Source organism: Clostridium sp. CM74B_53 (assembly GCF_036318045.1).
Lineage (GTDB): Bacteria > Bacillota > Clostridia > Lachnospirales > Lachnospiraceae > Pilosibacter.
The window spans coordinates 57672-143437 of sequence record NZ_JAWQDE010000009.1 but is presented as its reverse complement, the minus strand read 5'-3'; the positions used below and the strand labels follow the sequence as shown (position 1 = coordinate 143437).

Sequence of the window (85766 nt, the reverse complement as noted above, 5' to 3'; positions counted from 1 at the left end):
AAAGGGATGCCTGGGAATGAACTGCGTTTATAAAGAATGGCATCGAAAACATAACCGATTTCGATGCCATTTGGGCATAAAGCAGGGCTGCCGCCCAGCAAAAAATATTTGCTAATGCGACAGCCCCATTCTCTTTTTTCAAAACAATGCTACTAAACAAGTGAAAACATGCTTCGCGAGTTTCCCCTTGTTATCACGACAGTCGCCAAGGTCTCGCGCAAGCGCGAACTTTGGCTCGTTGTTCGCGTAAATTATAAGTCTGACGATACGGAACTATCATTTCCAATTTCTTTCATCATTTGCAAAATGAATCGCCTCCCTGCAAATGGCAGTTAAAACTCCCGAAACAATCGCTGCAAATTCCGCCGGCAAAAGCAGCATAAACATACGATACACCGGTACATATTTTATGAGAAGATACCGGCATACCCAATACAGGCCAAAAGCAATTGGGAACAGAAGCAGGATTTTTCTTTTCTTTCTGTCACTCAAAAGATCCGAAGCACCCAGCAAATACAAAATTTCGAGAACAAACACAATACATGAGACACTCGAAATTTTCATAATGCAATTTGCCAATGTTTCATCAATTAACTCCGGATTTTTTACCAGTTCATTCCAATATTCATACGTAAGAATCCCTGCCGGAGGAATGTATTCTTTATCTCCGTTTGTCAAAACGAAATAGAAAAAGAAAACCTGAAACAAAGCAACAGTCACTGCTGATAAACAAAAAAATTTATTTTTTCTCTTCATAACTGTCACTCTCCTTTACAGTTGTTTAACAGGCCTGTACATTTATTTCACTTCTCGTGAGGAAACATAAACGGAAAAGTAAAAATTAGCTGCATAAGATTCGAAAGGCTGCGAGTTCAAAATTCCCCGCAGCCCTGCAGTTTTATAACCTCATAGACTATTTTTAAGGCTAAATACCTCTTTTCCCATCAATTTCTACCAGGAAATCTCCACATGATATCCGCCATTCTGATCTTTCGTGATCTTATACTTCACTCCATCCGCATCCGTTACAGTTCCGCTTGTCTTAACCTTACCGGACTCATTGACCACATAGGTCTTGCCGTCAACCGTAACTTTCGCGTACTTCATACCCTCCTCTGCGCTCACAAGCTGTCCGTTCTCGTAGAGACTTCCGTCCTTCACACCCGTGAATCCGTCGCCTCTCTTTCCGATACTGCCTGAAGTCGTAAAGTAGAATACTTCGTTGTCATGGTTATCGTCATTGACCACAATCCGTCCGGTCTTCATCTTTCCGTCGCTGTCAAAGTAGAACTTTCTGCCATCACTCAGCTCCACAAGACCTGTCTTCATGCGGCCCTTCTTATCGAAGCAGTAGGTCTCTCCCTTGATCTTCGCTATTCCGTATCCGCAGGCCTCCGTTGTTTTATAGGATGTGGAGTATGCGCGGCCATCTTTAAAGTAGTACCAGTTTTCCTCAGCGTCATCCGGGGATGCCATATATCTCCAGCCGTTCATCTGCTGTCCGCCGCTGCGGAAGTAGCGAAGGGCATTGACATCGCTGTTGGAGAGGTCGTCACGTCCTGTAGATGTGTAATCAGACTCATTTACCCAGCCAGTCAGCATTCTTCCGCTGTGGTCAAAGATATAGGTCTCACCGGAGATCTTCAGCTCACCATCATAGATCAGCTTTCCACTGGAATTAAAGTAATACCAGTACTCACCCCAGTCATCCTCTCTGTCCGCCAGTTTTCTCCAGCCCGTCGTCATAGCTCCGGAATCTTCTAAATGATAGATCTTACCATCGATCTCCACCCAGCCGATATCCAAAACGGAATCCGTAAAGTGGTACCACACGTCATTGATCTGTTTCCAGCCGTTTGTGTACGCCTTTCCGTTCGCTCCAAAATATCTCCATCCGCTCTCGTTCCAGCGGCTGTTGTTGATGTACTTCCATGTGTTTGTGATCATGACACCATTCTCGTTTACATAATAAGTATCATCGATCAGGCTGTTTGTCTGCATCACTCCATTGTAATCCATATAATACCATGCATCTTTGGAGCATACCCAGTCATTCCGAACGAGGCGTCCGTTGTTGTCATTGTAGTAATACCATTTTCCATTCTGCTGTGACCAGTCCGCAAAGGAGGTCATCGCCATTCCTGCGGTTAAAATCATCGCTGCAACTGCTGCACCTGCAAAATATCTCTTCTTCATAGAAACCCTCCTCTTCTAAATATTTCCGTTTCCGGAATATACTTTTTCACTTTCCCACCGGTTTCCTTTTCATCGTTCCCACGGTGGCTATTTGTTTTCGATATCTCCGTTAGATATCTTTCGTTTTTTGTTTGTACTTGTATTATACAGAAAACTTCCTAAAAACTCTTCTCTTTTTCCTTACATTTCATTAAAAATATGACGCAAAAATGCGGCAAAAACAGGATTGCATTCCCATTTCTGCCGCATTTAAAATTTTCTTATGATTTGCCGCCGGACACTGCAGTTTCTCCCTATGTCTTACCGCAGCACTGAACGTATATCCGACATTTTTATTTTACTCTGCATCTCCAAACAGACGGTTAACTGCACTGAAGATACCTCTTAAGGATGCTCTCGTGATGTTGGAGCTGATGCCGACACCGTATGTCACCTTGCCGGTCTTCTGATCCATCAGGTGGATATAGGAAGCCGCCTGTGCCCCGGAACCGGATGTCAGCGCATGCTCGCTGTAATCGAGAACCTTGATTGAGATACCAAGCTCCTCCTCCAGTCCGCGTTTCACAGCATCGATCGGGCCGTTTCCGACACCTTCAAACTGTTTTGTCTCGCCGTGGTTAGAGTAGGTAACAACAGCAACGGTTGTGAACTGGTCTCCGGACTCGAAATCTGTGATCTTGCACTTGCGGAAGTGGTACGGTTCCTTGCGGTCGAGATACTCGATGCGGAACTCTTCCATGATCTGCTCCGGCGCAACCTCACCCTGATTCTCTGCGATCTTCTGGATCACATCCGCGAACTCCTTGTGCATGCCGCGTGGAAGTTTGAATCCAAAGAAGCTGTCCATAACGAAAGCAACACCGCCCTTTCCGGACTGGCTGTTGATACGGACCACCGGCTCGTACTCTCTTCCGATATCGGACGGATCGATCGGCAGATACGGAACCTGCCAGATCTCGCTCTTTCTTTCCATAAGCGCATGCATTCCCTTGTTGATGGCATCCTGATGGGAGCCGGAGAACGCAGTAAATACCAGCTTTCCAGCGTACGGATGACGCGGATCGATATGCATCTTTGTGCAACGCTCGTAAACCTCCGCGATCTTCTTGATGTCGCCGATCTCAAGCTCCGGATCGATTCCCTGGGAGAACATATTGTAGGCGATGGTCAGGATATCCACGTTTCCGGTACGCTCACCATTTCCGAACAGGGTTCCCTCAACGCGGTCAGCGCCTGCAAGCATTGCAAGTTCTGCCGCAGCAACACCTGTTCCGCGGTCATTATGCGGATGAACGCTTAAAATGATGCTCTCGCGGTTCTCCAGATGTTTGCTCATCCACTCGATCTGATCTGCGAATACGTTCGGTGTCGTCATCTCAACAGTGGACGGAAGGTTGATGATCATCTTATTGTCCGGTGTCGGTCCCCATGCTCTCTGGACCGCGTTGCAGATATCAAGCGCATAGTCCATCTCTGTTCCGGTAAAGCTCTCCGGGGAATACTCCAGGATCACTTTTCCGTCATAATCTTTCATGTACTTCTTTACCATATCGACACCGTCGATTGCGATCTGCTTGATCTCCTCACGGTCCATATGGAATACAACATCACGCTGTAAGGTGGATGTAGAGTTGTAAATATGCACAACTGCCTTCGGGATTCCCTGAATGGACTCGAAAGTTCTCTTTAACAGGTGATCACGGCACTGGGTCAGAACCTGAACCGTCACATCGTCCGGGATCAGCCTGCGTTCAACGAGCTGTCTTAAAAAGTCAAATTCGATCTGGGAAGCGGCCGGGAAACCGATCTCGATCTCCTTGAAGCCCATCTGCACCAGCATATTGAACATTTCAATCTTCTCTTCAACGACCATCGGCTCTACAAGTGCCTGATTGCCGTCGCGCAGATCCACACTGCACCAGATCGGTGCTTTCTCGATCTCTTTATTCGGCCACTCCCGCTCCGGGTAATTCATGACCGGTACTCTCTGATATCTCTTATAGTTCATCATAGTTTCTTTCCTCCGCTTTTCTGATAAAAGTCATTTTCATTCCTGCATTTCATGAATTTTTGTAATCATGCAGTCTTTCCAGGCACTGCAGTTTCCCTCCAGCTTCATAGTCGCAGGCCACGGAGTCGGTAAACCACGCTGTACTTCTCAATTATAAACAATGTTACGCTTTTAGGTCTAACCCCATTTTCATCAGTCCTTTTTTGTGAAATTCAATCGACGGACGCATTTTCGACCATCCATTTCCGTTTTTTCATTATATCACTGTAAAAAAGGAATCGCAAGAATCTATGCCATAACATTTAGATATAGGAGATATGCAAATATTGCTGTTCACGCCTTGCACAAACAGTAACTGATTTTGCCGATGCTTCGCATTCCGAATCGGCAAAATCCACTACCACCATATGTAAAATGAGGCAGCGAATTTCCTCACTGCCTCATCGTTCATCTTTTATATTTCAAGCAATCAGCTTTCTGACACATGCCCTTTTTTCTTCAGCACGTCGATCACCTGATCCACATATTTCTCACAGATCTCCGGTGTCTCCGCCTCGACCATCACGCGGATCAGCGGTTCAGTCCCGCTCTGGCGCAGAAGAAGTCTTCCGTCATTTCCGAGCGCTTCGTCAACGGCTTTTCCGGCTGCCTGTACATCCGGGTCGTTTAACGCCGCCGCTTTGTCTGCTACACGGACATTCTTTAAAAGCTGCGGAAGGATCGTAACCTCAGAAGCAAGCTTTCCAAGTGTCTCCTTCTTCTCCAGCATGACTTCCATGATCTTTAAGGAAGTTAAGATACCGTCACCGGTCGTCGCATACTTGCTGAAAATGATGTGTCCGGACTGCTCACCGCCGAGACAGTTTCCGGTCTTTGACATGTTCTCATACACATACTTGTCACCGACCGCTGTCTTCTCATAGCCGATACCCTCGCGGTCCAGCGCTTTGTAGAGACCGAGGTTTGACATGACCGTCGTGACAATCTTGTTGTTGCGTAAAAGTCCCTGTTCCTTCATGTACTTTCCACAGATGTAGAGGATCAAGTCGCCGTCCACGACATTTCCGTTCTCATCCACCGCCAGGCAGCGGTCTGCGTCACCATCGTATGCAAATCCGACATCCAGGCCTTTTTCCTTCACGAATTTCTGAAGATTTCCGATATGCGTGGATCCACAGTCGCGGTTGATGTTGAGGCCGTCCGGCTGGTCGTTGATCACATAAGTGTCTGCACCGAGAGCGTCAAATACGCTCTTCGCAACGGAGGAAGCGCTTCCGTTGGAGCAGTCGAGACCGACCTTTTTGCCCTTAAAAGATCTTGTCGCGATGGAAATCAGGTAGCCGATATAACGATTTCTTCCTGCCGCGAAATCCTGGGTTCTTCCGATATTTTCTCTCTTAGCGAGCGGAATTTCTTCCATCTCACCGTCTAAGTACTTCTCGATCTCCTCGATGACGCTCTCCTCGAGCTTTTCACCGTTTCCGTTCATGACCTTGATGCCATTGTCATAGTACGGGTTATGGCTGGCAGAGATCATGATCCCGCAGTCGAAATCTTCCGTGCGGATCACATGGGACACGCTCGGAGTTGTCGTCACATGTAAGAGATAAGTGTCCGCTCCGGACGCTGTGAGTCCCGCTGCCAGGGAATACTCAAACATATAGCTGGAACGTCTTGTATCTTTTCCGATCACGACTCTGCAGCGGTCTCCCTTTGCCTGTTTTCCGTAATACCATCCAAGAAATCTTCCGACTTTATATGCATGCTCCACGGTCAGATTTACGTTCGCCTCTCCGCGGAAGCCGTCGGTGCCAAAATATTTTCCCATTCCTCAATCCTCCATGACCCGCGAACCTTATAGAGAACCGGATATTGCCGTTGTCTGATATCCCGGTTCTCTATAAGGTCCGCAGTTTTCTATCTATATACAGATTATTCTACTGAGAGCAAAAAGTCTTTTGCTTTTCTGATGTTTTATTTCTCAGATAAGCAGGCTGCCGAAAATATATCATCGCCGGCAGCCATATGCCTTTTATAGGCAACAACCTGTTACAGTGCGTGGGCATGGAGTGCCGTGTACTGTAACAAAACGGCAGTTCCTACCAGGTAATTTCCTTCAGATATCTTGCAACGGCATCCTTCCACTCCGGAAGACGCTCAAAGCCGTTCTCTGTGAGTTTTTCCTTGCTCATACGGCTGTTCATCGGGCGTTTTGCCTTTGCAGCCGGGTACTCATCGGAGTGGACCGGTGTCACCTTGACATCCATTCCTGCTGCACGGAAGATCTCGCAGGCGAACTCATACCAGGAGCAGAGTCCTTCGTTTGTCGCATGGTATCTGCCGTATTTGTCCGTCTGGATCATATCCACGAGAAGTCTTGCGAGGTCGTAAGTGTAGGTCGGGGAACCGATCTGATCGTCAACGACCGAAGCAGCTCCTCGCTCTTTTCCGATCCGGAGCATGGTCTTAATGAAGTTCTTTCCGTTTACGCCGAATACCCAGGCGATACGGACGGTAAAGAATTTCTCTACCAGCTCCTCGACTGCAAGCTCTCCCTCATATTTGGACTGTCCATAGACATTCAGTGGATGTCTCTCGTCATCCGGCTCCCACGGGCGAGTCCCCTGTCCGTCGAATACATAGTCCGTGCTGATGTACATCATCTTGATGCCGAGTTTTTTGCAGACTTCCGCGATGTTTCTCGTTCCGCCTGCGTTGACTTTCATGCACACGTCCACATTGTCCTCAGCCGCATCGACAGCAGTGTAAGCTGCGCAGTGGATCACTGCATCGACATTGGCCTCCGTGATCACGCGGTCACATGCCTCTTTATCGGTGATATCCATCTCAGCGAGATCCACTCCGATCGGAGTGATCCCGCGTTTTTCCATCTCGTTTACTACGTCATGACCAAGCTGGCCTTTTACGCCTGTCACTAAAACTCTCATATCTGTCTGTTCCTTTCGTAAAAAATCAGCCCTGCCCCAGAATCCTCGGTGCAGGGCTGATTTATGATCTTACTTACTTTAAATCTTTTCCAAGACGGTCGCCGTACATGTTGTCGAAGTAGTTGCTGTACTCTCCGCTTAAGATATGCTTCCACCAGTCCTCGTTGTCCAGATACCACTGGATCGTCTGCTGAATACCGGTATCAAAGTTGTATTTCGGCTTCCAGCCAAGCTCTGTCTCAAGCTTTGTCGGATCGATCGCATAACGTCTGTCATGACCCGGACGGTCTGTTACGAACTTGATCAGGCTCTCCGGCTTATTTAATGCCTTTAAGATCGTCTTGACAACCTCAAGGTTTGTGCGCTCGTTGTGTCCGCCGACGTTGTATACTTCACCGACACGGCCCTTGTGGATGATCAGGTCGATCGCCTCGCAGTGGTCGGAAACGTGGAGCCAGTCACGGACATTCTCGCCTGTTCCGTATACCGGAAGTGCCTCATCAGCAAGAGCGCGGCTGATCATCAGCGGGATCAGCTTCTCCGGGAAGTGGTACGGACCATAGTTGTTGGAGCAGCGGGAGATCGTCACCGGAAGTCCGTATGTTCTGTGGTAAGCGAGAACAAAGAGGTCTGCACTTGCCTTGGAGGAAGAATACGGGCTGGATGTGTGGAGCGGTGTCTCCTCTGTGAAGAAGAGATCCGGGCGGTCAAGCGGAAGGTCTCCGTAAACCTCATCGGTGGAAACCTGGTGGTAACGCTTGATTCCGTAGGTGCGGCATGCGTCAAGCAGCGTTGTGGTTCCCATAACGTTTGTGCGTACAAAGCTCTCCGGATCTACAACGGAACGGTCTACATGGCTCTCCGCTGCGAAGTTTACAACGATATCCGGTTTCTCTTTCTCGAAGAGATCGAATACGAATTTGCGGTCTGCGATATCGCCCTTTACAAATTTGTAGTTCGGCTTGTTCTCGACCGGTTTTAATGTCTCAAGGTTTCCGGCATATGTTAAGAGATCGAGGTTTACGATCTGGTACTCCGGGTATTTGTTTACCATATGGTGGATGAAGTTGCCGCCGATAAATCCGGCGCCGCCTGTTACGATGATTTTCATGTGTTTATTTCTCCTTCATGAACATGATTCTGACTGCAAAATTTCCATACAGGAATACACTCAGCTCATGTTCCATCCTTTCCTGTATCAGTTCAGAAGCTTCCACTCAAATGCTTTGTGTTTGGGCGTGAGTGCGCTGAAAGCCTGCTGTTTTTTCTCTTTACTTATCTGCGTGTCCCGGCAGTTTGTCGATATATTTTCCGTCGATGACATCCTTTAAGTACTGGCCGTACTGGTTCTTCTTATAAATCTCGTATGCGGCCATAACTTCTTCCTTGGAGATCCAGCCATTCGTGTAGGCGATCTCTTCCAGACACGCGATCTTTCTGTGCTGGTGGGTCTCGATGGTCTTAACGAAGTTTGTGGCCTCAACTAAGGACTCGTGGGTACCGGTATCGAGCCATGTAAAGCCCTGACCTAAAAGGGTTACGTCAAGTTCCCCGTTCTCAAGATAGATCCGGTTGAGATCTGTGATCTCAAGCTCGCCTCTTGCGGACGGTTTTAAGTTCTTCGCATACTCGACAACGCGGTTATCGTAGAAGTAAAGACCGGTCACGCAGTAATTGGACTTCGGTTTTTCCGGCTTCTCTTCGATGGAGATCGCTTTTCCAGTCTCATCGAACTCAACGATACCGAAACGCTCCGGATCATCGACATAGTAGCCGAATACGGTTGCGCCTTTCTCCTTCTCTGCTGCCGCACGGAGACGTTTCTTTAAGCCCTGTCCATGGAAGATGTTGTCGCCGAGGATCATGGCTACAGAGTCACCGTCGATGAACTTTTCACCGATGATGAACGCCTGGGCAAGTCCGTCCGGGCTCGGCTGTACTGCGTAGGATAAATTTACGCCGAACTGCTTTCCGTCTCCTAAGAGCGCCTCGAATCTCGGGGTGTCATCCGGTGTGGAGATGATGAGGATATCGCGGATCCCCGCATTCATCAGTACGGACAACGGATAGTAGATCATTGGTTTATCATAAATTGGTAAAAGCTGTTTGGAAGTTACCTTAGTGAGCGGATACAGTCTTGTGCCGCTTCCGCCGGCAAGTATGATTCCTTTCATATGCTCTCCTTTTCTCATCTGTTTTTGGGCACACTACGCCCTATACTAGGGACATTATAGCATAAGTGACTTATATTTTAAAGGGACTTCCTCTTATAAATCTCTTAAAAAACAGGAAGATTTTTGTTAGTTTTTACAAAATGATGTGCTTTGGAGCCCGCCGAGAGTCCTCCATGCTCCCGCTAACATATTGTCAGTCCGCCCTGTGTCCACATTTTTCACCAGAAAACCGCCCCACTTTTCCATGCTTTCGCTCTCCACCTTGTATTTTACACGCTGTACCCAAAATGCTGGACGCTTTTCCTGATCATGCGATGTATTTTCTTCTTACATACATTGCTCCGTCTGCTGAACAGTCACAATATTTTCCCCATCTTCCGCTTAAAAATCAGAACTTTTCCTAATTGCATAACTTAAAAAAATATGTTAAAACGTGTATTATATTTTTTCTTTACATAGAAAGATCTCCATGTTCTGCAATTTCATTTATTTTCAGGAGGATGTATCTACATATGAATAACCGTCTTTTCAGCCGGAAAGACCTGGTGCGCCTGATCATCCCGCTGATCGTAGATCAGTTTCTTCAGGTTGCCGTGGGACTTTCCGACTCGATCATGGTGGCGCGTGTCGGGGAAGCTGCCGTCTCCGGAGTTTCCTTAGTCGACACGGTCATGCTGCTCATCATCAATATCTTCACGGCTCTCGCCACCGGCGGCGCCGTCATCGCCGGCCAGTATCTCGGCAGAAAAGATCCGAAAACCGGATGTGAGGCAACTGCCCAGCTCTTCAACTTTACGTTCCTGTTCTCGATCTTCATCATGATCCTTGGATACCTCGGGCAGAACGTGATCCTGTACCATGTCTTCGGAAAGATCGAACCGGAAGTCATGAAGGACAGCCGCACGTATCTTCTGATCGTTCTCGCCTCGATCCCGATGATCGCCATGTACAATGCCGGAGCCGCAATCTTCCGTGCAATGGGAAACTCCAACATCGCGATGAAGACTTCGCTTCTCATGAACTCTATCAACGTGTTCGGAAACGCGCTCCTGATCTTCGGATTTCACCGCGGCGTTGAGGGCGTTGCGATCCCGACGGTCGTATCCCGCGGCGTGGCGTGCGTAGTAATTCTTGTCCTGTTAAATAACCAAGAACATGCGCTCCACATCCTGCACCCGTATCCGTTTAAGATCAAATGGGATGTGCTGAAAAAAATCCTCTATATCGGGATCCCGAACGGTCTGGAAAACAGTATGTTCCAGCTCGGAAAGATCGCCGTGCTGAGTCTTGTCTCCGGTCTCGGAACTGCATCACTCGCGGCAAACGCAGTCAGCAACAATATCGCAAACTTCGCGATCCTGCCGGGAATGTCCTTCGGCTTTGCCCTCCTCACAGTCTGCGCCCAGTGTGTCGGCGCCGGTGATTTCGAGCAGGTGAAGTACTATACCAGGCACATGATGCGCGTCGAGTATCTGTGCCTGATCGCGTCCAACCTGATCGTGATCCTTTCCCTGCCGTTCATCCTTTCGATCTACAACCTCTCCGATGAGGCTGCAATGTACACAAATGACATCATCCTGTACCATGCCGCCTGCGTTGTGACGATCTGGCCGCTGTCCTTCACACTGCCGAACACACTGCGCGCCGCGGCCGATGTGAAAGTGACCATGGTCCTCTCCATCATCTCCATGTGGGTGTTCCGGTTCGGTTTCAGCTATCTGCTGACTATGGAGTTTCATATGGGAATCTTCGGTGTCTGGGTTGCGATGACGATCGACTGGCTCGTGCGCGGGATCTTCTTTGTCTGCCGGTATAAGAGCGGGCGGTGGCAGAAAATCATTTTCTCGTAAAAAAATAACAAGTAAAAAGACCTTTCGAAACAGATATTTTTTATAAAATGATCTGCTCTCGAAAGGTCTTTTTTATCTCTTAGTTCTCGCTCATCTTCGCAAGCTTCGCCGCCTGGTCAGCCGCGATCAGGCTGTCAATCAGCTCCTGGAGATCGCCGTCCATGATTGCGTCGATCTTGTAGAGTGTCAGCTTGATCCGGTGGTCGGTCACACGTCCCTGCGGGAAGTTGTAGGTACGGATCTTCTCGGAACGGTCGCCGGTACCGATCTGGCTGCGGCGCTCCTCCGCCTCCTCATTCTGGCGTCTCTCAAGCTCCATATCGTATAACTTGGAACGCAGTAAGCGGAATGCTTTCTCCTTGTTCTGCAGCTGGGACTTCTCCGTCTGGCTGTAGATCACGATTCCGGTCGGGATATGGGTCAGACGAACCGCAGAGTCTGTGGTGTTGACACACTGTCCGCCGTTACCGGACGCACGCATGACATCGATACGGATATCTTTGTCATCGATCACAACATCGAACTCCTCTGCCTCCGGCATGATTGCAACCGTCGCAGTGGACGTATGGATTCTTCCTCCGGACTCGGTCTCCGGGACACGCTGTACACGGTGAACACCGCTCTCGTATTTTAACTTGGAGTACGCGCCATGACCGGTGATCATGAACTCGACTTCCTTCATGCCGCCGATCCCGCTCTCGCTGACGTTGATCATCTCTGTCTTCCAGTGCTGGCTCTCCGCGTAATGCACATACATGCGGTATAACTCGGAAGCGAATAACGCTGCCTCGTCTCCGCCTGCACCGGCACGGATCTCAACAATAACGTTTTTCTCATCGTTCGGGTCCTTCGGGAGAAGCAGGATCTTTAACTCTTGTTCCAGCTCCTCGATCCTCTTCTTCGCGTCGGCAAGCTCTTCCTTCGCAAGTTCCTTCATCTCCTCGTCGCTCTCCTCGTCGAGAAGTGCCAGGCTGTCCTCGACATCCTGTTTCGCCTGCTTGTACTGCTTGTACGCATCAACGATCGGTGCCAGATCAGCCTGTTCTTTCATCAGCTTGCGGAATCTTCTCTGGTCCTCCGCCACCGACGGGTTGTTTAACTCCAGCATCAGTTCCTCATAATGCCGCAGCATATCATCCAAACGGTCAAACATTGATATACCTCCTCATACACCTGCAGCCTGCCAGGTTCCGCACACGACGCGGTCCTTTCCCGGCAGATCCTTGATCACTTTTGTATCCTGAAAACCATGGGCATCCAACAGTTCCTTCACTGCGGCTCCCTGGTCATATCCGATCTCAAAATATACATGTCCGCCCAGCGTCAGATGCTTTCCGCACTCTTCTGCCAGGATCCTGTAAAAATAAAGTCCGTCCGCGGTTCCGTCCAATGCGCCCCGCGGCTCATGGTCCCGCACTTCCGGTTCCAGCTCCTCGATCACAGCGCTGGGAATGTAGGGCGGGTTGGAGACGATCACATCGAACTTCTCCGACGGCTGGAATGCGCGGAACATGTCCGTACGGCGGAAATTTACTGTCTCCGAAGAGTTGCTTATATCTAATGCTCCAGATAACTTGGAATTTGCAAAATTATCATATTTATTTTGACTGTCTGATAAATTTTGCCAATTTTGTTCTGGAGTGTCAGCACAGTTTTTGACGCTGACCAGCTCAGTATCTCTGTCCATCCCTAAGATATCTTCCGCATTTTTCTTTGCGACCTTCAGCGCTTTCTCCGAAATATCCGCACCTTCCACATGCCGGTATCCACCGAGTTTTTTCAAGCTGATCGCAATGCACCCGGAGCCGGTACACATGTCAAGAATGGAACAATTCCTGTCTTTCTGCTCGTTCAATACAAGCTCCACCAGTGTCTCCGTATCCTGTCTCGGGATCAGCACATGCTCATTCACGAAAAATGAGAGTCCCATGAACTCCTGCTGTCCGATGATCTGCTGGAGCGGGATGTGGGATGCGCGCTTCTTTAACGCCGCGTCGTAGGCGTCCAGCTTCTGCTTCAGAGGATCCGGGTTCTCTTCTGAGCTATTTCCACATTTCACACGATCAGCACTATGTTCCGGCACACTTTTCCCCTGCGCTGCACGATCCGTGATCCGGTCTCTCGCACACATAAAGTACTGTGCCCTGGAGATCCCGAAGATCTGCTCAAACAGGTACCAGGAGTCGAGATCTGCCTCTGCGATCCCGGCGTCCTTTAAAACCTGCTTTCCGTAATTCAGGACATCAGCCCAGATTTTTAATGAATCTCGGGACGTCGCCAGGCTCTCGTTTTCTGCGGTCTGCCCACAGCTGTCCGCCATGTTTTTTATGTGCTCACTCATGCCGTGATCTCCTGCGCATTCTCTCCGCTCCGGCCTTCCTTTTCGAAGTATCCGTCCGGATACTGCTCCGGGAAATTCTCTTCCAGATATTTCTTCCAGTCAAACACTGCCTCCACCGCAGCGATCGCCACCTCGATCATCGAATCGTCCGGCTCCTTCGTCGTAAGTCCCTGCATCCACATGCCCGGGCGGCTGACGATGTCCATGATCTTCGAGTTGCTCGTTCCCGCAAGGCGGAGAACCTCATAGGAAACGCCTGCGATCACCGGGATCAGAACGATACGGCTGACGATGCGCAGCCAGATCGTGTCCACGCGGATCACCATGAAAAACAGGATACTGATCACCATGACGATCAGAAGGAAGCTCGTTCCGCAGCGCTTGTGCTCCTTGGAGCTCTTTCTGACGTTTTCCACGTTGAGCACGAGTCCATGCTCCAGACAGTTGATGCATTTATGTTCTGACCCGTGGTACATGAACGTCCGCTTGATGTCATTCATCCGGGAGATCACTTTGATATATGTGATAAAGATCCCGATCCGGATACAGCCCTCAAGGATTGCCATCACAGTCTCAGAGTGGATAAATTTCCGGAAAATCCCCGCGATCAGGAGCGGAAGCACCATAAAGATCGCAATCGCCATCAGGACGGAGAATACCATCACCGCCGACATGACGATGTTGTCCACTTTTTCGCCAAATGTATCGATTAAAAATTTCTCGAACTTTCCCGGTTCCTCATCTTCCTCGTCGTCCTCAAAAAAGCTGGCCGACCAAGTCAGCGATCTCATTCCCAGGATCATGGAGTCCGCGAAATTAAAGATTCCTCTCACAAACGGCAGGGAGAAAAACTTTACTTTTTCAGTCATACTCACATAGGTATCTTTTTTTACGACGATCTCACCATCCGGCTTTCTGACAGCCGTGGCATAATTGTCCTTATTCTTCATCATGATACCTTCTAATACTGCCTGTCCCCCGATACCGGAATATTTCAAGATTTTACCTCCATATATGTCTCATAGTGTCATACCAGAATCGCTCCGCACTGCGTGCTCCCACGATTCTCCACAAACATTCACAATCCGCTCATTTTTCTTACGAAAAATGGCTGCTTGTTCATGTTTGTGCGGGAATCAAAGATAAAAAATCCCCTGCAAGCAAGCTTGCGTTGATTTTTTCTCCTTGATTCCCTGTATGACAAAAAAGGCTGAGTTTTCAGAGTTATCCAAAAGCTCAACCTTTCACTAATCAAACCTTATTTGTCTGTTTTCATACCATACTTACGGTTGAACATCTCGATACGTCCGCGAGCGGAAGCAGCCTTCTGCTGACCAGTATAGAATGAATGGCATTTGGAACAGATTTCTACGTGAATGTCTTTCTTGGTAGAACCAGTTACAAATTCATTACCGCAGTTGCAAACGACCTTGGCCTGATAGTAATTTGGGTGGATTCCCTGTTTCATGATTTTCACCTCTTTATAATTTTTGGTACATGACTGACAGTCACGTTACGTTAATAAAATGATACAGCTTTTCAGCCATATATCCTGTTCCGCCAGAACAGCTTAATAATTATAGCATATACATATTGCTAATGCAAGTGTATTTTTTCCTGTTTTTTGCGATTTGTGCAGGTTATCCACAATTGTTCTCACGCCGTTCTGCTTTTTCCCCATTATCTCCCCGTAAAACAGGTTAAGACCGACCGCGGGCAGAGTTTTCCACCGGCAGCCAGCCTTTGCCTTCCTATAAAATCACTGCGTCATAAACCTCTTCCGGCTTTGCATCAAGAAGACGTTTTGCCATATCCCGCTTCATCTGTGCCAGGATCACCTCTTCTTCCTCGGTGCGGTTTGGTTTTCTTGCCATCTCAATAAAATCCTGACGTACAAAACCCGGGCGAATGGTGACAACCACCGTCTTTCCTCTGTAGCTGAACCGGAAATAATATCTTCCATGGGGGCTTTCCAGAATGCCTGCTGCCTCCGGCAGATCTTTGTCCACATGGATCTGTCCGTCAGTAACGCAGCGGGTCACCATCTCGAAAGCATCCCGTCCTCCAGGACCCGGAAATGCGGTAACGAGCTCGATTTCCCTGCGCTCCAGAAGTTTTCCGTCATCAAGCAGCGGAAACGCTCTCTGCATGACCTGAAACGCGTGTGCTACACCGCCCGGATATCCTACTCCGTGATACTTTAACAGGTCCTCAAAGCTGAATTCAAGTTTCTGTCCCTTTTCAAGCACTGTAATCTTTTCCATTTTTATTTCTCCTTTTTCTTAAGATTCCTCATGTATTATTCCTGTCTGTTGTCCAGAATTTCAGAGACCTGTTCATCTGTCAACTCATACTGATAAACAAGCTCGAAGAATTCCTTCACTTCCTCTTTCATGTCCATATTAGCGAAAATATCCGGGTACTGGATCTTTGCAGCCCACTTGACCATGAGCGGTGTCTCCACACCTGCCGGATCCCAACGGTAAGCGCCGATCGGGATTTTATAGACCTGATGATTCTTCACTGCATTGATAACGGACCAGTCTCTTCCATCCTGTTTATTCTCAAGAAGATCAGACGGCATCAGATCTGAATGGTTTCCAATATAGATAATATCCGGATTCCATAAAAGCATCTGCTCCATATCAACCTCTGCCATTTTTCCCGTCAGATCTTCTGCCGGATTTTTAGCTCCGCTCGGAATCATCCAGTGGTCATACTGTTTTACGGACACATTCATATCACTGTAAAGCTCAACGACTGTCGGTTTGTCCTCTTCTGGCACATCGGCAAGGCATGAGGTGACCTCCTCGATTCCCTCGTCAATATACTGCACCAGCTGCTTTCCGCGCTCTTCTTTCTGGCAAACAGCTGCAATGATCTGAAGATTTTCTTTTACACTGTCCAGTTCCGCACTTCGAAGTGCCACAACTTTAAGTCCCGCGTTTTCCATCTTCTCGATTTCCTTGTCATTCGTCGAATAGATGAATACAACATCCGGGCGCAGTTTCAGGAGTTCCTCAACATTTACGGTGGAATCCTTTGTGCACCAGTCTGTCTCTGCATTTTCCAGCTGCGGGTACATGTCCTTCAGCACGCTTTCATTGTACGCTGTGATGGAAGATGGGTTGCAGCCGACGATATTGTCCGTTGCGCCCTCGATCGCATAGTAGATGGACGGGAACGGCTTGCCGACTGTGGCAACACGCTCCGGAACCGCGTCAAATTCGATCTCCTTTCCGCGCACATCTGTGACTGTATAGCTTCCGCTCTCCGTCTCAGCTGCCGCTTCTGTCTGCGTCTCAGGAACTGTTGTCGCAGCCGCCTCCGTACTCTGGCTGGCATTGTTTCCGCTGCAGGCAGTCAGCACAAACGCAGCAGCTCCCGCTAAAACGAATCCCATCATTTTTCTCATGTCTTTATTCCTCCGTTAGTTTTCTAAATTTATAATGCTATATGAATACCTTATTTAAACACTTAAAGGATAAACCTCCATCAGATCTGCCGCCTCTTCCCGCAGGATATACGGTCTCTGGCGCAATCCTTTTCCAGTGTCGATCCGCTCTTTAAGAGAAGTACCTCTAATTCTCTCTTTCAGACATGTCTGCACTTTTTTCAGTTCCGCCTCACTGTAAGGCGCTTCTTCCAGAACAGATAATGCCTCATCGATCTGTTCCTTTGAATTAAAGGTTCCCAGAACGGAATGTACCCATGGGATCGACAGCACATAGCTGTAAGCCGCCTGCACGAGACTCTGATCTTCCCGGATCCGTATCGCGTCAAAAATATGGGAATATTTCAGAATATCTCCCGTTGCCAGCGGATTCATGGCTATGGTTCCCGCCCCGCTTTCCCATGTTGCTTTCAGTCCGTCCGCCCGGTACGCGCTGTTGACCACATTGAACCCCTGCACACTGTAGTCAAAGGGATACTCTTTTACGATCGGTTCGAGTTCCTGATTTTTCATATGCGCGGAGATCGCGATATGTTTTATCAATCCCTCTTCTCTGGCCCTCTCCATCTCTTTGAGTGCTCCATATGCCTTCGCGCCGCTCCATTCTACGCCGCTTTTAACGCCCCAGAGGCAGGTAAACGCATCGATGCTGTCCACACCAAGCCGTTTCAGGGAATTTTCCAGATCCCGTCTAAATGTTTCATGATCTCCTGCATGTGTCTTTGACATGATGAAGAACGGGCGGCCTTCCTTTTTCATTTCTTTTACCGCCTCTCCCAGTATCAGTTCCGAATATCCTTCCCCGTAGGTGACGGATGTCTCAAAAAAATTGATTCCTTTTTTATAGGCATATAAGAAGTTTTGAACATGTTTGTCCATATCTGCCGGATCGTTCAGATGATGGGTCCCCATGGAAATTCTGGACACGGAAATTCCTGAACGTCCTAAAACTGTATACTTCATTTTTCTCTCCTCTCTTCCTCATCTTCCCGGTCATTGTCAGTGATCCGGTAAGGTGCGATCGTTCGGTAGGTTCTTCCTTCCGCTGAAAAATCCAGAATTCTGGCATGCGTCTGGAAAAATTCTTCCACATTGTTTTCGGTAATGATCTCCGCCGTGTCTCCAAACTTCTGCCGATAATTTTGTCCCAGCAGCAACGTCTTATCTGACAGCTGCAGCGCATGGGCCGGGAAATGTGTGTTGATGATGCAGGCCGTATTCTTTTCCTGATTGATATACGAGATCGCGTCCAAAACCCGCAGCTGGTTCTTCATGTCCAGATTTGACTCCGGCTCATCTAAGATCAGAAGTTTCGGTCCTGAGACCAATGCCCGCGCAAGCATTACCATCTGCAGCTCGCCGCCGGACAGTTCGTTGCAGTACCTCCCAGCAAGTTTTCCGACACCCAGTTCCTTTAGCATCTCATTAGCCCGGTCAAAATGATCTTTTTTCGGGGTATAGAAGAAACTGTTCTCTTTGTCGAGCCCCATGACGACCATTTCCAGAACTCCATAGGAGAATGCGCTCCGTTTTGCCTGCGGCACATAGCTGATCTGTTTCCAGAGTTCTTTATCGGAATATGCGTTTAAATTCTTCTCAAGGATCCGCGCCTCTCCCCTGTTCCATGACAGAAAACCCATGATGCATTTTAGAAGAGTCGTTTTTCCCACACCGTTCGGACCTAAGATCGTCATGATCTTCTGCTCCTCCAGGCAGAATGAGATATTCCTCAAGATTTCCCTTTGTCTATAAGAAAAACTGCCATTTTTTACTTCCAGTATCATTCCCTGCCTCCTGACGTTTTTCTGAGGATCACGGCAAAAAATGGAGCGCCGACCATCGCTGTCAGAATGGATAGCGGAACCTCTCCCGCTGTTGCCGCCCTGGCTGCCGTATCGATCAACAGCAGGTAGATCGAACCCATAAGAGCACTTGCCGGAATCAGTGTCCGGTGGTCATTTCCGATCAGAAGTCGCGCAATATGGGGAATCACCAGCCCGATCCATCCGATGATGCCGCAGACGGACACGGTGACCGCAGTCATGATCGTCGCGATCAGGATCACGACGAGACGAAGCTTTTTGACGTTGATTCCTAAAGATCTGGCTTCCTCCTGTTCCAGTGAAAGCAGGTTCATCTTCCAGCGAAGGATCATGGCCACTGCCAGACACGGAATCTCAATTGCTGCGCAGAGCAGGACATCCCTGTATGAGACATTTGCCAGACTTCCCATCAGCCACATGGTGATCGTCGGAAGCTTGTCCTCCGGATCCGCGATGTACTTGATAAAAGAAACCAGCGCATCAAACATGGACTTCACAATAACGCCCGACAGCACCAGCACGAACAGTTCGCTGCGCCTCTTGATGCGTGACAGGTTCAGAACGACCACCACTGCCAGAAGGCCGCAGCCGAGTGCAGTAACCTGTGTGGCAGCCATGCCGCACGATAACAGGATCGCCAATGCCGCGCCAAATCCAGCTCCCGAAGAAACTCCGAGAATATCCGGGCTTACGAGCGGATTTCCGAAAACGGCCTGATAAATCGCGCCGGAAACAGAAAGCCCGGCTCCCACCAGAATTCCCATAAGGATTCTCGGAAGACGGATACTCAGTATCACACTTGACTCGTATACATCCATTCCATCGGTCTTTCCGACGAACGATCTCCCTATAATTTCGAATGCCCGAAATGGACTGATCGGATAGCGTCCTACACAGATCAGCACCAGAAACAGGGCGATCAGAGCGATGATCATGATGAACATCGCCGGTCTTTTTTTATTTTCCAGAATTCCTCGATCCATTGTTGTCTCCTTACACATGGCTCATTGGTTAGTTATAGCTAATTAGATGTGACTAACTATACATCATTTTCTGAATTTTGTAAAATAAATTAAATTGTTCATTTATAAATAAAAGCTATGATATATAAAAAATGAGCCCCGGCACATTCTCACGCCGAGCGTGGTCGCTTACGACAATCTACATCTTTGCGCGAGTGCGCATCAAAAAAGACGGCCCGCTATCGGACCGCCCCGTAAAATTTCATGATTCCTTTTATAAACTGCTGCACTTCTTCCTGCTTCCAGCTATCTTTTGTCCAGGCAATGCAGATTGGAACAGACTTATCGCCTTCCAGCTGTTTTCCAACGATTCCATCATTCTGACGGATTGCCTCCGCCGGAAAGTACCCTGTCGCCATATTTGCGGCGATCATCTGAAGCGCCGTGCTCTGCTGATCGTATCTCCATAAGACCTGAGGCCCCTCCTCATAACCTGCCTGTAAGAACAGCTGCCGTAATGCCTCTGTCTTGTGATGATCGTGTTTTGTGGATACCATCTTCTCTTTCGCAATCATCGGTACTGTGATCCGCTCTTCGTGTGCCAGCGCATGATTTTTCGAGACACAGTACAGCATTTCTGTAGTCTTAAGTTCCGCCCATTCCAAATCATTTTCCATTGGATCTCCACCGTGATTCAGGACCAGAACGGCATCCAGCTTCTTGTCCCGCAGTTTCTCGATCAGTTCTGATGTAGAATCCACGGTCACTTTTATCTCCACATTCTGATGCTTTTCGGCCTCATTTGAAAAATACTCCATGTAGACAGCAGAACCCGCAGATTTTGTCAATCCGATCCGCAGATTTCTCGTAAGTTTTACCATATTATGTACCTGGTCATCGAATTCCTTCGCGTGATCCAGCATCTGGGACGCATATTGGTAAAATCCTTCCCCCGCCTTCGTGAGTCGGATACTTTTTCCTTCCTTATCCACCAGGCGGACCGCATATTCCTTCTCCAGTTCACGGATCGCAGCCGTGACCGCGGGCTGCGTCACGAAAGATTTTTTTGCGGCCTGCGTAATGCTGTGGCATTCGCAGACCATGCAGTAGTATTTCAGTTGTTGTAATGTCATTTTTTCACCATGTATTGATTGATTAGAACTATAAATGTTTAAGCTATGCGGTTAGTTTTTGCTAACTGTATGTATTATACTACATGGCTTTTGGAGTTGCAAGTCTCTGGACTACTCTCACAGTTTATCGACTCTATTCCGCCGTTCACATTCCTTTGATTTTCTCAATTTTATTTTTTTGCAACATGCGTATTGTAAAACTCCTCAAACACGTCCGCCGCCAGACAGACTGTCTCTAGACAGCGCACATCGTCTTTCTTATAGATCTTTACCAGCTCTGAGCAGTCTGTGTTTCCAAGCTTCTTTCGGAATTCATCTACAAGGTCCGCGCATGTATCCTTAAAACCATCGGTTGCATGGGCACGGGTCTTTACCGTCAGCCGTCCCAGCGCTGCCATTGCGCCGCATAATGCACCGCAGGATGATCCGCATCCCATGCCGCCGCCAAACGCACTGACCAGCTTGAAATCATCTTCCGTAAGACCGATCCCGTATTCCTCGTCAATACATCTTAAGATCGTCTCCGCACAATTGTAATCCTGTTCCAGATAGTATTTTTTTACGTTATCTCTCAGCATATCCTCTTCCTCCGGTTCTTTTTTCTGACTAAGTCCCAATTCTCTCTTAAAGTATTTTAATGATGAAAAATGATATCGACGTTCAAATTCTCTTTCATGAAGCTTTTTTATTCCTTTTATATGTTCGACATAATCATCAATAAATTTTATCACAGAATCTATTATCTTTCCAATATTATATATAACTTCTTTGTATTCGTCCTGATCAACAACAGTGCTATCCTCGTTTATAAATTCTTGATTGGTGACAATTACCACCTTTGTAAAATCCAGCCCAGAATGATACTTCCTCGATCTTTCTGATGTTTGGAAATGATACGCATATTTATGACGTATTTCAGTCCGAAACGGTACACATATCAAGTATCCATGTTGTTTAACAAGAAGACATGAATATGGTCTATCCTCTTTACTTAGAATTTCCTCATACATTTTAGATGGATACCTCTGATAAAATTTTTTGCTTAATTTCTTTATACAAAATTCAATTGATTTATTCATGGTAAGAATCCCCTAAGAAAAATAGACTGGTATAGAAAAGGGAGGATTTCTCCTCCCTCAAAGATTCTTCGCTCGGTCACTTTTTATTTTACCGACGAGTCGGAACCGTCACTCGTCTCATCGCTCGGTCACTTTTTATTTTACCGACGAGTCAGAACCGTCACTCGTCTCATCTGCGAAGGAAAGATTAACTCTTTCACTGATAGTATAGTGGATTTCTTATCGAAATACTATTAGCATTTTTTACAAAAAAGAACGTTTGAATTTTACGTGCTGCTGTTCATGCGGTACACCGACAGTAACGAATTTTCTGTGGTTCTTCTTCCCCCTATCCTTCCAACTTCCGCCCACCTGACAGCACTCTCCACACCCCCGGCAGGAATCGTACGAGGAATTTTGCAAGGATGTAAGAGACAATAACTGCAATTGCCGGAAGCAGGAAATAGACGACCAGGGAGATTCCGGCGGCTGTTGTCGTGCCTGCAAGACTTCTCGTCACGACGGCTGTTCCTTTGTTTACGAATCGTACGACGATGAAGTGAATCGCATAGAGGAACATACTCTGGCGCATCCATGGACGGATCTTCGGAAGGCGCACTCCACAGGCAAACGCCCAACAGGTCATCGGCACAGCCATACGGTAAAAGCAGGTCCAGAGGACGGCCGCTTCAGGTGCCATCATCCTCCTGTAACAGAATACAGAGATCATGACTCCCGCCAGGCCTTCTGCAAAACAGCGCCTTCTCACATGAGCCGGGATGACACTGGCTGTATTTCCATCTTTGTCCTCTGGGGCAGCTTTCTTTTCTCTCGTTCCATGATTTGCCTTCCAACCGGCTGCCTCTTCCTCCATGCTTCTCTCCACCAGCCCTCGGCGATGAACCGCAAAGTATGCGGCAACCGAATAGTAAAGCAGGGCGTCCGTATTCGGATGGCGCATATCCAGGTGGAGATGCACCGCAAACACAAGTCCCACGATCCAGAAAAGACCGATCGCCCGATTCTTAACAAGTGCGTAGATCATCGGTGACACGATGATCAGGAAAATCAGCTGATAAAGATACCAGAAGATTGGCGCATACGCATACTGTGAGACCGCCCGCCAGATTTCCTGCACGGAAAATGGAATAATGTCACGTCCGACCACAGATCGTATGGCGAGAAACCGGGATGCTGCCATATAACCCAGATAGTAGATGAGATTCCATACTACATAAGGGATCAGGACGCTGAATACCCGGCTCTTCCATTTTCCGACTATCTTGTCCCAAGAAAAATTCCGGAAAAACAGGTAGGAGGACAGCAGGAAAAAGCCCGGAACGGCGATCTGTCCCAGTCCCACCGACACGAAATTTTCGATCCGGTCCGCAAGACTCCATATCCCATCCTGCGCCCCGCCGGAAAACAGATCCACATTATAAGAGTGGACCCATATCACAAATATGCTGAATAGAAACATCAGCCATGATATCTGATCATGAAACCGTCTTTCTCCGCTGCCTGTCACCATACGCACTCCCCGCAGTTTTCTTTTATCTTATCATATCCCATCTGACATTTCCAGTAAGTGTTCAGTCATTCCATGTATTTGCTCCGCAGACCGGAGGAAAATACATAATGACCGTTTTGACAATGTCCTGTGCATGGCAGTATTCCATTTGACATAACCAGAAATCCGCACTAATATTTAGCTCAGTACAGGTGCTTTAAAACACAACACCGCGCTTTCCATCTTACAGCGTATTTTAACTTTGTATACACTCCGGCATACAATATTTTTCTTTACCTGCGAATTTTAACTTTGAAAGAAGGTTTCTTTGTTTATGTACGCTTTTTTCGAATCCATCCTGCGCGTGACCGCATGGCCGATGACGCCCCCGGCGCCCTATTCCGCCTTTCATATTCTCCTGACACTGTTCGGCGCAGGACCTGTGGTCTTTTTTGCCCGGATCTTCAGCAAAAAAATACGGTCCACATCAGCTCCCGAACCGTATTTTCGCCGTATTCTCTTTTCCTGCGGGGTGCTCCTCGCACTCATGGAGCTCTATAAGCAGGCATTTTTATATGTCATCGAGTTTGACAGCCACTTCGACTGGTGGTACTTTCCATTCCAGCTCTGCAGCGTCCCCATGTACATCTGTCTTGCTGCACCGCTCCTTCACTCCGAAAAAACACTTCGCCGCGCCGCCACCTTCCTTCAGGATTTCGGGCTGTTGGGCGGAATCATGGCCCTGGCTGTGCCGCCAGGACTCATGCATCCGTACTGGACGATGACGCTCCATGGCTTCCTCTGGCATTTTATTCTGCTCTTCCTTGGACTTTTATCCTGTATGTCAGGCATCGCCGGACATGAACGGCGGGATTATATGGATATTCTTCCGTTCTTTTTCCTGTGCTGTGTAATTGCCTGTGTGATCAACATCGACGCAGGTCCCACCGCTGACGCTGACATGTTCTACATATCCCCATTTCATCCGTCCTCGCAGCCGGTTTTCCACGAGATCGCGTGTACGGCTGGTATCTTCTGGGGAAATCTGCTGTATGTCGTATCGATGACTGTTGGCGCTTTCCTGTTTCATATTATCGCAAAATATTTTTCTGGTTTATTCCAGTTACACGCCAACAAGTGAAAACACGCTTCGCAAGTTTCCCCTTGTTATCGCGACAGTCGCTAAGGTCTCGCGCAAGCGCAGACTTTGGCTCGTTGTTCGCGTAAAAAAACAGCTCCCGGTACTCAGATTAACTCGTATACCGGGAGCTGTTTTTTAGTACAGTTTAAATTCTTCCATAAGCATATCCAGCTTCTGAACTCGGTTATTATTCTTAATATCTGCTCTTCCACTGATCGCCAACAGAATGACTTCTGTGACACTCAATGGCACCACGTATGAATTCGCAAAACCGAGGCCTGTTACATTCGATTCTATAACATAATCTGCTTTCGATGCCAACGGGCTCGTTAAACGATCTGTAAACAGAAGAATTTTAGCCTTTCTTTCTCTCGCCAGATCCATAAGCGGCTCACATAACTCAGAATATCTCGGAAAGCTGTACAATATCAGGCAGTCATCTTCACCAATATCATAAAGTCTCTCCATTGCGGTCGCATCCGCGTGGGTAATCGGAATCACATTCGGCAAAAGAAGTGTCAGTTTACTTGTCATATACTCTACACAACTCACTGTTCCCCTAAAACCGACCACGTATTTTCTCTTGCTCTCCGTAATCAGATCCGCAATCATATGGATCGTCTCATTATCCAGCTTTGACAAGCTCTTCTCTAGATTCTCCATCGTTCTCTGCATGACATCATGAATCAGGCTTTCCTGCTGCAGGGATTCCTTGGTACTGGCAAACTTTTCACTCAGAGACAAACCATTCTTATCCCGGCTGTATTCCATAGCGATCCGTTTCCCCATTTCCTGGCGAAACTCTGCATATCCGCGAAAACCAAGTTTCCGTATAAAACGGATAATTGACGTATCACTGATTCCGATCTCTATCGAAAGTGAAGTTAATGTCTGAAATCCCATAGAGTCCATATGTTCTAAAATATAATCAGCAATTCTGCGATCCGTCTTCGTAAGCTGCATGCTCTGGATCTTCTTTGTCAAATCTTCCATATTCATTCCACCTTGTATCATCTGCTTTTAAGATAACACAATCGGTGAAACCCGTCAATCATTCTCCCTGCTTTTCAAACTTACGTCCAATACCGGTAATTGCGCTTCCGACGTAAAGAATGATCAATCCATAACTGTGGAAACAGTACGGAAGTACTTCTTTGAATGAGAAGCTGCTTGCCACTGCACCAGATGCCATTGCAAGGCTCATGCATAACAGGAAGGAGGAGTTATACGGTACGATTCCGCCAAACGCTGTGCTGAGACCATCTGCGATATTGGCACCTCTTGTTCTGGCAATGTTAAACTTCTTTGTGAGCTGTCTTACAAACGGTCCTACGATGATGATGTTCGCAGTACTTGCCGCAATCGCGATCATTCCAAAAATTGTCATTCCGCAGCATGCAAGTTCGGCTTTCTGCGGTGTATCACATTTCTTATGAATGCCGTTAATTAAAGAATCAAACGCTCCTGAACGCTTTGTAATCTCAAGGACTGCGAATAATACGATACAGAACAGAATCAGGCCGGACATACCGGAGATACCTGCTACCACTGGACCATCGGCGGAAACCATTGTGCTGAACGGAATCAGTCCAAGTGCAAGGTTTAAAATGATTCCGAGCATATTACAGATCAGCATTGTGGAAACAAGCCCCACACCTTTTGTCATAAGAACTGCCATAATAACCGGGAGAATCAGTAATACAAGTGAAGGAGCTTTGGATGCGTCAACCTGGTTCATTACCGTCTCTGTATTTAATGTCTTAAATCCAAAGTAGATATATAACAGACTTGCCGCAACTCCACTGATAATGGAATACGGAAGTCTTGTTCTCACTACGCTTGAAACATCTGTCTCCTGAGTCATGGCAGATGCAATCGTTGTGTCAGAGATCGGTGCCAGATTATCTCCAAAAATACTGCCGCTCATAATCGCTCCAACAATAATTCCAGGATTGCATCCCATGCTTACTGCTAACGGGACCATGATCGGCGTAACTGCCGCACATGTTCCTCCTGTAGTTCCGCATGCAGTTGAAATCAGTACACAGGTAATAAAGGTAATCAGTGGAAGGAAATTTGCATTCAGATGCATCTGGGAAGACAGCCAGATCAGTCCCTGGATCAATCCGCTCTGTCTGAGAAGCTGAGAAAGAATTCCTGCCATCAAAAATGCTACTGTCATCGTTGCGAGCATATGGTCGCCTACACCATCGATTACTGCAGCGTCAAATGCCTTTTTATTTTTACTCAAAAGAAATCCTATACAAATTGCCACAAAAGCACCTGCCGCAAAAACAGTCAATGAAATATGTCCTGTCATCGCCGCTGTTACCATAACAATAACAAATGTGACCATTGGAAGCCACGCTCCCAACATTCCACCATGAAAATACAATTTCTCATTACCTTCCATTTGTGCTTCCCCCTTTATTTCGAATATTTACATGTCATCTCCCAGTCACAAAGATCCGCATAACCAAACAAGATTCCTTCACGGAACGCCGGTTTCATGTTCTGATCATGAGTATGCGTAATGATTAAATGGATCATATCCATGTCAAATCCAGCTTCCCTTGCCCACATTGCACTCAAAACACCATGCTGAATCTTCTTTGCGAGATCACTCTTCACCAATTCTCCATTTTCGTTGTATTCATACTCCACAACTTTATCTACATCATGCAGAAGTCCGAATACCAGAAGTCTCTGTTCATCGCACTCGACATCATGATATTTTTTTATAATACGGTTTATTGCCAACGCACATTCTACCGCAGAATTCACATGAGAGATCAATGTGATCCGATCCATTCCCTCTTTGAATTTTGCCTGATCAATGGAGTCCCAAGGACTCATTTCCAATGCTTTGAGCCATACATCCACAACTGCTGCCGCTGTCTTTTGATCTTTAACTTCTTTGATTGCAGGAAGATATTGTGCTAAAAAATTGATTTTTTCTTCAGCATTTTTAAATTCCATCATTTTTATTCCTCCATCTTTTGCAGTCCTGACGCAATTTTTTCTATTAATTCTACATCTGGATTTTTCTTATTCAGTGCCGATACTTCACATATAAGACGGAACAGATCCACCTGATACTCTTCAGCGGTCTTTTTAAATATTTTTAGGAAACTGGAATGACATCCTGAATAACCAAGAACGAGTTCCAAGGGCGTAATTGCAGCCTTATATCCATGCTTTGCCATCTCCGGAATCAACTCACGGTCCAGAAAATTTAACAATCCATAAAAATCCACTTCTGTGACTATTCCCTTCTGACCAAGTGCGGCTACAACCAGTTCTGTTGGAATATTTCCGGCACTCCGTGCCATTCCCAAAAGACCGCAGTCAATAATATCAACACCTGCATCACTCGTCGCCAGAGCATTTGCCAGTGCCAGTCCCAAGTTATTATGTCCGTGAAATCCAACTGGAATATGTACTTTTTCTTTCATCGCAGCAACATATTCTCTTGCCTGTTCCGGCTGCATAAATCCGGCCGAATCCATGATCGTGATTTCATCTACTCCCATATTTTCCAATATCTCAGCCTCTTTTGCAAGTTCCTCCGGCGTTGATAAATATGCTTTCATGAGTGAATAAAATGATTTTATTCCACTGTCTTTTACCGATCGGATCACGCGTTCCGAGATCTTATAGTCACCTGCGTCTGCACCGACTCGCAAAAAGGAAAGTCCATGATCTGCAGCTTTTTTTGCGCTGTCCGGTAAAAATCTTTTCGCATTATAAAACATACCGATCTCAGCTTTCCCGATAAGCGGTGAAGCAAGTTCCAGATACTCGTCATCTGTAAGTGGCGCCACAGCTCCGCTCACCTCATACGCGCCAATTCCTTTTGCATTGCCATATTCGATAATGCTGACCCCATTATTTACAAGTCCTCTAAGCATCATTTCTGTCAATTCCCTTGGAAAACCATTCCCCAGGACATTGGCTCCATCACGCAGCGTACAGTCCATAATTTTCATGATATTTCCTCCGTCATTTTAACTTTTTTAATGCATCCTCAATTCTGTCTAATCCTCTCATCAAATTTTCCATTGAATTTGAATATGAAAGCCTTAAATTCTTTGGCGCCAGGAATCCGTCACCCGGAACGACTGCAACCTGAGCTTCCTCGAGAAGATATCCCGCCATCTCAACGGAATTCGTAATAGTCTGCCCCTTATTTGTTTTTCCATAGTATGCAGATACATCTGGCATAAGGTAAAATGCACCGCATGAATTTTCGCAGGTAATTCCTTCTATCTGATTTAAGCGCTCGTACATAGCCTGCCGTCTCTTATCGAATTCCTGCCGCATTGTCTCCACAGACTCCTGCGGACCTATCAGCGCCTCAAGTGCTGCTTTCTGTGCAATAGAATTTGTTGCTGAAGTCATATGTCCCTGGAGTCCCGACGCTTTTTTTGCAATTACTTTAGGTGCTGCAAGATATCCGATTCTCCATCCTGTCATTGCATACGATTTTGATACTCCGTTGATCGTGATCACATGTTCCCAAGCATCCTGCGATAAAGCCGCCGGGCTGATATGTTTCGCATCTTCATATATAAGTTTCTCATACACTTCATCAGAGATGATCATTATGTCATATTTTATTGCCAGCGCTGCCAATTTTTCCAGCTCCTGCTTTGTATACACAACTCCTGTCGGATTATTCGGGGTGTTGATAATGATCGCCTTTGTCTTATCATTGATCTTTTCTTCAATTTTCGGAATATCCAGATGGAAATCTTCTTTTGTCGGCACTGTTACTGCCGCTCCCCCGGCAATTTCCACCATTGATTCATAACTGACCCAGCATGGAATCGGTATGATCACTTCATCGCCTTCATCCACCAGAATGAGAAGTGCATTCATGATCGCCTGTTTTGCACCGGTTGAAACACAGATATTTTCGGCCGAATACTCAATTCCATTATCTTTTTTCAATTTTTGACAAATAGCTTTTCTGAGATCCGGGATACCTGGGACTGCAGTGTATCTGGTAAAGCCATTATCAATAGCTTCCTTGGCTGCGTCTCGAATATTCTGGGGTGTACCGAAATCCGGTTCACCAATATTCATTTTTACAATGTCCATGCCGTTCTGAAGCATTTGAGCCACTTTGGCATTTAATTCAACCGTAACTGATGGCTGAATTCTATTTGCCCTTTTGCTGAGTTTCATAAAATACCCCCTTTGTTATTTTTTGTTGAAGAATTTAATTCTTTTATATACTTATTTTGTTGTTTTATATTCCATATATTATCACGTAGTTGTACTTACGTCAACATTTTTTGATGTTTTTGTTGTTTTTTCTTCTCCGAGCCCTGCACAAAAAATAAAGATATAAACTCGCCGTTAAAAAGCTGATTTCCATCTGCTTTTCCTTAGCTCGTCTATATCCTTATTTTCTATCATCAGTTCTTTATTTCAGGCACTTATTGACCCACTCAATAAAGTTCGTCGTAAAGTCCCCGGTGCTCTCTGCCATCGTATGACCTTCGCCCCAGATCGTCGCAAAATCCACATCCGCGCCATAATTTTTCAACGCCAGCGCCAGATTTACTTCTGTTGTGAGAGAAATGTCGCTCTGGGCGATTCCGGTGCGGATACGCCAGTGATCGGCAACCGTAGATTTCTGATAACCATCATAATAACCCGAGAGGTAATAAAGCGGATTGTACATGTTTCCCCTCTCAGTCACCGTCTTTCCCTCAGAATCTGTCTTCTCCATTGCCTCCGCGAACGCCGCGCCGTAGGTCTCGTCGTCCTTTAAGAGTTCTGCCAGTGTGGCATCAAAGTGGGAAGTTGTACCGTCACCATATCCAAATAATGTATTTTCTGCCTGACTCTCATCTAAAGCATCGAATGCACCGATTCCCTTGGAAGCGCGTTTGCATGCGTTTGTGAAATCCGCGATGCTGGTGATCGTTGCCGTATTGGCCGCACTGTCATAATTGACCCATGTTCCATCCGCGTTCAAAGCATCGATGTAATCCTGTGCTGTCTCATAGGTGCCGGAAAGTGTCACGCCTCCGGTAGCGAGATTCCGGTCAACACCGTCCATGGCGTAAAAGTCAGGAGCTCCATTTCCCGCGTCTGGAGCTGCATCACCGTTCGGTGCCTTGTCACCCTGCGGTGCTGCTTTATCATCCGGTTTCTCCGACGGTTTATCTGCCGGGGCATTTCCATCGTTCTCCGGGGCAGCTTTCACCGAATCATCTGTGGTTTTATTGTCACCTTTATTTGCGCCAGGATCGCCCTGTCCAGGGGTTCCATCCGGCTTCTGTCCGCCCTGATCTATTCCACCGTCACGAGGTCCTTTCTTCGTCTCCACCGTGTACGGGAATGTGGTATCTTTCAGAAAGTTGTTCAGAGACGTCTCCACAACCCCTTTCAGATATTCATAGTAAGTGCCGGACTGGTAGACTCCATCCTCAGACTCTGTCAAAGTCAGCTCATTTCCGGAAGCATCCTTCAGTCCCAGCTCATTGATATACGTTGCAAATGCCTCTGCCATTCCATTTGACAATGTCTGTTCCTGTTCTGTAAGGTCTGTTCGCGTGTTTCCAAGATTCCACTCATACGCCTCGTCCGCGTAATCGAGTTCCGTGATCGGACACCAGCACATGGAGCCGGTCACCGCATCACTGACGCCGGAGACCGCGCCGATGGCTGTCAGATATGGCTCGTAATCTTCGCTGTCACCGGTTGCTCCCAGAAGTGCGCTCTGGCCTCCTCCACCACTCATGCCGAAGGAAAATACCCGGTCTACATCTCCCGGGATCACGCCGTCATTATACCGGATATACCGGATTGCAGCCTTCAGATCCGTCACTCCCGCCGGTGCGCCTGCGTCGCGTCCGCGGCAGCCTGCTGCCACATAGATAAATCCGGCGCTCGTGTAAGATACGGAATCTGTCACATAGTCTGTCGGCGCTTCCATTGCGGAATATCCAGGCGTATTGACCGGAATCACGATGGGCGCAGAGTCCGCCGTATATCCTTGGACAGCCGCCTGGTTATTAATCTCACAGGTGAATGTTCCGTCCCCGTTGTCCTTCGCGTTCATGTATGCCGCCGGAATAAAGATTCCAAGTGTCTCATAATTTTCATCTGCCGGATTCTCACAGTAGGAGATTCCTGTCTGCCAGTATATCTTATCATCAGAATTATACTGCCATTTCGTGGAGTCGATCTGCGGCAGCGATGTCACCGCCGTCTCCCCGGCACGCTCCGTCTCCGCCTGACTTGTCTCTGCTTCCGTCTGCGCCGCGCTGCTCCCGATTTCTGCCGCACTGTTGCTGCATCCGGAAAGTATAAGCGCCGCTGCCAAAAATAACCCGATCCGCCTTCCAACCTTCATCATAACCGTTTCTCTCCGTTTCCTTTCCATTTATAACACATCGTCACTGTCTATTTTATAGATTAGGAAACTTTTGTGAAAAGCCTGTGAAAATATTGTGTTAATTTTTAGAAGAATTGTGTCTTTTTTGCAGCAGCGGATATCATAAAAGTCTCCAATAGCCCTATCGGACCATTAGAGACTTGCCGCGTGATTCTGGTCAGCGAAGCTGACATGTTCTTGTCCGAATCACCGCGCACCCTCGCAGAGCGTTTATTCTTTCAATAATACAATGGATCAGACCATAAAAAGACCCCCAATAGCCTCATCAGCCGTCGGGGATCTCTTCGTGCAATCATACCTTAAGTTTTAGTTGGAGAATATCTATTTTATATTATAAATCTGTCTTAGTTTACATGAAACGCATCCATTCCCGGATATACCCCATTCTCTCCGAGTTCTTCCTCGATTCTGAGAAGCTGGTTATACTTCGCGACACGCTCGGATCTGGACGGGGCACCCGTCTTGATCTGGCAGGTGTTGAGGGCTACGGCGAGGTCTGCAATAGTCGTATCTGCGGTCTCACCGGAACGATGGGATGAGATTGCTGTGTAGCCGGCACGGTGCGCCATCTTGATCGCCTCCAATGTCTCAGATACGGAACCGATCTGATTTAACTTGATCAGGATGGAGTTTGCGCAGCCGAGCTTGATCCCTTTGGAAAGTCTCTCTGTGTTTGTTACAAAAAGGTCATCACCGACTAGCTGTACCTTCGTTCCAAGCTCTGCGGTCAGCTTTTTCCATCCTTCCCAGTCTTCCTCATCAAGGGCATCCTCGATGGAAATGATCGGATATTTCTCAACAAGCTTTTTCCAGTGCTCGATGAGCTGCTCGGAAGTATAGACAGTTCCTGCCTTGGGGAGCTTGTACTCGCCGGTTTTTCCTGTCTTCCACTCAGAGGACGCCGCGTCCATAGCGATCCTGAAGTCACGGCCCGGCTCATATCCGGCTTTCTTTACTGCCTCGAGGATCGTCTCGATCGCTTCCTCATCAGACTTCAATGCCGGAGCAAAGCCACCCTCATCTCCAACGGAGGTTGCAAGTCCGCGTTCTTTTAAGATCGCAGCCAGTGCATGGAACACTTCTGCGCACCATCTTAAGCACTCCTTGAAGGACGGAGCTCCGACCGGCATGATCATAAATTCCTGAACATCAAGACCGGAGGAAAGTGCATGGCAGCCGCCGTTGATAATGTTCATCATCGGAACCGGAAGACGGTTTCCACCTATGCCACCGAGGAACCTGTATAACGGAATATCCAAGGAGATGGCTGCGGCACGCGCGCAGGCGATGGATACCGCAAGGATCGCATTTGCTCCAAGTTTTGACTTGTCCTTTGTTCCGTCAGCCTTGATCATCGCGCGGTCAACTGCATAAATATCGGACGCGTCCAGGCCTGTCAGGGTCTCATTAATAATTGTATTGATATTTTCAACAGCCTTTGTCACACCTTTTCCGCCATAACGTGCCTGATCTCCGTCTCTTAATTCCAGCGCCTCGAACTCGCCGGTAGATGCACCACTCGGCGCGGTTCCTCTCCCGATGGTTCCGTCTGCCAGATATACTTCTGCCTCAACCGTGGGATTTCCACGGGAATCTAAGATCTCTCTTCCAATGACTTTCTCAATTTCCAGATAATTCATCATCATAAGCTCCTTTCGAGTATCAACGCCAATTACTCTCCCACCCGGATCAGGCAGGAAAAACGACGTGATCTATTGATCTGTCCACCTGCGAAATCAACCACCAGCACATGTTTAGGAAATGCCAGTCAGTATTTCAGTTAGTTTTTTCTAACCATCATGATTTTATCATAGCATCATTTTCAGTTCAAGAGGATCGTATGCCAAAACATTCAATTGAAAAAAGTTGTCGTTACCATAAATTTATCGGCAATTCCCAGAATAAAAAAGAGTGTGTCTTTTTATGTAACAGAGAATTCCTCGAAATTTCCTGCTGCATAAAAAATGGACCATCCTGATATCCTTAGGATCGCCCATTTTTTCTATATTTATTCACATTTTTATTCCATCTGATATCAGCCCGTCACGTGCAGCAGATCGACCAGGAATAACATCGCCAGTCCATAATAAACCACAATTGCGACAAGGTCGTTCACCGTCGTGATCAGCGGGCCGGACGCAACCGCCGGGTCTACGTTGATCTTCTTAAAGAACATCGGGATCAGTGTGCCGACCATACTGGAGATCACCATCGCTGTCACAAGTGCGATTCCGACACAGCCGGAGACAAGCAGCGCATGGTGGATCGGATATCCCTTGATCACGCAGATATAGATTCCGAGGAAAAGCCACGCCATAACTCCAAGAAACAGTCCGTTCACGAAGCCGATCTTCATCTCTTTCACAACAAGCATAAGCTTCTGCTTTGCAGTCAGTTCCTCATCCATAAGCACACGGATCGTAACAGCCAGAGACTGTGTTCCGACGTTTCCTGCCATGTCGAGGATCAGGGACTGGAAACACATGACGATCGGGATCACGGCAACGACAGACTCAAAAGCGCCCACAACGGAAGATACTACCATGCCCAGGAATAACAGAATGACAAGCCACGGAAGTCTCTTTTTCACGCTCTCCGCCAGCTTCTCGTTCAGATCCTCCTCCGCAGTCAAACCGGCTAATTTCGCGTAATCTTCGCCCATCTCATCATCCACGGCCTCAACGATATCCTGGGATGTGATGATACCGGCAATCGTTCCGTCTTCCTGCAGTACCGGGATGGAATCCTCGGCGTAATCCTTGATCTGCTCGATACAGTCCGCAACCTTTTCATGATCCTTGACATACGGATACGAGTGGCTGATCAGGTCCTCAAGGTCCGTATACTCTCTTGCGATGATCAGGTCCTTCAGATCGATCGCACCGTAAAATTTATCCTCGTCATCGATCACATAGATTGTGGAGATATTGTCGTTTTCCCCTGCCTGCTCGATCAGTTCCCGCATCGCCTGACGGATCGTCAGGTTATTGTGGATCATAATAAAGTTGGTAGTCATGCGGCTACCGATCTCATCCTCATCGTATGAGAACAGGAGTCTTACATCCTCGCTGGCTTCCTTATCCAGCATGCCAACGATCTTATGCTTCGTCGTCGCATCCATCTCTTCCAGGACATCCACCGCATCGTCGGAGTCCATCTCGGAGACGATCTTTGCGGCGCTCTCGATCGGAAGCTCCTTCAGGTACGGCTCCGCGTCGTCTAAGTACGCGAAGATCTCCGCGACCCGCTCCACACCGATCAGCGGATAGAGTTCCCGCCTTTCATCCGGTGTCAGCTTCGTGAGGGCATCCGCAATATCGTTATCATGATAATCGGATAACCGGTCGATCAGCTCCTCCTTCGGAAGTCCGCTGCGGATGATCTCGACCAGTTCTTCCACATAATGTTGTTCTTTTAAAACTTCTGTTTCCATTTCTGCCTCCTTTTCCGTTGTAACTGTCCTTTATCCGTCCAGTTACTTTTTATCATCAGGACTGTGCGTATCTTCGCGCCTCCTGATCGAATTGCCTAATTTCGGCAACAAAAAGAACACCGCCCAGGATAATTCCTGGCGGGATCCAACCATACATCGCTGTGATGGACAGGCCGTTCCCTTGCGGTGTTCTCGAGACATCTCAATATGGAATCCAGCTACCGGAGATTTTCTGTCACTGCACCGATAGCCGCATCCTGCGTCTCTCTGTATGCCACACCGCATTTCGTACTTCGCCCTGTACTATCGCAACTATCCATGCAATTCACCTCCGTTAGATTTCTGATTTTTATCATTTTCCGCGAAAAAAGAAACTGCTGCGTGCAGATATCTTTTTCCGCCCACAGCAGTATACCATTTTTTTATAGGAATTGTAAAGTAAAAATCTGGCAAAATAAAGGTAGGACATACGGTAAAAACATGTAAAACATTCCGGCTGCCTGCTGTCCTGATCCTCAACGTCCGCGATAACAGGAATACATGTAAAGTCGGAAAAAGACCCGTAATTTCTCTCTACCTCATCAGCACCACCGTTGCCAGAATACACGCAAACCCGATAAGATCCGTCGGAGAAAAGCTGGAATGCAGCCAGACGACAGACAAGGTTGCTGCGGTCAATGGTTCCAGACAGGACAGGAGTGCCGCTTTTACGGGTCCTACCAGAGCGATCCCCTGAAGAAACAGCGTAAACGCACCGACAGTCCCAAGCAGGACGATCACCGCCATATAGAGGATCGCCCGTCCGTCCAGGCCTGCCGGGATCTTCCAGCTCTGGGCGAGCAGGGACAGGGCGAGCCCGCCGATGAACATTCCCATTCCGGACACAGGGATACTTCCGCGGTGTTTTACCGGTGCTCTGGAAAGCAGGGAATAGCTTGCCGCGCCGATTCCGGCCATGAGTCCCCAGAAGAGGCCCCTCGGTGTGAGTTCCATATTTCCGGGCTTTCCGCCGGTGGCAAGAAGCCACACACCAAACAGCGCCAGAAAAATGCAGAATACGGTCCGTTTATCCGGTGCTGTCCTTGTAGTCATGCAGACATAGACTGCGATAAATACGATGGACAGATTCTGGATCACCGTCGCGGTTCCGGAATTCGTCCATTTGATGGCGCTGAGGTACGCGTACTGGCAGAGCGCCAGACCCGCAATGGCAAACAGAACGATCTCTATAAGCCCTTTTTTGTCTTTTCCAAGTTCTTTCAGATTCAGACTGTGCTTCGCAAACGCAAGAAACAGCAATATGATCCCCGCTGATGTCATTCTCACCGCCGTCACCCACGTCGTATCTACCGGGTACTGGGAAAACAGCGCCTCACTGCAGGTTCCCGAAAGTCCCCAGCTCGTCGCCCCCGCCGTGCAGCAGAGAATTCCAAGTTTTTCTCTCTTCTTGTCCTTTGTGTCTGTCATAACACCCTCCAGATAATCGATCTTCATGATATCGTCATTGCAGCCTGCCCGCCTGGACCTGCTGCCCTGACATTTGAATTATATCGGGATTCCGAAGATGTGTACAGCAGAATTTCCATAAAAAGCCGAATTTGTCTTTCTTTACATCCGGGCAAGAACCGTCTCTTCCTCCGGAATACTCGGGATCCCGCCCGACTGCGTTGTTGAAAGACTCGCCGCCGTGCAGGCGAACTGACCGATAAAGGCAAGTTCTTCTTCCGTCAGTTTTTCCGGCGCTTTCCCGGTCTTTAAGAGTCTTGAAACCGCACTTCCTCCAAAGATATCCCCGGCTCCTGTCGTATCGATCGGTTTTACCTCCGGGCACTTTGCGTACGCCGCGCCATCCTGGTTCGCCAGGTATGCCCCTTTCGGTCCCATCGTGACCATCGCGAGACGGATCCCGAACTCATCAAGTAGCTTCTTCGCCGCCTCTTTCTCATCCGTGATGCCCCATAAGAACTCCACTTCCTCATCACTGATCTTCACCACATCGGCATGGGCGAGTCCCCATAAGATCTGCTCCTTTGCCGCATCCGGCGTCTCCCAGAGCGGAAGACGGAGGTTCGGATCGAAGGTAATAAGTTTTCCGTGTTCCTTCGCATATTCCACGCATTTTTTCGTTGCCTTGCGCACCGGATCATCCGTGAGACTTAAGGTTCCGAAATGAAAGACCGACGACTCATCGATCATGTTCAGGTCGATCTCCTCAAAGCTCAGTCGCGTATCCGCTCCCGGCTTTCTCGCAAAGCTGAAGGACCGGTCTCCCTCCGGAGAGAAGGTCACAAACGCCAGCGTCGTAAACACCGACGGATCTGTCACGATTCCCTTCGTCTCGATCCCAGCTTTTTCAAATGTCTTTAAGAGGAGCTTTCCGAACGCATCATCCCCGACTTTTCCGAGAAATGCCGTCTTCGCCCCATATTTATTCAATGCCGCAAGGAAATTTCCCGGCGCTCCGCCCGGATTCGCCTTCATCGTCGGATATCCGTCCGCATCCGTCTCCTTCGCCGCAAAATCGATCAGAAGCTCACCAAGAGCGATCACATCGTACATTTCAATACCTCCCTGCACTCATCTTCCAGTCGTTTTATCTCGTCTTTTCCGTCCAGGATCTGGAACCGGATCCGGTTCTCATGTTTTTCAAATGGTTTTAAGATCTGCGTCTTTCCGGCCCGTCCGTCAAATCCGCAGTTTGTCGGCTCCAGCGCCATTGCAAAATCCCCGGCCGCCGTGCTCTTCCACTGGGTCAGGTAGGGGATCGCTGACTTTTCAAACCGGATGCAGAGCCCGATCTGAAGCTCCTCGTTCACGAAAGCCGCGAACGTATTTCCGTTCTGATCTGCCGCCAGCTCATGCTGGAATACCTGCTCCGGAGCTCCCGGTTCCGGCTCATCCATGACGTTCCAGCGGCTTTTTCCTGCCTCTGCAGCCGCGTCGCGCGGTCCGGTCATGATCGACGGCATCACGATCCGCAGCCCCGGCACAAGAAACGGATATCCGGCATTGCAGTGATAGAGAAAACAGAGTGGCTGCTCCTCAAATCCCTGGTTCTCGATCTCGTCCGTGAACACGATCTCCCGCTTTCCGTAAACCGTCTCCACTGTTCTCCTCAGCACGAGATTTTCTCCGAAGATCCGCGCCTCCCGCATCTCCCCGGACACCCGGATCTTATACGTTCCGTTCTCCCAGAATGCGTCCATGGACACCTTCTCGGCCGGAGTCGTCCGCATTCTCCCATGCGTCGGATATTCCACACCGTCCACCACGCGGTTTCCGTGGACGTTCCCGAGACCGCAGGTAAACATCGCACCGCCCATGATCGAGCGCACCGCCTCATCCCCCGCCGTATCGTAGGGATTCCGCCCCTGAAGTCCCGGTTTTGTGAGAAGACTTAAATTGATCCCCTTATACCGGATCCACGCCGGATCCAGGCATTTATCTATCATTAACGACATCTCCACCGGTCCGTTTTCCACAAGCGCACAGCGGAGTCCCGACGCCCGCCCGTCCTGAAATTCGATCCGGCGGACTCCGGCGATCTGCTCCATGTTCCCGCAGACCGCCATCAGTGTTCTCTGATCCGCCATCTATTTTGCCTCCGGATACTCGTTGCAGAGCAGGCGGTACGGCGCCTCATCCTCCTCGATCTTCGGGAATCTTCCCATTTTCTCGTAGAAGCGGTTGTCCACGTTGTCATCGTTGCACTGGCTGACCTCGCCTAAGAGAACCGGGCCGCTGCCCTCTTCCACCTCGAAATCATGGTACATGTACGGGTAGATGGAGATGCTCTCGCCAGGAGTCAGGCGCACCTGGGTGCCGGCCGGAACGACCATCTCTCTGCCATCCACATGGACATGGACATCGTTCACCTTGTCAAGGTCCTCATCCTTTGTCGAATTATATACACGGATCAGGACATTTCCGCCACCGCGGTTGATGATGTCCTCCATCTTTGACCAGTGGAAGTGCATCGGGGAGTACTGTCCCTCTTTGATGTACAGGAGTTTTTCCGCATATGTCTTTGTGTATTTGTCCTTCATCTTCAGGTTGCCGTTGCGGATCGTGATCAGGGAAAATCCGACCTTATCGAAGTCCCCGAGACCGTAGTCCGTGATATCCCATCCTAACATGTTGTCGCGGATCTCATCGTAATCATGGCCTTTTTCCTTCCACTCTTCCGGTGTGAAATTGCAGAATGGCGGGATCGCGAAGCGATACTCCCTAATCATCTGTTCCATTTCTTTTAAAGCTGCGTTGATCTCACTGCGTTTCATGAAAAATTCCTCCTGTCCTTGATATGCAGGGAACGCCGATCCTTTCGGCCCGGCGTTCCCTGATCCTGCATGTCCAGCAGCCGTTTTCTTTCCAACTGCCATTATTTTAATTCATTTTTTCAGTTAGTTACAGTTTATTTTCACTGATCGTAACTGTTCAGTACCTTCACAGTTACCACTGATCTTAATTCTTCTTCAGAACAGATACGCCTGTATCGCTGACAGCGCCGCCGAGCTCTTCGCCCTCTAACGCTCTGACAGCTGCCTTTACGCCCTCTTTACCCATAATATCAGGGTTCTGAGCCATTGTGCAGAGGAGATATCCGTCATTGATGAGGTTCATGATCGCATCGGATTTATCGAAGCCAACGCCTACGATATCTGTCTTTCCGGATGCCTTGATCGCATTACCGGTACCAGTCGTGGAACCTTCGTTGCAGCCGAAGATGCCGACAACGCCCTGTGTGATGTAGTTTTCAGCGATGGTCTGGGACTTCGCTGCATCACCTTCGCCGTACTGAGTTTCCATAAGCTCATAGCCCTTTCCTTCGAATGCAGAGCGGAAGCCTGCTTCTCTCTTAACGGTGGAGTCTGTTGCTGCGTTTACGTTTACGATACCGATCTTACCGGATGTGATGCCTGCTGCCTCGAGAGCCTTGATCATCTCATCGCCTGCTGTCTTACCAGCTGCCTCGTTGTCTGTGGAGAAGGTTGCCTCTGCCTCTACGTTTGCCGGAGAGTCAACATACACGATCTTCACGCCTGTGGAAGCGGCTTCCTTTAATGCGGAAGAGATCGCGTCCGGGCCGTTTGCCGCTACGATGATCGCCTCATAGCCGCCTGCAACTGCGTTGTTCACGCACTCGATCTGCTGTGCATCGTCCTTTGTGTTCGGGGACATGAAGCTTACGGTAACGCCGAGTGCCTTTGCCTCTGCCTGAGCGCCCTCATTTAAGGTTACCCAGTGCTGGTCGATGGAGTCCATTGTGATCAGTGCGATTTTCCAGTCTTTTGTTGCTGTCACATCTGTTGTGCCTGCTGCATCTTCCGCATTGTCTGCTTTAATGACAGAAACGCCTGTGTCTGTTGTTAAGCCGCCGAGTGTCTCACCCTGAAGAGCTCTGACTGCTGCATCAACACCGTCTTTACCCATGAGATCCGGGTTCTGAGCCATTGTGCAGAGGAGATATCCATCGTTGATGAGGTTCATGATCGCATCGGATTTATCGAAACCGACTCCGATGATATCAGTCTTGCCGGATGCCTTGATCGCATTACCGGTACCGGTCGTGGAACCTTCGTTACAGCCGAAGATGCCGACAACGCCCTGTGTGATGTAGTTCTCAGCGATCGTCTGGGACTTCGCTGCATCGCCTTCGCCGTACTGGGTCTCCATGAGCTCAAAGCCTTTTCCTTCGAATGCCTTACGGAATCCGGCTTCTCTCTTGACTGTGGAGTCTGTTGCTGCGTTTACATTTACGATACCGATCTTACCGGATGTGATGCCGGACTCTTCAAGAGCTTTGAGCATCTCTTTACCGGCTGTCTCACCAGCTGCCTCGTTATCGGTAGAGAAGGTTGCCTCTGCCTCCACGTTTGCCGGAGAGTCAACATAAACGATCTTAACACCTGCGTCCTTCGCTTCCTTCAGGGCGGAAGAGATCGCATCCGGACCGTTTGCCGCTACGATGATCGCCTGGTAACCGCCTGCAACTGCGTTGTTCACGCACTCGATCTGCTGTGCATCGTCCTTTGTGTTCGGGGACATGAAACTTACGGTTACTCCAAGTTCCTTTGCAGCTTCCTGAGCGCCCTCATTTAAGGTTACCCAGTGCTGGTCGATGGAGTCCATCGTGATCAGCGCGATCTTCCAGTCGCCGACTTCCTTGGACGGAGCTCCTGTAGTCTCTGTGGCTTCCGCGCTGGCTGCTGCGGATTCTGCCGGTTTCTGGCTGGAACAGCCGGTGATGCTGGCTGCCGCAAGGGCTGCACAGCTTAACAGTGCGAACAATCTCTTTTTCATAAAAATCCTCCTTAAGATTTCTTATATGTAACTCCCGTATACCATGGGAGTTAGATATCCATGTAACGATACTTCCGGACCAGCGTCCTGCTTATTCTCATGCAGGACCTCGGACCGACTGTTGCTGCAAAATGCCGCAGACACAAAACAGTTTTTTTCTGTCTTATTTGGATGCTTTCTTTCCGAAGTTTCCGGAACGAACGACAACATCAAGAAGTACAGAGAATACAACGATGATACCGATGACAAGTCTCTGGATGCCGACCTGTGCACCGATCATGTTCAGACCATTCTCCAGTGTCTGCCATACAGCCGCACCGGCAAAGGTTCCGAGCAGAAGTCCTGTTCCGCCGAGCGGGGAGATGCCGCCGATAACGCCGGCTGCAACGCCGTACATCTCGTACATGTTTCCTGCTTCCATGTTGCCCATACCGGCCTGTGCACAGAGGATGTAACCAACGACACATGCGCAGACAGCGCTGACCAGGTACGCTTTAATTGTTGTATTTACAACATTGACACCGGATAATTTCGCAGCGTCCACGTTGGAACCGATCGCGTAGATATGTCTTCCTGTGCGGGTCTTGGAAAGCAGGAAGAAGAAGATCAGAAAGATCACAAGCGCGATCCAGAAGGTGTTGTAAACACCGAGTGTCTTTCCATAGTAGAAGAAGTTCTGGAACTTATCGCCAGCCTCTTTTCCGATACCGGTCGCGATCGCGTCCGTGTTTCGGTTGTTGTTGACCATGTAGGCAACGCCTCGTGTCACGAACATGGTTCCGAGTGTCGCGATGAACGGCGGAAGCTTGAACTTTCCGACTAACATTCCGTTGATCACTCCGGTAACCAGGCAGCACGCCATCGCAACCGCCATCGCAACAAACGGATTGACGCCCATCGCCATCAGGGTTGCCGAGATCATGGCGCTCATTCCGACCATGGAACCGATCGAGAGATCGATGTTTCCGGTGATCAGAAGATAGCTCTGTCCGACGCCGATCAGAAGGTACTTTGACATGGAACGCAGAAGGTTCATGACGTTCTGTCCGGCAAATACTTTACGGTCGATGAGACCGAATGCTACATAGATGATGATCAGTCCCGCGAATGCCGTGATGACCGCGCCCATTCCGCGTGTCCCCAGGATCCGCTTTACTGTACTGTGCTTCTTTTCATTCATTCCCCTGTCCTCCCTCAGCTAACCTGTTGTTTCTTCTCAAATTCGGTAGCGAACTTCAGAACCTCATTCTGGCTTGTCTCCTTCGCCATGACTTCGCCGGTGATCTTTCCGTCGCACATGACGATGACGCGGTCCGCGATCCCCAGGACTTCCGGCATCTCTGAGGAGACGAACATAACGGCAATGCCCTGCTTCTTTAACTGGTTCATCAGGTTGTAGATCTCGACCTTCGCTCCTACATCGATGCCTCGTGTCGGCTCATCGAAGATCACGACTCTGGAATTTCTCGCCAGCCACTTTCCAACAACCACTTTCTGCTGGTTTCCTCCGGAAAGATTGCCCGCGTTGACCTCCACCGTCGGGGTCTTGATCAGGAGGTCCTTCACCGCCTTCTCGCAGAGGTCGTCCTCCTTTTTACTGCTGATCACGCCGAGCTTGCTGCAGATGAGGTCCAGGTTCGGGAGTGCCAGGTTATGACGGATGCTGAGTTTCGTGCAGAGACCGTCTTTTTTCCGGTCCTCCGGCGCCAGTACGATCCCGGCTTTGATCGCGTCCATCGGACAGGTGATTTTCACTTCTTTTCCGTCCAGCCAGATCTCCCCGCTGGTCTTCGGGTCAACTCCGAAGATCGCTCTCGTTGTCTCGGTACGTCCCGCTCCCATCAGTCCCGCGAATCCGACGATCTCGCCCTCATAGAGGGAGAAATTGATGTCGCGGACGAGATGTCCGGCATTTAAGTTTTTCACCTCGAAGATCTTCTTTCCTTTCGGGCAGGAGACTCTTGGGAACTGTTCTTTGATCTCACGGCCGACCATGTTCGCGATGATCTGATCCATAGTCATATCCGCGAAATTTCCGTCTGTGATATACTGACCGTCACGCATGATCGTTACCCGGTCCACGATAGCCTTCAGCTCCTCCAGGCGGTGGGAGATATAGACGATTCCGCAGCCGTCTGCCTTTAACTGGCGGATGATCCGGAAGAGCTCCTCGATCTCTTTCGCTGTCAGGGAAGAAGTCGGCTCATCCATGATCAGGATCTTCGCGTGGATCGAAAGTGCCTTCGCGATCTCGACCATCTGCTGTTTGGATACCGGAAGATCGCCGACGGTCTGTCTCGGGTCGATGTCGATCTTCAGATCGCCGAGGATCTTTGCCGCCTCTGCCTCCATCTCCCGGTCATTTAAGACGATCCCGTTGACCTTCTCTCTTCCGAGGAACATGTTTTCCGCGACCGATAAGTGGCGGCACATGTTTAACTCCTGGTGGATGATCGCAACGCCGACGTCCTGTGCCTGCTTCGGCGTCAGATTGTCATATTCCGTTCCGAATATGGTCATCGTTCCGCTGTCTTTTGTATAAACACCGCTTAAGATCTTCATCAGTGTAGATTTTCCTGCTCCGTTCTCCCCGAGAAGCGCCATGACCTCTCCCGACCGGAGTTCGAAATTTACATGATCCAGGGCTTTGACACCCGGGAATGTCTTGACGATGTCTTTCATTGAAACAATTACTTCGCCCATCTTCTCCCCCGCTTTCCAGTTCTATTTTGATCCGGTCTCCCGGTTCATTTTTTATGTGTGCGAAAATGTGTCCTGCACATCTTTTTACGGATGCATGGCAACACAGAGTGCCGCGATATCTCCGATCGATTCCCCGAGTCCCGCCGGAACGATCCGGCAGATCTCTGCGCCAGATTTCAGTGCCTCTTTCCGGATCTTTTCTTCCATGGAATATCTCAGATACTTCTCCGCCCGGACGAAAATACTTCCGATGACGATCACCTCCGGATTTAAAAGGTCGATCAGGATCGCCAGCATGCTTCCAAGATGTTCTCCTGTCTGCGCCCAGATCTTTTGCGCCTCCGGATCTCCTTCTTCCGCCCTTTTTCCTAGCTCCGCCGCGGTTCCTTTTCCGTACTGGGCGATCCCGCCGCCGCTCACATATCCTTCGTACGAGCCGGACTTTCCGTAGCCAACGTGTCCATCCTCAAAAAGCCGTACATGACCGATCTCCCCGGCCATCCCGCATGTTCCTTCGTAAAGCTTTCCGTTTAAGATCAGCCCCGCGCCGATCCCGGTTCCGAAGGTAAGAAAGATCATGTTCTCCGCGCCTTTTCCGGCTCCGAACTGCCATTCCGCCACGGCACAGGCATCCGCATCATTTCTTAAATATGCCGGAAGTCCGAACCGCTCCGTCAGCATATCCGTGATCGGAACTTCGTCCCATCCCGGAAGATTCGGAGGTCCCAGGATCACGCCCGTCCTGCTGTTTAACGGCCCGCCGCAGCTGACGCCGATTGCTTTCGTCTGATCTGTTTTCAGATCCGCAACGCTCTGAAAGATCATTTCCAGAGTTTCTCCCTTCGTTGTCGTTGCGAATCGCTTCTTTTCAAGGATTGTTCCGTTCTCGTCTCCACGAACGATGGCTGTTTTCGTCCCGCCGATATCGATTCCTATGTATTCGTTCATATAGACCTCCCCTGTTAGTTCCATCTTACATGAAAAATGTCCCCCATAACAGAGGACAATCCTACGGTTATGGGGGACAATATTTTGATGTATACAACAGGACGGGGCAGCTCCAATCCTACCTCACAATTCTCTTAAACTCACTCTTCTCATATACTGCCGCCACCTTCCCCTGCTCCACGACGAGCAGGCGGTCCGAGATATCAAGCGTATCGGAGATACTCGCGGTGATCATGAGTATCGCCGTCCCCTGTTTCTGGATCTGGCGCAGCACATTTAAGATCCTCATCCGGCAAAACATGTCGCCCTTTGCGAGCGGCTGGATGCAGACCATGATCCGCGGGCGCAGAAGATTCATCTTATGATAGAGCAGGGCAAACTGGTCTTCCTGCGGAATGTCGCGCACACAGGGCGCATCGATCACCGGTCCCACGAGCGGCAGATATTCTGAATGGATACTCCTGTAGATTTTCCGCGAGATCAGGCTTTTTCTGAGTTTCCGGTCCAGGAGAAATGTCAGGTTCTCCATGTAGCTCTCATCCAGAAACAGCAGCCGGTTCACCCCGTCCGCCGGGATCACGGCGATCCCCTCATCGAGATAATCCGCCGCTTTTTTCTGTGTGTAGGTCACATGGTCCACCGTGATCCATCCTGATCTGCACCGCTTTTTTCCGGTCATCAGATCCATCATGTCCCCTGCGATCTTATTTTCCTTGTCGAGGATCGTCATACACTCACCGCGGTGCAGGATGAAGCGAAGACCATTTAAATTTCCGACTCCCACGGTGTGAAAGTGCAGGATCCCGTCATCCTCGGCATCCTGATCATTCTCCGTGGACATGATCTTCCATTCTGAGATGTACGGTGCCATCTTTTCGTCCGTCATCTCATCCCGCTCAAAGACCTTGTAGATGTGACCGTCCGAAAAAAGTGCGGTCCGGTCCGCGATCTTAAAGAGCTCTTGGTGGTGGTTTCCCACATAGAGCACGGAGATCCCCTCTTTCCGGATCTTCTTTAACATCTGCTGGAACTCGAAGAGCTCATACTGGCTCAGATAGTTCGCCGGGTTGTCCACGATAATGAGATGACAGCCCGAAAGCAGCGCCTTTCCGAGCTCCACAAAGCATCTCTCAAACTCTGTCAGGTTCTCCACTCTCTTTTCCAGGTCCACTTTCAGCCCTTTTTCCTCAAAAAAGCGGACCGCCTGGCTGAAGATCACCTGCTCATTGATAAAATATTTCCGGAAACCTTCCCGCAGGATAAAAAGGTTGTCCACAACGCTTAAGCCCTGCACGAGATGGCTCTTCTGTTCGATGAGCGCCACCTTATTGGACGCCCCGCTGCTGTAGGCGTAGCTATTTACAACGTTTCCGTCATACCACACGGATCCCAGACTGATCGGATCGTTCCGGCAGATCAGATCCACCATCTCTTTCTGGCCTTTCCGGTTCCGCGCCACCAGGCCAACGATCTCCCCGGCAAACATCTGGAATTCCAGATCATCCAGGAGCAGCTCTCCGTCCCGTTCAAGATCAACATGCGATATCCGAAGAAGTTCTTTTCTCATCGCCATCCTCCCTGACGATCCCCGTCGCGCACCAGCGGAAGCTCCACTATGACATCAGTTCCGATCCCCTCTTTGCTGTAGACATGAATTCCGTACTCCTCGCCGAAGAGGAGCTTGATCCGCCTGTTCACGTTCACCACCGCGATCCCGCCGTGGGCCGGCTTCTTCTCCTCCTCTTTTTCCGGGACATCTGTCTCCACATCAAGACGGCGCAGTTTTTCATTCAGTTCCTTCAGTTTTTCGTCCGTCATTCCGCGCCCATCATCGGAAATCCTGATGTAGAGCCGTTCCTCACTCGCACTGATCCGGATCACAAGATGACCTTTTCCGATCTTCCGCTCGATCCCGTGGTAGATGGAATTTTCCACGATCGGCTGCAGTGTCAGCTTCGGAAGTTTGCACTGCAGAAAATCCATCTCCGTGAAATCGTCGTCCGGATCCCGGTCATACTGGATCTTCAGGTCCAGTTTAGAACCGAATCGGAACTGTTGAATATAGTAATAATTCTCGATATTGGCAAGTTCGTCCTCCAGCGTCACGAGATTTTCCAGGTTTGAGATCGTGTAGCGGAAGAAGGTCGCCAGCGCCTCCGTCATCTCCGCGATGCTGTCCAGCCCCGCGATCAGCGCCTCACTCCGGATCCCCTCCAGCGTGTTGTAGAGGAAATGGGGATTGATCTGGTTCTGAAGCGCCAGATACTCCGCCTGTTTCTTCGAGATCGCGATCAGGTTGTTCCGGTCGATGATCTCGTTCAGGCGCAGGACTGCCTGCTCACTCTCCGGTGAAAACGGATAGCGGACCTTAAAAAGGTCCTCCATGACATAGCCCATGACAAACTGCTCATAGATCTTCCGAGTCTCCCGGTATGGGATCAGCACCGTCCGGTAAACGATCACCGCCAGAGCAGCGGAAAGCGCCGTAAATACAGCCGGGACCATCAGGGACTGCATTTCCCGGATGCACACCACCCACATTCTCACGAGGAATGCCCCGACCAGCCCGGCTGCGAGAAGTGCGCACCATTTGATCCGAACGGACAGGTAATTTTTCTCATCGGTATGTTTCTTCTCCATCATGAGTACAGCTTTCTGTATTCCTTGGGCTTTAAGCCCGCATATTTTGTAAAGGTCTTCGTGAAATACCGCACATCGCTGTAGCCGACCTTCCCGCATATATCGGCCACCGTGTCATTTGTCTCCTTTAAGAGCTTTTTTGCCATGTCCATGCGAACCTTCGAGAGGTATTCCAGAAACGTCATCCCCGTATCCTTCTTAAAGATCGTGCTGAGGTACGTCGGGGAGAGATCCACAACCCGACTGAGTTCTTCCAGCGTCAGCGGCTCTCCAAAATGTTCTTCCACATACTTTTTCACCACGCGGATCGGACGGTTTTCGTCCTGTCTCTTTAATCTCGCCGCCTTCTCGTAGGAGGTCGTGATCCGTCTCGTCAGATAATCGAAAAGCTCCGCCGCATCTGCACAGTTGTCGGCACTGACGCTGAAGTTCTCCATAAAGTTCTCTTCCACCGGAAGGCGGTACTTTTTCATGAAAAACAGGTACTGGTTGCAGATCTCCTTCGTCATCTGAAGGATCTCATGACCGCTGATCTCCTTCTCCGCCAGCATTTTCGTCTTCAGATAGATCAGTTCTTCCCGCACTGCAAAGGAATCCAGACTCTCCAGCGTGTGGGCGATCCGGTCATTAAACTTTGCAAAGATCTCACTGTCCGCAAAGGACTCCCCGCCTTCGATCTTTCCTTCCATCAGCTTTCCCGTTCCTGCGAGCAGCCGCTCCTCGATGAGGAGTCTGGCATTTTTTAAGGAACTGCCGATCTCCGGGAGACTCACCACACCCTCGCCGAGTGCCAGCGTCACCGACAGGTTCTTTAAAATATCCCCCTGGACCCGGATCTCCGAGAGCAGGGCTTTCATCTGTCTCCGGATCTGCATCCGGTCCTCTGCGTCATAGTTCAGCAGAAAGAAATGGAATCCGTTGAGCTCCGTATTCTCTGTCTCCATGACATAGTCTTTTAAAAATCTTTCCGCCGCAGACTGGACTTTCTCCGCCATAAACTGGACATTCTGCTCCTCATCGCAGACACGCCCATCCAGTTTTAAGATGGCGATGCAGAATTCCCCCGGCTCAAAACGATAGTGAAATTCCCGGTTGATCTCCAAAAGCGGCTGCGACAGGGTCTCCTTATTTCTTCTCCCCACAAGATCCTGTAAAAAGGCCTGTCTCAGGTTCTTCTCGTCGCTCCTGATCGCCAGTCTGGTCTTCTCCTCCTGGCTCAGCTGTTCCGTCTGCGCCCGGAAACGGGTGCTGAGGCGTTTTAATGTCTCCGTCAGCTCGTCCTTTTTTATCGGCTTTAAGAGATACGCATTCACCCCGTACCGGATCGCCATCTGCGCATACTCAAAATGGCGGTAGCCGCTGATGATCACAAACTCCGCATTCGGAGCTTCCTCTTTTCCGAGCCGGATCAGGTCCAGCCCATCATATCCCGGCATCCGGATGTCCGTGATCACGATATCCGGATGAACTTCCTTTATCTTTTCCAGCGCATCGATCCCGTTCTCCGCGACCGCTCCGACCTCCATATCAAGAGCATCCCAGTCCACCAGCTTTTCGATCAACTGGCAGACCTTGCTCTCATCATCCGCGATCAGTACCTTTAACATCCTCGTTCCCCCCTGTTTCCCCCAAAGTCATATTAAGGTTATTGTACCCCGCCGGGCATGATTCCGTCAACCGGTATGGAGCGACGCTCTTCACGCTTTTTTGCTGACATCTGCCAAAAAGGACCAGCATTCTCTCCCCATATCTGGTCCGACCATTCTTTTCCACTTGACACACACCACAACATCTGGTATATATATGTCATACCGATCATATGACTGACGGATAAGTGGTGAACCACGTGAAGTATGATCGAAGAAAGCCGACCGTCTGGGCGATCATAGCGCAGACTGTGGGTTATTTTTTTACCCTTTTTCAGTCTATCGACGTCTCTCGCACCGCGCTGTGATTCTGTAACAGCGAAATTTTCCAAAGTGATCTCGCCGCCTTATAAAACACAGACTTGAAGGTAAAAATCCCATCGACGAAGCCGATCTGGAATGGATTTTTGCTCGTAACCTGCCATGTATCCGAAGGGAAGCTCCGGGGGAGGTTCCTGTAAATGTGAAGGTACTGAACAGTCACGTGTATTTTAAAAAATACAAGGTAATGAGAAAATTTCTTATGAAAATGATTCTGATAATCATTCTCATATAATCTATTGTTTTTCTTTTTTCCCTCTGTTATAATGGCAAAGCATTTCTTCACAACGGAAGATTTCAAAATTTATCCGATCCGACAAAATGTACTGGTGAATGATCACCTGCTTTTCCCGGACCGGGAAACCGGAATCCCTGACAACCACAGGATTTCCGCAGCACATGAGATTGAAACATATAAGGAGGAACCATCATGTCTGAACAGAATACCCCGAACGGTACTGCTGACCTTTTCAAAAAAGCCTGGAGAGGATTCCAAGGTGCAAAATGGACCGATGAGGTCAATGTCCGCGAATTCATCCAGAATAACTATACCCAGTATGACGGAAACGAGGATTTCCTCGCCGCTCCGACCGAGGCGACCGATAAGCTCTGGGGTCGTCTTCAGGAACTCCAGAAAGAGGAGCGCAAAAAAGGCGGCGTTTTAGAGTGCGAGACTGAGGTCGTATCCAGCCTGACTTCCTACGGCCCGGGCTATATCGATGAGAGCTTAAAGGATCTTGAGACCATCGTCGGCCTCCAGACGGACAAGCCGTTAAAGCGTGCATTCATGCCTTACGGCGGGATCAAGATGGCGGAGGAAGCCGCTGAGACTTACGGATATAAAGTAAACGAGAAATTCCACAAAATCTTCACCGAATACCATAAGACACACAACCAGGCTGTCTTTGACGCCTACACTCCGGAGATGAAAGCTGCCCGCCACTGCCATATCGTGACCGGTCTTCCGGACACTTACGGCCGTGGAAGAATTGTCGGCGACTACCGCCGTGTGGCTCTCTACGGAATCGATTTCCTGATCGAGGAGAAGAAAAAAGACCTGGATCTCTGCGGAAACGGTGCGATGTACGATGAGATCATCCGCCAGAGAGAAGAGATCGCAGAGCAGATCCGCGCGTTAAAGGGCATGAAGGAGATGGCAAAGATCTACGGCTACGATATCTCCGGCCCGGCGACAAACGCAAAAGAGGCAATCCAGTGGCTGTACTTCGGCTACCTCGCAGCAGTCAAGACCCAGAACGGCGCTGCGATGAGCGTTGGACGTATCTCCACCTTTATTGATATTTATGTAAACCGTGATCTGGAAGAGGGAACTCTCACTGAGTCCCAGGCACAGGAACTGATCGACCATATGACCATGAAATTCCGTATGGTGAAGTTCGCGAGAATCCCGTCCTACAACCAGCTCTTCTCCGGTGACCCGGTTTGGGCGACTCTCGAGGTTGCAGGTCTCGGACAGGACGGACGCCACATGGTCACAAAGACCGACTACCGTTTCCTCCATACTTTAGAGAACATGGGACCGTCCCCGGAGCCGAACCTGACCGTGCTCTACTCTTCCCGCCTTCCGGAAAACTTCAAGAAGTACGCAGCGAAGATTTCCGTTGACACTTCTTCCATCCAGTACGAGAACGATGACGTGATGCGTCCGGTATGGGGCGACGACTACAGCATCTGCTGCTGCGTATCCGCTACCCAGACCGGTAAGGAGATGCAGTTCTTCGGTGCCCGCGCAAACCTTGCAAAGTGCCTGCTCTACGCGATCAACGGCGGTAAGGACGAGAAGTACATGACAAAAGACGGCAAACCGATGCAGGTTGGTCCGGAGTATGCACCGATCACTTCCGAGTATCTCGACTACGACGAGGTCATGCACAAATATGATCTCATGATGGACTGGCTTGCAGGAATCTATGTGAATATCCTGAACCTGATCCAGTACATGCACGATAAATATTACTACGAGGCAGCCGAGATGGCTCTCATCGACACCGACGTGCGCCGCACCTTCGCGACCGGTATCGCAGGTTTCTCCCATGTGGTGGATTCCCTCTCCGCGATCAAGTACGCAAAGGTCAAGGTTGTCCGCGACGAGAACGGCATGGCGTCCAGCTTCATCACAGAGGGTGACTTCCCGCGCTACGGAAACGACGATGACCGCGCCGACGATATCGCAGTTTGGCTGTTAAAGACTTTCTTAAAGAAAGTGAAAAAGTACCACACCTACCGGAACTCCGAGGCGACAACTTCCATCCTTACGATCACTTCCAACGTGGTTTACGGTAAGGCGACAGGCGCTCTCCCGGACGGACGTGCAGCGTTCACTCCGTTTGCCCCGGGCGCTACCCCGTCCTACGGTGCGGAGCAGAATGGTCTTCTCGCTTCCTTAAACTCCGTCGCAAAGCTTCCGTATGAGTACGCACTCGACGGAATCTCCAACACCGAGACGATCGCTCCTGGTGCACTCGGACACTCCGAGGACGAGAGAAAGAACAACCTCGTTCATGTTCTCGACGGATACTTTGACCAGGGCGCTCATCACCTCAACGTGAATGTCTTCGGTCTTGATAAGTTAAAAGACGCGATGGAACATCCGGAGAAACCGGAGTATGCAAACTTCACGATCCGCGTTTCCGGTTATGCGGTTAAGTTTATCGACCTGACAAGAGAGCAGCAGCTTGATGTCATCGCAAGAACCTGCCACGAGGCAATGTAAATTTATCCATTTAAAAATCAGCCGGGAATGTTGTTTGTTCCCGGCTGAGTCTAAATTATGAAGGTTTTTTCTGGCTTGGCATTAGGGTTTTAATGTTTGCACTTTTGCACCGCACTGCTCATTTTATCTTTATTTTTATCCCCGGCAGATTCCGGGAGAAGGGAAACTTTTATATGGAAACAACAGGCTACATTCACTCCATCGACAGTTTTGGTTCCGTAGACGGACCCGGCGTCCGCTTTGTGACTTTTCTTCAGGGCTGCCATATGCGGTGCCGGTACTGTCATAATCCGGATACATGGAAGCTGGCAGGGAATCCTGCTGCGGCCTGTCCGCAGACCTCAGAAGCTGCCCATGGGAACAATTCCGCTGCGTCAGAAACCCGCCCTGACTCCGTCTCTTCCGGCTGCAATTACAAAGAGAGCACCCCGTCCGCCCTTTTAAAGCAGGCGCTCCGCTACAAGCGCTACTGGGGCAAAGAGGGCGGCATCACGGTCAGCGGCGGTGAACCGCTCTTGCAGCTGGATTTCATGACGGAGCTTTTCCGCCTGGCAAAAGAAAACGGCGTCGGCACGGTGCTTGACACCGCGGGACAGCCGTTTACAAGAACAGAACCATTTTTCTCAAAACTTTCGTCTCTCATGGAGAACACGGACCTTGTGATGCTCGACTTAAAACACATCGATCCGGAAAAACACCGTGCGCTCACCGGCCACACCAACGAGAACATCCTGGACTTCGCCAGATACTTAAACGAGATTGGCAAACCCACGTGGGTCCGCCACGTCCTCGTCCCGGGCGTGACCGACGATGAAGAAAACCTTCGCGGTATCCGCGCGTTTTTAGACACACTGTCCAACGTGAAAAAGGTGGAAGTTCTCCCGTACCATACGCTCGGGATCTACAAATGGGAGTCACTCGGCATCCCGTATACCTTGAAAGATGTGGATCCACCGACGGCAGAATCGGTGAAGCGGGCGGAAGAGATTTTGGGGTGTCAGAAATAAGTTTTGCTAATAAAACACGTACTGTCTAAAGTTGATTTTATCCGACTTAAACCAGTACGTGTTTCTTTTATCTTTTCTGATTATAAATTTCCTTCAGATTCTCGATCGCAAGAACTGGATCCATCGTATGAAACATCATGTAATTTCGTTTCATAACTTCGACCGGCGCTTGTTTATATATCTTTCTACTGTCCTCACCGCTGTAATAATGCCAATAACGGTAAATATAACCGATCCAATACAGAACATCTTTTGAATATACTTCTCCGCCAACTAAACTCTCTGTCTTGGAATTTCCGATGACCTCATCTAAAAGATACTCTTCTCCTGCCCATTGCATACGATTATACTCAGAATCCAATGCTTTTGCCGTCTCAGAATTCATGAACAATTTAATAAATTCCATACTACTGTAATTATGATCAGCTGACAGTTCAAAAAGTCTTCCCTGTATGTCACAGAGTTTTAAAGCTATCTCATTCATTGTTTTCCTCCGGCTTTGGCGTTATCCAGGATTTCATCAAAAAATAGTCCCTCACGGCGATAATTCTTACAGATACCGTTTGCAAGAGAAACTCCCCGTGCACGATTTTCCTCTGCAACCTCCTTAATAAATGCTCTCTCCAAATAGGAAAGCTCTATTTCCGCTTCAATATGGATTGCATCACATCCTCTTTGTGACACCGCAACGTACTGACTTCCCAATTGCAATGCAGAAAGACTGTGCACCAATGCTGCATCTGTGATATTTCCAATAAAGAAATTATCAATCACATAAAACATCCTGTCATTTGCAATGCTTCCAATAAGCAGATCTTTTCCGGCTGCCATATTTCGATACTTGTTATAAAATTCAGTATCCTTTATGCTCTCCATTCTTCCCCTGTTATATGCTACAAGCATTGCCCACTCAATATCTGCTGGTACATTCAGCAATTTAAGCTCATTCACATCGACAGAAACGATATAAAATTTTGATTTTTCATAGTCACAAATCAGTGTCAACGCCTGACCTGGATCTGTTCCCATATAAAAGCCTCTGCCAAAATCACACTGTTTCCGGCTCTTCGGCTCAATAACTCCTTCTATGCCGGATTTCGATCCATGATAAAGCAGCACCTTTCCGTGAACAGCTTCTATTTTTTTTTCCGCTTCCGCAATTTTCTCCAACGTCATATCATAAACCGGAACTGCCCGTGCCTTACACAGCTCATGCAATCTCATCTGCGCCAGTTTATTAGGAACAGCCCGGCCGTTTTCCCAACGGTTCACGGTTGCAAAAGACACATTCATATACTCTGCGAACTCGGTCTGACTCATGTTCAAATAAAACCTGATTTTTTTAATCAAATTTTTCATGTCGCTTCTCCAAAATATAACATTATTTATAATGTAAAATATATCAGATGTTATGTTTCGTGTCAATGTATCTACCAGAATCCACTTCATACCATGCTGTCAATATGTTGTCGTTTATTCTTTGCATCTTTTTTACTTCTCTCGAAACACCTCTTTTCAATAACACTTATCATAATGTTCACTTACATTTATATTATACACCAACCAGTCCAGCAACATGAAGAGCATTTACCTATAAAAATAGCGCATTATATTTAATGCGCTATTTTTACCATATGCTTTTATTTTCTGCTCTCTGCCAGCTCCCCAAGCTTCCCAAGAATCTCCTTCGCCTTCTCGATCATCGGTTCGCAGTTCTTGTTTTTCTTTCCTTTTTCCTGGTAGAACAGGACCGGTTTCTCGCCGCCCTGGGCGAAGCGGAGCGCAGTCTTGTACTCCGCGATCAGCGCCGGGATCTTTGTGACATCGAGCTTCGCCTTCGGGTAAAGCTCGATCCGGATTTCCTGGGTGTTGATATCCACCTCGGTCACATACGCCCGGTGTGCCATGGCCTTTAACTCCGCAACCCGGAGCAGATTGTTGACGGATTTCGGGATATCGCCGAAGCGGTCGATCAGTTCATCCTGCATATCCATGTACTCGTCATCTGTCTCGATGGCGGAAATTCTCTTATAAACATCCAGTTTCAGATACTCATTCTTGATATATCCATCCGGAATAAACGCGTCGATATCGCAGTCCACGACCGTCTCAAACGTCTCCTCTTCCTCCTGTCCGCCCTTCAGAGCGATGACTGCCTCATTGAGCATCTTGCAGTAGAGGTCGTATCCGACCGCCTCCATGTGGCCGTGCTGCTCCGCACCGAGGATATTTCCCGCGCCGCGGATCTCAAGGTCCCGCATCGCGATCTTGATGCCGGAACCGAGCTCCGTGAACTCGCGGATCGCCTGGAGACGCTTTTCCGCGTCCTCCTTCAGCATCTTATCGCGCTTGTACATGAGGAACGCATAGGATGTCCGGTTCGAACGCCCGATCCGCCCGCGGATCTGGTAAAGCTGGGAGAGGCCCAGCCGGTCCGCATCCTGAATGATCATCGTGTTGGCATTCGGGATATCGAGTCCCGTCTCGATGATCGTCGTGGAGACGAGCACATCGATATCACCGTTGATGAAATCCAGCATGATCTTCTCGAGCTGGTGCTCATTCATCTGACCATGGGCGAATGCCACATTTGCCTCCGGAACGAGCGACGCCACATGGTTTGCCACCTCGTCGATGTTGTTGACACGATTGTATACATAGTACACCTGCCCGCCGCGTCCTAACTCTCTGTGGATCGCCTCGCGGATCATCTCGTCGTTGTACTCCATGACGTACGTCTGGATCGGCACACGGTCCACCGGCGGCTCCTCGAGAACACTCATATCGCGGATCCCGATGAGACTCATGTGCAGCGTTCTCGGGATCGGCGTCGCCGTCAGAGTCAGAACATCCACGTTCTGCTTCATCTGCTTGATCTTCTCCTTGTGTGTCACGCCGAACCGCTGCTCCTCATCGACGATCAGAAGTCCCAGACTCTTGAACCGCACATCCTTGGAAAGCACCCGGTGCGTGCCGACCACGATGTCCACATATCCTTTTTTCAGACCTTCGATCGTCTTTTTCATCTCTCCGGGCGTCCGGAACCGCGACATCATGTCCACGCGGACCGGGAAATCCTTCATTCTCTGGACGAACGTATTGTAGATCTGCTGCGCCAGGATCGTTGTCGGGACCAGGTACACGACCTGTTTTCCTTCCTGCACCGCCTTGAACGCCGCGCGGAGTGCGATCTCCGTCTTTCCGTAGCCCACATCCCCGCAGATCAGGCGGTCCATGATCTTCTTGCTCTCCATGTCCCGCTTCGTATCGTCGATGGCGGTGAGCTGATCGTCCGTCTCATCGTAGGGGAACATCTCCTCGAATTCCTTCTGCCACACCGTATCCGGTCCGTACTGGAAGCCCTCCGCGTCCTGACGCGCCGCATAGAGCTCCACAAGCTCCTTTGCGATCTCCCGGACTGCCGTGCGGACCTTTGTCTTCGTCTTTGTCCACTCGGTCCCGCCAAGCTTATTTAACTTCGGAACCTTCGCGTCAGCCCCGGCATACTTCTGGATCCCCTCCAGACGGGTCGCTGGAAGATAGAGGTTTCCGCCGTCACCGTACTCGACCTTGATATAGTCCTTGATGACATGGTCCTGCTCGATCTTCTCGATTCCCTTATAGATACCGAGACCATGGCTCTCATGCACCACATAGTCGCCGACGGAAAGCTCGGAGAAACTGCTGATCTTCTTTCCCTCGTAATTATATTTTTTCCGCTTCTTCTTCCGTTTTTCCACCCCGAACATGTCACCCTCGGTGATGACAACGAACTTGATCAACGGATACTCAAAGCCCTTATGGAGTTTTCCGTAGGTAACCATGATCTCCCCCGGAGCGACCGGCTGTCCCGGGTCTTCCGGACAGAATGCCCGCAGGTCATACTCCCTTAAATCTCCTGCGAGGCGGCTCGCTCTGGTCCTTGACGCGGAGAGGAGGACAACGCGATATCCGTCCTTCTTCCATCTCGTCAGGTCCTTGATCAGGATCTCGAAGCTGTTCTGGTAGGAATTTAAGTTCTTTCCGGTCAGGCTGTACTTCGCCCGCGGAGTCATGCCGGGGAGTCTCTGGTCGAGTCCTGTCATGAAGATCGTGTGCGGCGTGTGCGCGTCCGCCAGGATCGTTTTCGAGGAAAACAGGAGGTCCGCCTGCCCCGGCAGGATATAGCCCTGCTCCAGACGGTGGGACATACTCTCGCGGAATTCCGTCTCGACGGTCTCCGCTTTTTCCTTCATCCGCTGGGGCTCATCTAAAATTAATGCCAGGCCAGATGCCTGTTTCTTTTCGGCCGTTTTTCCGGCCGCCCTTGCCGTTTTCTTTCCTGATGTCTTCGTCCCAGCTGTCCCAGTATCACTCTGATCTACGTTCCCGCCTGATTCTACTGTCTTCTTTCCTGCCTCTTCAGCTTCAGTTTCAATAACTCCCACTTCCGCCTGTTTTCCTGTTTCTGTCGCAGAAGACACCAAAGTGACCTTAGCGCCGACTTCTTTCATATAGTCAAGAAATGAAACCGTATCTTTACAGAAATACCTGATATACGCATCCAGCATCTGGACATCAAAGCCCTCTTTTAAGGATTCCACAAGCTCCCCGACAGCCCGCCTGATCCGCGTCGCCTCCTCCGGCTTTTTCTGGTCGCGGAAGGTCTTTTCCTGCTTCTTTCCCTCTGCCTCCAGGCGCAGGATCCCGTCCTCGATATGTTCCTTCGTGAGGATCAGTTCCGCTGCCGGGTAGATCGTGACCTCGTCCATCTGCTGGATCGAGCGCTGGCTCTCGGCATCAAAGGAGCGGATCGAGTCCACCTCATCTCCCCAGAGCTCGATCCGGACCGGGACCTCCTCCGTCAGTGGGAACACATCCAGAATTCCGCCGCGGACAGAAAACTGTCCCATTCCATCGACCTGTCCCATCCGCTCATAGCCCATGTTCGTGAGCTGTGTCTTGATCTCCTCGATATCGAGTGTCTGTCCCGCCATGATGTTCAGGCAGCTCTCCCTGATCATGGAAAGCGGCAGAAGATGATCCATGAGTCCGTCCACGGTCGTTACGACAACTCCGCCTTCATCCTCCAAAAGATGTTTAAATACCTGCATCCGCTGTCTCGTCAGGAGATTTCCGTGGATATCAGAGCTGTAAAACAGGAGGTCTCTCGCCGGGTACAGCCAGGTATTCGGCTCAAAATAGCTGAAATCATCATAGATTTCCTTCGCCCGGTTGTCATCGTACGTCACGACAAGGCGCCACGGATGTTCCTTCGAGAGTTCATGCATGACATGAACTTTCTGGGAATCCGTCACGCCGCTGACCTGGATCGGACCTTTTCCTTTATCCATATCCTGTTTCATATCGGTATACTCCGCCAGCTCCGCGAGCGGATTTGCAAAAACTTCAGCCATGGTTCCTCCTGTTTTTATTCGTTTCCTGTCCGATCATATTTCTGATTCTATTCCAGTTAGTGTGCATAGGTATTCTCCGCACGCACACTGCGGCAAAATTTTGCCAATACTTCTTTTATTTTTCTTCTTTCTTCCGGTTATGATCATTCATCGCCTGCGCGATTCCGACATTCACGATCTCGCAGACTGCGTCCGCCGCTTCCTTCACCGCGTCCGCCATCGTTCCCTGTTCTTCCTTTGAAAAATGTCCCAGCACATAATCAGCGAGATCCATCCGGGACGGCTTCTCACCGACTCCGACCTTCACGCGCGGGAATTCCTGGGTTCCGAGATGTGCGATGATGCTCTTGATTCCGTTGTGACCGCCGGCACTTCCCTTTGCGCGGATCCTTAACTGACCCGGAGCCAGACTGATATCATCGTACACGATCAGGATATCTTCCGGATCCACCTTATAATAATCGGCCGCCGCGCGGATACTCTCCCCACTGGAGTTCATATACGTCTGCGGCTTCATGAGGATCACTTTCTCCCCGCCGATCACGCCTTTTCCGCAGAGCGCCTTGTGCTTCTTCTCAGAGATGTCCGCCCCGATCTTCTCCGCCAGAGCATCCATCACCATAAAACCTGCATTGTGTCTTGTATTTTCATATTCCTTTCCCGGGTTTCCGAGACCTGCAATTATTAACATTTTTATCTCCTTTTTTTCTCCGCTCTCCGCGGCAGTAAGTTTTTATCGCTGTTCGTAACTGTTCCATATCTTCGCAGTTACCATTCTTTCATTCGTTTCTTTCTGCAACGCACTTAAGGGGGATTTTTCAGTCCCCCCGGTTTTTCCATTTTATCAGCTTTGCCTTGTCTGCGCAAGGCTGAACTTGGCCACATCATAAAAAGATCCTGCCGCCACACACGAGCAGGATTTCGGCTCCTTTTATTTGCCGGGAAGTTCCACAAGAACTCGCCGGTAAGCAAAAACTGCCGCCACCAGACACGCCCTTGATCTCCCGGAACGTCTCTGCTGACGGCAGTTTTTATGTGATATACTCACCTTTTCATACTCCGGCAGGTACCCCCTAAGTACCGTCCGTACATTTCCCCGGATCATGCTTTCGCATTATCTCCAGCATCCATTCGGTTGTACGGAATTTCATACTCCATAGCTTACCATATTTCTTCATATAATGCAATCAATTCCATTAAATACAGGGTTTTATGTGTCATATGTATGCTTTTTCTGAATTTGTCTGTATATTTTTTAACAAACTTTAATTTCTCTCCCGCTCCAGGATCGTATATTTCTTCTCCATCCGTACCGGATGCATACTCTCTTTCGTCCGTCTCAGATTTTCCAGTCCCATATCATCTTCCCGGTTCACCAGTCCTGTCTCCGGATATGAATGGAGCAAAAACTCTTTTTCCAGATAATTGTACAGACCGCGAAGCTCAGTATCTGCCTTTTCCACATGTGTCACCGTCATATCGGTCTCCTTACACTCCGTTCCCATGGAAAATGCCTCCAGAATCCCGTTCACACGAACACCGGCAATCGTGATCTCCGCTTCCCGGCAGAATCGGATTGCTTCCCGTATCCCGGTCTCCTCACTGTCCAAACGGTTCAGAGCATCATCACTTTCCTTTTTCGATGACCAGCGATCCAGAAACTGTAAAATCTCCGGTTCATCCTCCGGTCCAAGAAGAACAAACTCTGCCCGGTCTCCATAGTCCCTCTGGAATCTGGAGATCCTGTTTTTCATTTTTGAATATTTCCTTCCGGGAAGAAGACGCATCTCCTCCCCGGAATAAATATAATCAAAGCTGTCCCTGTCCTCCACAACCTCATACTGAGCCGGATCCGGAAGATCTCTCCGCAGAACATTTCTCTCAAACGGTTCTCAGATAAGTTGCCCTGCTCTTTTGAGTCCAGCCAGACAACTACCCGCAGGCTCTTCGCCATTTTTTCCAGCAGACGGCCCGCAAAAAACATGACCTCGCGGGAGTTCAGATACGCGATCCCGGAGATCGACACCAGTTTTCCATTACCGGTTCCGGCTGCGAGGCGGTTCGCTATTTCCGTCGTCAGATAGCGCTTGATTTCCGAAAGAAGCGTTTCTGCAGATGCGAGCTCATACAGATCTTTCATATTGACCGATGAACGCTCATTTCCAATGCTTTCATCCATACAGCGGATAAATTCTTCGACGGTATCGACTTCATGGCTCAGATCAAAAGAAAGCTCCGCATGTTTCCTGACCTGTTCCGACAGGCATACTCTCCCGTACTCCATCGGCATATCCACCTGCGTAATTTTTCCGATATTGTTTAAAATATCCGCTTCTGCCGCCTGAAATGTTTTTGTTTTTTCCAGAATTTCTGCCGTCTTCATTCCCGCACCTCCTCTCCCGGAAATCTGCCTGCTTGTTTTTTTCATTTTTACATGTTCGATATTCTTCGGCAATGCGTCCTGCACAAGATGTCATTTTTTTGCACGAGATGTAAATAATTGTAGATAAGATAAATTTTATCATCCGCACTTTCACGCTTCAATTTGATGTGGTGGAATACATGTTTTCATGTATCAAATACATCATATTTCACATTTTTTCTTTATTTTTCCATGAAAATCAATTGTTTTTTGGAACTTCACATGATAAAATTGAGCACATATTTTGGACTCAGTCCCGTTATTGGAGGAATTTATGAATATTTCCGCACAGATCCGGCAATCCGTCCACATCATCACCGAATACTACGAAAACCACCTACAGCCATTCTTCGATGCCGCAGACGACGATCTTCTCTGGATCGGTCCTGCCGAAAACCAGTGGATGCAGGGGAAAGCAACGATCCTCGCCGCCTTCGCACAGGAAGACGGAACACATCATCTGACCTTCACGATGAGCAATATCTCAGCCACACCGGTTTCCTGCGGCCCGCATGCCTGCGAGATTATCCTGACGTATCTTGTATACACGTACTATCCGAGCGGAGCGATGACGGTCCATGACCAGAGACTTCACTATACCTGGCGCGATAAAAAGGTGACCGGACCCGACGGAAAATCTGTTATGGTCCCGAAGATCGCCGTCGTCCATATCTCCAACGCGTTCCCTTACGATGAGCGCGATAAGATCTATCCGGTCCACTACGATGAGATGAAGGTTCCCGTGACGGTCAGTCCGGTCACCGGACAGCGCATCACGATCAATGGGCAGAATCACGTCTGCCACTTTCTCGTTGCGAACTCCATTCTCTATATCGAGACCGGAACCCGCTCCCCGTACACGGTGGTCCACACTCTGACCAGCACCTTTGACTCCGTCGATTCTCTTTCAAAACTGGAGAAACAATATGGATCCATCTTCTTGAGGATCCATGCAAGTTTCATTGTAAATCCATTGTTTGTCCAGTCCATCCGCCGCTTCGAGCTCACCCTGACCGACGGCACCGTTCTTCCAATCCCGGACCGGAAATACGCGAAGGTCGCAAAAGCGCTGCAGGAGTGGGGGAAGTAGATGGCTGGCAGAACATACGATTATTTTATTCATCTATCAACAAACAGCGCCTTTCTTTTTAAAAGGAAAGCGCTGTCCAACTGATAAAACTTATACATCTATATCCGATCATTCTTTTCTCTAATTTCCCAGCATAATATTCAAAATTTCAAGATCCGTAGAATGCATGCCATCACGCCCCATGCGTCCGATACTTCGGATTGTCTCTTCAACATCGTCCTCTACCAGACCTTCACCTGGCTGAAATGCCCGGTCATGTAAGCCCATTTTCATTCCAAGAAGCGCGGTCTGAAGGGCTGTCGAAATTTTAGCTGCGCAGGATGATTTCGCGCCATCACACACCATACCTCCCACAGTTGCGATGGTGTTGGTAATTGTCTCACAGACCACTTCATATGGATATCCAAGCATGTAGCAGATACCACAAGCTGCTCCACATGCGGCGCTCACAACGCCGCAGTATGCAGACAGACTTCCGATATATTTTTTTTGATGAACTGCAATCAAATTTGAAACTACAAGTCCCCGCAAAAGTTTTTCTTTTTCGATGTTTTTCTCCTGCGCGTAAACAATGACCGGCACGCTGACCGTGATTCCCTGATTACCGCTTCCGGAATTGATGACGACCGGCATCGGACAGCCGTTCATTCTGGCATCCGAACCTGCTGCCGCATACGCACGTGCCTTCAGACCCACCGTCGGATTTTCGTTTCCGTCAATCAGGACTCTTCCAACCTCTGCTCCGTACGGATGTTCCAGTCCTTCCCGACAGATTGCCATATTGCACTCGATCTGGCGATTCAGGATCTCTTCAACATCCTCGATTTTTACTTCGTCCGCAAACTCCAGAATATTTTTCACTGTGAGAAGCTGTTTGTCACCTGCCTTATGACCATTTTCCTCACCTGCCTCAGTCTTTTCCAGAACACTCACCCCGTCTTTTTCCATCCGGGTGATATTTTTATGGGTCTTCTGAATCTCGACCAGCGCCGTATGCTCTCCGGCGCACAGTTCCACTACAATGTAAAGAGTCGCCACGCCTTCGATCAGTTTACAGGTACAAAATTTCTGATTTAAAAGCTCTTTTGTCTTCTCCTGATCCTCTTTTGTCACACTCTCAAGCACTGCCAGATCCATATCTGGATCTCCGCCCACGATTCCCAGTACTGCTGCCACATCGATTCCTTTTAATCCGCCGGAGTTCGGTACCGTCACTCCCATGACATTTTTAACGATATTTCCGCTGCAGGACACTACACATTTCTCCGGCATCTGACCTAACAGTTTCCGCGCTTTTGCTGCCGCGTAGGCGATTGCGATCGGTTCCGTGCAGCCGAGCGCCATAATCAGTTCGTCTTTTAATATTTCAAGATGGTTTGTGTATAATTTCTGGTCCATTTTTTATTTTTCCTCATGATATTTTTAACAGTTTCTTAGCGCTTTTTCTCCTTCTGTTCTTTCTTTTTCGATTATTTTTGCTATAATAATTCATATCTTTCATCAATGTTACTGCAGAAAAAATTTAAGGAGCACACTATGAACTTTTTAAATCTCTACTACTTTCGCGTGGCCGCTGAAGAACTCAGTTTCACAAATGCTGCCAAGCGTTTATTTATATCCCAGCAATCCCTCAGCAACCACATTTCCCGCCTGGAAAACGAATTCGGTGTGATCCTTTTTAACCGTACCCAACCGATCACACTCACCGAAGCCGGAAAATCCCTCTATGCAAGTTCCAAGGTTCTGCTTCATCAGAAAGAACAGATTGAAAAAAGCATGCAGGATATCCGGGACTTCCGAAAAGGTGAACTGACTCTCGGAATCAGTACCTCCCGCGGAGCTGTCATGCTTCCAAAGATACTTCCAGAATTCCGCTCTGCCTTTCCCCAGATCAAACTAAATCTTGTAGAAGGTACAACAAAAGAGATCAACCAGGCATTGTTTGAAGGACGGGCAGATCTCTGCATCGGTTTTGCGATCAATGATCCAGAAAAAGTACACGAGGAACTGCTCCATACAGAATCTCTCGTCTGCGTTATTCCAAACTCATTTTTGCCGCGCTATCTGAAGATAGACTCCACTTTGATTCCGGGTTCTGTTCAAAGTTTCAACATTTTTGCCGACTGCCCGTTTATCAAAATGCCGAAACAGACATGGCTGGGCGAAATGTTTGAAAAATGTTGTGAAAGCTACAACATTGAACCGGAAATCCTCCTCGAGACCACCAGTATGTCCACCATGGTTTCCCTCTGTTCTTCCGGAATCGGTGCCATCGTGCTTCCCGAAATCTTCGTCAGCCGCCGTATGACATTCTGGAATTCCTTCGACTGGAAAGAACAGGTGTCTGTCTTTCCGTTAAACTATCCGGCGGGCTACCGGCCGATCACAATCGCTTACATGAAAGACCACTATCTCAGCCGAGCCGCCGATGAATTCATCCGGATGGCACAGGAAAAGTTTTCCTGCTAAGCGTAGATCGGATGGATCTTCGCCTCCACATCATCTTTCGCTTTGCGGATAAATTTTAAAGTTTCCTCATTTAACGGATAGCGGATCACACAACCCGGTGTTAAGATCTGACCGCAGCCACCCATCAGTTTAAAACACTCATAAATCTGATGATGGATGGCATTGCGGTCATCTTTTGTGATATCGGTGCGGTTTAGTCCGCCCATAAGGCATTTTCCAGACTCAAGCGCCGCCTCATCCACTGACGGATATGTCTCCCATGCATGCCAGTTGAAGACCTGTACCGGATAATCCTTCAATATTTCCATCATGATATTACTTCCATGGGCATGCAGTGTGTTCATCCATCCATCTTTCGCCGCATTCAGGACCTCCAAGTCATAAGGAACGCCAAATTCCTTATACTGTTCTGCAGTCATAAAATTATAAGTACTGCTCTGCGCCGCAAAGAAGATTCCGTCCGCACCGGCTTCCAGCGCTGCCCGAGCCATATTGCAGGTCGTCTCCGTAATCACTTTCAGCGCATGATGAACTGCATCCCCGTCACCATTTTCCAGATACTGAAGAAGTGTATTTCCGGACAATTTATTCGCTGTTGTCAACGGGCTGAATATCGTGAAAATGACTGGCACATCCTCATTCTTTACCTTATCGAGAACAAGTTTCAATCCTTTTAATTCTCTCGCAAGACTTCCTTCCTTTACAGAACACGGTTTCAGTTCATACCAGTCCTTCGCTTCGTGGATCGGTGTTTTTGTGACTTTCGCCACTCCGCCTTTCGCAATATCTGAATAATCAATCTCACAACCGAAGTCTTCGATGGCGTACATTCCGTTATTCATAGTCTTTATAAAGTCGATATCATACTTTTTATAAAACTCATATGTCTTTTCCGCTAAAAGTTCCGGATTCAGATCGATTCCCGGAAGATGGGTCCAGAATGAATATGGAAGTTTGTCCGGTTTTTCCCCTGCAATAGCTGCCTGAATTCTCTCTTTCTTTGTCATCATATAGCGACCTCCTTTAGCCGTTCACGTTTTTGTTTTCGATGCCAGTATAAGAATTCAGATTACAAATGTCTAACAAGTTTTGTTCTTTTATTCACAATCATTCAGTTGTAATTCGGTATGTTTTTTGTTCATTTTTTTCTTTTTTATCCATTTTACAGTCATTATATTGTGATATAACACGGAAAAGCTGTTTGTTTTCTGACATAAAATTCACTAGAATGAATGTAACAAAAGCAAACGCGTTTCTTGCTGGACCAGTCTATTATGACGACAAAATTTTTTAGTTCTACTATAAAAGGAGGATCTCACATGAAAAAAATATTTGCACTTATGACCGCAGGAGCTTTAGCATTATCTCTTAGCGCATGCCAAGCTTCCAGCCAGCAGACAACAGACACCACAACAAAATCTGCTGATTCCACTGATACTGCAGCCGCCAAAAACGATGGTTCTTTCCCAAGCGAAACGATCACTCTCGTCTGCCCGTTCTCAGCCGGCGGCGGAACCGACATTGGTGCCCGCAATCTTGCACAGGCTCTTTCTAAAGTAATGGGAGTCAATGTTGTCGTTGAAAACCAGACAGGATCTGGCGGATGGGTCGCATGGACCGATCTGATCCAGGGCGATTACAAAGACGGTTATACGATCGGTCTGATCAACCATAACTATGCGATGGGTGAGCTTGATCCGGATAACCCTAGAAAATATAATCTCGATGACGTCACTGTCCTTGCAAACCAGGCTCTCGACTACAATGTCATGGCGATCCGTTCTAATGACACACGGTTCTCCGATATTGACAGCTTTATCGAGTACGCCAAATCCAATCCTGTTCTCGTTTCCGCCCAGGCAACAGGAATTACCGACGGAGACGCAACAACTGCTGAATGGTTCAACAAGACCTTCGGAACCCAGATCACTGTTGTTCCGGTAGACGGAGCTTCCGACAGCCGCGGAATGTTCTTATCCGGTGACACAGATATCTTTTTTGCATCCATCTCTGATGTCATGGCTTCCTATCAGTCTGGTGAGATGAAGGTTGCATGCATTTTTTCCGACGAACGCAGTGACTTCATACCGGATGTTCCTACGATCAAAGAGGCAACCGGTGAAGACTTTGTCGCATTCGCAGCTCGCGGATACTTCTATCCGAATGGTGTTCCACAGGATATCGTCGACACGACCACTGACGCATTATTAAAAGCAATGGAAGATCCTGACTATATCGAAAATATGGCTGCTCTTGGTCTTCAGCTCGACAATACCTCCGGTGAGGACTTCAAAGAACTTCTTGAGAGCCAGGTTGAAACCAGAAAAATGATCTGGAACGTACAGTAACTGATCATTCCCACATAAGAAAAGGAGTTTATCCATATGGCAAAAAAGTTTCATCGCGACGTATGGGTAGGAACCGTTCTTCTCATCTTCTGTATCGCAGTGTTCTTTACTGCGGTACAGATTCCTGGACAGGCTTCCTATCTTCCGATCACTCTGTCCCTGTTAATGGGATTATGTTCTGTATTTATTATTCTGAAAGGTCTCCGGCTCACCAAGGAGCAGGATGGGGATTTCCACTACTCCATGACTATAAAGAGCAGTAAATACGCATTCCTGTTCATGTTTTTTATTTTTATCTATTTCCTTGGCCTCCGCTATATCACATACTGGATCGCGACACCGATCTTTATGCTGCTTTCCATGAAATATTTAAAGCTGAAGTCCTGGAAAGTAAACATTGTGATCACCGTTCTCTACACCCTGATCTGTTATGTTGTTTTCGTTATCATTCTTCATCTCCCGATCTATAAAGTCGGCATTCTCGGACAACTGTTCCGTTATATTTAAGGAAAGGAGCTTATAAAATGGCAGAATATTTATCACTCGCATTGAGTTCGTTCCTCTCCATTGATGTCTTTCTCGGACTGCTCGTCGGTGTTGTAGGCGGAATGATCATCGGAATTATTCCCGGATTGGGACCGTCCGTCGGTATTGCCCTGCTGCTGCCGATCTCATTTTCCATGAGTCCCACAGCTGCCCTTGTCATGATGACCGCAATGTACACAACCGGTGTGTACGGCGGATCCATCACTGCTGTTTTGTGCCATACACCAGGTACCGCGGCATCTGCGGCGACCACACAGGATGGCTATGAAATGACGAAAAAAGGCCGCGGCATGGAGGCCGTGTCCGTCGTAACCATCGCATCCGTTGTCGGTGGTATCATTGGTGCCATCTGCCTGATCTTATTTGCCCCGGCACTCGGAAGAATCAGTCAGATGTTCTCCTGCCTTGAGTATTTCCTCGTTGCCTGCTTCGGTGTTCTCGTCGTTGCCGGACTCACGGGAGATAACCAGGCAAAAGGAATCTTCGCCGCTCTGTTAGGTCTTCTGATCGGCTGCATCGGCATGGACTCCATCAGCGGTGTGTCTCGATTCACGTTCGGACAGCTCTGGCTTGAGGATGGTCTTGACTCCACACCGATCCTGATCGGATTATTCTCAATCTCCCAGGTTCTCATCCTCGTTGAAAAGCTGATGACAGGAACCGGTGCAACCATTGTTGACGACCCGGCAGCTGCCTTAAAGGGAAAGCGTTGGGAAAAAGGCAATGCCGGTCTATTAACTCCTACCATGTTAAAAAGTTCTGTTATCGGTGCATTTATCGGATTTATCCCTGCTGCCGGCTGTTCCATCGCCGCATGGATCAGTTATGGTCTTTCCAAACGGACTTCTAAAAATCCGGAAGAATACGGAAAAGGTTCCATTGTCGGAATTGCTGCCTCTGAGGCCGCAAACAACGCAGCCTGCGGCGGTGCCATGATCCCACTTTTCACTTTAGGTATTCCTGGAAGCCCGGTCACAGCAATCCTTTACGGAGCGCTTCTCATGCATGGCTTACAGCCTGGCAGTGACCTGTTTACAGGTTCTAAGGCTCCAACTACTTATGCGATCTTCCTTGGTTTCCTTTTCGCGAATGTGCTGATGGGAATCATCGGAGTTTCCATGGCAAGACAGATGGCAAGAGTCTGCCTCGTTCCAAACTCTGTTCTCGTTCCGATCATCGTCGCATTATCCTGCATCGGTACTTATGCACTGAGCAACAGCATGTACGAAGTTATCATCATGCTCGTGTTCGGTCTCATCGGATACCTTATGAAAATCTACGGATTTGAACCGGCACCTCTGGTTCTCGGCGTTGTCCTTGCCGATATTCTGGAATCCAACTTCCGCAGAACCTTGATCATGGCTGCACCGAAGGGCGGACTCATCCCGTATTTCTTCTCCCGCCCGATTGCAATCATCATCCTGCTTGTAATCATTGGTTTCGCAATGGTTCCTGTTTTAAAAAACGTACTCACTAAAAAACAGAAGCAGTAATTTTCACTCATCCCCCTCTCTCCGGCAGGATATATTGTCCAGATATCCTGCCGGATCTTTTTATTATTTGTTTATGTTTGCAAAAACTGTCGAAAGTAAAAAGTTTTTGTACTATAATGCAATTACTTGATTATTTCACCAGTTTATGCCATACTAATACTGCAGGAGGTGATAGACATGATAGGTTCCCATGAACTCAGGCAGCGTGACAGTTACCTGAATAAGCTGATAGGTTTTCAAGATACAGAACCGGTCAAAGTGATTACTGGTATTCGCCGCTGCGGAAAGTCCAGTCTGTTAAAGCTGATGGTTCAGCATTTGAAAAATACCGGTGTTCTTCCGGAACAGATCCTTGAAATGAATTTTGAATCCTTTGATTTTCGCAGGATGAATGCCGACGATATTTATCGCTATGTAAAAGAACGTATTGTTCCCGGAAAGCGGATGTATCTCTTCTTTGATGAGCTGCAGAGGATCGAAGCATGGGAGGACGCGGTAAACGCCTTCCGTGTAGATTTTGACTGTGACATCTATGTTACTGGATCAAACGCTTACCTTCTTTCTTCGGAGTATTCCACCTACCTCTCCGGGCGGTGTGTAGAAATCAGAATGCTGCCGCTCTCATTCCATGAATTTCTTGATTTTCACGGCTTTGAAGTACATGAAATACAAAGTGCGCTCGGGGGACTCCGCAAACAGGTATTCGACAAAAACGGGGAACATTATGAATTGCGTGAGGTATTTGATGCCTATATAAGATTCGGCGGAATGCCGGGAATCGCCGATGTCGGTCTGGATCAGGAAAAAGCACTGTCTCTTCTTGACGGTATCTATTCCACGGTAGTCATCCGTGATATTTTGGAACGTGAAAAACGCAGGGGGCAAAAACAGATCACAGACCCCACGCTTCTGCGCAAGATCATCCTGTTCCTTGCCGACAATATCGGCTCCAGCGTATCCATTTCCTCCATAGGCAACACTTTGATAAACGAAGGGCTCCTTGACGATGGTAAACGCAAGGGCGCTCCTAGCGCACATACTGTGCAGGCATATGTGAATGCACTTCTGGAAAGCTATTTTTTCTATGAGATCAAGCGCTTTGACATCAAGGGAAAGGCATACCTCCGCACGTTGGGAAAATACTATATCGTTGACATCGGCCTTCGCAATTATCTGCTGGGCTTCCGTAATCGTGACAGCGGTCATGCCATCGAAAATGTCGTTTACTTTGAATTGCTTCGCAGGGGTTATGATGTAGCGATCGGCAAGATCGGCAGCGCCGAAGTAGACTTTATTGCAACGAAAGCCGATGCTAAAAAGTATATCCAGGTGACAGAATCTATGATGAGTGAGGATGTACGCAATCGGGAACTTACACCGCTGCAAAACATCCGTGATAACTACGAAAAAATCGTTTTATCGCTTGAACCAGGGCTTGATGCTTCCTATGACGGCATCAGATCCGAAAATCTCATAGATTGGCTGCTCAGTCAATAAACGCTGTATTTCAGAGCGCAGCCAAATAAACTCCGCATATTCATTCATGAGCCGTCAAAAGGCATAGCATCCAAGATCTTTCAATACAGGAAAAGCACGCAGACGTTTTTGCATCTGCGTGCTTTTCCTGTATCCGTAATTTAACCGGCACTTTATTTATTTTTCCAATGCTCCGTATGCAATAACATATGCGCCTTATGGGACATCGGCTTTCCAAAGAAATCGCTGTAGATCTCCTTGATATCCGGATTCTCGTGGGAATAGCGCAATTTTGCTTTTGCGTCCAGCGCATAGAGCTTTCTGCCTCTCGCAAACGCCAGCTCCTCACCGTCGTGGATCGGCTGTCCGCCTCCGCCGACACAGCCGCCCGGGCAGGCCATGACTTCCACAAAGTCGTAGTGGACCTCACCGCGCTCGATCTGCTGTAAGAGTCTTCTCGTGTTTCCAAGTCCGCTGACCGCTGCGATGCGGAGCCTGATTTCACCGATGGCAAATTCCGCTTCCTGAACTCCGGCATTCTCCTGAAAACCTCCGCTGCGGACCGCCTTGAAAGCGTCTGCTGGAGGATTCTCGCCTTTTAAGGTAAAATACGCGGTGCGGAGAGCCGCCTCCATGACGCCGCCGGTCGCTCCAAAGATCACGCCCGCTCCGGTTCCCGCGTGCATCGGGCTGTCGCCAGGGATCTCCGCTAAGGTATCCGGACGGATATGGGCGGAGCGGATCATCTTTACAAGTTCCCTCGTCGTAAGCACCGCATCCACATCATGTCCGGCATACTCGCCGTAGAAGAGATCCATCTCCCGCTCGCCTTTCTTTGCCACACACGGCATGATGGACAGCGTAAAGATCTGATCCGGAGAAACACCAAGCTTTTCCGCGAAATATGTCTTCATGACAGCGCCGAACATCTGCTGCGGGGATTTCGCCGTGGAGAGATAGTTCACCATGTATGGAAACTGTGTTTTCACGAAGCGCACCCAGCCGGGGCAACATGACGTGAACATCGGTCTCTCCTTCAGCTCGCCGCTCGTAAACCGTTTTATAAACTCCGTGCTCTCCTCCATGATCGTGAGATCCGCAGAGAATACCGTATCAAAAACGTAGTTCACGCCCATGCGTTTTAAGGCATCGAAGATCTTGCCCACCGGCGCGTCCTCGTCCGTCAGGCCGAGTTCCTCGCCCCAGGCCGCGCGGACCGCCGGTGCAACCTGTGCCACCACGATCTTATCCTTATTCTCGATCGCATCCCAGACTTTCTCCGTATCATCTCTCTCGGAGAGCGCGCCAACCGGACAGTGGGTGATACACTGACCGCAGAGAGCGCAGTTCGCTTCCCCGATCGTCTTATGTCCTGCGACATTCACGGTCGTTCTGGAACCGGTTCCTTCCACATCCCAGATCCCGAGTCCCTGGATCTTATCACAGACCTGAACACAGCGCATGCACTTGATGCACTTCGCGGAATTACGGACCAGCGGGAAATTCTTATCCCACGGCTGATATTCCGGTTCCTGCTTAAACGGGATTTCCAGAATATTCAGATCATATGCCACCTGCTGCAGACCACAGTTTCCGTTTCTCGGACAGACCACGCAGCGGTTATCATGCTGGGACAGCAGCAGCTGGATCGTATTTCTTCTGTGATTCCGGACCTTCGGGCTGTTCGTATGGATGACCATGCCTTCCTTCACGAGGTTGTTGCAGGAGGTGATCAGTTTTTCCTTTCCTTCCAGCTCCACAACACAGACTCTGCAGGCCGCGATCTCGTTGATCCCCTTTAAATAGCAGAGCTTCGGGATCGGGATCCCGTTCTTCTCGGCAGCTTCCATGATCGTAATATTTTCCTCTGCCGAAATCTTTTTTCCGTCGATCGTAATATTTACCATAATGTACTCCTGCCTCCTTTAAAGATTCCGTATCCGAAATGATCACAGCGCAGGCACCGTCCGGCTTCCTGCTTCGCCTCCTTCTCGGTCATGCACTTCTCGACTGCCTCGAAATCACAGACACGCTCGCCTGCTTCCCGCTCCATTAAGTTCACACGTCCGCACGGAGTCTTGTCCTTTAAGCTCGCCTCCGGAATTTCCACTCCGCTCGTGATCTCGTGGTGGTAACCCAGGTATTCATCGATGTTCGCCGCAACAACCTTCGCTGCTGCGATCGCTTTAATTACAGATGCCGGACCGCTGGAGCAGTCGCCGCCCGCGAAGACGCCCGGCATGTTTTCAAATGCACCGCTCTTTAAGGTCACAATCTTTCCGCGGGATACCGGGATCCCGGCTTTCTCGAAATGTCCGGACTCGATATCCTGTCCGATCGCCTTGATCAGGACATCACATGGAATGTAGACATCCGGCTCTCCGGTCGGCTTCACGCTGGCGCGGCCGTCCCTGATCGCGCTGATCATCTGCGGGGTCGCGTAGATGCCATGGATCTTGTGGTCTTCCCCGACATCTAAGGACGCTGGAGCCTTTAAGGTCACGATCTCGATCCCCTCCGCGATCGCGCCCTCGATCTCACCCGGCAGCGCCGTCATATCGTTTCTCCGTCTTCTATATAAAATGCTGACTTTCTTCGCTCCAAGTCGTTTTGCCGTGCGGACTGCATCCATGGACACGTTTCCGCCGCCGATGACAACGACTTCCTTTCCGGTCAGGTCGATGATCTCGTCTTTTCCGACACTCCGCAGGAACTGTACCGCGGAGAGAACGCCGTCCGCGTCCTCACCCGGAAGTCCAAGCTTCTTATCCGTGCTGGCGCCGATCGTGATGAGCACCGCGTCATACTGTTCCCGCAGTTCCTGGATCGTGATGTCCACACCGATCTTTAAGCCATATTTTACTTCCACGCCGGTCTTTAAGATCGCGTTGATATCGTCATCCAGCCGATCTTTCGGGAGACGATAGTTCGGGATCCCGTACCGCAGCATACCGCCGAGCTTCGGCAGCATCTCGTACACGGTCGTCTGATGTCCCATGAGCTGTAAGTAGTAAGCAGCACTTAAACCTCCCGGACCGCCGCCGAGGACAGCGACCTTTTTCCCGGTCGACGGAGCACATTTCGGCGGATCCACAACACCCGCGTAATCTGCCGCGAACCGTTTCAGTCCCCGGATATTGACCGCATCGTCGACCATGTTTCTCCGGCATCTCGCCTCACACGGATGCTCACAGATAAAACCGCAGGTCGTCGGGAACGGGTTGTCCTTCCGGATCAGGCGGATCGCATCGGCATATCTTCCTTCTTCCACGAGCGCCACATAACCCGGAATGTCCACATGGGCCGGACAGATCGCGACACACGGGACCGGTTGGTTGTATGTACAGGTACAGCGGCCTTTCTTGATGTGCTCCACATAGTCATCGCGGTAGCCGATCAGCCCCTTATAGACCATGTTCGCCGCCTCATAGCCGATCGCACAGTCCGCGGAATCCATGATGGAAAGCGCCGTCTTCTCCATGAGATCCAGCGTATCCATTGTTGCTTTTCCGTTTAATACGTCACGGATCAGCTGGTTTAACTGCCCGAGACCGATCCGGCACGGAACGCATTTTCCGCACGTCTGCGCGTGGCAGAGCTCCAGAAACGCTCTCGCCATATCAACAGGACAGAGCCCAGGCGGGCTCGATTCGATTCTTCTCTCCAGATCTTTATAAAGTCCCTCCATCACGATCCGCGCGCGGGTCGGGGACATGATCTCCAATCTGCTCATATGATTCACTCCTCTGCAATTTTTTCATCGGTCACACCTGCTCACGCAGGTATGCCTGCTTTCCCCTCTATGGCTTATTGAATTTGTTTCTTAACATATTGTCGATTCTATCATGTAATTGTTAAATAAATCAAGTCTTTTATGTGCTTTACTTAATAATCTTTTGTTTAACGTTAATTTTTAGACAATTTTGCCGGTATTCTTTCCCATATCAATGATCTGATTTTCGTTTCTCTCATCTTGCGTGTCGGGGAGAACTATGATACGATAAAGAATGGTGTGCAAGGAACGCTCCCTGTCCTGGTGTCCGTATATGCTCACCCGAAAGGAGACTTGTGATATGAAATCCGGAGAACATTTTGACGTGATCATCATCGGCGCCGGCCCGTCCGGAATCTTCTGCGCGTATGAGCTGATCAAAGAAAAACCAGAATTAAACATCTTAATGATCGAAAAAGGAAGACCGATCGAAAAACGCGTATGTCCAAAGAGAAAAACAAAAGTATGCGTTGGCTGCAAACCATGTTCCATCACCACAGGCTTTGCAGGAGCCGGAGCTTTCTCCGACGGAAAACTCTCCCTTTCCCCGGATGTCGGAGGAAATCTGCCGGAGATCTTAGGATACGATAAGGCGACAGAGCTCATCAGGGAATCCGACGATATCTATCTGCAGTTCGGCGCTGATCAGAACGTATACGGTGTTGACAAACAGCAGGAGATCCGCAAGATCCGTAAAAAGGCCATCAATGCAAACTTAAAACTGATCGAATGCCCGATCCGTCACCTCGGAACCGAGGAAGGCTACAAGATTTATACCCGCCTGCAGGATCACCTCCTCGCAAACGGCATCCACATGGAATTCAACACGATGGTAAAAGATATCATCATCGAAGACGGAGCTGCAAAAGGTGTCATTACCGATAAAGACGAGGCATACTACGCAGACGAGATCGTCTCCGCCATCGGTCGCGAAGGTTCCGACTGGTTCTCCCACATCTGTGACGACCACGGGATCGATACCGAGGTCGGCACCGTTGATATCGGTGTCCGTGTCGAGGTCCGCGACGAGGTCATGGAATTCCTCAACAAGAACCTCTACGAGGCAAAACTCGTATACTACACACCGACCTTCGACGATAAAGTCCGCACCTTCTGTACGAACCCGTCCGGTGAGGTTGCGACCGAGTATTACGAAAACGGTCTGGCTGTCGTAAACGGTCATGCTTATAAATCAAAAGAATACAAGACAAACAACACCAACTTCGCGATCCTGGTATCCAAGAACTTCACAAAACCGTTCAAGACCCCGATCGAGTATGGTAAACACATCGCCCAGCTCTCCAACATGCTCTGCGACGGAAAGATCCTCGTCCAGACCTTTGGCGATTTCCAGAGAGGCCGCCGCACCACAGAGGAGCGTCTCTGCAGAAACAATATCATCCCGACCTTAAAGGATGCTGTTCCGGGCGACCTTTCCTTAGTTCTCCCGCACCGCATCATGGTCGACATCAAGGAGATGTTAAAAGCTCTGGACAAGGTAACTCCGGGTATCGCCAGTGACGAGACACTGCTTTACGGCGTGGAAGTTAAATTCTATTCCAACAAGGTCGTTGTCGATAAGGACTTTGAGACAAACATCCACGGTCTCCGCGCCATCGGTGACGGTGCGTCCGTGACCCGCGGTCTTCAGCAGGCATCCGCGAATGGACTTTCCGTTGCGAGAAGTATCTTGGCGAGAATGGATCAGAAATAAATGATAAAAAGAGCACCTTACGATCAATGTTTCAGGGATTTTTCTTTCTGACATTGTGATGATAGGGTTACAGTACACGGGCACTCCATGCCCGCGCACTGTAACAGGATTTTGCCGATGCTTCGCATTCCGAATCGGCAAAATCTGCTGCCACAACTGTATTGTACGGAATTTTCAGTTCAGAAAATTCCTACCGTGTACAGTAACACGATAGGTGCTCTTTTTCTTAGTTCAATTCGAGTTCAGCCTCTGTGTTCCAGTCAGCGCAGGCCGACAAATTTTCTCAAAGGCTCCGTTCTCTGCCGTTTGTTTCGATCGATATCGGTATATTGTCTGCGAAGAATGTGTATATTCGCAAAATGTTTTTTCACTTTCTCGGATGTGCCCCCTGGTACGCCTCCCGGACTGTATTTTCCGTCGCATATGCCGTATACATCTGCGTGGATGCCAGGTCGGAATGCCCCATCATGGTCTGAACAGCGCGCATGTCAGCGCCGTTGCTCAAAAGATGGACCGCAAAAGAGTGGCGCAGGGTGTGCGGTGTGATGTCCTCCTCGATCCCGGCCCGCTCCCCATAATATTTGATCAGCTTCCAGAAGCCCTGACGGCTCATGACTCCTCCGCTGCAGTTTGTAAAGAGAAGTTCCGAACTCATTCCCTTTAAGAACGTCTCCCGCGAGGCCTCCAGATACTTCGCCAGCGCATTTTTCGCCGCATGGCCGAACGGGATCATCCGCTCTTTATGCTCATCCCGGCAGGTGATAAAGCCGACCGCCATATTCACGTCTGAAAGCTTCAGGGTTACAAGCTCCGTCACACGGATCCCGGTCGCATATAAAAGCTCCAGCATCGCCTTATCACGGATCTCTTTCGGATTCGCACAGGACGGCTGGTCCAGAAGTCTCGTCACCTCATCTACTGTGAGGATCACTGGCACCTTCTTTTCGATCTTCGGTGCATGGATCGATTCTGCAGGATCCCTCCGGATCATTCCTCTCCTATACATCCAGCCGAAAAATGACTTTGCGGACGCCAGGGACCTTGAGACCGTCGATGCCGCCTTTCCCTCTTTTCCCTGAAAAAGGAGATAAGAATTCAGCGCGGTCTTTGTTACCTTTCCGCACTCCGTGATCCCGTTCTCTTCCAGATAATCCGCCATCTTCAGAAGATCCCTCTGATAAGAAAGCGTTGTATTTTTTGACGCTTGTTTTTCCTCCTCCATATAATGGATGAAGGTCTGAATTTCCTCTCTCATACCTTTTCCCCGTTCATTTGCGGCCACTGTAATCCACTGTTCCCTTATTTTTCCCGGCAAAACCAATATTTTTCTACATTATATCCCCATTTTATGGCAAAATCAAACGGATTTTTCCCACTTGAATCCCTTTGCAGGGAACTCACGCAGCCCGGAAACCTTTTTCAGTACCTTTTTGCAGCAATTCCGTGCCTTCATCCTCACTTGTGTCTACGAAAAGAACCGAAAAACTCCTGCTGAAACTTCCGGATTGATCAAAGTCTCTGCTGCGATTCCGAGTGCTGTCAATAAGATCATACTCAAGATCCGGGATTGCTCATTCCCCCGCACCGGTTCCCGGACCACGATCCACAAGAGATACGCCGCCAGCGCATAAAAGATCCCCTGTGGAAAGACCAGCCCAAAAAAGAGCAGGATCCCGCTGAATCCGCTGTGCATCGTCAGGGCACAGACGATCACTGACGCCTGAAACGATACGCAGACTGCCGACGCATAGCAGATGATCCCGGACAGCGACGTCTGGCAGATCAGGATCCCCACCAGGATCCACACAAAGCGCTTCTTCAGAATGCCTGCGAACAGGCTGTAATAATCCACTGACGACAGCTCCGCAGGTGCAAAGATCCCCGCAAACCATTGTTCCAGCGTATTCTTCATCTCCATGCTCATGTGATTGCAAAAAATCGTTCCCGCTGCAGTCCCAACAAATAAAAAAAAGGACAGCCAGAACAACTGACTGTCCGATAGTCTCCGGTGTCTGCGGATCCCAGTCATAGCGCTGCCGCCCCTGTTCCTTTTTCACAGTGTATGCGCACAGTCCCATGCTTTATCCACAATATTGTTTCTGATTTTTTAGTCTTCCAGTACCTGCTCTTACCGGATTCCTTCCTTCTGGGCATACGCAAGGATCGCCGCGATCGTCTTTGCGTCCGTCATCTTCCCGCTGTAGATCAGATCCAGAAGGTCCTTCACTTCCCACTCCTCCACGTCGATGCTCTCGTCTGCGTCGAGGTGCTGTTTCGACGGGATCAGATCTTTCGCGATATAGACGCCGATACGCTCGTCACAGAATGCCACCGTTGTATTGACCGTCATCAGGAATTCCAGATTTTCACTGCGGAATCCCGTCTCCTCCTCAAGTTCTCTCGCTGCACACTCGATCTTCGGCTCATCCGGCGCATCCAGCTTTCCCGCCGGGATTTCCAGAGTAAAGCGGTCCAGGGCGTTCCGGTACTGGCGCACCATCAGGATCTTTCCGTCCTTTGTCACCGGAAGAACAGCGGCAGCGCCGTCATGATGGATATAGTCATAGACTTCCTCGATCCCGTTAGCAACGACGGTGTCCCGGTAGATCTTTAAGATCATTCCTGTATAGGCAAGTTCACGTTTTAAACGAATTGTCTTTTCCATGTTTCTTTCATTTCCTCTCACTTTATGCTTTGTTCTGATCCACAGTCAATCATTTCACAAAATCCGACATGTCTGCATAGAACTGTCTGCGATTTGCTTCTTGTTCGCAATTTATCTCATTATCTGTGAATAATAGGAGAATTCTTTTTACAGCAATCAGCCCTTTAATTTCTTATTCTTCTCAAAGTTCGCATCGCAGGCCTTGATGATCGCACCGCGGAATCCATTCTCTTCCAGGGCGGCAAGTCCTTCGATCGTTGTTCCGCCCGGAGAGCATACCATATCCTTTAATTCGCCCGGATGTTTTCCTGTCTCAAGGACCATCTTCGCGCTGCCGAGCACCGCCTGGGCAACCATCTTGTAGGCAGCCTGGCGAGGAAGTCCGTTCTTCACGCAGCCGTCAGCCAGCGCCTCGATGAACATGTATACATATGCCGGTGAACAGCCGCTGGCGCTTCCCACAACATCCATCAGCTTCTCGTCCACCTTCTCCATCTCTCCGAAAGAAGTGAAGAAACCGTCGATCACCTGTTTTTCCTCGTCCGTAAACAGGTTCTCATCATAGCTCACACCGGACATTCCCTCGCCGACCATCGCCGGGGTGTTCGGCATCGAGCGGACAATTCTCGCCTCGTCTCCGAGTCCTGCCTGAAGATCCGCGATCGCATATCCGGCCGCGATGGAGATCACAACCTGATTTTTACGGATCTTTCCGTTTAATTCTTTAAACACAGTCGGAAGAACCTGAGGTTTTACCGCGAGGACCAGATATTTTACCTGCTCTGCGCACTCGGTTGCTGTGAAAACGTGGGCAACGCCCGTCTCCTCTGTGATCTTCTGCATCTTCGCTTCATGAGCGCTCGTAAAAAGCAGCTCCTCCGGCTGATATGTCTTTAAAAGTCCCCGCATGATCGCGGTTCCCATATTTCCCATGCCGATAAAACCAATTTTTGCCATATGAAATTTCCTCCTAAAAATGTATCTCGACACATTCTCGCGCCGAGCGCGGTCGCTTGCGACAATCCTCATCTTCGCGCGAGTGCGCATCTTAGGCACGCAGTGCCTGTTTGTTATCGCGACAGTCACCAAGGTCTCGCGCAAGCGCGGACTTTGGCTCGTTGTTCGCGTAAATAAAAAAGCCGCAGCCATACAGATCCTCTCTGCACAGCAACGGCTTTCAATTTTATTTCGCGTAATCGGTAACTCTGGACTCGCGGATCACGTTGACTTTGATCTGTCCCGGATATTCCAGGCTTTCTTCGATCTTCTTGGATATGTCTCTTGCGAGAAGAACCATATCGTCATCGCTGATCTGCTCCGGCACTACCATAATGCGCACTTCGCGTCCCGCCTGGATCGCAAAGGACTTATCAACTCCCTTGAAGGAGTTTGTAATATCCTCAAGCTGCTTTAAGCGGTTCGTGTATGTCTCCAACGTCTCTCTTCTTGCGCCCGGTCTTGCAGCGGAAATCGTATCTGCTGCCTGAACGATGCAGGAAATAAGGTTCGTCGGCTCAACATCGCCATGGTGAGATTCCACAGCATTGATAACGATCGGGGATTCTTTGTATTTCTTACACAGTTCCGATCCGAGCTGTACATGGGAACCTTCCATCTCATGGTCAACGGATTTTCCAATGTCATGTAATAAGCCGGCACGCTTTGCCATTCTGACGTCCACACCGATCTCGGCTGCCAGTAAACCGGATAACTGTGCGACCTCGATGGAATGCTTCAATGCGTTCTGACCATAGCTGGTCCTGAACTTCATCTTGCCGAGGAGCTTGACGAGCTCCGGATGGATATTGTGAATGCCGACCTCAAGGATCGCAGCTTCACCTTCCTCGCGCATCATGTTTTCAACTTCCTTCTGCGCTTTCTCCACCATCTCTTCAATTCTCGCCGGATGGATACGTCCATCCACGATCAGTCTCTCAAGAGCAATTCTTGCGACTTCACGTCTTACCGGATCAAAACCGGATAATACGACAGCTTCCGGTGTATCATCGATGATGAGTTCCACACCTGTCATTGTCTCAAGAGTACGGATATTACGTCCCTCTCGTCCAATGATGCGGCCTTTCATCTCGTCGCTCGGGAGCTGTACAACAGAAACTGTTGTCTCTGCAACATGGTCAGCAGCACATCTCTGGATCGCTGTAACCACGTATTCCTTTGCTTTCTTGTCTGCTTCTTCTTTTGCCTTGGCTTCTAATTCCTTGATAAGCTTTGCAGTGTCGTGTTTTACATCTTCCTCAACAGATTTCAGAAGATATTCTTTCGCCTGTTCGCTGGTAAGTCCGGAGATCTTCTCCAGTTCTTCCTGCTCCTTAGCAAATAATTCCTCGACCTCGGAAGAACGTTTTCTTAGAGTTTCTTCCTTTGCGGCAAGACTGGATTCTTTTCTCTCCATTGCCTCAGATTTTTTGTCAAGGTTTTCCTCTTTGCTCAGTACGCGGCGCTCATAACGCTGGATCTCGGCTCTCCGTTCTCTGGTTTCCTTTTCAAGCTCGTTTTTCGCTTTTAAATTCTCTTCCTTCGCTTCCAGGAGAGCTTCTTTCTTCTTCGTCTCGGCGACCTTCAATGCTTCATCTATTATTTCTCTGGATTTTTCCTCTGCGCTTCCGATCTTACTCTCGTAACTTTTTTTATGGTGAGCCACAGCTATCTTCCAGGTAATAGGAGCCACAATAATTGCTGTTATAATAACGCTGATTATTGGTGACACAGGAGCACCTCCTTTATTTAGTTTTCATTGTACTAATTACAACACTTCAATTCTAAACTGTTTTATGCATTATGTCAAGTATAATGCCCGCATTCCGGGGACTTCTGTGCATCCCCACGAAGGTTGTCGAACTGCAGTCCGCGGGCTCTCTCAGCCTCTGAAAAGCAGCACTGCAGTTCCTGTTCACCGATCAAAAACAGCTTCTCACTCCCACTGTTTCATCGCACTGTTGATCGCGTCATAAGAAAAGCCTTTTCTCGCCAGGAACGCGTAGATCTTCTGACGCTTTGCCGGGTCCGGTTCCTCCGGATCGTAGTTTTTCTTTCTCAGCAGTCCGAGGATCTGGGCAGACTCGTCAACTTCCATATCCTCGAATATCATTTCCACCAGATCATCGCTGACACCTTTCTGGCGGAGATCAAATTTCATCTGGCGGATACTCTTTTTATGTCCGTTTTTCTCTACATACCGCCTTGCATAATCCTCATCATCCAGATACCGGTAATGTTTCAGAAAAAGGATCGCATCTTCAACAGAGGCTGGCGAAAACTCCTGTTCCGCCAGCTTCTTACGCATCTCATTTTCTGTTTTTCCGGAAAACTGGAGATAGTAGAGTCCCTTATTTCGGGCTTCCCGAAACTCCTCCGGGATCGCCTCCCCATCTGCACCGGCATACATTTTCTGTTCCCGGTGTTCTTCCTGTATCCACTCTTTCATCCGTGTGTTTCCTGTATCTTTCTATCTACAGTTATTCTTCTCCCTGTTATTCAGAGAAGTCCCTGTACTGTCTGCAGGAATGCTGTTTCTGACGTTCCATGAAAGGTAACGCTGTTCCTGCTTTTTACTCGTCTGCCTCTGTCTCCGCAGCCAGTGTCTCCTCCGGAGCTGTCTCTGCAGCCATCTCACCCGGGACAACGTGCTGTGCTTCCAGTCCGTGGAGCTCTCTCACCTGGTTTTCGATCTCCTCACAGATCAGCGGATTCTGCAGCAGATAATTCTTTGCGTTTTCACGTCCCTGACCGATCTTCGCGCCCTTGTATGCATACCAGGAACCGCTCTTCTCAACAATATTCGCATCGGCAGCGAGATCAAGGACATCACCCTCACGGGAGATTCCTTTTCCGAACATAATGTCAAACTCGGCTTCTTTAAATGGCGGCGCGATCTTGTTCTTTACGACCTTTACACGGACATGGTTTCCGATCACCTCTCCGCTCTGCTTTAAGGACTCGGTTCTTCTCACATCGAGACGGACGGAGGAATAGAACTTTAACGCACGTCCGCCGGTCGTTGTCTCCGGATTTCCAAACATGACGCCAACCTTCTCACGGAGCTGGTTGATAAAGATCACGATACAGTTTGTCTTGCTGATGATCGCGGTCAGTTTTCTTAACGCCTGGGACATTAAACGGGCCTGTAAGCCGACGTGGGAGTCACCCATATCGCCGTCGATCTCTGCTTTCGGAACAAGCGCCGCTACGGAGTCCACGATCACGATATCGACGGCACCGGAGCGCACCATTGTTTCCGTGATCTCCAGCGCCTGCTCGCCGTTATCCGGCTGGGAGATATAGAGGTTATCGATATCAACGCCGATATTTTTCGCGTATACCGGATCAAGTGCGTGCTCCGCGTCGATAAATCCAGCGATACCGCCGCGTTTCTGTACTTCCGCTACCATATGGAGAGCGACCGTCGTCTTACCACTGGACTCCGGCCCGTAGATCTCTACAACACGTCCCTTCGGGACTCCGCCGAGGCCGAGAGCGATATCAAGGCTCAGAGAACCGGTCGGAACCGTCTCGATATTCATATTTGCGCCGGAATCTCCGAGTTTCATAACGGAACCTTTTCCGTAAGCTTTTTCGATCTGTGTGAGAGCCGCATCAAGGGCTTTTAATTTATCATCTTTATTCATATTTTTCCTCCAAAATCCGGAACTGCACTTTTTATTTTCCGGATAACAAAATCGATCAGAATCCAGGCGGTCTCCCGTAAAATCTGCAGGATCAACGCAGATGCCGCCCGATCAGTCATTAGATGCGAACAAGTGTTCTGTACTCGTTAATCATAATATAATCCCTGTAAAAAGTCAACCATTTCTTGTTGTTTCTTCGCATTGCGAAGCAGTATACTTCCCTCCCGTCTCCTTTCGTTTTATTCATTGGGCTTTCCACGATTCTTTCGGCGACCCGCCGGTGTGACGATCTGCAGCACATATTTTTTCGTGCTCACTATATCAGATCGGTGATCCGGATAAACTCCGGAAAGATTTCAGATATGGGTACTATATCGGATTTCCATCCGGCTGTCAATCGGCATCCTTCACAAATTCCGGGGAGATTTTTTTACATGTACCACTTGTTATCGCGACAGTGCCAAGGCCTCGCGCAAGCGCGGACTTTGGCTCTTTGTTCGCGTAAATCAAAAAGACGGCAGCCCATGCCCACAATACACAGTCTGCCGCCTTACGCTCAGCCTTTCCGGCTGTCAATATTTCATTTTAAAAGACTTCTGCGTCTACCGCTCCTTCGATGCTCTCACCACGAGCCCGCTGAGTGCCAGCAGTGCAAGGACGTTCGGGATGACCATCAGACCGTTGAAGAAGTCTGCTAAAGACCATACAAGCTCCAGCTTCAGGCAGGAACCGATCACGATGCAGACAACAACAATCATGGAGTAAAGCTTTGACGCTTTCTCACCGAACAGGTACTTCACGTTGACAAGTCCGAAGAAATGCCAGCTTAAGATCGTGGAAAATGCGAAGAAGAACAGGCACACCGCGACGAAGATGATGCCGGCGCTGCCGAATCCTTTCATGAATGCCGCCTGTGTGAGCGCTGTGCCGTCCTTTCCGCTGCTCATAACGCCTGTCGTGAGAACGGAAAATACAGTCAGGTTCAGGACGATAAATGTGTCGATGAAGACGCTGACCATCGCGCAGAGTCCCTGATGATGCGGGGATTCCGCTTTTGCTCTCGCATGTGCGTGCGGTGTGGAACCCATACCGGCCTCGTTGGAGAAAAGGCCGCGGGCAACACCATAGCGGATCGCCTCGCGCACTGTGATTCCCGCGCCTGCGCCGAGCACTGCTTCCGGTGCAAACGCCCCCTCAATAATGGAAAGGAACGCTGCCGGAAGAGCCGTGATGTTCATGCAGATCAGAATCAGGCTGCCGACGATATAAACACCGGCCATGATCGGAACGATCTTCTCAACTACCGTTGCCAGACTCTTTGTTCCTCCAAGGAAGATCACCGCTGCGATCACTGCGACAACAATGCCGACGATCACCGGCGAAAGTTCCACATGGAATACCTGAAATGCTTCCACAAACGCTGCCCCGATGGAATTGGACTGAACCATGTTTCCCATAAAGCCCAGAGCAAGAATAATAAATACCGCGAACAGAGTGGAGAGCACTTTTCCAAATGTGCCCTTGAACGCCGCCTTGATGTAGTAGACAGGGCCTCCTGTCACCTCGCCGTTTACCTCTGTCTTATATGTCTGTGCCAGAACTGCCTCCGCATAGATCGTCGCCATTCCGAGGAATGCGCTGACCCACATCCAAAAGATCGCACCAGGTCCGCCTCCGATGAGGGCTGTCGCCGCTCCTGCGAGGTTTCCGGTTCCTACCTGGGCAGCGATCGCCGTGGCGATGGACTGGAACGGGGTCATCTCGCCTTTCTCATGCTTTTCGCCGTTCATGCTGAAATGTCCGAATACCTGGCGGACGCCTTCCACGAACTTTCTGACCTGGATGAATCTTAAGCGGATCGTGTAGTAAAGCCCTGTTCCGCATAAGAGAATGATCAGGAGAAAGCTCCACAGAAAATCATTTCCTTTTGTTACAAGCTGCATCAGTGTGTCCATTTTTGTTATCCTCCTCTTTCATGA

At 49.1% G+C, this 85766-nt stretch carries 67 protein-coding genes, 1 pseudogene and 1 riboswitch; of the genes and pseudogenes, 11 read left to right on the top strand and 57 right to left on the bottom strand.

Translation table 11 applies throughout. From position 1 onward, the window contains the following. Positions 1–276: 276 nt before the first annotated feature. From V2546_RS09650 to rfbA, 7 genes are all read right to left on the bottom strand, one after another. A complete protein-coding gene (locus V2546_RS09650) occupies positions 277–756 on the bottom strand; it encodes a hypothetical protein (RefSeq protein ID WP_329752192.1) in 480 nt (159 codons plus the stop codon). Positions 757–951: 195 nt separating this feature from the next. Next, positions 952–2196 carry a hypothetical protein gene (locus tag V2546_RS09645; RefSeq protein ID WP_329752190.1) on the bottom strand — a complete coding sequence of 415 codons (1245 nt, stop codon included), beginning with the start codon at positions 2194–2196 and terminating at the stop codon, positions 952–954. Positions 2197–2533: 337 nt separating this feature from the next. Continuing rightward, entirely contained in the window at positions 2534–4207 is a 1674-nt protein-coding gene (leuA, locus tag V2546_RS09640; protein WP_329752189.1) for a 2-isopropylmalate synthase, read from the bottom strand. A gap of 469 nt (positions 4208–4676) precedes the next feature. Continuing rightward, positions 4677–6035 carry a phosphoglucosamine mutase gene (gene glmM, locus V2546_RS09635; protein ID WP_118530169.1) on the bottom strand — a complete coding sequence of 453 codons (1359 nt, stop codon included), beginning with the start codon at positions 6033–6035 and terminating at the stop codon, positions 4677–4679. A 271-nt stretch (positions 6036–6306) separates the two neighbouring features. Continuing rightward, positions 6307–7155, bottom strand: a complete 849-nt coding sequence (gene rfbD / locus V2546_RS09630) for a dTDP-4-dehydrorhamnose reductase (RefSeq protein WP_117483302.1) — start codon at positions 7153–7155, stop codon at positions 6307–6309. Between the two features lie 73 nt (positions 7156–7228). Next, entirely contained in the window at positions 7229–8266 is a 1038-nt protein-coding gene (gene rfbB / locus V2546_RS09625) for a dTDP-glucose 4,6-dehydratase (RefSeq protein WP_117483303.1), read from the bottom strand. Positions 8267–8426: 160 nt separating this feature from the next. After that, positions 8427–9329, bottom strand: coding sequence for a glucose-1-phosphate thymidylyltransferase RfbA (gene rfbA, locus V2546_RS09620; protein WP_021905619.1), 903 nt, complete (start codon positions 9327–9329; stop codon positions 8427–8429). 512 nt (positions 9330–9841) lie between these two features. Here rfbA and V2546_RS09615 point away from each other — a divergent pair. Further along, positions 9842–11179 (top strand): MATE family efflux transporter, encoded by a 1338-nt coding sequence (locus V2546_RS09615; protein ID WP_329752187.1) that lies wholly within the window; start codon positions 9842–9844, stop codon positions 11177–11179. A 79-nt stretch (positions 11180–11258) separates the two neighbouring features. Here V2546_RS09615 and prfA read toward each other — a convergent pair whose 3' ends face one another. From prfA to V2546_RS09555, 13 genes and pseudogenes are all read right to left on the bottom strand, one after another. Next, positions 11259–12332: a peptide chain release factor 1 gene (gene prfA / locus V2546_RS09610; protein WP_118530173.1), complete on the bottom strand. Its 1074-nt coding sequence runs from the start codon at positions 12330–12332 to the stop codon at positions 11259–11261. A 12-nt stretch (positions 12333–12344) separates the two neighbouring features. Then, complete coding sequence (locus V2546_RS09605; protein ID WP_329752185.1) at positions 12345–13520, bottom strand: HemK/PrmC family methyltransferase; 1176 nt, start codon at positions 13518–13520, stop codon at positions 12345–12347. After that, positions 13517–14518, bottom strand: coding sequence for a DUF1385 domain-containing protein (locus V2546_RS09600; RefSeq protein ID WP_118530175.1), 1002 nt, complete (start codon positions 14516–14518; stop codon positions 13517–13519). The genes V2546_RS09605 and V2546_RS09600 overlap by 4 nt, the downstream gene beginning before the upstream one ends. A gap of 260 nt (positions 14519–14778) precedes the next feature. Further along, positions 14779–14988 (bottom strand): 50S ribosomal protein L31, encoded by a 210-nt coding sequence (gene rpmE / locus V2546_RS09595; RefSeq protein ID WP_015552500.1) that lies wholly within the window; start codon positions 14986–14988, stop codon positions 14779–14781. Positions 14989–15271: 283 nt separating this feature from the next. Continuing rightward, positions 15272–15784 (bottom strand): hypothetical protein, encoded by a 513-nt coding sequence (locus V2546_RS09590; RefSeq protein ID WP_215702139.1) that lies wholly within the window; start codon positions 15782–15784, stop codon positions 15272–15274. Between the two features lie 35 nt (positions 15785–15819). Next, entirely contained in the window at positions 15820–16935 is a 1116-nt protein-coding gene (locus V2546_RS09585) for an ABC transporter substrate-binding protein (RefSeq protein ID WP_329752184.1), read from the bottom strand. Between the two features lie 54 nt (positions 16936–16989). Further along, positions 16990–17937 (bottom strand): aldo/keto reductase, encoded by a 948-nt coding sequence (locus tag V2546_RS09580; RefSeq protein WP_118600147.1) that lies wholly within the window; start codon positions 17935–17937, stop codon positions 16990–16992. After that, positions 17934–18758 (bottom strand): ABC transporter ATP-binding protein, encoded by an 825-nt coding sequence (locus V2546_RS09575; protein ID WP_329752182.1) that lies wholly within the window; start codon positions 18756–18758, stop codon positions 17934–17936. Before V2546_RS09575 ends, V2546_RS09580 begins: the two co-directional genes overlap by 4 nt. After that, positions 18755–19780, bottom strand: a complete 1026-nt coding sequence (locus tag V2546_RS09570) for an iron ABC transporter permease (protein WP_329752181.1) — start codon at positions 19778–19780, stop codon at positions 18755–18757. Before V2546_RS09570 ends, V2546_RS09575 begins: the two co-directional genes overlap by 4 nt. 218 nt (positions 19781–19998) lie before the next feature. Then, complete coding sequence (locus V2546_RS09565; RefSeq protein WP_329752180.1) at positions 19999–20892, bottom strand: LysR family transcriptional regulator; 894 nt, start codon at positions 20890–20892, stop codon at positions 19999–20001. Positions 20893–21062: 170 nt separating this feature from the next. Continuing rightward, positions 21063–21470 (bottom strand): C-GCAxxG-C-C family (seleno)protein, encoded by a 408-nt coding sequence (locus tag V2546_RS09560; protein WP_329752179.1) that lies wholly within the window; start codon positions 21468–21470, stop codon positions 21063–21065. Between the two features lie 48 nt (positions 21471–21518). Then, a pseudogene (gene tenpIN / locus V2546_RS15720) lies at positions 21519–21971 on the bottom strand (type III toxin-antitoxin system TenpIN family toxin); the annotation flags it as partial. 328 nt (positions 21972–22299) lie between these two features. Beyond that, complete coding sequence (locus tag V2546_RS09555) at positions 22300–23481, bottom strand: acyltransferase (protein ID WP_329752178.1); 1182 nt, start codon at positions 23479–23481, stop codon at positions 22300–22302. 313 nt (positions 23482–23794) lie between these two features. Between V2546_RS09555 and V2546_RS09550 the strand changes: the two genes are divergently transcribed. Beyond that, entirely contained in the window at positions 23795–24601 is an 807-nt protein-coding gene (locus V2546_RS09550) for a TMEM164 family acyltransferase (protein ID WP_329752177.1), read from the top strand. A gap of 135 nt (positions 24602–24736) precedes the next feature. On the opposite strand, the gene V2546_RS09545 is transcribed toward V2546_RS09550, so the two are convergent. The 19 genes from V2546_RS09545 to V2546_RS09450 form a co-directional block, all read right to left on the bottom strand. Then, complete coding sequence (locus V2546_RS09545) at positions 24737–25594, bottom strand: MurR/RpiR family transcriptional regulator (protein ID WP_329752176.1); 858 nt, start codon at positions 25592–25594, stop codon at positions 24737–24739. A 58-nt stretch (positions 25595–25652) separates the two neighbouring features. After that, positions 25653–27014, bottom strand: a complete 1362-nt coding sequence (locus V2546_RS09540) for a Na+/H+ antiporter NhaC family protein (protein ID WP_329752175.1) — start codon at positions 27012–27014, stop codon at positions 25653–25655. 14 nt (positions 27015–27028) lie between these two features. After that, positions 27029–27583: an HD domain-containing protein gene (locus V2546_RS09535; protein ID WP_118299025.1), complete on the bottom strand. Its 555-nt coding sequence runs from the start codon at positions 27581–27583 to the stop codon at positions 27029–27031. Between the two features lie 2 nt (positions 27584–27585). Continuing rightward, the gene (locus V2546_RS09530) at positions 27586–28590 is read right to left on the bottom strand and encodes a 4-hydroxy-2-oxovalerate aldolase (protein ID WP_329752174.1); all 1005 of its coding nucleotides are present in this window, start codon (positions 28588–28590) and stop codon (positions 27586–27588) included. A 13-nt stretch (positions 28591–28603) separates the two neighbouring features. Then, positions 28604–29791, bottom strand: coding sequence for a pyridoxal phosphate-dependent aminotransferase (locus tag V2546_RS09525; protein ID WP_329752172.1), 1188 nt, complete (start codon positions 29789–29791; stop codon positions 28604–28606). A gap of 241 nt (positions 29792–30032) precedes the next feature. Continuing rightward, positions 30033–31976 carry a subtype A tannase gene (locus tag V2546_RS09520; RefSeq protein WP_329752170.1) on the bottom strand — a complete coding sequence of 648 codons (1944 nt, stop codon included), beginning with the start codon at positions 31974–31976 and terminating at the stop codon, positions 30033–30035. Between the two features lie 383 nt (positions 31977–32359). After that, the gene (gene eno, locus V2546_RS09515) at positions 32360–33655 is read right to left on the bottom strand and encodes a phosphopyruvate hydratase (protein ID WP_117552670.1); all 1296 of its coding nucleotides are present in this window, start codon (positions 33653–33655) and stop codon (positions 32360–32362) included. Positions 33656–34050: 395 nt separating this feature from the next. Beyond that, positions 34051–35448: a magnesium transporter gene (gene mgtE, locus V2546_RS09510; RefSeq protein ID WP_117515315.1), complete on the bottom strand. Its 1398-nt coding sequence runs from the start codon at positions 35446–35448 to the stop codon at positions 34051–34053. 573 nt (positions 35449–36021) lie between these two features. Further along, a complete protein-coding gene (locus V2546_RS09505; RefSeq protein ID WP_329752167.1) occupies positions 36022–36915 on the bottom strand; it encodes an EamA family transporter in 894 nt (297 codons plus the stop codon). Between the two features lie 141 nt (positions 36916–37056). Beyond that, entirely contained in the window at positions 37057–38007 is a 951-nt protein-coding gene (locus V2546_RS09500) for a carbohydrate kinase (RefSeq protein ID WP_329752166.1), read from the bottom strand. Further along, on the bottom strand, positions 37995–39041 hold the full coding sequence (locus V2546_RS09495) for an aldose 1-epimerase family protein (RefSeq protein ID WP_329752165.1): 1047 nt from the start codon (positions 39039–39041) through the stop codon (positions 37995–37997). The genes V2546_RS09500 and V2546_RS09495 overlap by 13 nt, the downstream gene beginning before the upstream one ends. After that, positions 39042–39728, bottom strand: coding sequence for a D-lyxose/D-mannose family sugar isomerase (locus V2546_RS09490; RefSeq protein WP_118530200.1), 687 nt, complete (start codon positions 39726–39728; stop codon positions 39042–39044). Positions 39729–39912: 184 nt separating this feature from the next. After that, positions 39913–41751, bottom strand: coding sequence for a substrate-binding domain-containing protein (locus V2546_RS15715; protein ID WP_142411935.1), 1839 nt, complete (start codon positions 41749–41751; stop codon positions 39913–39915). Positions 41752–41914: 163 nt separating this feature from the next. Continuing rightward, complete coding sequence (locus V2546_RS09475) at positions 41915–42931, bottom strand: ABC transporter permease (protein WP_142411936.1); 1017 nt, start codon at positions 42929–42931, stop codon at positions 41915–41917. Positions 42932–42945: 14 nt separating this feature from the next. After that, positions 42946–44454 (bottom strand): sugar ABC transporter ATP-binding protein, encoded by a 1509-nt coding sequence (locus tag V2546_RS09470; RefSeq protein ID WP_329752164.1) that lies wholly within the window; start codon positions 44452–44454, stop codon positions 42946–42948. A gap of 84 nt (positions 44455–44538) precedes the next feature. After that, a complete protein-coding gene (locus V2546_RS09465) occupies positions 44539–45402 on the bottom strand; it encodes an ROK family protein (protein WP_329752163.1) in 864 nt (287 codons plus the stop codon). Between the two features lie 118 nt (positions 45403–45520). Beyond that, positions 45521–46969 (bottom strand): ATP-binding cassette domain-containing protein, encoded by a 1449-nt coding sequence (locus V2546_RS09460; RefSeq protein WP_329752162.1) that lies wholly within the window; start codon positions 46967–46969, stop codon positions 45521–45523. Next, positions 46966–48045 (bottom strand): histidine kinase, encoded by a 1080-nt coding sequence (locus V2546_RS09455; protein ID WP_329752161.1) that lies wholly within the window; start codon positions 48043–48045, stop codon positions 46966–46968. Before V2546_RS09455 ends, V2546_RS09460 begins: the two co-directional genes overlap by 4 nt. Further along, positions 48042–49649: a response regulator gene (locus V2546_RS09450; protein WP_329752160.1), complete on the bottom strand. Its 1608-nt coding sequence runs from the start codon at positions 49647–49649 to the stop codon at positions 48042–48044. The genes V2546_RS09455 and V2546_RS09450 overlap by 4 nt, the downstream gene beginning before the upstream one ends. A 202-nt stretch (positions 49650–49851) precedes the next feature. Then, a riboswitch (ZMP/ZTP riboswitch) is annotated at positions 49852–49930 on the top strand. A 509-nt stretch (positions 49931–50439) separates the two neighbouring features. On the opposite strand from V2546_RS09450, the gene pflB reads away from it, so the two are divergent. Then, positions 50440–52743: a formate C-acetyltransferase gene (gene pflB / locus V2546_RS09445; protein WP_329752159.1), complete on the top strand. Its 2304-nt coding sequence runs from the start codon at positions 50440–50442 to the stop codon at positions 52741–52743. A 173-nt stretch (positions 52744–52916) separates the two neighbouring features. Next, positions 52917–53750 (top strand): radical SAM protein, encoded by an 834-nt coding sequence (locus V2546_RS09440; protein WP_329752158.1) that lies wholly within the window; start codon positions 52917–52919, stop codon positions 53748–53750. A 67-nt stretch (positions 53751–53817) separates the two neighbouring features. Here the strand turns inward: V2546_RS09440 and V2546_RS09435 are convergent, their stop codons facing one another. The 6 genes from V2546_RS09435 to V2546_RS09410 form a co-directional block, all read right to left on the bottom strand. After that, a complete protein-coding gene (locus tag V2546_RS09435; protein WP_118530214.1) occupies positions 53818–54234 on the bottom strand; it encodes a hypothetical protein in 417 nt (138 codons plus the stop codon). After that, complete coding sequence (locus V2546_RS09430; RefSeq protein WP_329752157.1) at positions 54231–55109, bottom strand: DUF3990 domain-containing protein; 879 nt, start codon at positions 55107–55109, stop codon at positions 54231–54233. Before V2546_RS09430 ends, V2546_RS09435 begins: the two co-directional genes overlap by 4 nt. A 281-nt stretch (positions 55110–55390) precedes the next feature. Continuing rightward, positions 55391–59146, bottom strand: coding sequence for a transcription-repair coupling factor (gene mfd, locus V2546_RS09425; RefSeq protein ID WP_329752156.1), 3756 nt, complete (start codon positions 59144–59146; stop codon positions 55391–55393). 115 nt (positions 59147–59261) lie between these two features. Further along, entirely contained in the window at positions 59262–59837 is a 576-nt protein-coding gene (gene pth / locus V2546_RS09420; RefSeq protein WP_118530218.1) for an aminoacyl-tRNA hydrolase, read from the bottom strand. 574 nt (positions 59838–60411) lie between these two features. Further along, positions 60412–60933: a phosphatidylglycerol lysyltransferase domain-containing protein gene (locus tag V2546_RS09415; protein ID WP_486463579.1), complete on the bottom strand. Its 522-nt coding sequence runs from the start codon at positions 60931–60933 to the stop codon at positions 60412–60414. After that, positions 60897–61529 carry a hypothetical protein gene (locus V2546_RS09410; RefSeq protein WP_329752153.1) on the bottom strand — a complete coding sequence of 211 codons (633 nt, stop codon included), beginning with the start codon at positions 61527–61529 and terminating at the stop codon, positions 60897–60899. The genes V2546_RS09415 and V2546_RS09410 overlap by 37 nt, the downstream gene beginning before the upstream one ends. A 313-nt stretch (positions 61530–61842) precedes the next feature. Between V2546_RS09410 and V2546_RS09405 the strand changes: the two genes are divergently transcribed. Beyond that, positions 61843–62658 carry a LytTR family DNA-binding domain-containing protein gene (locus V2546_RS09405; RefSeq protein WP_329752152.1) on the top strand — a complete coding sequence of 272 codons (816 nt, stop codon included), beginning with the start codon at positions 61843–61845 and terminating at the stop codon, positions 62656–62658. A gap of 120 nt (positions 62659–62778) precedes the next feature. Here the strand turns inward: V2546_RS09405 and V2546_RS09400 are convergent, their stop codons facing one another. Next, entirely contained in the window at positions 62779–64056 is a 1278-nt protein-coding gene (locus tag V2546_RS09400; protein ID WP_329752151.1) for an L-serine ammonia-lyase, iron-sulfur-dependent, subunit alpha, read from the bottom strand. Positions 64057–64194: 138 nt separating this feature from the next. Between V2546_RS09400 and V2546_RS09395 the strand changes: the two genes are divergently transcribed. Next, on the top strand, positions 64195–65127 hold the full coding sequence (locus V2546_RS09395) for a LysR family transcriptional regulator (RefSeq protein WP_158553099.1): 933 nt from the start codon (positions 64195–64197) through the stop codon (positions 65125–65127). On the opposite strand, the gene V2546_RS09390 is transcribed toward V2546_RS09395, so the two are convergent. Further along, positions 65124–66137 (bottom strand): uroporphyrinogen decarboxylase family protein, encoded by a 1014-nt coding sequence (locus tag V2546_RS09390; RefSeq protein ID WP_242990637.1) that lies wholly within the window; start codon positions 66135–66137, stop codon positions 65124–65126. The two genes, V2546_RS09395 and V2546_RS09390, sit on opposite strands and share 4 nt — an antisense overlap. A gap of 309 nt (positions 66138–66446) precedes the next feature. Between V2546_RS09390 and V2546_RS09385 the strand changes: the two genes are divergently transcribed. The 4 genes from V2546_RS09385 (at position 66447) to V2546_RS09370 (ending at position 71011) form a co-directional block, all read left to right on the top strand. After that, positions 66447–67475, top strand: coding sequence for a Bug family tripartite tricarboxylate transporter substrate binding protein (locus tag V2546_RS09385; RefSeq protein ID WP_118530224.1), 1029 nt, complete (start codon positions 66447–66449; stop codon positions 67473–67475). Between the two features lie 36 nt (positions 67476–67511). Continuing rightward, positions 67512–67982, top strand: a complete 471-nt coding sequence (locus V2546_RS09380; RefSeq protein WP_215702161.1) for a tripartite tricarboxylate transporter TctB family protein — start codon at positions 67512–67514, stop codon at positions 67980–67982. Positions 67983–67999: 17 nt separating this feature from the next. After that, positions 68000–69514, top strand: a complete 1515-nt coding sequence (locus tag V2546_RS09375) for a tripartite tricarboxylate transporter permease (RefSeq protein ID WP_117471324.1) — start codon at positions 68000–68002, stop codon at positions 69512–69514. A gap of 177 nt (positions 69515–69691) precedes the next feature. Continuing rightward, entirely contained in the window at positions 69692–71011 is a 1320-nt protein-coding gene (locus V2546_RS09370) for an ATP-binding protein (RefSeq protein ID WP_215702162.1), read from the top strand. Positions 71012–71163: 152 nt separating this feature from the next. Here V2546_RS09370 and V2546_RS09365 read toward each other — a convergent pair whose 3' ends face one another. Further along, positions 71164–72897, bottom strand: coding sequence for a [FeFe] hydrogenase, group A (locus V2546_RS09365; RefSeq protein ID WP_215702163.1), 1734 nt, complete (start codon positions 72895–72897; stop codon positions 71164–71166). After that, positions 72891–74723 (bottom strand): NAD(P)-binding protein, encoded by a 1833-nt coding sequence (locus tag V2546_RS09360; RefSeq protein ID WP_215702164.1) that lies wholly within the window; start codon positions 74721–74723, stop codon positions 72891–72893. The genes V2546_RS09365 and V2546_RS09360 overlap by 7 nt, the downstream gene beginning before the upstream one ends. 313 nt (positions 74724–75036) lie before the next feature. Here V2546_RS09360 and V2546_RS09355 point away from each other — a divergent pair, with 313 nt between their 5' ends. Then, positions 75037–76476 carry an NAD(P)/FAD-dependent oxidoreductase gene (locus V2546_RS09355; protein WP_329752148.1) on the top strand — a complete coding sequence of 480 codons (1440 nt, stop codon included), beginning with the start codon at positions 75037–75039 and terminating at the stop codon, positions 76474–76476. A 367-nt stretch (positions 76477–76843) separates the two neighbouring features. On the opposite strand, the gene xerD is transcribed toward V2546_RS09355, so the two are convergent. The 8 genes from xerD to V2546_RS09315 all read right to left on the bottom strand — a co-directional run bounded on the left by xerD (position 76844) and on the right by V2546_RS09315 (position 85742). Continuing rightward, on the bottom strand, positions 76844–77731 hold the full coding sequence (gene xerD / locus V2546_RS09350) for a site-specific tyrosine recombinase XerD (RefSeq protein WP_329752147.1): 888 nt from the start codon (positions 77729–77731) through the stop codon (positions 76844–76846). Between the two features lie 210 nt (positions 77732–77941). Beyond that, a complete protein-coding gene (locus tag V2546_RS09345) occupies positions 77942–78388 on the bottom strand; it encodes a hypothetical protein (protein WP_329752146.1) in 447 nt (148 codons plus the stop codon). Positions 78389–78604: 216 nt separating this feature from the next. After that, positions 78605–79141, bottom strand: coding sequence for an NUDIX hydrolase (locus tag V2546_RS09340; RefSeq protein WP_118321973.1), 537 nt, complete (start codon positions 79139–79141; stop codon positions 78605–78607). A 156-nt stretch (positions 79142–79297) separates the two neighbouring features. Next, complete coding sequence (gene proC / locus V2546_RS09335) at positions 79298–80098, bottom strand: pyrroline-5-carboxylate reductase (RefSeq protein WP_329752145.1); 801 nt, start codon at positions 80096–80098, stop codon at positions 79298–79300. 226 nt (positions 80099–80324) lie between these two features. Continuing rightward, positions 80325–81869: a ribonuclease Y gene (gene rny, locus V2546_RS09330; RefSeq protein WP_118321975.1), complete on the bottom strand. Its 1545-nt coding sequence runs from the start codon at positions 81867–81869 to the stop codon at positions 80325–80327. A 204-nt stretch (positions 81870–82073) separates the two neighbouring features. After that, positions 82074–82586 (bottom strand): regulatory protein RecX, encoded by a 513-nt coding sequence (locus V2546_RS09325; RefSeq protein WP_118728646.1) that lies wholly within the window; start codon positions 82584–82586, stop codon positions 82074–82076. Positions 82587–82710: 124 nt separating this feature from the next. After that, a complete protein-coding gene (recA, locus tag V2546_RS09320) occupies positions 82711–83787 on the bottom strand; it encodes a recombinase RecA (protein WP_118530250.1) in 1077 nt (358 codons plus the stop codon). A 602-nt stretch (positions 83788–84389) separates the two neighbouring features. After that, complete coding sequence (locus tag V2546_RS09315) at positions 84390–85742, bottom strand: sodium:alanine symporter family protein (RefSeq protein ID WP_329752144.1); 1353 nt, start codon at positions 85740–85742, stop codon at positions 84390–84392. Positions 85743–85766: the final 24 nt, after the last annotated feature.

Excerpts from the sequence above, each read along its gene's own strand:
- V2546_RS09650 (WP_329752192.1), bottom strand. The coding sequence starts at position 756 with ATGAAGAGAAAAAATAAATTTTTTTGTTTATCAGCAGTGACTGTTGCT.
- V2546_RS09645 (WP_329752190.1), bottom strand. The coding sequence starts at position 2,196 with ATGAAGAAGAGATATTTTGCAGGTGCAGCAGTTGCAGCGATGATTTTA.
- leuA (WP_329752189.1), bottom strand. The coding sequence starts at position 4,207 with ATGATGAACTATAAGAGATATCAGAGAGTACCGGTCATGAATTACCCG.
- glmM (WP_118530169.1), bottom strand. The coding sequence starts at position 6,035 with ATGGGAAAATATTTTGGCACCGACGGCTTCCGCGGAGAGGCGAACGTA.
- rfbD (WP_117483302.1), bottom strand. The coding sequence starts at position 7,155 with ATGAGAGTTTTAGTGACAGGCGTAAAAGGCCAGCTTGGTCATGACGTA.
- rfbB (WP_117483303.1), bottom strand. The coding sequence starts at position 8,266 with ATGAAAATCATCGTAACAGGCGGCGCCGGATTTATCGGCGGCAACTTC.
- rfbA (WP_021905619.1), bottom strand. The coding sequence starts at position 9,329 with ATGAAAGGAATCATACTTGCCGGCGGAAGCGGCACAAGACTGTATCCG.
- V2546_RS09615 (WP_329752187.1), top strand. The coding sequence starts at position 9,842 with ATGAATAACCGTCTTTTCAGCCGGAAAGACCTGGTGCGCCTGATCATC.
- prfA (WP_118530173.1), bottom strand. The coding sequence starts at position 12,332 with ATGTTTGACCGTTTGGATGATATGCTGCGGCATTATGAGGAACTGATG.
- V2546_RS09605 (WP_329752185.1), bottom strand. The coding sequence starts at position 13,520 with ATGAGTGAGCACATAAAAAACATGGCGGACAGCTGTGGGCAGACCGCA.
- rpmE (WP_015552500.1), bottom strand. The coding sequence starts at position 14,988 with ATGAAACAGGGAATCCACCCAAATTACTATCAGGCCAAGGTCGTTTGC.
- V2546_RS09590 (WP_215702139.1), bottom strand. The coding sequence starts at position 15,784 with ATGGAAAAGATTACAGTGCTTGAAAAGGGACAGAAACTTGAATTCAGC.
- V2546_RS09585 (WP_329752184.1), bottom strand. The coding sequence starts at position 16,935 with ATGAGAAAAATGATGGGATTCGTTTTAGCGGGAGCTGCTGCGTTTGTG.
- V2546_RS09580 (WP_118600147.1), bottom strand. The coding sequence starts at position 17,937 with ATGAAGTATACAGTTTTAGGACGTTCAGGAATTTCCGTGTCCAGAATT.
- V2546_RS09575 (WP_329752182.1), bottom strand. The coding sequence starts at position 18,758 with ATGATACTGGAAGTAAAAAATGGCAGTTTTTCTTATAGACAAAGGGAA.
- V2546_RS09570 (WP_329752181.1), bottom strand. The coding sequence starts at position 19,780 with ATGGATCGAGGAATTCTGGAAAATAAAAAAAGACCGGCGATGTTCATC.
- V2546_RS09565 (WP_329752180.1), bottom strand. The coding sequence starts at position 20,892 with ATGACATTACAACAACTGAAATACTACTGCATGGTCTGCGAATGCCAC.
- V2546_RS09560 (WP_329752179.1), bottom strand. The coding sequence starts at position 21,470 with ATGCTGAGAGATAACGTAAAAAAATACTATCTGGAACAGGATTACAAT.
- V2546_RS09555 (WP_329752178.1), bottom strand. The coding sequence starts at position 23,481 with ATGGTGACAGGCAGCGGAGAAAGACGGTTTCATGATCAGATATCATGG.
- V2546_RS09550 (WP_329752177.1), top strand. The coding sequence starts at position 23,795 with ATGTACGCTTTTTTCGAATCCATCCTGCGCGTGACCGCATGGCCGATG.
- V2546_RS09545 (WP_329752176.1), bottom strand. The coding sequence starts at position 25,594 with ATGGAAGATTTGACAAAGAAGATCCAGAGCATGCAGCTTACGAAGACG.
- V2546_RS09540 (WP_329752175.1), bottom strand. The coding sequence starts at position 27,014 with ATGGAAGGTAATGAGAAATTGTATTTTCATGGTGGAATGTTGGGAGCG.
- V2546_RS09535 (WP_118299025.1), bottom strand. The coding sequence starts at position 27,583 with ATGATGGAATTTAAAAATGCTGAAGAAAAAATCAATTTTTTAGCACAA.
- V2546_RS09530 (WP_329752174.1), bottom strand. The coding sequence starts at position 28,590 with ATGAAAATTATGGACTGTACGCTGCGTGATGGAGCCAATGTCCTGGGG.
- V2546_RS09525 (WP_329752172.1), bottom strand. The coding sequence starts at position 29,791 with ATGAAACTCAGCAAAAGGGCAAATAGAATTCAGCCATCAGTTACGGTT.
- V2546_RS09520 (WP_329752170.1), bottom strand. The coding sequence starts at position 31,976 with ATGATGAAGGTTGGAAGGCGGATCGGGTTATTTTTGGCAGCGGCGCTT.
- eno (WP_117552670.1), bottom strand. The coding sequence starts at position 33,655 with ATGAATTATCTGGAAATTGAGAAAGTCATTGGAAGAGAGATCTTAGAT.
- mgtE (WP_117515315.1), bottom strand. The coding sequence starts at position 35,448 with ATGGAAACAGAAGTTTTAAAAGAACAACATTATGTGGAAGAACTGGTC.
- V2546_RS09505 (WP_329752167.1), bottom strand. The coding sequence starts at position 36,915 with ATGACAGACACAAAGGACAAGAAGAGAGAAAAACTTGGAATTCTCTGC.
- V2546_RS09500 (WP_329752166.1), bottom strand. The coding sequence starts at position 38,007 with ATGTACGATGTGATCGCTCTTGGTGAGCTTCTGATCGATTTTGCGGCG.
- V2546_RS09495 (WP_329752165.1), bottom strand. The coding sequence starts at position 39,041 with ATGGCGGATCAGAGAACACTGATGGCGGTCTGCGGGAACATGGAGCAG.
- V2546_RS09490 (WP_118530200.1), bottom strand. The coding sequence starts at position 39,728 with ATGAAACGCAGTGAGATCAACGCAGCTTTAAAAGAAATGGAACAGATG.
- V2546_RS15715 (WP_142411935.1), bottom strand. The coding sequence starts at position 41,751 with ATGAAAAAGAGATTGTTCGCACTGTTAAGCTGTGCAGCCCTTGCGGCA.
- V2546_RS09475 (WP_142411936.1), bottom strand. The coding sequence starts at position 42,931 with ATGAATGAAAAGAAGCACAGTACAGTAAAGCGGATCCTGGGGACACGC.
- V2546_RS09470 (WP_329752164.1), bottom strand. The coding sequence starts at position 44,454 with ATGGGCGAAGTAATTGTTTCAATGAAAGACATCGTCAAGACATTCCCG.
- V2546_RS09465 (WP_329752163.1), bottom strand. The coding sequence starts at position 45,402 with ATGAACGAATACATAGGAATCGATATCGGCGGGACGAAAACAGCCATC.
- V2546_RS09460 (WP_329752162.1), bottom strand. The coding sequence starts at position 46,969 with ATGAGAAAAGAACTTCTTCGGATATCGCATGTTGATCTTGAACGGGAC.
- V2546_RS09455 (WP_329752161.1), bottom strand. The coding sequence starts at position 48,045 with ATGATGGAGAAGAAACATACCGATGAGAAAAATTACCTGTCCGTTCGG.
- V2546_RS09450 (WP_329752160.1), bottom strand. The coding sequence starts at position 49,649 with ATGTTAAAGGTACTGATCGCGGATGATGAGAGCAAGGTCTGCCAGTTG.
- pflB (WP_329752159.1), top strand. The coding sequence starts at position 50,440 with ATGTCTGAACAGAATACCCCGAACGGTACTGCTGACCTTTTCAAAAAA.
- V2546_RS09440 (WP_329752158.1), top strand. The coding sequence starts at position 52,917 with ATGGAAACAACAGGCTACATTCACTCCATCGACAGTTTTGGTTCCGTA.
- V2546_RS09435 (WP_118530214.1), bottom strand. The coding sequence starts at position 54,234 with ATGAATGAGATAGCTTTAAAACTCTGTGACATACAGGGAAGACTTTTT.
- V2546_RS09430 (WP_329752157.1), bottom strand. The coding sequence starts at position 55,109 with ATGAAAAATTTGATTAAAAAAATCAGGTTTTATTTGAACATGAGTCAG.
- mfd (WP_329752156.1), bottom strand. The coding sequence starts at position 59,146 with ATGGCTGAAGTTTTTGCAAATCCGCTCGCGGAGCTGGCGGAGTATACC.
- pth (WP_118530218.1), bottom strand. The coding sequence starts at position 59,837 with ATGTTAATAATTGCAGGTCTCGGAAACCCGGGAAAGGAATATGAAAAT.
- V2546_RS09415 (WP_486463579.1), bottom strand. The coding sequence starts at position 60,933 with ATGCGTCTTCTTCCCGGAAGGAAATATTCAAAAATGAAAAACAGGATC.
- V2546_RS09410 (WP_329752153.1), bottom strand. The coding sequence starts at position 61,529 with ATGAAGACGGCAGAAATTCTGGAAAAAACAAAAACATTTCAGGCGGCA.
- V2546_RS09405 (WP_329752152.1), top strand. The coding sequence starts at position 61,843 with ATGAATATTTCCGCACAGATCCGGCAATCCGTCCACATCATCACCGAA.
- V2546_RS09400 (WP_329752151.1), bottom strand. The coding sequence starts at position 64,056 with ATGGACCAGAAATTATACACAAACCATCTTGAAATATTAAAAGACGAA.
- V2546_RS09395 (WP_158553099.1), top strand. The coding sequence starts at position 64,195 with ATGAACTTTTTAAATCTCTACTACTTTCGCGTGGCCGCTGAAGAACTC.
- V2546_RS09390 (WP_242990637.1), bottom strand. The coding sequence starts at position 66,137 with ATGATGACAAAGAAAGAGAGAATTCAGGCAGCTATTGCAGGGGAAAAA.
- V2546_RS09385 (WP_118530224.1), top strand. The coding sequence starts at position 66,447 with ATGAAAAAAATATTTGCACTTATGACCGCAGGAGCTTTAGCATTATCT.
- V2546_RS09380 (WP_215702161.1), top strand. The coding sequence starts at position 67,512 with ATGGCAAAAAAGTTTCATCGCGACGTATGGGTAGGAACCGTTCTTCTC.
- V2546_RS09375 (WP_117471324.1), top strand. The coding sequence starts at position 68,000 with ATGGCAGAATATTTATCACTCGCATTGAGTTCGTTCCTCTCCATTGAT.
- V2546_RS09370 (WP_215702162.1), top strand. The coding sequence starts at position 69,692 with ATGATAGGTTCCCATGAACTCAGGCAGCGTGACAGTTACCTGAATAAG.
- V2546_RS09365 (WP_215702163.1), bottom strand. The coding sequence starts at position 72,897 with ATGGTAAATATTACGATCGACGGAAAAAAGATTTCGGCAGAGGAAAAT.
- V2546_RS09360 (WP_215702164.1), bottom strand. The coding sequence starts at position 74,723 with ATGAGCAGATTGGAGATCATGTCCCCGACCCGCGCGCGGATCGTGATG.
- V2546_RS09355 (WP_329752148.1), top strand. The coding sequence starts at position 75,037 with ATGCTCACCCGAAAGGAGACTTGTGATATGAAATCCGGAGAACATTTT.
- xerD (WP_329752147.1), bottom strand. The coding sequence starts at position 77,731 with ATGAGAGAGGAAATTCAGACCTTCATCCATTATATGGAGGAGGAAAAA.
- V2546_RS09345 (WP_329752146.1), bottom strand. The coding sequence starts at position 78,388 with ATGAAGAATACGCTGGAACAATGGTTTGCGGGGATCTTTGCACCTGCG.
- V2546_RS09340 (WP_118321973.1), bottom strand. The coding sequence starts at position 79,141 with ATGGAAAAGACAATTCGTTTAAAACGTGAACTTGCCTATACAGGAATG.
- proC (WP_329752145.1), bottom strand. The coding sequence starts at position 80,098 with ATGGCAAAAATTGGTTTTATCGGCATGGGAAATATGGGAACCGCGATC.
- V2546_RS09325 (WP_118728646.1), bottom strand. The coding sequence starts at position 82,586 with ATGAAAGAGTGGATACAGGAAGAACACCGGGAACAGAAAATGTATGCC.
- recA (WP_118530250.1), bottom strand. The coding sequence starts at position 83,787 with ATGAATAAAGATGATAAATTAAAAGCCCTTGATGCGGCTCTCACACAG.
- V2546_RS09315 (WP_329752144.1), bottom strand. The coding sequence starts at position 85,742 with ATGGACACACTGATGCAGCTTGTAACAAAAGGAAATGATTTTCTGTGG.